This window comes from Kribbella sp. NPDC026596 (assembly GCF_040638415.1).
In the GTDB taxonomy this organism is placed as follows: domain Bacteria; phylum Actinomycetota; class Actinomycetes; order Propionibacteriales; family Kribbellaceae; genus Kribbella.
Genome location: NZ_JBEZYF010000022.1, coordinates 1 through 113450, shown reverse-complemented (window position 1 = coordinate 113450; position 113450 = coordinate 1). Strand labels below are relative to the sequence as shown.

Below are 113450 nucleotides of genomic sequence, written 5' to 3'. Positions count from 1 at the left end.
CGTTGCGGTTCTACGAGGACCAAGGTCTGATCGACTCGCGACGGACGGCCGGCAACCAGCGGCAGTACCAGCGCAGCACGTTGCGGCGGATCGCGTTCGTCCAGGCGGCCCAGCGGGTCGGCCTCGCGCTCGCCGAGATCAAGAACGCCCTGGACTCGCTGCCCGACGACCGGACGCCGACCCGCGCGGACTGGAGCCGGTTGTCGAAGTCGTGGCGAAGCCGGCTCGACGAGCGGATCTCCGAGCTCGAGCGCCTCCGCGACGACCTCGACAGCTGCATCGGCTGCGGCTGCCTGAGCCTGCAGCGCTGCAACCTCTACAACAAGGCCGACCGCCTCGCCGAACGCGGCGCCGGCGCCCGCCTCCTCAACGTCGGCATCCCCGGCGAGTAGCCGGGGCTGGTCATATCCGGGTTGTTATGAGGGGCATAGAACGGCAGCCGTGATTCGCGGGTTATCCCCAGGGTTTTGTGGGATCTGGTGCGGAATTCGTGGAGTCTTGGCAGCATCCGGAGGTAGCGAACGGTAATCCGCCCGTCGCTATCCGCCACTGATCCGGAGTGAGGCCCTCCATGTCGCATCGCCGTATCCTGAGTTCGCTCGCGGGGCTCGCCGCCGCCGCGCTCGCCGTTCCCGCCTTCGCCGCCGCGTCCCCCACCGCCTCGGCACCGGCCACCGACTCGTCCGTCTCGACCGCCGCGACGCGTGCGGCGTACGTCGGTTCGCCGCAGGACGAAGCCGCCACCAAGGCGTTCTACGACGCCGTGATGAAGTCGGCCCGGGCCAAAATGGCCAAGCAGGCCAAGTCCGGCCAGAAGGTCGCCGCCGTCACCGTGACGTACGCCGTCGACGCGCCGAGCTTCGCGTCCCAGATCAGCTCGAGTACGCAGATCTGGAACTCCTCGGTCAGCAACGTCCGTCTCGTCGAGGGCAGCAACTACGACTTCTACTACACCGAGGGCAACGACCCGCGCGGTTCGTACGCGTCCACCGACGGCCACGGCAGCGGGTACGTGTTCCTCGACTACGCCCAGGCGCAGCAGTACGACCCGACCCGGATCACCGCCCACGAGACCGGCCACGTGCTCGGCCTGCCGGACCACTACTCAGGCCCCTGCTCCGAGCTGATGTCCGGCGGCGGCCCCGGCCCGTCCTGCACCAATCCGTACCCGGACTCCACCGAGCGCGCCAAGGTCAACGCTCTCTGGGCCAACGGCAAGACCAGCGTGCCGTCCGCGGCGTTCCACCTCTCCAAGTAACCAACCACCCAGGCCCTCCGGCCCGGAACCCGCCCGGCAGGGGACGGGTTTCCGGGCCGGAGCTCGTACTCTGACCGCATGCGGAGACGGCTGGGGATCTGCGCCGCCATGGCAACCTGCCTGGCCGGCCTGGCGGGATGCGGCGTTCCGGCCGGTGGTGCGCTCGGCGTCACCGTCGATGCCGCCGGCAACCCGGCGATCGTCGTCCAGATGTGTGAGGGGCATATCGACGGCGCGACGCTGTACCTGCCCGACCCCGATCCGGATCGGGAGCCGCCGCGGGACGAGGACGTCGGTCAGTGGGAGGTCAGTCCGGCGGTCGACGGATTCTCGCAGTTCAGCTTCGCCGAGGGCGGGAACGGCTGGCGCCTGGTCGGCACGCTGAAACCGCGCGATCTGGCGACTCGCTACACGATCTACGGCTGGACGAAGGACAACAGCTGGTCCGCCGCGCACCTCGACTTCAGCCAGCAGGACCTGAAGACCCTGAAACCCGGCACCGTGCTCGTGCCGGAGCGCGAGCAGGAAGGAAACAGGTCCGAATCCCTCGAGGATTTCAAGACGAAGACCTGTGAGGAGTGGTCCTAGCGCACCGGCCCGGTTGAGCCTCGGACGACGAGTTCGGGGCGGAAGAGGAATTCGGTGTGGGGGGTGGCGTGGCCGCGGACTTCTTCCAGTAGGGACTGGACTGCGGCGAGGGCCATGGATTGGACCGGCTGGCGGATCGTGGTCATGGGCGGGTCGGTGAACTCCATCATCGGGGCGTCGTCGTAGCCGACGACGGAGATGTCGGCGGGGACGGCGAAGCCGCGCTGGCGAGCGGCCCGGATGACGCCGAGCGCCATCATGTCGGAGCCGCAGATGACCGCGCTGACCTGCGCGTCGAGCAACTGTTGCGCCGCCGCGGCACCACCCTCGACGCCGAACATGCTCAGCGCGACCAGCGGGTTCAGATCCTCGTCGGACACCCCGAGCTGGGCCTTCATCGAGGTGCGGTAGCCGGCCAGCTTGCGCTGCACCACGATGAACCGCTCCGGCCCGGACGCGAACCCGATCCGGCGGTGGCCGAGGGCAACCAAGTGTGAGACGGCCAGCTCCATCGCGGCGTACTCGTCGGACGAGACGAACGGCGCCTCCACCGCGGGCAGCCAGCCGTTCACGAACACCACCGGCAACCGGCGCTCCACGAGCGCCTGGTACCGGGCGTGGTCGGCTCCGGTGTCCGCGTGCAGACCGGAGACGAAGATGATCCCGGAGACGCCGCGCTCCAGCAGCATCTCGACGTACTCCTCCTCGGTCGCACCGGACGGGGACTGGGTGCACAGCACCGGCGTGAAGCCGCGCTGCGACAGTGCCGACTCGATCACCTGGGCGAACGCCGGGAAGATCGGGTTGATCAACTCCGGCATCACTAGCCCGATCAGCCCCGCGGACCGCCGCCGCAACCGCGTCGGCCGCTCGAACCCGAGTACGTCGAGCGCCGTCAGGACGGACTGTTTGGTGTCCTCCGCCACCCCCGGTTTGCCGTTCAGCACCCGCGAGACCGTGGCCTCACTGACCCCCGCCTTGGCCGCGATGTCCGCCAGCCGTGCTCTGTTACTCACGCCGGGCACTGTACCCAGCCGGCCGTTGACTTTGCAGCAAGATCCTGCAAGAACTTGCAGACTGCGTGGATCTGTCCACAACGTGAACAGTACGGACACATCACACGCCGTACACCTTGTCAGGACCAGCGGGCCGGGTGAGGATAGGCGCACCCCCGCCCGGGGGCCTTTACTCGGATCGTCCGGCACGTTCCTGCCGGTGAAGGGAAGTACATCGTCATGGCCACTGTGTCTTTCAAGGCGGCAACCCGGATCTACCCCGGTGGTGACACCCCCGCCGTCGACAAGCTCAACCTCGAGATCGAGGACGGCGAGTTCATGGTGCTCGTCGGCCCGTCGGGTTGTGGAAAGTCGACCTCCCTCCGGATGCTCGCCGGCCTCGAAGAGGTCAACGAGGGTTCCATCTACATCGGCGACCGCGACGTCACGCACCGTCCGCCGAAGGAGCGGGACATCGCGATGGTGTTCCAGAACTACGCTCTCTACCCGCACATGTCCGTCGCGGACAACATGGGCTTCGCCCTGAAGATGCAGGGTGTCTCCAAGGAGGACCGCGCCAAGCGCGTGATGGAGGCGGCCAAGCTGCTGGGCCTCGAGGAGTACCTCGAGCGCAAGCCGAAGGCGCTGTCCGGTGGTCAGCGTCAGCGTGTCGCCATGGGCCGCGCGATCGTGCGTAACCCGCAGGTCTTCCTGATGGACGAGCCGCTGTCGAACCTCGACGCCAAGCTGCGTGTCCAGACCCGTACCCAGATCGCCGAGCTGCAGCAGCGTCTCGGTGTCACCACGGTGTACGTCACGCACGACCAGGTCGAGGCCATGACGATGGGCGACCGGGTAGCCGTCCTCAAGGACGGTCTGCTCCAGCAGGTCGACACCCCGCTGAACCTGTACGACCACCCGAAGAACAAGTTCGTCGCGGGCTTCATCGGTTCGCCGGCGATGAACCTGCTGACCGCGGACATCACCGAGGGCGGCGCGAAGCTGGGCGACTACGTGATCCCGCTCGAGCGCAGCCTGCTGGCCAAGGCCGGCAGCGACAAGACGCTGACCCTGGGCGTCCGGCCGGAGGCCTTCAAGGTCGCCGACCAAGGCCTGCCGGTGCACGTCGCCGTGGTCGAGGAGCTCGGCGCCGACGCGTACCTGTACGGCACCGCCGAGCACAACAACGAGCACCAGCAGATCGTCGCCCGGATCGACGCCCGGATGCCGGTCGAGAAGGGTTCGACCATCCACCTGGCGGCGCTGCCGGACAAGCTGCACCTGTTCTCCACCTCCACCGACGAGCGGCTGACCGCCTGATTCGGCAGTAGCAGTCCTACCGGCCCTGGGTGGTTCGTCCGCCCGGGGCCGGTCTGTCGTTCAGCCGGTCCGCGGGATCCATGTTGCTCTGCTTGAGCAGGTAGTGCGGACGTTTCTTCGTCTCGTAGTAGATCCGGCCGATGTACTCGCCGATCACCCCGAGCATGACCATCTGCAGGCCGCCGAGGCCGGTGATCGCCGCGATCAGCGTGACGTAGCCCGGCATCTCCACGCCGTGCAGGACCGCGACCGCGATCACCCAGACGGCGTACCCGGCGGCGACCCCGGTGAGCAGCAGCCCGACGTAGATCGCCAGTCGCAGCGGCCGGTTGTTGAACGACAGCAGCCCGTCCAGGCCGTACTCGAACAGGCGCCGGAACGTCCATCGGCTCTTGCGGTCCGACTGCTTCACGTTCTCGTACTCGAACAGGATCGACTCGAACCCGATCCAGGCGAACAGCCCCTTGGAGAACCGGTTGTACTCACCCAGCTCCAGCAACCCGTCCACGGCCCGCCGCGACAGCAGCCGGAAGTCGCCGACCCCGTCGACCAGCTCGACGTCGGCCCAGCGGTTGATCAGCCAGTAGTACGCCCGCGCGAACAGCGTCCGGGTAGCAGGGTCACCAGTTCGGGTGCGGCGGGCGATCACCTGGTCGAAGCCGCGCTCGTACTGCTCGAGCATCCGGCCGATCAGCTCCGGCGGGTGCTGCAGGTCGGCGTCCATGATCACCACCGCGTCGCCTTCGGCGTATCGCAGGCCGGCCAGCATCGCGGCCTCCTTGCCGAAGTTCCGGCTGAAGGACAGGTAGCGCACCGTTTCGTCAGTGGCTGCCAACCCGACGAGCGCGTCGAGCGTCCCATCAGTACTACCGTCGTCGACGTACACGATCTCGTACGGCCGCCCGGTGGCGACGAGTTCACGGCTGAGCGCCTCGTGGAATCGCGTGACCACCTCGACCTCGTTGTAGCAAGGCACCACTAGGCTCAGGCGCATCGTTGTGCTCATGCGCACCATCCAAGGCGAGCAGAGAGGCGGCCAGTGGGTTCGGACAACGAGGCGCAACCGCGCGCGGCAGGACCGTTACGACCGGCAGTGGTCGCCGGCGTGCTGGTGGCGGCGGTGTTCACCGCCTCCGGAATCATCCGCGGCACCTATCCCTTCGGCTCACTGTCTCGCAGTACCAACGATCTTGGCACGCAGTACATCCCTTTCTTCGCCCATCTGTGGGACATCCTGCACGGCCGCGCCCAGGGCGACCTGCTGTTCAACTGGCAGAGCGCGTTCGGCGTCGGCTTCCTGGGCGACTTCGGGGTCGTCCTCGGCAGCCCATTGTCCCTGCTGGTGGGTCTCTTCCCGCGCGACCAGATCGATCTGGCCGTCTACGTCATCACCGTCCTCAAACTGAGCCTCGCCGCCGCCGCGATGGCGGTCCTACTGATCAAGATGCATCCAGGCCCCCGCTGGGTTGCAGCGATGCTCGGTGCGTCGTACGGCGTCTGCGGCTGGGCGATCGACGACGCCGGGTACGTGCCGATGTGGCTGGACGGCCTGATCGCGCTGCCGATGTTCTTCCTGGTGGCCGAGTGGTCACTACGCCGGACCAACAGGCTGCTCAGTGTGCTGGTGGTCGCGGTCTTCTGGCTGTCCAACTTCTACACCGCCTACATGGCAACGATCGCGGCTGGACTGTATCTGCTCGCTCGACTGCTGACCAGCGACCTCGGCTGGATGCTGGGACTGCGGGCGGTGCTGCGTCACGGTATCTCGTTCGTGCTCGGCATGGCGTTGGCCGCGCCCGTCCTGCTACCGGTCCTCACCGCCAACGACGCCGCGACGCCGTCGCCGGCAGGTGTCTTCCAGCCGTCGCCGCTCGACCTGTTCCTGTCCCGCCTGCTCCCGCTGTCCGAGGGCGTCGGCCGGACCGCGAGCCTGTACGTCGGAACCGTCGCGCTCCTGCTCGCCCTGACGATGCCCTTCAACCGCTTCGTCCCCTGGCGGACCAAGGCTGTCTGGGTGGTGACGACCGTCCTGCTGACGCTGTCGTTCCGCTGGCCGCCGACGCAGGAGTTGTGGCACGGCTTCGACACCCCGAACGGCAGTCAGTACCGCGAGGCCTTCCTGCTGTGTGGCGTCATCATTGTGCTCGCCTGGCTGGCGGTCGCCTATCGCCTGCCGGGGCCGATCGAGTTGTTGGGCGGCGGCGTGCTGCTGGCCGTGATCGCCTGGCTGTCCGACGGCAGTCCGCTGCTGACCCAGCACGCGTTGACCGTGCTGATCGCCTCCGGCGCCGTGACGGTGGTTGTGTTCGGCGCCATTTGGGTGATCCGCCGAGCTCCCGCGGTGCGACGTACGAAGTGGCCGGTGGCAGCCGCGTTCGCGATCCTGATGGTCGTCGTCGCGGTGGAGACCACGTGGACCGCGGTGATCACCGACGAGCAGCGGTCGAAGGTGCTCGGCGCGTCGGCGACGGCGTGGGACGACGCGCAGGCCCAGCGACGCGCCACGATCCTGGATGCCAGCAACTGGCCGAACTACCGGGCCGACCCGGGAACGTCGGGGACGCCGAACGATCCGCTGCTTCTCGGCGGGCAGGGCGCCGGCCTCTACAGCAGCCTGCTGCCGTACTCGCTCAACCAGACGCTGACCGGTCTCGGCTTCGGCTGGTCCGGCTACGGCCGCGCGTCGCACGACCTCGACAACCCGGTGACCGACGCGATCTTCTCGATCGGGGCCAAGCTGCAGCTCGGGAAGGACGGCCCGCACATCACCCGGTCCGAGGTCCCGCAGCTGGTCACGGTCCGCCGGCGACTCGGCGCGACGGCCTCCTCGAACGCGTACGTCGCGCAGGAGCGGCTGCTCGGCTCAACGGTGTACGAGGTCCCGGAGTACAAGGGCAAGAGGCTCACCAACGGTGACGTGAAGCTGGTCGCACAGTGCACAACGGGTACGACGGCCGTCCTCTACACGCCCCGCGTGGGCGGCCGGGCGCGGTTGGCCGATGGCCAGTGGCACGAGCTGTCCGCGACCCGCCGGCCAGGGATCAACACGAGCAGCGCGATGATCCAGCTGGGCACCGTGCCGAAGTCCGGGTTCGTGCAGATCGAGATCGCGTTCAACGAGGAGCCGCAGCGCATCGAGCCGACCGGCGCGATCGGTTGCCTTGATCAACAAGCGCTCGCGAGGGCCGTGCGGCGACTGCGGGCGAGCGGGGCGACAGACGTGAAGGCCGGCGGTCACTCGATCAGCGCGACGCTACCGCCCGGCAGCAGGGGGGTCGCCGTGGTCGCCGTACCGAAGGTTGCAGGTTGGAAATGCTCGGCCGGGGACGGGAAGGCCCAGACTCCGCGGAACTACGGAGGCCTGGTCGCGGTACCGCTGACCGGTAACGAGGACCGGATCAACTGCACCTACATGCCGCCCGGCCTGCGCCGCGGCCTGGCGATCGGCGCGGCCGCCGCCGCGATCACGCTCGGGCTCGTGCTGCTCGGATGGCGGCGGCGACGCGTCAGGAGTTGATGTCCCGGCGCTGGAACACCCCAGCGCCGAGTAGGACCAGGGCGACCGTCAGCGCACTCAGGTACCAAGCGCCGTGCTCGAACGACAGCGTCTTCTCGATGCTCTCGCACACGTAGCTGCCGTCGCTGCCGGTCTTGCACTGATTCAGGTAGTACGTCGCGTCGTGCCGGACGAACGCGTCGAAGTTCAGCTTGATCAGCCACGGCTGCGCCTGGTTGAGGAAACTGCCGAAGACCCCTTCGATCAGGACCAGGTACCCCATCACCACCCCGATCGCGGCCGCTGTGTGCCGCAGCAGTAGCCCGGTGATGCCACCGATCGCGGCGCCCAGGGCCGTCACGACCACGGCCCGGCCACCCGTCGCGACGAGATCACCCCAGACCTTGCTGGTGGTGGTGGAGGTGTCACCGAGCTGAGCGACGATCAGATACGTGCCGAGCATCAGGATCGCGAGGACACCTGCCCCGACCGGCACGAACCCGATGGCGGCGGCGAGCAGCTTGCTGCCGTAGACCCGGAGCCGACGCGGTTCGAACGTCAGCCAGTTGCCGATCGCGCCGGTACTGAACTCGGCCCCGACGAAACTCGCCCCGATCAGGAACGCCGCGAAGACGAGCAGGTACGACGACCCGAGCAGCAGCTCCGGCATCAGCTGGGCGAATACCGTCGGCGGTTTGCCGTAGTCCTCGAGCTTCGGCTCCGGATAGGCGCACATGTCCTCGATCTTCGGCTTCGGATCGGGCTGGTTCTGGTAGTCCGCCTCGCACATCTTCTTGCTCTCGGCGGCGTGCTCGACCCAGTCCTTGTGCGCGAACTCGTACTGCCGCTGCGCCCCCGCCTGGTCGAGCGCGGACTGCGGCCGCGCGTCGAGCCAGGTGGCGAACAGCAGGAACGCGATGATCAGCAGCACCCCGACGACGCCGATCACGGTCAGCCGGCGGGAGGTCAGCCGCCGCAGCTCGACGCCGGTCAGGCGGAGCATCACAATCCCTCGCCTTCGGTCAGCTCGAGGAACACCGACTCGAGGTCGGCCCGGACCGGGACCAGCTCGGACACGTACAGCTCCTGGTGGGCGAGGCGGCGAGTGACGTCGGCGGGGTGCGCCGCGCCGTCGACGAGCAGGTAGTTGCCGTCGGCGCGCACCGTCATCCCGGCCGCGGCCAGGATCCGGGTCGCGGCCTCGTGGTTGTCCACGGCAACCTTGACGGTGGTCGCCGTACCGCCGCCGATCACCTCGGCGACGGTGCCGGACGCGAGCAGCCGGCCGTGGCCGATGATCGAGACGGTGTCGGCGACCTGCTCGACCTCGGCCAGGATGTGGCTGCTGACCAGCACGGTCTTGCCCTGGTCGCCGAGCGCCCGCATGGTCTCGCGGATCTCCCGGATACCGGCCGGGTCGAGGCCGTTCGTCGGCTCGTCGAAGATCAGCAGGTCCGGCTCCTTCAGCAGCGTGGCCGCGATCGCCAGCCGCTGCTTCATCCCGAGCGAGTACCCGCGGTACCGGTCCTTGCCGCGGTCACCGAGCGACGTCTGCTCGAGCACCTCACCGACCCGCGTGCGCGGCGTGCCGATCGCCGCGGCCAGCAGCTCCAGGTTCTTCCGGCCGGTGAAGGCCGGGAAGAACTTCGGTGACTCGACGATCGCACCGACCCGGCCGACGACCTCCGGCAACTGGGCCGGCACCGGCTTCCCGAACACCGTCATCGTCCCGGCGTCGGCGCGGATCAGCCCGAGCAGCATCCGGATCGAGGTGGTCTTGCCGGACCCGTTCGGCCCGAGGAAGCCGTGCACTCCCCCGGCCGGCACCTCCAGGTCGAGCCCTTGGACCGCCACCACCTTCCGGCCCCGGCGGGTCCGGTACGTCTTGCGCAGTCCGCGCGTACTGATCGCCGCTTCCGGCATCCCGCACCCCCTCTCGTCAGTGAGCAGACGCACAGAGTGACAGGTTTGTTGGGCGAGTGCATGTCTCCCCAGTCTGGTCCAATATTGAATGGATACTGTCAACCGAAGGAGCTGGTCGTGAACGCTCGCCCCCCGCTGCCCCCGTTCACCGAGGAGACGGCGATCCAGAAGGTCCGCGCCGCGGAGAACGCGTGGAACAAGCAGGACCCGGAGGCCGTCTCGCTCGCCTACACGCCGGACACCGCCTGGCGGAACCGGGACGTCTTCGTCAACGGCCGGGCCGAGGTCGTCGCGTTCCTGACCCAGAAATGGCGCCGCGAGCTGGACTACCGGTTGATCAAGGAGCTGTGGGCGTTCACCGGCAACCGGATCGCGGTGCGGTTCGTCTACGAGTGCCACGACGCGGCCGGCCAGTGGTACCGCTCACACGGTAACGAGAACTGGGAGTTCGACGAGAACGGGCTGATGCGGATCCGGCGGGCCAGCATCAACGACCAGGCAATCGCCGAGTCCGAGCGGCTGTTCCACTGGGCGTCAGGCCCACGTCCCGACGACCACCCGGGGCTCACCGACCTCGGGCTCTGACCCCACTGAACCAAGTACCCCCTATGGGTATCCGCGCAGGACTTGCGCTGGATACCCATAGGGGGTACTTTCGTGCTGTCGACATACCCCCGAGGGGTAGCCAGAGGAGCGAGAGATGACCGACGCCGACGCCCATGTGCACGGGTACACCGCCGAGAAGACCAGCCACCTGAAGCGGCTGCGGCGGATCGAGGGCCAGATCCGCGGCCTGCAGCGGATGGTCGAGGAGGACAAGTACTGCATCGACATCCTGACCCAGGTGTCGGCCGCCACCAAGGCACTGCAGTCGTTCTCGCTGGAGCTGCTCGACGAGCACCTCTCGCACTGCGTGGTCGAGGCCGCGCAGAAGGGTGGCGCCGAGGCCGAGGAGAAGGTTCGCGAGGCCTCCGACGCGATCGCCCGCCTGGTTCGCAGCTGAAAACATCCATCCCCCACCGCCGCCGAGGGCGGCGTGTTCTTCAGGAGCTGATATGACCACCACGACCTACTCCGTCACCGGGATGACCTGCGGGCACTGCGCCGCGGCCGTGACCGAGGAGATCGGCAAGCTGACCGGTGTCCAGCAGGTCAGCATCGACCTGAACGCCGGCGGCACCTCCGCCGTCCACGTGACCAGTGAGTCCGCTCTCGACGAGGCCGCCGTTCGCGAAGCCGTCGACGAGGCGGGCTACGAACTGGCCGCGTCGTGAACCGGGCCGCCGCGCTCCGGCTCGGCGCGTTCGCCGGTGCGCTCGTGCTCGCCTTCGGGGCGGCGTTCGCGATCGGCTCCGCGGTCGACCCGATCGCGGCGGCCGACACCGCGTCCAGCACCCCTGCTGCCCACGGAGAAGAGATGGGCGGCATGGAGCAAGCCGAGCATGACGAGGGCGGGCAACTGCCCGGGCTCGCGGTCTCCGACGCCGAGTACACGTTCACCCCGGCGACCACATCCTTCCAGTCCGGCGCGAAGACCCAACTGCGCTTCACGATCCAAGGACCCGACGGCAAGCCGGTCACGCAGTACACCAAGACCCACGAGAAGGACCTGCACCTGATCGTGGTCCGGCGTGACCTGTCCGGCTTCCACCACGTGCATCCGAGGATGGACGCGACCGGGGCCTGGAGCATCCCGCTCACCTTCACCTCCGGCGGGACCTGGCGCCTGTACGCCGACTTCCAGGCGGCCGGCCAGGACCGGAAACTCACGCTCGGCACCGACGTGAACGTCTCCGGCTCCTACACCCCGGTCCCGCTGGCCAAGCCGGCGAGCACCTACAGCGTCCACGGGTACGACGTGACGCTCCAAGGCAGTCCGGTGGCGGGGAGGGAATCCGAGCTGACGTTCCAGATCAGCCGCGGCGGCACACCAGTCACCGACCTACAGCCCTACCTCGGCGCCTTCGGCCACTTGGTCTCGCTCCGTGGCGGGGACCTCGCCTACCTGCACAATCACCCCGCCCAGCACGCGGACCCAGGCATGAACGGCGGCCCGGCGATCACCTTCGGGACCACCTTCCCCACCGCCGGGACGTACCGGCTGTACCTGGACTTCCAGCACGCAGGTGCGGTCCACACCGCCGAGTTCACCGTAGAGGTTCCGTCATGACTGTGCTTTTGGCCGGGCCTTCGGCACCGGCAGGGTCATGGGGCTTTGACTCCCGGCCTTCCCTCGTCGCTCCAGTCGCTTCGCTCCCTGCACTCCTCAGTCCAGGCCGGGAGGTCCCATGACCAACACACAGACCGGGCAGTCCGTTGAGCTCATCATCGGGGGTATGACGTGCGCCTCGTGCGCGGCTCGGGTGGAGAAGAAGCTGAACCGGATGGACGGCGTCACGGCGACCGTCAACTACGCCACCGAGAAGGCGAAGGTGACGTACGCGGACGGGATCAGCACCGACGACCTGGTCGCCACCGTCGAGAAGACCGGCTACACCGCGAGCCTGCCGGCACCGGCCGTCGAGCGTTCGGATGACGAGCCTGACGAGCTGAAGCCGCTGCGGGACCGCCTCATCGCGAGCATCGTGCTGACCGTGCCGGTGGTCGCGTTCGGGATGATCCCGGCACTGCAGTTCGACTTCTGGCAGTGGGCGTCGCTGACGCTCGCCTTCCCGGTGGTGACGTGGGCGGCCTGGCCGTTCCACAAGGCCGCCTGGACGAACCTGCGGCACGCCGCCACGACGATGGACACCCTGATCTCGCTGGGCGTGGTGAGCTCGTTCCTCTGGTCGCTGTACGCGTTGTTCCTCGGCGGCGCGGGTGAGCCCGGCATGAAGATGCCGTTCACCCTCATTCCGTCCCGCGGCACCGGCGCGGAGGAGATCTACCTCGAGGTCGCGACCGCCGTGACCACGTTCATCCTGGCCGGGCGCTACTTCGAAGCCCGCGCCAAGCGCCGGTCAGGGGCCGCGTTGCGCGCCCTGCTGGAGCTGGGCGCGAAGGATGTCGCCGTACTCCGCAATGCGTCGGAGACTCGGATCCCGGCGGACCAACTGGTCGTGGGTGACGAGTTCGTGGTCCGCCCGGGCGAGAAGATCGCGACCGACGGGGTGATCGTGACGGGCAGCAGCGCGGTCGACGCCTCGATGCTGACCGGCGAGTCCGTGCCGGTCGAGGTCGGACCAGGCGACGCGGTCGTCGGCGCGACCGTCAACGCCGGCGGGCGCCTCGTCGTCCGGGCCACTCGGATCGGCGCGGACACGCAGCTGGCGCAGATGGCCCGGCTGGTCGAGGACGCGCAGAACGGCAAGGCCGAGGTGCAGCGGCTGGCGGACAAGGTGTCCGGGTTCTTCGTGCCGATCGTGATCGGCCTCGGGCTGGCCACGCTGGGCTTCTGGCTCGGCAACGGTTCACCGGTCGAGGTCGCATTCACCGCGGCGGTCGCCGTACTGATCATCGCCTGCCCGTGTGCGCTCGGGCTGGCCACGCCGACCGCGTTGATGGTCGGCACCGGCCGGGGTGCGCAGCTGGGCATCCTGATCAAGGGGCCGGAGGTGCTCGAGTCCACGCGCCGGGTCGACACCGTCGTACTGGACAAGACGGGCACCGTGACCACGGGCCGGATGGAGCTGGTCGACGTACTGCTGGCTCCCGGGCAGCAGCGGGCCGACGTACTGCGGTTGGCCGGGGCGCTGGAGCACTCTAGTGAGCACCCGATCGCGCAGGCGATCGCTCGCGGCGCCACGGCCGAGGTCGGCAAACTGCCCGAGGTCGAGGACTTCGGGAACGTCGAAGGCCTTGGTGTGCAGGGCATCGTCGACGGGCACGCCGTACTGGTCGGCCGCACGCGGCTGCTGGAGGAGTGGAGCCAGTACCTGCCGGAGGACCTCGCGCACGCCAAGGAGCACGCGGAGGCCGAGGGCAGTACGGCGGTCGCCGTCGGCTGGGACGGGATGGCGCGGGCCGTGCTGGTCGTCGCGGACACCGTCAAGCCGACGTCGTCGCAGGCGATCGCTCAGTTGAAGTCGCTGGGTCTGCGACCGGTCCTGCTGACGGGTGACAACGAGGCGGTGGCGTTGAAGGTGGCCGGCGAGGTGGGCATCGACGAGGTGATCGCCGAGGTCCTGCCGGCCGGCAAGGTCGACGCGGTGAAGAAGCTGCAGGACGAGGGTCGCGTGGTCGCCATGGTCGGCGACGGCGTCAACGACGCGGCTGCGCTGGCCCAGGCCGACCTCGGCCTGAGCATGGGCACCGGCACCGACGTGGCGATCGAGGCCAGCGACCTCACCCTGGTCCGCGGCGACCTCCGGGCCACGGCCGACGCCATTCGCCTGTCCCGCCGGACACTGCGGACCATCAAGGGCAACCTGTTCTGGGCCTTCGCCTACAACGTGGCCGCCCTACCGCTGGCCGCGGCCGGGCTCCTCAACCCGATGCTCGCCGGGGCCGCGATGGCCTTCAGTTCGGTCTTCGTAGTCTCGAACAGCCTCCGCCTACGCCGCTTCCGGCCACTTACCTGATCCACGCCGTACTGTCGCCGGCCAGCCTCCCGTCCTCCAACGGGACGCTGGCCAGCAGCAGTTCCTGGTGCGGTGGGAGATCGATCGGCTCGGAGGTCAGGTTCGTCACCGAGATCAGGCTCTCGCGGCTGAACGCGAGTACTCCGGGCTGTGTGTCGAGCCAGGTGAGCGTTCCGTCACCAAGGTAGCTGCGGCGCAGGTGGAGTCCGGTGCGGTAGAGCGTGAGCATCGAGTTCTGGTCGTGCTGCTGGGACTCGACGGTCAGGTTCTTCCAGTCGGCGGGTTGCGGGAGCCACGGCGTACCGGTGCCTGTGTTGAAGCCGAAAGGTGGCTCCTTGCCGGACCACGGTAGGGGGACTCGGCAACCATCACGTCCGCGATCGGTTCCGCCGGACCGCGTGAAGATCGGGTCCTGCAGCAGCTCGTCGGGAAGGTCTTCGACTTCCGGCAGCCCGAGCTCCTCGCCCTGGTACACGTACAGGCCGCCAGGCAGCGCCATGGCGAGCAGGGCAGCCGCGCGCGCACGCCGTTCGCCGAGGACCAGGTCGGTACGCATCCCGTGCTTGCGGTCCTGATGCGAGAACGACGTGTCCGCCCGGCCGTACTTCGTCACCGGGCGGGTGACGTCGTGGTTCGACAGCACCCAGGTCGCCGGTGCACCGATCGGGACGTGGGTCGACAGCGTCAGGTCGATGGAGGCCTTCAGCTCGTCGGCGTCCCACGGGCGGGACAGGAAGTCGAAGTTGAACGCGGTCTGCATCTCGTCCGGCCGCAAGTACAGGGCGAACCGTTCCTGGTCCGGCATCCACATCTCGCCGACCAGGAACCGGTCGGCGTACTCGCCGGTGATCCGCCGCCAGCCGCGGTACACCTCGTGCACCTCGTCGTGGTCGGTGTACGACTCCTCGACGCTGTCCAGGTCCTTGAACAGTACGGCGGCACTGTCGATCCGGATCCCGTCGACGCCACGGTCCAGCCAGAACCGCAGGATCGCGTGGAACTCCTCGACCACCTCGGGGTTGCGCCAGTTGAAGTCCGGCTGCTCGGGTGCGAACAGGTGCAGGTACCACTCACCGTCCTCGACCTGCGTCCAGGCGGGACCGTTGAAGATCGACTGCCAGTCGTTCGGCGCCCGGTCATCACGGCCTGGCCGGAACAGGAACCGCTCGCGTTCGGGTGAGCCCGGGCCGGCCCGCAACGCCTGGACGAACCAGTCCTGCTGGTCGGACCCGTGGTTCGGGACGATGTCGATGATCGTGCGGATGTTCAGCGCGTGCGCCTCCGCGATGTACGCCTCGGCCTCGGCCAGGGTGCCGAACGCCGGGTCGATCGCGCGGTAGTCGGCGACGTCGTACCCGCCGTCGGCCATCGGGGACGGGTACCACGGGTTCAGCCAGATCGCGTCCACGCCGAGCTCGGCCAGGTACGGCAGCTTCTGGCAGAGCCCGGCCAGGTCGCCGATCCCGTCACCGTCGCCGTCGGCGAAGCTCCGCAGGTACACCTGGTAGATCGCGGCTCCACGCCACCATTCGTCGGCCATCAAATCTCCTTAACCTTTCAGGCTTCCAGCGGTGAGACCCGCCTCTCCTTCCCGCCCCGAGCGGAGCGAGGGGCGGTTGTTTCGTCTTTATCCTTTGAGGCTTCCAGCGGTGAGCCCGGCCATGATGCTCCGCTGGAACACGAAGAACACGAGGATTGTGGGGAGGCTGGCGATGACGAGTGATGCGATCAGCACGTTCTGCGGCATCTGCGCGGACAGCGACGCGATGCCGACACTGATCGACATCTTGTCCGTCTCCGGCAGCACCAGCAGCGGCCAGACGAAGTCCTTCCACACCGTCACCACGGACAGGATCGACACCACACCGAGGATCGGCCGCGACACCGGCAGCACGATCGACCAGAGGATCCTGCCGGGCGAGGCACCGTCGATCTCCGCGGCCTCCAGCAGTTCCCGCGGGATCGAGTCGAAGAACCGCTTGAGCAGGAAGACGAAGAACCCGTTCGCTGCCGCCGGTAACCAGATCGCCCACGGGGTGTTCAGCAGGTCGAGATGAAAGATCGGCAGATCCTTCGCGACCAGGTACGTCGGCAGCAGCAGAACCATCGGCGGAATCATCAGCGTCGCCAGCATCGCGCCGAGGATCAGCTTGCCGAAGAACGGCCGGAGTTTGGACAACGCGTACGCCGCGGTCACGTCGACGGCGAGGGTGAACAGCCACGCGCCACCGGCGTACAGGGCCGTGTTCTTCAGGAAGATACCCAGTTGTAATTGGTCCCAGGCTTCCTTGTAGACACCGAAGTCGTAGTCCTTCGGGAAGAAGCTGGGCGGGATCTGCGCCAGCTCGTCGGGTGACTTCAGCGCGCCGGTCACCATCCAGTACAGCGGGAACACGAAGGCTCCGGTGAACCCGATGACCACGACGGCCAGGACCGCCCAATAGATGACCCGGCCGTGCGGTGTCCGGAGCGCGAGGGGTGAGACCAGGGTCCTCATCGGGCGTCCTCCTCACGCGACACGCGCAGGTAGATCGTGGAGAACACCAGCAGCACGATCATCAGCATCAGGCCGAGCGCGCTGCCGCCGCCGAAGTCGCCGAAGTTGAAGGCGTACTGGTACATCAGGTAGGCGACCGTGACCGTCGCGTTCTCCGGGCCGCCGCCGGTCAGCAGGTACGGCTCGATGAACACCTGCATGGTCGCGACGACCTGCAGGAGCAGCATCACCAGCAGGATCAGCTTGGTCTGTGGGACCGTCACGTGCCAGACCCTTTTCAGCAGACCCGCTCCGTCCAGCTCGGCGGACTCGTACAGATCACCGGGGATGCTCTGCAGCGCGGCCAGGTAGATCAGCGTGCCGGTGCCGAGGTTCATCCAGGTGGACACGAGTACGAGGCTGACGAGCGCCGTACTCGTGGAGTCCAGCCAGCTCAGCGGCGCAAGGTGGAAGACGTCGAGCACCTGGTTGAACAGGCCCGCGCCGGGGTCGTAGAACCACTTGAACAGCAGCACGGCGACCGCGGGCGGCAGCATCACCGGCAGATAGACGACGAACCGCAGGTACGCCTTCGCGTGTCTGAGCTCGTTGAGTACGACGGCCAGCACGAACGGGACCGCATACCCGATCACCAGCGCGAGCCCACTGAACACCGCGGTGTTCAACCACGCCGACCGGAACGCCGGATCCTCGATCACCGTCCGGAAGTTGTCGAACCCGACCCACTTCCCCGGATCCACGAAGTTGTTCTGCTGAAAACTCAGCACCACCTCACGAACCATCGGATACCAGGAAAACAACGCAAAACAGATCAAAGCCCCGCACAAGAATCCGTAGGCGGTGAGGTTGCGCCCCAGCGCCCGTCGTAGTGCGCCATGGTCGTCTGGTGATTGCCGATCCGTCGTCCCCAACGCGCGGGGACGACGGACCTGCTCCTCGGTAACAGTCATTTAGGTGTTCTTTGCCAGGATCTTGTTGGCCTTGCTCTCGGCGTCGGATAGCAGTTTGTTGATGTCGGCGTCCTTGCGGGTGAGGACTGCGGACATCGCCACGTCGAGGACGGCGTACAGTTCCTGCGCCTTCGGTGGTTCGAGCTTGTTGGTGATGCTCGACTGCGCCTCGACGTACGGCGTGAAGTGGTCGACCGGGACCGTCGCGTACTGCTTGCGCAGGGCAACGATCTCCTTGCCCGGCGCGGAGTCGCCGTACAGGTCCGGGATCGGCAGCCCGACCGGCCGGCCCTGCTCCTTGGACCGTTCGTAGTTGAACTGCCCCTGGCCCGGCGTCAGCTCATGGAACTCCAGCCACAGCAGACCGGCCTTGATCTTCTCCGGCGTCGCCTTCGGGTTGAACATGTAGCCGTCGCCACCACTCAGCGACGCCTTCCCGTCGGACTCCGGTACGGCGGTGACGCCGTAGTCCTCGAACTTGCCCTGGAAGTCGTTGTTCACCGACTGCACGACATCCGGCGCACCGATCATCATGCCGAGCTTGCCGGAACCCATCATCCGCATCAGGTCCTCCCACTGGAGGAGCTGCTTGCTGCCCATCGAGTTGTCGTCCCAGCGCATCTTCTTCAGGTTCTCCAGGACCGCCTTGCCCTCGTCGCTGTTGAACGCGGCGGTCTTGCCGTCATCGCTGACCATCGAGCCGCCACGGGCATACAGCGACGCGGCGAAGTGCCAGCCGCCGGTGTTCCCGGCCGAGTACTCGCCATAGCCGACGTACCCCGCACCGAGCCCGGCGATCTTCTTCGCAGCTTCCTGCACTTCGGACCAGGTCTTCGGCGGGCTGTCCGGGTTCAGGCCGGCCTGCGTGAACAGCTTGCGGTTGTAGACCAGGCCCATGTTGTAGTTGTTCCGCGGCAGGCCGTAGCTCTTGTCGCCGTCCTTGAACACGCCCATCACGTCGGGCCGCAGATCCTTGACCGCCTTCACACTGCCGACGTACTGGCTGATGTCCGCGGCCTGCTTGGCCTTGATGATCTTCTGGACGTCGGTGTAGTAGACGTAGAAGACGTCCTCCTGAGTCCCGCCGGCCAGCTTCGCCTGGAAGGTGTCCGGGTTGATGCAGGGGAACGCGTCCTTGCTCTGGATGGTGATGTTCGGGTGCAGCTTCTCGAAAGCCGCCACATCCGCGTCCCAGGCCGTGCGTTCCTTCGGGTTGCTCTTCGGCGGCTGGCAGCCGACCGTGATCGTCACCGGCCCGTCCGCTGAGCCCTCGGCGGCCGGTTTCTTCTCCTCCCCCGATCCGCAGGACGCGGCCACCAGCCCGAGTCCTACCGCCAACACCAGGCTGAGCCCGCGGCGCGTTGTCCTCATCGATCCACCCTCTCCCTCGATCTTGCGCACACCGTAGGCAACTCGACAGTCTGGCGCAATAGTGGGATTAAATATTGCAAAATCGTGACTTCACCTGGGAAGGTTGCCCGTACGTACGCAGACGACAGCAGCCGCCGACCGACGAGCGGTCAGCGGCTGCGGGTGGAGTGGGTCAGATGCGGGCGCGCGCGGTGGACGCCCGGACCACCAGTTCGGGTTCGAAGAGGAGTTCGTCGGCGGGGACGGCGGCTCGCTCGATCAGGGCGACCAGCATTTCCACGGCAGCTCGGCCCATGGCGTCGATGGGCTGGCGGACGGTGGTGAGGGGCGGGTCGGTGCAGTTCATCATCGCGGAGTCGTCGTACCCGATCACCGAGACCTCGTCGGGGACGGTCAGGCCGGCCCGGCGGACCGCGCGGATGGCGCCGAGGGCGAGGATGTCGCTGGCGCAGACGATGCCGGTGACGCCGTTGTTCACCAACCGGGTCGCGGCCGCGTGCCCGCCCTCGAGCGAGAACATCGTGTGCTCGACCAGCTCCGGATCCGCCTCCTCCGCGGCGAGGAACGCGTCCAGCTTCCGCCGCGACGGGATGTGGTCACGCGGGCCGAGCACCATCCCGATCCGGCGGTGCCCGAGCGCGCGCAGGTGCCCGATCGCCATCTCCGCGGCGACGACGTCGTCCGACGAGACCTGTGGGAAGCCGAGGTGGTCGACGGCCGCGTTGACCAGCACGGTCGGCAGCTTGCGCTCCTTGATCAGCTCGTAGTGCGCGTGCGGCGCGTCCGCCTGGGCGTAGAACCCGCCGGCAAACACCACCCCGGACACCTGCTGCTGCAGGAGCAGATCCACATAGTCAGCCTCGGACACCCCACCGACCGTCCGGGTGCAGAGCAAGGACGTGAAACCTTGCTGCGCCAGCGCGCCGCCGACGACCTCGGCGAACGCGGGGAAGATCGGGTTCTGCAACTCCGGCAGCACCAGCCCGACGAGCCTGGCCCGATCACCGCGCAGCTGCGTGGGACGCTCGTACCCGAGCACGTCGAGCGCGGTGAGCACCGCCTCGCGGGTCGCCTCGGACACCCCGGGCTTGCCGTTCAGCACCCGGCTGACCGTGGCCTCACTGACCCCGACCTTCTTGGCCACCTCAGCAAGTCGTCGCGTCATGACGCAAACTCTACGCCTGTTCACGCAAGAATTTGCAAGCATTTGCGTCCGACGTTTCGCGGACCGGATCCACTGCCTGCGAGGTCAGCTTGCTGACAGACTGGGACCCGTGCCCCGATTCGTCGCCACCCGCCCGGACACCGGTCTGCTGTCGCTTCCGTGGGATGTGCCGCTGGAGGACTGGCCCGAGGACCAGCTGGTCGCCCTGCCGCGCGGTATCTCGCGGCACGTGGTCCGGTTCGTCCGGGTCAACGGCACTGTTTATGCGATCAAGGAGGTGCTCGAGCACCTCGCCATGCACGAGTACCGGCTGCTGCGCGACCTGGAACGGCTGGAGTCGCCCTCGGTCGAGCCGGTCGGCGTGATCACCGACCGGGTGGATCGCAACGGCGAGCCGATCGACTCGATCCTGATCACCCGGCACCTGCAGTTCTCGCTGCCCTACCGCGCGCTGTTCTCCAGCACGCTGCGACCCGACACGGTCAACCGGCTGATCGACGCCCTGGTCGCGCTGATCGTGCGGCTGCATCTGCTCGGGTTCTTCTGGGGCGACTGCTCGCTGTCCAACACCCTGTTCCGCCGGGACGCCGGCGCGTTCGCGGCGTACCTGGTGGATGCCGAGACCGGCGAGCTACACCAGGACATCTCCGACGGGCAGCGCGCGCACGACCTCTACACCGCGGAGATCAACCTGTTCGGCGAGCTGCTCGACCTGCAGGAGGGCGGACTGCTCGACCCGGACATCGACCCGCAGGAGACCGTCCAGTCGATCAACGACCGGTACGACGCTCTGTGGGCCGAGCTGACCGCCCCCGAGGAGTTCGCCACCGACGAGATGCACCGGCTGGATTCGCGGATCCGGCGGCTGAACGAGCTCGGCTTCGACGTCGCCGAGATCGACATCATCACCGACTGGGACGGCAGCCAGGTCCGGATCCAGCCGAAGGTCGTGGACGCCGGCCACCACTCCCGCCGGCTGCTCCGACTCACCGGTCTCGACGTCGAGGAGAACCAGGCCCGCCGGCTGCTGAACGACCTGGACTCGTTCGCCGCCGCCACCGACCAGCAGAACGAGGACGAGGAGATCGTCGCCCACCAGTGGCTGACCGAGGTCTTCGAAGCCGTCGTCCGCACGGTCCCGCGCGACCTGAAGCGCAAGCTCGAGCCCGCCGAGGTGTTCCACGAGGTGCTGGAGCACCGCTGGTTCCTCTCCGAACAAGCCGGCCACGAGATCGACACCATGGAGGCCGCGCGCTCCTATGTCGAGGACGTCCTGAGAGCCAAGCCCGACGAGAAGCTCGCCCTCCCGACCCCCGCGATCCCCGAGACCGACTGACGTCTGCAACGTCCGGCGCTCCACCAGCGTGAATAGGGTGGGAGGTGCCGGATGGAAGCAACCGAGGAACTGATTGCGGCGAGCCTGGCGATGCATGCGGCAGAGGCGCCGTCGGACGAACACCTGCTGTCCGGCGTCCACCGTCGCCTGCGCCGCCGCCGTACCGGCCGCGCCATCGTGGCCGTCGTTCTGGCCTGCGCCGCGGTCGCGACCGCAATCACCGCAACCCACTCACTCACCACCAAGCTCCGGAGCGACCCACAGGTCGCGCCTGGCTGGCGCTGGGAGTCGGACAAGGCCGCACAAGTCCAGGTCCCCGCGTCCTGGACGCAGTACATCTCCGGTCCCGCGCCCTGTACGACGTTCGCCAGCTACGACGGGGCCTGGACCGAGGAGACCCGCCTCGTCGCCGGCACGAAGATCAGCGTGCTGACCAACGACGACGCACTCCGCGGCCGCATCCTCGACTCGGCCGGCCCGCTCACCGGCACCGACTACTACCCGGTTGAGCCCAGCTCGCCGCCAAGCCCGCCGCCGCGTTCGCGCAGCGAGTCAACAGCTCACCGGAAGGTCCACCACCCGCCCGCGCCGAGGGCTGCGGCAACACCGACCGGCGCACCTTCGTCGTCACCCTGCACGGCCGCGCCAATTCCTACCCGGTCTGGATCACCGCCGACCCCTCAAGCCATCCCAGGACTCGCAACAGGCAAGGCGGTCAGGTCGTCGCCCAGTACGGCGTCCGCGGTCGCAAGGTACATCGCATCGAGCGACCGGATCCACAGGCCCTGATAGGCAGCCGCGGTGGTACGCGCCGCCTCGTCGACGTCGTAGACGGCGTAACTCCCATACGACGTGTTGTGGCAATGCCCGCCGGCCCGCCCCGGAAAGTCCATCACCGTGCTCCACGGACGCCGGTTGCATTACTTGATTCCGGAGGTGGAGAAGCCGCTGACGAAGCGGCGTTGCATGAACATGAAGAGGACCAGGACCGGGAGGACGTACATGACGGCTCCGGCGGCGACCAGGTTGTTCATCGGGAGGCCCTTGTCGTTGACGTAGCCGGTGGCCATCGCGACGGCCAGGGTGGTGCTGTCCTGGCTGAGGAACATGGCGGGGCCGACGAAATCGCCCCAGGCGCTGGTGAAGGACAGGATCACGCTGGCCGCGATCACCGGCCAGGACTGGGGCAGGAAGATCCGCCAGAAGATCCCGACGTACCCGCACCCGTCGATGATCGCCGCCTCCTCCATCTCCCGCGGGATGCCGGCGAAGAACTGCCGGAACAGGAAGATCAGGAACGCACTGCCGCCGAGCCCCCAAGCCACCCAGGGCCAGTACGTGTTGACCATGTGCAGCTTCGCGAAGATCAGGTACGTCGGAACGAGCGTGACGATCCCCGGCAGCATCATCGTGGCCAGCAGGACGACGAACAACTGCTTCTTCCCGGGCGCCGTCAGCCGGGCGAACCCGAACCCGACCCAGGCCGAGCTCAGCGTGGTCAGCGTCGTGGTGATGAACGCGATGGTGAGCGAGTTCTGCGTCGCACCGAGGAAGTTCACCTGACTGATCGCGTCGGTGAAGTTCGCGAACCGCGGCGCGGACGGCCACCAGGTCGGCGGGAACGACGCCATCTCGGCCGGCGACTTCAGCGAGGTCGACACGAGCCACAGGATCGGGCTGAGCATCACCAGGACGACGGCGAGCAGCACGATGTAGAGCGCCCAGCGGTTGGTCCTGGTCATCGCTTGCCCTCCGGCTCGACGGTGTAGAAGACGGTCCGGGCGCTGACCTTGATGATCACCAGCGTGACGAGCAGGATCACGGCGAACAGCAGCCACAACATCGCCGAGGCGTACCCGAAGCGAGAGGCGCTGAAGTACTGCGCGAAGACGTGGATCATGTAGAGGTAGTTGCCCTGTGGAACCGTGCCGGCCCCGCTCAGCGACCCCGACGACAGCAGCAACGGCGCGAACGACTGCAGCGATCCGATCACCCCGGTGATCACCTGGAACAGGATCACGGGCGACAACAACGGCACGGTGATCCTGCTGAAGGACTGCCAGTACGACGCTCCGTCCACCTGAGCCGCCTCGAGCAGCTCACGCGGAATGTCCTGCAACCCGGCCAGCGAAATGATCATCGACCCGCCACAACCCCACAGCACCAGCGCGTACAGCACGTAGCGCACATTCGGATCCACCAGCCAGGTGATCGGATTCGCCCCGAGCCCACTCAGTACGCCGTTCGCCGCGCCGGCGTCCCGGTCGAAGATCAGCCGGAAGGTCAACGCCGCCCCGACCGGCGGGACCACTGCCGGCAGGTAGATCAGCGCCCGGAACAACCCGCGACCCTTGAGTGGCTGGTTCAGAATCACCGCGAGCAGGAGCCCGGCGAAGATCGAGAGCGGCACCGTCACCAGCGCGAACAGTCCGGTCTTTCCGAGTGAGCTCAGGGTCAGCGGGTCGTGGAAGATGTCCACGTAGTTCTGGAAACCGACGAAGTGCGTCCTCGGCGACAGCCCGTCGGAGTCGGTCAGACTGAGCCAGAAGGCATAGCCCAGCGGGAACACGGTCAGCGCGACGAACCCGATGATCCAGGGCGCGACGAACAGGTAGAACGTCCGGGCCTTCCGCAGACTCGGCGGCTTCTTCCGGCGGTCCGCGCCGCGTTCAACCGCGGGCTCCAGGACGGGACGTCGTACCTCGGTCAGTGCCGAGCTCACCGCAACCGCTTCTTTCCATCGGCGAGCTGCGCGTTGATCTGGGTGTTCAGGCTGTCGGCGAACTGGGCCGGCGACAGGGTTCCCTTGATTGCCTTGGGCAACTCCCGGCCGATCACGCCGTCGATCGCGTCCAATCGCACGTACGGTGTGAAGGTCATGACCGAGAAGTACTTCTGCTCGGCCATCTGGACCTGGTACGCCTCCTTCTGGAAGGGCTGGGTCTGCGGCATCAGCTTCTGCAGCGACTTCAACGGCGGGATGCCCCAGCCGCCCGTCGCCCGCGCCTTGGCGGGGTCGCCGGCCAGGAACCACTCCATCACCGCCCAGGCGGCGTCCTTGTTCTTGCCGGCCTTCGGCATCCACAGGCCGGTCGCGCCGTAACAGGGGCTGATCCGAGCCCCGGTGCCGAACTGCGGCGCCGGCAGCAGGTGGGCGAGTTTCGCGTTCTTCGCATCGGTGCCGAACAGGCCGCCGAACCAGTAGCCGTCGGTCGCGACCGCCATCCGCCCGGCCTGGAATGTCGGGCCATCCCAGCCGTTCGGGTCGGGATTGAGCACGGTCGGGCCGATGCCGGCCTTGGCGTAGTCGAGGTACCAGGTGATCGCGCGCAGCGCTTCCGGACTGGTCAGGTCGACCGAGGCGAGGTCGTCGGCGAGCACCTTCCCACCGGCCGAAGCAGTCATCCCGCAGAGCGTGATGAACACGCTCAAGCCGTTCGCGTTCAGGCCGTACGCACTGACCTTCGCTCCTTGCCGCTTCGTCAGCCGCTTGCCGAGGTCGAGCAGTTCGTCGAACGACAACGGCTCGGCCGAGGTCGGATGCGGCACCTTCGCGGCGTCGAACAGCGCCGAGTTGTACCAGAGCATGGCGTCCTGCGAGTAGTCCTTCGCGAACCCGTACCGCGGGCCCGATCCCTGTTTCTGGCCGTCGAACCGCCACAGGTCGTTCACCGCGTCGATGTCGTCGGCCTTGATCAGCGTGCTCTTCGCGAAGTACGGATCGAGGTCCTCGGCCACCTGCCGGGCCGCGAGGTACGCCGTGTCCGTTGCACCCATGCCGCGGACGACGTCCGGCGGGTTGCCGCTGGCCAGCATCGCGGTCAGCTTGGTCAGGTCGTACTCGACCGTCTTCACGGTGATGCCGAGCGCCTGCCCGGCCGCCTTGGCCTCCTTCGGGCCGAACTCACCCGACTGGGACATGACGGTCACCGTCCCCTTGGCGGCCGAGCCCGAGGCGACGGCGGCTGGAGTGTTGGTGGAGGACGCGGGCGAGCAGCCGACCGCGAGCGCGCCGCCGGCGGCCGCGCCGCTCAGCGCCAGGAACCGGCGGCGGGAGAGCCCTGCGTTCATAGTGGTCATGGCCAACCTCTCAATCTGAAGTTTCCGGATCGAAGAGCCGGCAGACCGGGCCGGAGGAGGGCCCGGCCCGGTCTGCCAGCGCTTCGCTGTCGTCCTCGGGGCGATAGCCGAGCTCGTGCCGCGCCGAGGTGATGTCCCAGTGGTTTCGGGTATTCGCGGAGACGCCGAAGTGCACGCCGTACCGCTCGCCGGTCTGCAAGGCCGCGAGCACCAAGCGGCCGGCGTCGTCGTCGGACAGCCACTGCCCGAGGTAGCGCCGTTCGGTCGGCGCCCAGCCGGTCAGGCCGAGCCGCAGACAGGTGACGGATGCGCCGGTGCGTTCCGCATGCGTCCGGCCCAGCACCTCCAGCACGACCTTGCCGAGCCCGTACGGACAGCACGGGCGCGGGTCAAGCCGTGGATCGACCGGCCAGTGCGCCGGGCGGTTGTACTCCCCCAATGCGTGCAGTGAGCTGGCCAGCACCAGCTTCGGTACGCCGTGGGCCGCGGCGGATTCGAGCACAACCTGGGTCGTCCGCACGTTGGCGGCGTACACGCTGTCCCAGGTCTGCCAAGGGCTGCTGTTCGCCGCCAGGTGCAGGACCGCGTCCGCCCCCGCGAACACCCGGTACGCCGCCTCGGGATCACCGATATCGGCTTGGACCACCTCGTCGGTCGGCGCGGTCGGCGTCGCCCGATCGACCAGCCGGAGCCGGTAGTGCTTGCGTAGCCACGGCAGCAGCACCGTGGCGACGCGCCCCAGCCCGCCGGTGACCACCACCAGCGGCGCACGGTCGTTCCGCACAGCGTCCATGTCGTCATCCAGGTCGCCGGGCCCGGGGCCGATGCCCGAACTGTGGGCGAAATTGTTCGAGCACTTCGCGGTCTGTGTCAAGAGTGTGAACACACAATGTCAGTTTTGTTGACGACAGCACGGCGATTCGCCGATACTCGTCCACGTGGCTGCGAAGGAGACCGGATCACTGCGGGCGCTGCGGCGTACCAACTCCGAACGGATGCTGTCCGCGCTGATGGAGCACGGGGCGTTGCACCGGGCCGAGCTGGCGCGGATCTGCGGCGTCTCCCGGACGACCGTGTCCACGATCGTGGCCGACCTGATCACCGGTGGCGTGGTGATCGAGGTGGTCGGCGACCAGGTGGCGCAGGCCGGCATCGACGCATCCGAGGTCGATGGCCGGGCCCGCGGTTTCCTGCAGGCCAACCCGGCCTCCGGAACAGCGGCCGGTCTGGACTTCACCCTCGAACGGGTGTGGTGCCATCTCACCGACCTGTCCGGCCGGACGCTCGCGAGTGAAGGCGCGACCGCCGCTCGCGATACCCCGTGGCAGGAGCGGCTCACCGCCGGACTCGCGCTGCTCGACGACTTGCTTGGCCGGGCGGGACTCGATCGGGACAGCCTGGTCGGTGTCGCGATCGGCGTCCCCGGGCCGCTTGATCTGCAGACCGGCGTGATCGGTCCGTCACTACCGGGCCAGGCGTGGGCCGGGGTGAACGTCGCGGCCGAGTTCCGCCGGCATCTCGCCGTACCGCTGCTGGTGGACAACAACACCCGCCTGGAGGCGGTCGCCGAGTTCACCTGGGGCGCGGGCCGAGGCGCGCGCGACGTGTTGTACCTCGGGCTGTCCACCGGTATCGGCTCCGGATTACTTGTCGACGGCAACCTTCATCACGGCGGCGCGCGTGGTGGCGGCGGCGAGATCGGCCACCTGTCGGCGGACTCGACCGGCGCGGTCTGCCCCTGTGGGAACCGTGGCTGCCTGGTGCAGTATGCGTCGCTGCCCGCCGTTCTCGCGGCTCTTGCGCCAGTGCTCGGCGCGGATGCCGGTCTCGATGACCTGCTCGCGGCCGCCGCGGACGGTCAGCCGGACACCGTGCGGGTGTTGCGCGAGGCCGGGGAGCTCACCGGGCGGGTGCTGGCGAACATCTGCAACCTGCTCAACCCGGAGCGGATCATCGTCGGCGGTGAGCTCGCCCGAGCCGGCGAGCTGGTGCTGGAGCCAATCCGCGCCACCCTGCGCCGGACCGCGATGGCCCTCACCCGTGACGTCGAGGTGGTCGCCGCGGAGCTCGATCTCGGCGCCCGCGCGGGTGCGTCCGGCGCCGCCGCCCTGGTGCTCCGCCAAACCGACCAGCTGGTCGCCTCCCTGTTGACCAGCACGGACCTTCGAGCAAACGAGGCAATGTGAAGATCGTCGGATACGAGACGTTCCTGGTGGCGCCGCGGTGGCAGTTCCTGCGGATCGATACCGACGAAGGGATCAGCGGCTGGGGTGAGCCGATCGTCGAGGGGCGGGCGGAGGCGGTCCAGGGCGCGGTCGCGGCGTTGATGGAGTACCTCGTCGGTTCTGATCCGCTCCGGATCGAGGATCACTGGCAGACCATGGCCAAGGGCGGTTTCTACCGTGGCGGTCCGGTGCTGTCGAGCGCGTTGGCCGGCATCGACCAAGCCCTGTGGGACATCAAGGGCCGCTACCACGAGACTCCGGTGCACGAGTTGCTCGGCGGTCCGGTCCGTGAGCGGGTGCGCATCTACACCTGGGTCCACGGCCGCGACAACGCCCAACTCGTCGACGAGGCGCAAGCCAAGGTGGCCAAGGGATTCACGGCCCTCAAGCTCAACCTCTCCGAGGCGCTGCCGCCGATCCCGTCACCCGCGCAGCTCCGCGCCGCGGTGAGCCGGGTCGAGGCGTTACGCGCCGCACTCGGCGACGGGGTCGACATCGCCCTCGATTTCCACGGCCGCTTCAGTACGGCGGCCACCCGCCAGATCCTGCCCTTGCTCGAGCCGCTGCTGCCGATGTTCATCGAGGAGCCGGTGCTGCCCGAGTTCGCCCGGGACCTGCGCCGGATCACCGAGTCGACCAGCATCCCGATCGCCACCGGCGAGCGGCTCTTCTCCCGCTGGGACTTCCGGGACGTGCTCACCACCGGCATCGCGGTCGCCCAACCGGACATCTCGCACGCGGGCGGCATCTCCGAGGTCCGGCGGATCGCCGCCATGGCCGAGGCGTACGACGTGTCCGTCGCGCCGCATTGCCCGTTGGGCCCGATCACGCTGGCGGCCAGCCTGCAGATCGACCTGGCCATCCCGAACTTCCTCATCCAGGAGCAGAGCCTCGGTATCGAGTACGGCGGCGGCAACGCGCTGCTCGACTACCTGGTCGACCCGCAGGTCTTCTCGTTCGTCGACGGCCACATCGAGCGACCCACCGGTCCCGGGCTGGGCATCGAGGTCAACGAGGACGTCGTACGCGCCGCTGCCGCCGAAGGCCACACCTGGCGATCACCGGTACTGCGGCACGACGACGGCTCCTTCGCCGAATGGTGACCGCGCAGACCCCGCCGATGGGCTGGAACAGCTGGGACTGCTTCGGTACGACGGTCACCGAGGCGGAAGTGCTCGCGAACGCACAGGTGATGCACGACCGGCTGCTCTTCGCCGGTTGGGACACGGTGGCACCTCGAGTCCGAGATCCCGCCGCATGGTGTGCGGTGGTTGCGGCTTACCTAGGTGGCATGCGGAGGGCGCCGTCCAACCGGATGACCTCGCCGTTGAGGAGTTGGTTGTCGAGGATGTGGCGGACCAAGGCGGCGTACTCAGAGGGGCGACCCAGGCGCGAGGGATGCGGGACCTGCTGCTCCAGCACGGCGCGGGTCTCCTCGGGAAGGCCGGCCAGCATCGGGGTCTCCATCGTGCCCGGAGCGATGGTGACCACGCGGATGCCCTTGTCCGCAAGGTCTCGGGCCGCGGTCAGGGTGAGGCCGACGATGCCGCCCTTGCTGGCCGCGTACGCCGCCTGCCCGACCTGACCGTCGTACGCCGCGATCGACGCTGTCATCACCACGGCACCGCGATCCCCGTCCTCGCCGGGCTCGGACGCGATCATCCGCTCGGCGGCCAGCCGGAGCACGTTGAAGGTGCCGATCAGGTTGACCTCGACCACCTGCCGAAACGTTGCCAGCGGCAACGGACCCTTGCGGCCGACGACCCGGCCGGGGGTCGCGATGCCGGCGCACGTGACCACCACCCGCAGCGTCCCGAGGCCGGCGGCCGCATCCAGCGCGGCCGCGACCGCGGTCTCGTCGGTGACGTCGGCCGGGGCGAACACGACCCGGTCACCCAGCTCGTCCGCGACCGCCTTGCCCGCCGAGGACGGCAGGTCGACGATCACGACCCCGAGTCCGTCGGCGGCGAGCCGGCGTACCGTCGCCTCTCCGAGCCCCGATCCACCACCGGTGACCAGAGCGACGTCGGACGGGCCAAACTTCATGAAACGCTCCTGAGTAGGTCGCGGCTGATGACGAGCCGCTGGATCTGGTTGGTTCCTTCGAAGATCTGGGTCACCTTGGCCTCGCGCATGTACCGCTCGGCCGGGAACTCGCGGGTGTAACCGTACCCACCGAGCACCTGGACCGCGTCCGTGGTGACCCTCATCGCGGCGTCGGTACAGATCAGCTTGGCGATCGCCGCCTGCTGGGTGAACGGCCGGCCGAGGTCGCGCCGGCGCGCGGCCTGCAGGTACGTCGACCGGGCCGACTCGACCGCGGCGGCCATGTCGGCAAGCAGGAACTGCACCCCCTGGAAGTCCGCGATCGGCTGCCCGAACTGCTGCCGCCCCTTCGCGTACGACGCGGCGACCTCGAGCGCGGCCTGGGCCAGTCCGGTCGCGCACGCGGCGATCCCGAGCCGGCCGGAATCCAGCGCGGACAGGGCGATCCGCATGCCCTGACCCTCCGCACCGATCAGGTTCGCGGCCGGGATCCGGACGTCGTCGTAGTTGACCAGCGTGGTGGTCGATCCGGTCAGGCCCATCTTCCGCTCGGGCGCGCCGAAGCTGAGCCCCTCGGCCGACGCGGGGACGTGGAAGGCGGAGATGCCGTGCTTCGGGTCGTCCGAGGTACGCGCGAAGGTCGTGTAGAAGTCGGCGTGTGAGCCGTGGCTGATCCACGCCTTGGTCCCGCGCAGGACGTACTCGTCGCCGTCGCGGACCGCTCGCGTGGTCATCCCGCTGATGTCGGAACCGGCTTGCGGCTCGGACAGCGCGTACGCACCGAGCAGCTCGCCGCCGATCATGTCGGGCAGCAACCGGGCACGCTGCTCCTCGGCGCCGAAGGTGGCTAGTCCGTAGCTGGTCATCGTGTGCACCGAGACCCCGACGCCCACCGACATCCAGGCTGCGGCGATCTCCTCGAGCATCTGCAGGTACACCTCGTACGGCTGCTCGGCGCCGCCGTACTGCTCGGGGTAAGGCAGGCCGAGCAGGCCGGCCTTGCCCAGCGTGCGGAACGCGTCCCGCGGGAACGTCTCGCTCTCCTCAGCCCGGGCGGCGTGCGGCGCGAGCTCGTGGTCGCACAGGTCACGCACCAGGGCGAGCAGCTCAGTGGATTCTTCGGTCGGCAGGAGACGATCGACAGCCATCAGGCACCCCTCTCAACGGCTGACGAAATGATACTACGGATGATACTGAGGACCATACGTCAGTATCGTTCTATGCTGTCTCGATATGACAACAGTCGTGCCGGGGCGCCGTACCCGCAGGCAGTCCGAGCTGCTCGACCGGCTCTTGGTCCTGTTCCTCGAACAAGGCTTCAGCCGGTTCACCCTGGACGACCTGGCCGCCGAGCTGCGCTGCAGCAAGACGACCCTGTACGCACTCGCGCCGAGCAAGGAACAGCTCGCCGTCGAGGTGGTGAAGCACTACTTCAAGAATGCCACCGCCCAGGTCGAGTCGGCCGTCGCCCGGCAGACCCGGCACGACCGGCGGATCGCGGCGTACCTGAACGCGGTCGCGGACGCGCTCCGGCCGGCCAGCCGGACCTTCCTCGACGACGTGGCCACGTTCGCGCCGGCCCGGTCGGTGTACGAGCGGAACACCCGGATCGCGGCCGACCGGGTCCGGACGCTGATCGAGGACGGCATCAACAACAAGATGTTCCGGCAGGTCGACATCGCGTTCGCGGCCGAGATGATCGCGCACACCATGCAGGCGATCCAGCGCGGTGACATCGCCCGCCGGACCGGCCTGAACGACGCCGAGGCCTACCGCGAACTCGCGTCCTTCGTCCTGCATTCACTCCGCCTGGACTGACCTCGGCGGACACTTAGACTTCTTCAACTAAACATTCAAGTCCCGAAGCTCATCAGAACCGCACGCCCCGGAAGGCTGATGGCCATGAAATCTTCCATACTCCGACGCTCCGCGGCCATCTTCGCCGCCGCGGCGCTGACGCTGGCCGCCGCCGTACCGGCCAAGGCCGATCCGGTGAAGCCACCGCGGCTGTCCGCGAAGGCGATCACCTCTGCCCTGAACGAGCAGGTGAACACCCCAGGTACCGCCTGGATGACCAAGCCGGACGGCACGGTCCTGGTGTCCTACGACTCCACCGTCACCGGCAGCAAGCTGACCGCGCTGACCAACGTGACCAAGCGGCTCGGCGAGGGCATCGCCGTCGAGAAGCTGCCCGGCAAGCTGACCAAGTACATCAGCGGCGGCATGGCGACGTACGGCGGTGACATCAGGTGCACGGTGGGCTTCAACGTCCAGCGGCGCGGGAAGTACTACTTCCTCACCGCCGGACACTGTGGCGTCGAGGCCACCCAGTGGTACCAGGACGCCCAGCACGCCGTCTTCACCGGCACGGTGCATCAACCCAGCTACCCCTGGAACGACTACTCGCTGGTCGTCTACCGCACCGGCATCAAGCCGCCGGGCGGCAGCGTGTACCTCTACAACGGGCACTCGCAGGACATCACCACGGCGATGAACCCGGGCGTCGGGCAGTACGTGTACCGCAGCGGCTCCACCAGCGGCCTGCACAGCGGCCGGGTCACCGGGCTGAACGCGACGGTGAACTACGGCGACGGCCGGGTGGCCGGCCTGATCCGTACCAGCGTGTGCGCGGAGCCGGGCGACTCGGGCGGGCCGCTGTTCTACCGGCAGTGGGCCTTCGGACTGACCTCGGGCGGCTCCGGCGACTGCAAATCGGGCGGCGTCACCTACTTCCAGCCGGTCGTCGAGGCCCTCAAGGCGTACGGGGTCTCCGTCTACTGAGCGCAGGTTTTCCCCTACTCTCCGAGTTTGCCTGAATACTCAGGGAGAGAGTGGGTAAGGGTGGTCACGGTTGAAGTCAAGGACGCACCCGCCCCGAGCGCGTCCTCATCGTGAGGAGGCTGAAACCATGACATTTTCGCCTATTCGCCGTACCGCTGCGATCCTGGCCGCCGCCGGGCTCGCTGCCGCCGGACTGCTGGCCACCCAGGCCTCGGCCGCGCCGATCACCCCGTCGACGCTGTCGGCATCCGCCATCACCGCGACCTTGAACAAGGACGCGGCCATCCCTGGCACCGCCTGGCAGACGAACCCGGACGGCCGGATCATCGTGTCGTACGACGACACGGTCACCGGCTCGAAGTTGTCGGCGCTGTCCGGAGTGACCAAGCAGTTCGGTAGCCGGGTCACGCTGGAGAAGATCTCCGGCAAGCTGACCAAGTACATCGCCGGCGGAGACGCCATCTACGGCGGGCAGTACCGCTGCTCGCTCGGCTTCAACGTCCGCAGTGGCAGCACGTACTACTTCCTGACCGCGGGTCACTGCGGCAACATCGCGTCCAGCTGGTACTCGAATTCGAGCAAGACCACGCTGCTCGGGACGACCTACGGGTCGAGCTTCCCGGGGAACGACTACGCGATCGTGAAGTACAGCACGTCGTACACGAACCACCCCGGCACAGTGGATCTGTACAACGGTTCCTCGCAGGACATCACGTCCGCCGGCAACGCCAGCGTCGGCCAGGCGGTCAAGCGCAGCGGTAGCACCACCGGTGTGCACAGCGGCAGCGTCACCGGCGTCAACGCGACGGTGAACTACGCCGAGGGCCAGGTCTCCGGCCTGATCCGCACCAACGTCTGCGCCGAGGGTGGCGACTCCGGCGGTGCCCTGTTCGCAGGCAGTGTGGCCCTCGGCCTCACCTCCGGCGGCTCCGGCAACTGCTCCTCCGGTGGCACCACCTACTTCCAGCCCGTCACCGAGGCCCTCTCCCGCTACGGCGTCAGCGTCTACTGACACCCAACACACAACGGCGCCCCGGACCACCTGGTCCGGGGCGCCGTCCTCGTTGTGCTCAGCCCGCGCGGCGGCGGGAGATTTCGTACAGAGCTACGCCGGTGGCGATGCCCGCGTTGAGGGACTCGGTGGCGCTGGTCATCGGGATCGAGACGATCAGGTCGCAGTTCTCGCGGACCAAGCGGGCCAGACCCTTACCTTCCGAGCCGACGACGAGGACGACCGGCTCGGTGGCGGCTTCCAGGTCGGGGAGGTCCACCTCGCCGTCCATGTCCAGACCGATGACGAGCAGGCCGGCGTCCTTGTATGACTTGAGCGCGCGGTTGAGGTTGGTCGCCCGCGCGACCGGAATCCGGGCCGCCGCACCGGCCGACGTCTTCCACGCCGAGGCCGACATGGACGCCGCACGACGCTCCGGCACGAGTACGCCGTGCGCACCGAACGCCGCCGCGGACCGCGTGATCGCTCCCAGGTTGCGGGGATCGGTCACGCCGTCGAGCGCCACGACGAGCGGCACCTGGCCCGCGTCGTACGCCCGGGACAGCAGGTCGTCGGGATGCGCGTACTCGTACGGCGGGATCTGGATCGCGACACCCTGGTGGGCACCGCCCGCGGTGACCCGGTCGAGCTCGGTCCGCGGCACCTCGAGCACCGCGATACCGTGTTCGACCGCGAGCAGCGTGGCCTCCCGCAGCCGGGCGTCCCGTTCGGTGCCTTCGGCAACATGCAGCGCCGCGGCCGGAACGCCCGCACGCAACGCCTCGACCACCGGGTTGCGCCCGTACACCCATTCGACCGTGGAATCGGTGTCCTTGCGGACCGGGCGGCGGGAGCGCTCGCGCTCCTGCGCGCGCTCCTTCGCCTTGGCCCGCTTGTGCGCTGGGTGCTTGGTCCGGTCCACCGCCTTCGGCGTCGGGCCCTTGCCTTCCAGACCGCGGCGGATCCGTCCACCGGACCCGGCCGTCGGATTGCCCTGCTTCTTCCGGATGGCGCCCTTGCGCTGGCTACTGCCTGGCACGTCAGTTTCCTTCGATCGTGTTCGGCGCCGCGATCGACCAGCGCGGCCCCTGGGGTGTGTCCTCGACGACGACGCCGAGCGCCTTCAGCCGGTCGCGGATCGCGTCCGACGCGGCGTAGTCCTTGCGCTCCCGGGCGGCCTGCCGCTGCTCGAGCAGCGCCTTCACCAGCCCGTCGACGACATCGGTGAGCTCGTCACCGGCCGCGGAGCGCGACGCCCACGGCTCGGCCAGCGGGTCCAGCCCGAGCACGCCGAGCATCCCGCGCACGGAGGCCAGTGCCTCCCGCAGCGCGGCGGAATCGCCGTCGGCGACCAGCTTGTTCCCGTCCCGCACGGTGTTGTGCAGTACGGCGACCGCCGCCGGCGTCCCGAGGTCGTCGTCCATCGCGGTGACGAAGTCCGCCGGCAACTCCACCGACGGCTCGACTCCGCCCGTCACCTCGTGGGCCCGGGTCACGAAGCCCTCGATCCGCTGGAAGCTCGTGGAGGCCTCATCCAGCGCACCGAACGAGAACTCCACCACCGACCGGTAGTGCGACTGGACCAGGTAATACCGCAGCTCGATCGGCCGCACCCGCTGGACCACGTTGCGCACGATCGCGCCGTTGCCCATGGACTTGGACATCTTCTCGCCGGCCGCGGTGACCAGCGCGCTGTGCATCCAGAACCGGGCGAACTTCTGCCCGACCGCGGTCGACTGGGCCAACTCGTTCTCGTGGTGCGGGAAGCGCAGGTCCAGCCCGCCGCCGTGGATGTCGAACTCGTCACCCAGGTACTTGCCCGCCATCGCGGAGCACTCCAGGTGCCAGCCCGGGCGGCCGCGGCCCCACGGCGTCGGCCAGGAGGCCGTCCGCGGCGTGTCCTCGGTGTAGCCCTTCCACAGCGCGAAGTCGCGCGGGTCCCGCTTGCCGCGCGGGTCCGCGTCCTCGGCGGCCTCCATGTCCTCGATCTTCTGGTGCGACAGAGCGCCGTACGCCGGCCAGGACTTGACGTCGAAGTAGACGTCGCCGGAGCCGTCCGGAGCGACGTACGCGTGCCCGCGCTCGATCAGCTCGCCGATCATCTCCAGCATCTCGGGGATGTGGCCGGTGGCGCGCGGCTCGTACGTCGGCGGGCGGCAGCCGAGCACGTCGTACGCCCAGTGGAGCTCACGCTCGAACTCGTAGGCGTGCGCCCACCACGGGACGTCCCGTTCGGCCGACTTGGCCAGGATCTTGTCGTCGATGTCGGTCACGTTCGCGATCACGGTGACCCGGTAGCCCGAGCGCTCGAACCAGCGCCGCAGGACGTCGAAGACGACCTCCTTGTAGATGTGCCCGACATGCGGGGCACCCTGCACCGTCAGCCCACAGTGGTAGATCCCGACCTGGCCCGGGTGGACCGGCACGAAATCCCTCACTGCTGCTGTCGCGGTGTCGTACAAGCGAAGTGTCACCGGTCAAGGGTAACGGGAACTGACACCCCCTCTTGACAAAATATCCGCAGCGACGCTCACCAGGAGGACTTCCTTGTCGAACCAAGGGCCGTACGGACCGCCACCAGGGCAGTACCAGGGGCCGCCACCCCCGCAGTACAGGCCCCCGCAGTACGGTCCCCCACCGGGCGGTCCGCAGTACTGGGCCCCGCCGCAAGGTCCACCTCAAGGCCCGGGTTTCGGCTGGGGATCGAACGGGTTCCCGCCGCCGCCCAAGAAGAGGGGCAAGGCCGCCTGGGTGATCGTGCCGATCGTGGTGATCGGCCTGGCCGTCGTCGGGTTCGGGGTGCTCAGCTCGATCCTGAAGCACAACGGCGACGACGACTACACGCAGCCGGAGCCGACGTACTCCGCGACCGAGGGACCGACCGAGGAGCCGACATCCAGCTCCACCACCGAGGAACCGACCGCGCCCGCCACCACCCGGACGACCCAGCCGCAGCCGACGAAGACCACGCCGCCGCCTCCGTCGGACACCGTCATCGTGGCGAAGAACCGGTTCTACAAGACCGGCGTACAGAAGACGGTGAACTGCCGGGAGTCAGGCGCCCGTGCCAACAGCGCCACGAACGCGCGCAAGTACTACAACTCGGTCCTGGCCTGTCTCGTCCGCGCCTGGCCGAAGCAGGTCACGCTGGCCGGTGCGCGGTTCGTGCCACCGCACCTGGTCGCCTTCTCCGGGACGGCCACGTCCCCGTGCGGCGGCAACTCGCCGAGCTCCTTCTACTGCTCGACGAACCGGACCATCTATATGGACACGAACAGTGACCTGCGCTGGTACCAGATGTACCTGAGCTACAGCAACCGGACGCAGGCGATGGTCTGGTTGCGGGCCGAGATGACGGACACGGTCGCCCACGAGTTCGGGCACCACATCCAGAACATGACCGGCATCCTCGAGGCGACGTACAACCTGCGGTACGAGTTCAGCGGTGACAAGTCGCTGGAGATGAGCCGCCGGCTGGAGATCCAGGCGACCTGTTTCGGCAACGTGTTCATGGGTGCGAACAAGAGCAGCTACGGGATGACCGGGTTGCTGAAGTCGCAGCTGGACTACCTGCACTCCCACCAGGGCGACGAGTACATGACGCAGCGGGACCACGGCAGCCGGGCGATCATCCCGCGGTGGGCGAACGCCGGTTTCGTCACCCGGAACCCGGGCTCCTGCAACACCTACACGGCGTCCCCGAAAGTCGTACGGTAAATACTCACCATTCGACTCAGATCGAATGGTTGATTCTTACCAAAGCCGGGTAAAACCTCCGCCGAGCGCTCTGTCCGCCCCTCATCGCTCTGTGGAGGTCCACCGTGAAGTCCGCCCTTTTCACGGGTGCCGCCGTCACTCTTGGCCTGCTTCTGGCCTCGATCGGCTCCGCCCAAGCCAGTTCCGTCGATTCACCCGCATCACACCAGCCCACACCCCAGGCCCGTCAGCACGGCATCGACAAGGCCGGCGACGCCTACATGGGGTGGCTGGCGAACACCACGACGGCAGCCGGCGCGCCGGCCGTCATGGCACCCGCCGCGTCCGTCGAAGGCATCGACGTCTCCAGCCACCAAGGCAACGTCAACTGGGCCGCGCAGTGGAGTGCCGGCAAGCGGTTCGCCTACACGAAGGCGAGCGAAGGCAACTACTACACGAACCCGTACTTCGCCCAGCAGTACAACGGTTCGTACAACGTAGGGATGATCCGCGGCGCGTACCACTTCGCCACGCCGAACGACTCCAGCGGCGCCAACCAGGCGAACTACTTCGTCGACCACGGCGGAGGCTGGTCCCGCGACGGCAAGACCCTGCCGGGTTCGCTCGACATCGAGTACAACCCGTACGGCGCGACCTGCTACGGACTCAGCCAGGCCGCGATGGTCAACTGGATCCACGACTTCCTCAACACCTACAAGGCCCGCACCACCAGGGACGCGGTGATCTACACCAACCTCGACTGGTGGAGCCAGTGCACCGGTAACAGCACCGCGTTCAACGCCACCAACCCGCTCTGGGTGGCCCGCTACGCCTCGGCGCCGGGAACCCTACCGGGCGGCTGGCCCTTCTACACGATCTGGCAGTACAGCTCGACTCCGATCGACCAGGACCGGTTCAACGGCGACCAGTCCCGATTGGTTGCCCTCGCCAACGGCTGAGGCAGCGGTTATTGGGTTGCGGCGGTCTCGTAGTCTCGATCGGTGAGCTTTTCGCTGCCGATCGAGACCGACCGCCTGACCCTTCGCCGCTACCTCGACTCCGACTACGACGACCTGCTCGAGCTGCAATCCAGCGTGGATGTCACCAGGTTCTTGCTGTACGACCCGAAGACGCCCGAGCAGGTGCGGGAATCCCTCGCCGGCCGGCTGGCCGACGTACCGATGGACACCGACGGTCAAGCGCTCACCGTCGCCGCGATCCAGCGGGAGACCGGCCGGCACGTCGGCGAGGTCACCCTGTTCATGAGAAGTGTCGAGCACCGGACCGGGGAGATCGGGTTCGTGTTCCACCCGGAGTTCCACGGCCGCGGGTTCGCCGCGGAGGCCTCGGTCGAGCTGCTCCGGCTCGGATTCGAACAGCTCGGCATGCACCGGATCATCGGCCGGCTGGACGGCCGCAACACCGGCTCGGCGAACCTGCTGAAGCGCCTCGGCCTGCGCCAGGAGGCACACTTCGTGAAGAACGAGTTCCTCAAGGGCGAGTGGACCGACGAGTTGGTCTTCGCCATGCTCGCCGACGAGTGGAAGCTGCGTCAGTCGTAGATGGGCTCGTAACTATTTGACGTGCTTAGCAACAGGCGCGGCACGCGTTCACCGCGACAGCCGCGGTCGGCGGGTCTACCGTCGATTTCATGACCACCGCCCGTTCCGTCACCGCCCTGATTCTCGGTGTGGTCGTGCTGAGCGCCGGCTCCCTGCCGACCGAGGCCGTCAAAGCAGCCCCACCGCGTCAGATCGCCTACCGCACGTGGACGTCGACCAGCGACTTCCTCACCGGTGCCCTGTCCGGCACCACCGTCACCGACGGCGCCCTCAGGTTCGGTACGTCGGCCGGCACCACGTTGTACGTCGATCCGTTCGGGGACGGCACCGCCAAGAGCTACGAGCAGACCAGCTGGGTCTCGCCGCAGGTCAGCACCGGCTTCGGGCTGACCGAACTCGTCGCCTCCTGGAACGCGACCACGCCGCCCGGCACCTGGGTCGAGGTCTCCATGGCCGGTACGACGAATGCCGGCGCCGCCACCAAGTGGTACGTGCTCGGCCGCTGGTCCGGTGGTGACGACACCGCTGCCGGCGACATCCACCGCACCTCGGTACCGAGCCAGGGCGACGCGAACGGATCCGTTGCCGTCGACACCTTCGTGGCCAGCGGAGCCTGGCTGGATCGCTGGCAGCTCAAGGTCACCCTGTACCGGTTGAGCGGTACGACGCAGTCGCCGGCGGTCCGGTCCGTCGGTGCGATGGCGTCCCGGCTGCCCGATGACAAGAAAGTTGCCGCAAGCCCCCTTGGCGGTGCGGAGGGTGTCGCCCTGGACGTACCGACGTACTCGCAGGAGACGCATCTCGGCCACTATCCACAGTGGGACGGCGGTGGCGAGGCGTGGTGCTCGGCGGCCTCGACCGCGATGGTGCTCGACTACTACGGCGCCGGCCCGACCCCGGCCGAGACCGCGTGGGTCGATCCGTCCGACGCCGATCCGCAGGTCGACCACTCGGCCCGATCGGTCTTCGACTACTCCTACGACGGCGCCGGGAACTGGCCGTTCAACACGGCGTACGCCGGCTCCCGCGGAGTGGACGGGTTCATCACCCGGCTGCGATCACTGACCGAGGCGGAGCAGTTCATCAAGGCGGGGATCCCGCTCGTGGCGTCGCTGTCGTTCAAGAAGGGCGACCTGCCCGGCGCCGGCTACGGGACCAACGGGCACCTGATGGTGATCGTCGGCTTCGACCAGGCCGGGAACGTCGTCGTGAACGATCCGGCGTCACACCTGATCCCGAGCAACGGCCAGGTGCGGACGACGTACGACCGGACCGCCTTCGAGAACGCCTGGGTGCCGCATTCCGGTGGACTCGTGTACGTCATCCACCCGGAAGGTATGCCGTTGCCTGCACCGTCGGATCCGCAGCACAACTGGTAAGCCTCAGCGGGCGAAGAGTGCGCCCGTGAGGTTGGTGGTGAGGTTGCGGAGCGAGTCCGGCAGGTACTGCAGGTGCCAGCCACGCGGTCCGCGGTACCACGTGAAGCCCTCGTCCTCCTGGTCCGGCGTGGAGTCGGTCGCGACCAGTGCGTCGATCCAGCGCTCCGATCCGCCCAGCACAACGGCGTACGGGAGAGCGCGTGAGCAGAGCTCGGCGTGCTGGTCGATCGGCAGCTCGCTGACGTCCATCTCGAGCAGCTCACCGCGGATCGCGGCGACCTGACCGAGCACGCGGCCGGCGGCCGGAGCCTTGGCCGGCATGTAGCGGCCGACCACGATCAGGCCGACGCCGACCAGGGTGACCGCGATGCCGACCAGACCCCAGGTCGAGAGCAGCGCGAGGACAACGGTGAGGACAACGCCCAGCACGGTGGTGCCGATGCCGATCGTCGCCCACAGCGAGCGGGCGCGGTCCGGGCGCTCGTTGAACCAGCCGCGCTTGACCACTCCGTCGTACAGGGCGTCCTGCACCTGGGCGAGGTTCGCCCGCACCTGGCGGCCGAGCTCGGAGACCAGCACCGAGTCCGAGTCACCGAAGATCGCGCGGATCAGGACGTTCTCGTACCGGTGCAGCTCCTCCGAGGGCGCGTTCGCGACCCGGCGCAGCTCCCAGTCCGGTCGCGCGTACTCGGTCTGGTGCTCCAGTTCGATGATCGTGAGGTGCCCGCGGACGGCCAGGTCGATGATCGTCGCGGTGACATCGACGGGGTCGATCCGCTCGTCGATCAGCGTGCCGACCTCGCCGGGCCGCAGGTCCGACGGCGGCGTGAAGTCGATCCGGGAGTCGGTGCCGAGACTGAACAGCGACGCCGGTACGACGCGCCGCGGGTCGACCCGGTCCCGGCCGCGGACCCGGTAGAGCACGAGCAGCGCGATCACACCGAGCAGCAGGATCGCCAATGCGGTGAGCAGCTGGGCGGTGTCGGCGGAGAACGCGCGCTTGAACGTCTTGCGGTACTCGACGATCGAGTTCGCGGCGATCTCGCCCTCGGGGAAACCGATCGTCATCCGGACCGTGTTGCCCGGCGGCAGCCCCTGCTGCTGGAACGTCGGACCGGACGTCTCACCGATCTGCGCCAGCGTGCACGGGGTGTTGCTGTCGATCGCACCGGCAAAGCAGGAGACGTGCGAGACCTCAGGGGTGCTGAAGATGATGTTCGCCTGCTGGACGGTCAGGTTGATGCCGGTCAGCGGGGCGAACCGGACCTCGGTGCCGTTCAGCGTCTTCGCGACCGCGCCCTTCACCGTGTAGGTGAAGTTCAGTTCAGTGTCGCCGCTGACGTCCGCGACCGCCACCGAGGTGACGTCGCCGTCGGTCTTCACCTCGGACTGCTTGTCCTGGCCGCCGGACTTGACCTGCAGGTCCGAGATCTCCTGCACGTGGTCCACGTCGTCGGGCTGGTGGTCGCGGGTGACGATGAACCTGGTGAAGGTTCCGGTCACGTTGCTCAGCTTCCAGGTCTCGGAGACCTTGAGCAGGCCGTCGCGCTCGACTCGGATCTGGCTGTCGAAGTTGGTGACCACGGGGTCGGCAGCAGCACCTGCGCCGGCCGCGGCGGCCGGGACAGCAGTCAGGCCGAGCAGGCCGAGGGCACACAGGGACAGCCCGAGGAGTCGTGAACGCATTGCCCAATCACACCGTAAAGAGAGGGTCAGGTTGACACGGGCACGATAGCTCCTGGCGAGTGTCAGGTAACCAGTGGGATCGGCGTCTTCGGTGTGTCAGGCAACCAATGGGGTCCGTCCAGGCCCGGATACTGGTCTACTGCGAACCGACTGGCCGGGGTGGCTAGCCTGGTGGGTCCCTGATCGCGCAGAGTATGTCCGGGGACTGCGCAGTTGTCCGGGGGGAAGAATCGACCTGGCGCGGCTTCGGCACCCCGAACAGCGCCGGATGCACCACGTTGACGGCTACACCCAGCAAGGTCGTGAGGAGTATCGATGTCGGACAGGAACCCACCGCCCCCGGGGAGCGAACCGGCTGACGGGGAGCAGCCGGCCGGCCCGCCGCAACATGGTCCTGGCGAGAGCCGACAGGGCCAGCCGGCCCAATGGTGGGTCGGGGAGGCCGAGGCCAAGCGCGAGTTCCAGGACCCGGCCACAGGCGAGCGCCCGCCGAACAACTGGTTCGGTGAAGGCTGGGCCAACCGCCGGCCGGAGAACCCCGACCAGCCGTCCACGTGGCAGACCAACCCGGAACAGTCCCGCCCGACTCCACCGCCGCACGCCCGTCCGCCGTACCAACAGTCCGGCCCTCAGCAGCAGTCCGGCGCGCACCAGCCGAGGTCACCGCAGACAGGCCCAGCACAGCGCGGTCCGGTGCAGCCCGGTCCAGGGCAGCCTGGTCCAGCCCAGCCGCGTCCGGAGCAGCACGGTCCGTCACAGCAGGGTCCGTCACAGCAGGGTCGGCCGCCGCACTCCGGTGCCTGGCAGTCGCAGTCCAGTGCTTGGCAGTCGGACCCGTCGCAATCCGGTCCGCCGCCTCAGCAGGGCGGGCCGCGCTCCGAGGACTCGTACCTGTGGGGCTCTCCGAACCAGCCCGGCCCCCAGCAGCCGGCCTCGCCGTGGAGCAACGCCCTTCCGCCACAGCAGCAGCGCGGACCCCGGCATGCGTCGGGCGGCGGTCAGCTCGGTCCGATGGGTCAGCGGGTGCAGCAGGCACCGAACTGGCAGTACCCACCGATCCCGATCCCGCAGCCACCCGGCGGGGGCGGACGGCGCCGGAAGCCGAAGAAGACCTCCCGCGGTCTCCTGATCGGTCTGGTCGTGCTCGCCGTACTAGTCGTCGGCTCCGGCATCACGCTGCTCGTCCGGACCACTGGCAACGACGACCCGCAGGCGAAGGACACCCCATCGGCGCCGGCGTCGGAGACCACCTCCGCCACGCCGTCGGAGTCACCGTCGCCGACTGCGACCAAGCCGCCCGCCCCGACAGCCGACGACGTCGTCAAGGCCAACAAGCTCTACACCGTCGGCCCGGTCTCGGCCTCGAAGTGTGCGGAGCCGGCGTTCGCGCCGGTCACCGTCACCGCCGCCAGGGCCTACTACGCCCGCCTGCTGCCGTGCCTCAACCGCACCTGGTTGCTGGCGATGCAGAAGGCCGGTCTGCCGTTCCGCGCGCCGAAGGCGGTCGTGTACAGCGGCAAGCTGGCCTCCCCGTGCGGCATCCAGCGCAGCGCACGAGCGGCGTACTGCGCTGCGAACGAGACCATCTACCTGCCGTACGCGGTGGACAACGCGTACTACAAGTCCAACCCGATGTACACCCGCGCGATCATGCTCAACACGTTCGCCCATGAGTACGGCCACCACGTGCAGTACCTGAGCGGCATCCTCGTCTCCTCTGTGACCCGGGCGAAGTCGATGACGCCGAACCAGAAGCTGCAGGAGAGCCGTCGCCGGGAACTGCAGGCGACCTGCCTGGGCGCCGTGTACCTGGGCGCGAACGCGGTGTTCACGCCGATGCGTGACCCGCTGCTGGCCAACTGGAAGTTCCTGATCAGCCATACCGGCGACGACTACGCCCGGCCGCGCGTCCACGACCACGGCAACCGGGTGAGCAACTACCAGTGGTCGATCGCCGGGTTCAACAGCAAGCAGCCCAATTCCTGCAACACCTTCACTGCCACGGACATCCGCGTGTCCTGACGCTCGTCAGAAGAGGCGGCGCGCTGTTGTCAGCGTGCCGCCGAACGCGGTGACGAAGTTGCTGAGCGACTCGCCGATGTCGGACAGGTGCCAGTTCTCCGGACCGGAGTACCAGCCGATGCCGGCGTCGGGGTCGTCGTCGTCATCGGTCGCGGCGATCTCCAGCGCCCACTTCTCGGTCAGCCCGAGGACAGCGGCGTACGGAAGGCAGCGGGACGCGAACTCGAGGCGGTGGCTCTGCGGCAGGTTCGCCGACGTCTCGTCGACCAGGTACCGCTGTAGGCCGGCCACTCGGCCCAGTACGGCGGCTCCGCGCGCAGTGCGTGCCGGTGCGACCTGTCCGACGAGTGCCAGCACCAGACCGGCCGCCATCACCGCGAAACCGACCAGGCCATACTTGCTGACGATCGCGAGCACGATGGTCAGTACGACGCCCGCCCCGAGCAGCACCACGCCCGCAGTGGTCCAGCGGTTCCGGACAGCGTCCGGACGGGTCGCAAACCAGCCTTGCGTGACCACATCGGCGTACAGCTGCTCGCGGACCAGGTTGAGCCGCGGCCGCAGCGACGGGCCGAGGTTGGACACGACCACCGCGTCGCCGTTGGCAAAGACCGCGTCCAGCAGAGCCTTCTCGTACGGCAGCAGCTCGGGGCCACCCTGGTGAAGCCGGCGCAGCTCCCAATCCAACCTGCCGAAGTGCGACTCCCGCGGCAGCTCGACGATGGTCAGGTAGTTGCGCACGGCAAGGTCCAGCAGCGTGGCGGTGATGTCGACGACGTCGGCCGTCTCGTCCACCACCGTGCCGACCTGGCCGGGCCGGATCCCATCCGGTGCGGCGAACTGCGGTCCGTCGGCACCGTCGAGCACCGGACGCTCCGGCGCACCGTCGCCCACCTTGGCGGCGTCACGGCCGCGGAAGAACCACAGCGCTACCGCACCGAGCAGTCCGATGCCGAACACGATCACTGCCAGGCCGATCGTGCTGGAGTCCGCTGTGAACGCACGGCCAAGCGTCCAGCGGGTCTGGAACTGCGCATTCGGCTGAACAGTCGCTTGGTCACTCAGTCCGGTCAGGAAGGTCACCCGACCACCAGCCGGTACGCCGTTCTGCTCGATCTGCAACGCGGCTGACTCAGCCAGCTGCGACGACGTACACGGCATGCTCGAGCCGATCCGGCCGGCGAAACACGTGACCCAGGTGGCGAACGGGACGTTGACAGTCAGTTCGGCCTTCGGGATCGACGTACCGAAGCCCTGCACGACCGGCCAGCTCACCTCGAGACCCTCGGTGGAGTCGGCCACCACGTTGTCGACGGTGTAGCTGTAGACGATCTTCGACTGGCCCGACACATTCACAGTGAGCTTGCGGCCGTCGTCGGTGCTCTCGTTCTTCAATCCCTGTGCGGGTTGGCCGTTCACCGTGGCCGACACGTCGCTCAGTCCGTACGTGCGATCCCGCTCGGCGTCGGCGCTGACCCGGGTGACCAGCGTCCGGCTGAACGTCGTACCGCCGGCGGTCAGGTCGACCGTCTCCTTGACCTGCAGCTGGCCGTCCTTGGTGAGGGTCGCCTGGGCGGAGTACGCCGTGACCTGGTCGTCGGCGGCCTGGGCCGGCAACGTGCTGAAGGCAACAATCGGGGCGGACAAGGACATCAGCAGGGCGGCCGGCAGGAGGCGGCGCTTCAGTGACATGGGTCGAGAGTAGTCTCGTGCCGGTTCGTGCAGCGAACCCATGGAACCCAGCGGCAGGAGGCCGTATCTGTGAGCAGCCCGTACGGCTACGGCGGTCATCCGCCCGGCCCGCCTCCGGGTGTACTGCCACCGCCGCAGTCCGCGCCATGGCCACCTTCTGGGCGGTATGGTCCGCCACCGCAAGCGCCGTACCCGGGCCAGCAGTACCCGCAGCAGCAGTACCCAGGCCAGTGGGGCCAGCAGCCGTACTACGGCGGTCCGGGCCAGTTCAACGGGTTCCAGCCACCGAAGCGCCGAGGCGGTGCGGTCCGGGTCATCGTGTTGGCGTTCGTACTACTGATCTTCCTCGCAGTGTCCGTGGCCGTGCTCGGCTCACTGCTGGGCACGAGCGACGACAACACCGCCCAGCCCGGGGTCACCGGTCCGTCAATCGTGCCGACGCCCACCAGCAACCCGCAAAAGGGTACGGCGGAGGACTATCTGCTCAACGCCGACATCTACCGCACCGGTCCGCTGCCGGAGCAGAACTGCACGGCCGCGAACCTGGGCACCGGCACCCTGGCGGCGCAAAAGGTCTATTACCAGAAGCTTTTCACCTGCCTGAACGACGCATGGCGACCGATCTTCAAAGAACTCGGCCAGGACAAGCCGGACCCGGGTCTGATCGTCTTCGACAAGCCGGTGACAACGCCGTGCGGCAGATTCGAGCCGTTGTCCGGCCGGGTACTTGCGTTCTACTGCTATGGCAACCAGGTGATGTACACCGACGTCAAGCAGATGAACCGCGCCTTCGGACCGCAGCATGACCTGGCGTACCTGATGACGATCGCGCACGAGTACGGTCACCACGTCCAAGGCGTCACTGGCCTCTTCTACGCCCGTGCGGTCTATCTACAGGATCATCCGGATCAGCAGCTGGAGAGCTCGCGGCGCAACGAGCTGCAGGCCTCATGCTTCGGCGGCGTGTTCAGCAAGGCAGTCGAGAAGTCCTATCCGCTGACGAACCGGCTGGACGAGTTCAAAGAGCAGTCCAGCAACAGCTTCGGCGAATCGGCGGACACCCCGGAAGACGAGCGTACGCACGGCCTGGCAACCAGCCAGGGCTTCTGGATCCAGAACGGCTTCAACATCGGCGCCAACAAGGCCTGCAACACCTTCGCGGTATCAGCAGACCTAGTGAAGTGACGGCTGACCGAACCAGGTAGTCAGAGCTTCTTGAAGCGTGGGCCCGTCGGTGCTTGCAGTCCAGACGATGCAAGCATCCGGACGGATCAGGAGCGCGTCGGCCGGCCGGTCTTCGGTCTTGGCAGTGTGGATGTCGACGCGGCCCTCCCACGGTTGAGCGATCTCCCGAAGATCCGCGCGATCTGCGAGGTCAAGGAAGACGGGCCGTGCGGTGCGCATGAGCTCCGCGACACTGATGGTCCCCTGCTCGGTCAGCAACGTGAGATCGGGTACGAACGTGCCGAGCAAAGGATCCGCGCCCGCCACCGGGTACCTGATGTCGGTGCCCGCGATCATGGCTCCGATCCGACGCGCGGGCTGCTCGTCCGTGAGCAGCTCCTCGAAGACCTCCCGCAGCGCATCGGCGGCCGGGTCGAGCCCGCGCCTCAGCGCCACCTGCGCCTGGGTATGCCGGAGTGTGCGTGCGCCGGCCAGATGGCGCTCGGCGTGATAGGTGTCCAGCAGATCGGCCGGCGCCCAGCCGTTGACCGCCGCTGCCAGTTTCCACGCCAGGTTGACGGCGTCGAGCGTACCGGCGTTGATCGCAACGCCCGTGGCGGGGAACAGATGGGCCGCATCGCCGGCCAGGAAGATCCGGCCCTTGCCGTACTGCTCAGCCTGCCGGGCGTGAAAGGTGAAGCGCGACAGCCGGCGCGGCTCTCCCAACGGCAGATCCACCCCGAGCACTCGACGGATGCTGCCCTGGAACTCCTCCAGAGTCATCGGTACGTCGTCGTCGTAGTCGGTCAGATCGTCCTCGGTGGTGAAGACCGACAACTCCCCCTTGGCCATCGCCCCGAACGCGAACACACCTCGCTCCGTCCGTGTGAACCCCGCCGGAATCCGGCCCAGCCCAGCAACCTCCAGGTCCCCGCTGTCGAGCACAGTCACCTCATCCGGCAAGGTCACCATCCCAAGCCGGTTGACCTCCGGATAGGACGTACCGGGAAACGCGATGCCGGCCAGGTCACGGATCCGGCTGCGCGGACCGTCGCAACCCACGACGTAGTGGGCGGTCACCTGGTACGGCCCGTCCGGACCGCGCACATCCGCGGTCACCGTGGCGTCGTCCTGCACCACCGCGATCACTTCGTGACCCCGTCGTACGTCGGCCCCGAGCTCGCGGGCACGCTCGTCGAGCAACCGCTCGAGCTGCGCTTGTGCGAGCGGCAGCGCGTGCAGCGGCGGATCCGGCAGGCGGCTGAGGTCCACATGCACACCGCCGAACGGGAAGCGGGGAGCCGGGATCGGGCCGCTGCATGCCGCGGTGACCTTCTCCAGCTGGCCCCGATAGTGCAGCAGGTCCAGGATCTGCCCACCGAGACCACTGGCCTTCGGAGTCTCCCGGAACTCCGGCCGGCGCTCCAGGACCACCGCTCGTACGCCGCCCAGCCGCAGCTCACCGGCGAGCATCAGTCCGGTCGGCCCAGCGCCGACGATGATCACGTCGGCATCCATCACTCGCACGTTACAAACCCCCAAGTCGTCGTGTTTCCAGCCACGGCGAGTGATTCTCCGGCATCCCCCGGGCCTTGCGGCAAGTCCCCCAGTACGCTATAAATTAAGCACGGCAGGGAGTTCTACTCCTCGCCGTTTTTGTTGCCTATCGCAAACGTCAGATAACCGATGGCTCGTCGGCATACGCGGTGAAACGCTGGACCATGCACTACTGTCAGCTCTGCGACCCGCCGGTGACGCTGCTACCCGACGGTGACCGCGCTCTCTGCCCAGCCGGCCACTACAGCGAGTCGGCCAGACGACAACCGCTGTACGTCGTGACCGGCGCATCGGGCGCCGGCAAGACGACGATCTTCCCGTTCCTGGCTGCGGAACTGCCGGAGTGCGCCGTCTTCGACGTCGACTGGCTCATCGACCCCATCGGCGTAGTCTGCGCCCCCGAACCGATCAACTGGGTCGCCTTCCGCGACGCCTGGCTGAGCGTCGCCCACGGAGTCGCGCAGGGCGGACGCGCGACGGTACTCCTGTCCACGTTCATGCCTGAGCAACTTGAAGACCTCCCCGCTCGGCGCTGGATCACTGACGTCCACTTCGCCCTCCTGGACTGCACCGATGCCGCCCGCGTGAGGCGTCTCAAGAGCAGACCTTCCTGGCGAGACCAGAACACCGACCGGCAGCTCTCCTTCGCCGCCTATCTCCGGACGCAGATCTCCACGGTCCTACAAACCGACGACGCCAGCCCTGCGACCACCGCGTCAGCCATCGCCGAGTGGGTTCGACGCTGATGCCTATCAGGTTTGAGGCGCCGCAGAGATGTGACGTTTCCCCTTGTGGATAAGGGATTTCTGGCCTGCGCGCATTTGCACCCCACGGATCAGATGCATAAACTAGAATGCATGTTCGACGAAGATCTCACCGCGCTGTCGACGGCCGCCCTGCTGGAGTCGGCCGCCGGGCACCGCGCCGAGGTCAATCGCGTCGAGGCCCGATTGCTCATACACGCCCAGATCTTCGCCGACCGGCATCACCCCGACACCTGCCCATCCCGACCCGGCCGGCGATCCTGCGACGGCCGCGAACGAACCCTGGTCCTGGGCGGTGAGGGCTGCCCCGAGATCGTGGAGTTCGCCCCAGTCGAGTTCGGGGTCATGCTCGGCATCTCGGCCCGCGTGGCCGCCGATTACATCGGACAGGCGCTTGCGCTGCGACACCGCTTCCCGTTCACCTGGGCCTGCGTACTGAACGGCGAGGCGACGCCCTGGAAGGCCCGGCAGATCGCCGCAACCTGCGTGAAACTCTCTGAGGAAGCTGCACAGTACGTCGATCAACGCGTCGCCAGAATCGTCGACTCGATCACGCCCTACCGCCTGGACAAGATCGTCAAGGCCGCCAAGATGTACGCCGACGCTGCCTTGGCCCGCGCCGAAGCCGAGGAGAAGGCGAACGAACGCGGCGTCTTCGTCGGGAACTCCGACGAGCACGGCACCAAAGCCATCTACATCCGCGCCGCCAGCGGCTCGGTGATCCGATTCGACGCCACCGTCGCCAGCATCGCCGAGGCCCTCAGACTCCTCGGCCACCCCGGCACCCTCGACACTCGCCGCGCCGAAGCCATCGGCATCATCGCCGACCCCACCTACACCGAAGAACTCCTCCACCAGGCCCGCACCCACCACCTCCAGCCACCCCCGGCACCCACAACCGACACCGACGCCGCACCCTCGGACGAACGCGACAAGCCGAACACGCGCGACGCGGTCGACCTCGCGGATGGGCACAACGGGCTGAACCCGCACGACGAAGCCGACCTCACGGCTGAGTATGTGGAGCCCGAACCGTATGACGAGGCCGACCGAGATGCGCCCCATCCCAGCCACAGCGATCTACCCGATCCACTCGACACCCCACCGAGTGGGCAGGTCGACCCAGACTGGCCAAGGCACCACCGCGTACCCGAGCCCGTCGAGCCCGTCGATGCAGCCGCCCTGCGCGCTCTCGACGTACGCCTCGCACAGATCAAGCTCGCCGCCCACCGCAGCCCGTCGGGTGGACGTACGCTGCCCGGCAAGACCGAGATCTACGTGCACCTGACCGAACAGATGCTCGCCACCGGGACGGGTGTGCTCCGTGTCGAGGGCCTCGGTCCGCTGCTCGCGTCGCAGCTGACCGAACTGGTCGGCCACGCTCCATACATCGTGAAACCGGTCATCGACCTCAACGACGCCGTGAGCGTCAACGCGTACGAGATCCCCGACCGCATCCGCGAACGCGTGAAGCTGACGCATCCGGTGGAGGTCTTTCCATTCGGCACCCGCGAAACCAGCGGGACCACCGACCTGGACCACCTCCAGCCCTACGACCCCCTCGGCCCACCAGGCGAAACCAACACCCAGAACCTCGCACCCTTAGGCCGCTTCAGCCACAGGGTCAAAACCCACGGCCGCGGCTGGTCGGTCCAGCGCCTCGACCCCAGAACCCTGGAATGGACCACGCCCCACGGATTCACCTTCCACGTCGACCCCAACGGCACCCGGAGAGCACCGAAGTCCGGCACCGACGATTAGACCGCGACGATTCGGTGGCGAGCCGGTAGAACGGCAACGCGACCCAACCTTCAGACCTACAGCAATCGGTTGATTACCGGACTCCGCTGCGGGCACGAGCAGACATGCCGCGGGGTGGGAGCGTCGCGAGTGAGCCACGCAGAAGTGAACGACCCGCCGCGTGGAATGAACTCTGCAGGTGAATTGGTCGCCGGGTGGGTGTGCGCGCTTTGGCTTGGGTTCACTCCGGCGGCGTATTATCCGGCCGTGACGTTGCGACGCGGGGAGATGGCGCCACCCGCGCGGACGCTGGTGGACGTGTTGCAGGAAACGGCTGCGCAGTACGCCGACGAGCCGGCGCTCGACGACGGCAGTGTCAGCCTGAGTTATCGCGAACTGCTGATCCAGACCACCAAGTTCGCCACCCGCCTCACCGCCGCGGGCATCGGACCCGGCGACCGCGTCGGCGTCCGGATCTCGTCCGGCCACAACGATCTGTATGTCGCCATCCTCGGCACACTGCAGGCCGGAGCGGCGTACGTACCGGTGGACGCGGATGACCCCGATGAGCGCGCCGAGCTCGTGTTCGGTGAAGCCGATGTCGCGGCTACGGTCGGCGATGACCTCAAGCTCACCGTCACCCGCCCGCAGCCCGCGCCGGTCCTCGCCAACGACAACGCCGACGGCTACTACGACTACCCCTACAGCGCCCGGATGGACGCCTCCGGTACGACGGACGCACGAAGAGACCAGGCCGGCCCCGAGCCCACCGACGACGCCTGGATCATCTTCACCTCGGGCTCAACCGGCGTGCCGAAGGGCGTCGCGGTCACCCACCGATCGGCGGCGGCGTTCGTTGATGCCGAGGCGCGGCTGTTCCTCCAGAAGGAGCCGATCGGACCGGACGACCGGGTGCTCGCCGGCCTGTCGGTCGCGTTCGATGCGTCGTGTGAGGAGATGTGGCTCGCCTGGCGGCATGGCGCGTGTCTGGTGCCGGCGCCGCGGTCGCTGGTGCGGACGGGGATGGACCTCGGACCATGGTTGGTTGCCCAAGGCATCACTATCGTCTCGACCGTGCCGACCCTGGCGGCGCTCTGGCCGGCCGACGCGCTCGACCAGGTCCGGCTGCTGATCTTCGGCGGTGAAGCCTGTCCGCCAGAGCTGGCCGAACGGCTCGCGGTCGACGGCCGCGAGGTGTGGAACACCTATGGCCCGACCGAGGCCACGGTCGTCGCCTGCGGCGCCGAACTGACGGGCGAAGGTCCGGTACGGATCGGATTGCCCTTGGATGGCTGGGATCTCGCCGTTGTAGATGCTGGGGGCAACGAAGTCGAGCCGGGCGAGATCGGCGAGCTGATTATTGGCGGTGTCGGCTTGGCGCGATACCTCGACCCGGTCAAGGACGCGGAGAAGTTCGCGCCGATGCCGAGCTTGGGTTGGGAGCGCGCGTACCGCAGCGGCGACCTGGTCCGGAGCGACCCTCTTGGCCTGCTCTTCCAGGGCCGCGCCGACGAACAGGTCAAGCTCGGCGGCCGACGGATCGAGCTGGGCGAGGTCGACGCGGCGCTCCAGGCGCTGCCGCAGATCTCCGGCGCGGCGGCCGCGGTCCGGACCAGTGGGGCCGGTAACCAGTTGCTGGTCGGGTACGTCGTACCCGAGGACCCGGCGGCGTTCGATCAGGCCAAGGCGACCCAACGACTACGAGAAGAACTCCCGGCGGCGCTCGTACCGCTGCTGGCCGTCGTGGACACGCTGCCGACCAGGACGTCCGGCAAGGTCGACCGCAACGCACTGCCCTGGCCGCTGCCCGGGATGGATACCGACGGCCCGGCGGCCGAGCTCAGCGGGACCGCCGGCTGGTTGTCCGAGCGGTGGACGAAGGTGCTCGGCGCGAAGGTCACCGGGCCGGACAACGACTTCTTCCTGCATGGCGGTGGCAGTCTGGCCGCTGCGCAGCTGGTGTCGGCGCTGCGCGAGCGCTATCCGGACGTGACTGTCGGCGACATCTACGAGTACCCGCGGCTCGGTGCGCTGGCGGATCGGCTCGATGAATCACAGCCGGTCACCGCCGAGCCGATCGAGATCCGCGAGATCAGGCCGACGCCGAAGAGCACGCAGCTACTACAAACGGCGCTCACCCTGATCCTGCAGACGGTCGTCGGCGTTCGCTGGCTGGTCTACCTGTTCACGCTGAACAACCTGCTCGCCGAGCTCGCCGGCCCGCTGCCCTGGGCCCGGACGGTCTCGTGGTGGTGGATCCTGGCCGGCTGGCTGCTCCTCATCACCCCGGCCGGCCGGATGGGAATCGCCGTCGTCGGCGCGCGCATCCTCCTCCGCGGCCTCAAACCCGGCGTCTACCCGCGCGGCGGCAACGTGCACGTCCGGCTGTGGGCCGCCGAGAACCTGTCGGACGCCGCCGGCGCGGCCAACCTGGCCGGCGCTCCCTGGATCGCCTACTACGCCCGCGCGCTCGGCGCGAAGGTCGGCCGCGGCGTCGACCTGCACACGCTGCCGCCAGTCACCGGCATGCTCACGATGGGCCGTGGCGCGTCAATCGAGCCCGAGGTCGACCTGGCCGGCTACTGGATCGACGGCGACGAACTGCACGTAGGTCCGGTGACGGTCCACGCCGAGGCCGTGATCGGTTCCCGGAGCACACTGCTCCCCGGCACCGAGATCGGCCGGAACGCCGAGATCGTGGCGGGCTCGGCCGTCTCCGGCAAGGTCCCCGCGAACGAACGCTGGTCCGGCTCCCCTGCCAGCCGGATTGGACGGGCAAGGCACCCGTGGCCCGACCACCGGCCGGCTCGCGCTCCCTGGTGGGTCCTTGCGTACGGCGTTCAGTCCGCAGTGATGTCGTTGATCCCGGTGGCAGCGGCCGCCGCGGCACTCGTCGTACTCGGCTACGCGATCAAGGGCACCGAGACCCTCCAAGCGGCCGCACTCCAAGCGCTGGCGGCGATTCCGCTGATGACGCTCGTAGGTTTCGTGGCGCTCGCTGCGCTGACGCTGGTGGGTGTCCGGCTGCTGGGCCTCGGGATCAAGCCGGGCCATTACCCGGTCCGCAGCCGGATCGGGTGGCAGGTGTGGGCGACCGAGCGGCTGCTCGACTCGGCGCGGACCCTGCTGTTCCCGCTGTACGCGAGCCTGCTCACGCCCTGGTGGCTGCGGGCACTCGGCGCGAAGATCGGCCGCGACGTCGAGGCGTCGACGGTCCTGCTGCTGCCGAAGATGACCACGGTCGGTGAGGGCGCGTTCCTGGCCGACGACACGATGATCGCGTCGTACGAACTGGGTGGCGGCTGGCTGCACGTGGCCGGCGCGAAGGTCGGCAAGCGCGCCTTCCTCGGCAACTCGGGGATGACGGCTCCCGGCCGGTCCGTCCCGAAGAACGGCCTGGTCGCGGTGCTGAGCGCCGCGCCGAAGAAGTCCAAGGCGGGTACGTCGTGGCTCGGTTCCCCACCGGTGAAGCTCCGGCGGCAGGCGATCGAGGGTGACCAGAGCCGGACCTTCAACCCGCCGTTCAAGCTCAAGGTCGCTCGGGCACTGGTCGAGCTGTGCCGCTTCGTCCCGATGATGTGCACGGTCCTGATCGCGCTGGGCGTGCTGTTCGCGCTGCAAGCGCTCGACATCTGGATCGGGCCGTGGTGGACGTTGCTGCTGTCCGGCGCGGTGATCCTGACCGCGGGCGCGGTCGCAGCCGGGATGGCGACGGTCGCGAAGTGGATCATCGTGGGTAGGACACGAGCGGTCGAGTACCCGCTGTGGAGCTCGTTCGTCTGGCGCAACGAGGTCGTCGACAGCTTCGTCGAGCTGGTCTCGGCTCCGTGGTTCGCGAACGCCGCCGCCGGTACGCCGGTACTCAACCTGTGGCTGCGGTCCCTCGGGGCCAAGATCGGCAAGGGCGTCTGGTGCGAGACGTACTGGTTGCCGGAGGCCGATCTGATCACCTTGGGCGACGGCGCCACGGTGAATCGCGGTTGCGTGCTGCAGACGCACCTTTTTCATGATCGAGTTCTCTCCATGAGCACAGTCACCTTCGGATCCGGAGCAACCCTCGGGCCGCACGGCATCGTCCTGCCCGCCGCGAGTGTCGGGGCAGGGGCTACCATCGGCCCGGTGTCTCTCGTGATGCGTGGTGAAGGTGTGCCTGCCGGGACGCGCTGGGCCGGGAACCCGATCGCTCCCTGGCAGGGCTGATGGTTGCCCCCTTCAGAGGACGACAGAGCGACGGGGAGCCGGGTACGACGAGCGCCGACGACCGGTACGTGCCCACGCACGGCAACGGCGGCTACCAGGTGGAGTCGTACGAGCTGGACCTGGACTACCGGGTCAACAGCAACCGCCTGAGCGGCAAGGCGACGATCACCGCGTTCGCCACCCAGGCGCTGTCCCGGCTGAGCTTCGACCTGGCCGGACTCCGGGTGTCGAAGGTGTCCGTGAACGGCCGACGGCCGCAGCGCTACGTTCACCGCTCCGGCAAGCTCCACGTGACGCCCGCCGCGCCGATCATGGACGGCGCCGAGTTCACCGTCGAGGTCCAGTACGGCGGCAACCCGAAGCCCGAGGACAGTCCGTGGGGCGAGCTCGGCTGGGAGGAACTCACCGAGGGCGTGATCGTCGCGAGCCAGCCGAGTGGCGCGGCGACCTGGTTCCCGTGCAACGACCACCCCGGTGACAAGGCGCACTACCGGATCACGATCACCACCGACTCGCCGTACCAGGTGGTCGCGAACGGGCGGCTGGTGTCGCGCCGGGTGAAGGCGAGCCGGACCACGTGGGTCTTCGATCAGGCCGCGCCGATGGCGACGTACCTGGCGACCGTGCAGATCGGCCGGTACGACGCGGTCGACCTGGCCACGTCACCGGTGACGACCCGGGGGGTGCTGCCGGCCGCGCAGATCCGCGATTTCAAGGTGGACTTCGGGCGGCAGCAGGACATGATGAAGCTGTTCTGCCGGCAGTTCGGGCCGTATCCGTTCGGCAGCTACACGGTCGTGGTGACCGACGACGACCTGGAGATTCCGCTCGAGGCGCAGGCCATCTCGGTGTTCGGCAGCAACCATGTGGACGGCCGTCGTACGTCCGAGCGGTTGGTCGCGCACGAGTTGGCGCACCAGTGGTTCGGCAACAGCCTGACGCCGGCGAGCTGGCAACACATCTGGCTGAACGAAGGATTCGCCTGCTACGCCGAGTGGTTGTGGTCGGAGGAATCCCGGGGCCTCACCGCCGACCAGCAGGTGTCCAAGGCGCACACCCGGTTGAAGAACCTCCCGCAGGACCTGATGCTGTCGGACCCCGGTCCGGAGCTGATGTTCGACGACCGCCTGTACAAGCGCGGTGCGATCACCTTGCATGCCCTGCGCAAGCACCTGGGCGACGAGGCCTTCTTCAACCTGCTCCGTGCGTGGACAAGGAACTACCGCCACGGCTCGGTCACCACGGCCGACTTCATCGCACTGGCCACCAATTTCAGCCCCGACGAGGAAGCCCTCCGGCACCTGTTCGCCGCCTGGCTCGACTCCTACCAACTGCCGCCCCTCCCCCGAAAGCGGTCTTAGGTCGCGCGGGCTACCTCGGCCGCGGCTTTGACGAAGCGTTCGGTGAGGGGGGTTCTGGTTGACCAGGCGGCGCCGGTCCACCAGGAGGCGGCTCGGCCGGGGAGGGGGATCAGACGGAGTTCCGCTGGCGCGATGCGTTCGGCGGATTCGGGTACTACGGATGGGCCGGCGCCGGCCGCGGTGAGGGCCAGGACGGTCTGCAGGTCACCGGCTTCCTGAAGTACTTGCGGATGGCAACCAAGCTCGGCGTACAGGGTGTTGATCTGGGCATTCAGGCCGGGTCCACGGGCGGGCGTGAGGCGGACGAGCGGGCGGGCGTCGAGCCAGCTGACGAGGTCGCGCGGGACGTCCGCGGTGGCCGGTACGGCGAGGGTGAGGCGATCTCGTCGTAACCGAAGGTGTTCGAGACCGGCCGGGACCGGAAGTCGGACGAACCCGATCTGGAGGCTGCCGGCCAGCAGCCGCTCAGACTGGACCACCGACGGCAGGTCCTCGAGCGAAATCGTGACGCCGGGCCAGCGGCTGCGGAACAGTGCCACCGCCCGAGGCGCGAGCTCGATCCCGGACAACCCGAACCCGATCGCCAGCGAGCCCTCGGCCCCCGACGCGACCTGGGCCGCGCGCCGATCGAAAGCCTCGGAACGGTCCAGCAACTCCAGAGCGTCAGGAAGCAGAAGCGCACCGGCCGGGGTCAGTCGGGCGCCATGACGGCCCCGGCTGAACAGCACCGAACCGACCCGACGCTCCAGCACCTGGATCTGCTTGGTCAACGCCGGCTGACTGGTCGACAGCTCCTCGGCCGCGGCCCCGAAGTTCCGCAGTCTGGCGACCGTGACGAACGCTCGGAGCAAACGGAGATCCATAACCCCAGGATATGGAATCGGACCGAACAGCTATTGGACGTCATACGTCGACTGGCGTTTCGATGGTGCCATGACAGCCTTCCGCGCCGCCGTGGTCCAGTTCGAGCCGACTCCCGACCAACCCGCGACCAATCTCGCCACCGTCGAACGGCTGGCCCGGCAGGCGGTCGCGGACGGCGCCCGCCTGGTCGTGTTCCCGGAACTGTGTCTGCTCGGCTATTGGCATCTGCGCCGCCACCCCGCCGAGCGACTGCGGGAACTGGCCGAGCCGGCCGACGGACCGCTGGTCCGCCGGGTCCTCGCTCTGGCCGAGGAGCTCGGCGCCGGGCTCGGGGTCGGCTTCCTGGAAGATGCTGATGGCAAACTCTTCAACTCGTACGCCGTCTGCCTGCCGACCGGCGTGGTCCACGTCCACCGGAAACTCCATGCCTTCGAACACGAGGCGATCGCCAGCGGGTCGTCGTACACGGTGTTCGACACACCCTGGGGATTCCGGGCCGGGGTGCTGATCTGCTGGGACAACAACCTGGTCGAGAACGTCCGGATCACGGCGTTGCTGGGAGCAACCGTCCTGATCGCGCCGCACCAGACCGGCGGGACGAGCTCGCGCAGCCCGCACGGGATGAGGCCGATCCCGCAGGAGATCTGGGATCGGCGCCGGCAGGATCCAGAGGCTGTCCGGGCCGCCTTCGACGGGCCGAACGGGCGGGGCTGGCTGATGCGCTGGCTGCCGGCCCGGGCGCACGACAACGGGCTGTTCTTGCTGTTCAGCAACGGGGTCGGCCAGGACGACGACGAGATCCGGACCGGGAATGCGATGATTCTGGATCCGTACGGCCGGATCGTCGCCGAGACTCCGGTCCCCGACGAGGCTGTCGTAGTCGCTGATCTGGATCTCGATCTGGTGCCACTGGCAACTGGGCGACGGTGGATGCGTGGGCGGCGGCCCGAGCTCTACGGCCTACTGACCCAGGTCAGGGGTGACGAACTGGATCCGAGAGCAGCGCGCTTCTCGACGGATCCGGTCAATAGATGAGCGCGGTGGCGATCGCCGCGATGCCCTCGCCGCGGCCAGTGAAGCCCAGGCCGTCGGTGGTCGCCGCGCTGACCGACACCTCGGCGTCGCAGGCCGCGCTGAGCACCTTCTCCGCCTCCTCGCGGCGGGCGCCGATTCTCGGCCGGTTGCAGATGATCTGAACCGAGACGTTCCCGATCTCGAATCCCGCGGCCCGCACCCGCCGGGCCGCCTCCGCCAGCAGTACTACGCCGGCGGCGCCGGCCCACTCGGGCTCAGCAGTGCCGAAGTTCGAACCCAGGTCACCCAGTCGAGCCGCGGTCAGCAACGCGGTGCAGATCGCGTGCGCGGCCGCGTCGCCGTCGGAGTGACCCGAAAGCCCGGAGGTCTCGTCCGGCCAGTGCAGGCCGGCCAGCCACATCGGGCGGCCTTCCTCCAGCGGGTGGACGTCGACGCCGTTCCCGACCCGGGGGATCTTCACCTCAGCCGCCTCTCCGCGAGCAGGGCCTCCGCCAGCAGCAGGTCCTGCGGCCGCGTCACCTTGAACGCGTCCGGCGACCCCTCGACCGTCATCACGGTGATCCCGAGCCGCTCACACAGCATCGCATCGTCGGTCGCGCCTACTACGTCGACGGCATGTGCCCGACGCAGTACGCCAGGCTCGAAGCCTTGCGGAGTCTGTACGGCGACCAACGTCGAGCGGTCCGGCGTGTCGAGGACCTCTCCCGTCGGCGCGACCCGCTTGATCGTGTCCGTCACCGGCACCACCGGTACGACGGCCTGGGCGCCGCCGCGCACCGCCGCGACGACCCGCTCGATCACGTCGGCCGGGACGAAGGCCCGTGCCGCGTCGTGCACGAGGATGCAGTCGATCCCGTCGACCGGGACCACCTCCAGCGCCGCGCGCACCGAATCGGGCCGCTCAGCGCCGCCAGGGACCACGTGCAACTGGGCGTCACCGACGTACGGCTCGAGCTCCTTGGTGACTGCTTCCTCGGTGCCCGGGGGGACGGCGATGACAAAACAGACGAGGTCGGCAGCGGTCGCTGCCTTCAGCCCACGCACCGCGTGGACCAGCAGCGAGTCGCCACCGACCTCTCGAAATGCTTTTGGTGTCTCACCACCCAGACGCAAGCCCAGCCCGGCCGCGGGGATCACGACCGCGCTACTCATGCAGGCGCTCGGCTAAGAAGCGAGAACCTCGTCGAGGATGGCTTCCGCCTTGTCCTCGTTGGTGTGTTCAGCCAGGGCCAGCTCGGAGACCAGGATCTGGCGAGCCTTCGCCAGCATCCGCTTCTCACCGGCGGACAGACCACGGTCACGCTCTCGGCGCCACAGGTCGCGAACGACCTCCGCCACCTTCATCACGTCACCGGAGTGCAGCTTCTCCAGGTTCGCCTTGTAACGTCGCGACCAGTTGGTCGGCTCCTCCGTGTGCGGAGCTCGCAGCACGTCGAAGACGCGCTCCAGGCCAGCCTGATCCACGACGTCACGCACGCCGACTAGATCGAGGTTGCACGCGGGGACCCGGACGACCAGGTCGTTCTGAGCGACGATCCTCAAGACCAGATAGGTCTTGTCCTCACCTTTGATCTGACGGGTCTCGATGTCCTCGATGACGGCCGCACCATGGTTGGGGTAAACAACCGTCTCGCCGACTGTGAAAGTCATATGTCACGTGCCCCTTTCCGAGTCCTATCCTACCACGCGGTCGGTGGTCCGGTCGGGGCGTTTGCGCTGGTCAGAGGCCACTTCTCGCCTTGACAAACGCTCTCAGCCGTGCCTCGCGCGGGCGCGAACCGTTGCCTACGACATCACCGCGGCGGCACTTCCGGTCCCCGGCACAGGCATCCCGCCGTCGGTTCCCTGACCCGCGAACGCTACGCTTTGGTGCGCCGGAGGCTGCTGCCTGACGGCCTTGGAGAGCTTGTAGGAGAGGGATTCCAGTGCCGATCATGTTGTCCTCGCGGTTCGCCCGGCGTTCCGCGCTGGCGGGAGCTGCCGCCACTCTCAGTATCGCGCTGTCGGCGTGCTCCGCGAGCTTCGACGCCCCCACGCTGCAGCCGTACCAGGCCGCAGAGGGCACGAACGCGGACTCCGGCTCGGTCAAGGTCCGGAACATGCTGGTGCTGGCCGACGCGGACGGCAAGGGCGAGCTGCACACCGTCATCGTCAACGACGGGGTCGAGGACGACACCTTGGTCAAGATCAGCCAGGCCCCGGCCGGGACGCAGGACGGCCAGGCCGGCAGCGACCAGCCGGGCGTGGTCACGTTCAGCGAGCTCAAGGCGCCCCTGGACCTGAAGGCCGGTACGGCGACCCTGCTGCCGCCGGACGCCAGCGCGCAGACTGAGACGGAGACCGGCGAGCAGCCCGGCGACCCGATCACCGTCACCGGCGGCAAGCCGGGCCAGGTGGTCAACGTGACCATCACCTTCGGCAAGGCCGCGCCGATCACCACCTACATCCCGGTGCTGCCCGACGACCACTACTCCCCGGCGCCGGCCGCGGAGTAGTCCCCAGGCTCAGCCCTTGGCCTGAGCCGCCTTGGACAGACCCGGGAGGATCTTGTCCAGGACCCACGGGACGCTGAGCACGCTGACGGCGCTCATCCCGGAGATCACCTGCGGGTCCTGCATCGCGTACGCGCCGCCGCGCTTGACCGCGCCGAGCGACGAGTAGACCGGGTCGGCCAGGAACTTCTGCGTCCCGATGCCGTCGACGTACGCGACCAGCACGTCGGCGTCGACGTCGGCGATCTTCTCCTTGCTGATGGTGAGCGCGAACTCCTTCTTGGTGTTCGTCTTCTCCAGCGCCTCGACACCCGGCGCGTTCTTGAAGCCCATCTCGTTCAGGATCTGCACCCGCGGGTCGCCGGGCATGTAGACGTAGTTGTCCTGGCCGAACGAGCCGACGGTGATCGTCTTGTCCTTGAACTCGGGGTGGTCGGCCGCGACCTGCTTGATCTTGTCCCCGATCCCGGTGATCAGCTTCTCGGCGTCGGCCTTCTTGCCGAGCGCCTCCCCAACCAGCAGGGTCTGGTCCTGCCAGGTGGTCTGCCACGGCGCACCCGGGTACGCGACCGTCGGCGCGATCCCACTCAGGGTCTTGTACGTCGCCTCGTCGAACCCCTCGTACGGAGCCAGGATGACGTCCGGCTTGAGCGCCGCGATCTTCTCGAACGGGTACTTGTCACCGGTGTCCAGCAACGTCGTCTTCGCCGGGTCGAACTTGTCCGTGTCCCACGCGGTGACGCCGGCGGCGGTCGGGCCGTAGGTGACCTTCGGCATCCCGACCGGCGTCTCACCGAGGGCGTAGACCACGTCCTGGGCGTTCCAGCCGAGCGTGACGATCCGCTCCGGCTTCTTGGTGATGGTGGTCTCACCGAAGGTGTTCTTCAACGTGACCGGGAACCCGGCGGACGCCGTACCGCCCGATGCGGCGGCCTTGTCGTCGCCGTCGCTGCCGCACGCGGCCAGCGTGGTCGCGACCAGTACGGCGGTGGCCGCCGCGCTGATCACGCGGGTACGGGACCAGGACATGCTGACTCTCCTTAGACAGATTGCCTCAACTAAGGAGAGCCTAAGCTAACCCCACAGGCCCTGGCGACCTGCGGGGATGTGAGTCAGGACTCGAACTTGTACCCGAGTCCCCGCACCGTGACCAGGTGCGCCGGGTTCGACGGGTCCTTCTCCAGCTTGGAGCGCAACCGCTTGACGTGCACGTCGAGGGTCTTGGTGTCGCCCACGTAGTCGGCGCCCCAGATCCGGTCGATCAGCTGCCCCCGGGTGAGCACCCGGCCGGTGTTGCGCAGCAGCATCTCGAGCAGCTCGAACTCCTTCAGCGGGAGCCGGATCTCGGTCCCGGACACGGTCACCACGTGCCGCTCCACGTCCATCCGGACCGGCCCGGCCTCGAGGGTGTCGGGCAGCAGCTCGACATCCTGGCCGCGGCGCAGCACGGCGCGGACCCGGGCCAGCAGCTCGCGCGGGCTGTACGGCTTGGTGACGTAGTCGTCCGCGCCGAGCTCGAGACCGACAACCTTGTCGACCTCGGTGTCCTTGGCACTGACGATGATCACCGGGACATTGCCCCGGCTCCGCAGTGCCCGGCAGACCTCAGTGCCGGACAGACCCGGCAGCATCAGGTCGAGCAGGACGATGTCCGCACCGGCCCGGTCGTACTCGTCCAGCGCGTCCGGTCCGGTCTCCGCGACGGCGACCTCGAACCCTTCCTTGCGCAGCACGTACGACAACGCGTCGCTGTAGCTCTCTTCGTCTTCGACGACCAGCACTCGGGTCACGAAGCTGTCTCCTTTGCGATCTGACCTGACGGGGTAGGCGTCAGGGGAACGGCCGGCTCCTCCTGGCTGGGGGAGTCGGTCTGACCCGGAGCGGGTTCGAGCCGCAGCGGGAGTCTCACGGTGAAGGTGGAACCCTGGCCCTCGACACTCCAGACCCGTACGTCGCCGCCGTGGATGGAGGCGATGTGCTTGACGATCGAGAGGCCGAGGCCGGTGCCACCGGTTTCGCGGCTGCGGGCCCGGTCGACCCGGTAGAAGCGCTCGAAGATGCGCTCCAGGTCGCTGCTCGGGATCCCCACACCCTGGTCGCTGACGGTGACCTCGACCAGGTCCCCGATCGGGTGCGCGGCGACCGCGACCCGCGTGCCGTCGGGGCTGTAGTTGACCGCGTTCTCGACCAGGTTGCCGATCGCGATGGACAGCTGGTCGACGCTGCCCATCACCTCCAGCGCCGGCTCGGTCTTGACCACGATCTTGATGTCGCGATCCTCGGCGTCCACCCGGCAGCGGTCCACCGCGGACTCGATGACCGCGTTGATGTCGACCGGGCCGGGATTCTCCAGCGGGTCGTCACCCTGCAGCCGGGACAGCTCGATGATCTCCTTGACCAGGCGGCTCAGCCGGGACGCCTCGACCCGCATCCGGTCCGAGAACCGCTGCACCGCCTCGGGATCGTCGGCGGCCTCCGAGACCGCGTCGGCGAGCAGGATCAGCGCGCCGACCGGGGTCTTCAGCTCGTGGCTGACGTTGACGGTGAAGTCCCGCCGGATCGCGTCCAGCCGGCGCTCGCGGGTCCGGTCCTCGACCAGGACCAGCACGAGCTGGCTGCCCAGCGGCGCCACCCGGGCGCTCACGTACTGCGTCGCTCCGAGCCGGCCGCGGACGATCTCGAGCTCCTGCTGGCGGATCTCACCGTCGCGCCGGACCGCGCGGACCATGGTCAGGATGTCGTCGACCACCAGCCGCTCGCCCCGGACGATGCCGAGCACGTGCGCCGGCGCGCTAGCCTGGAGCACCTGGTCCTCCGGCCCCATCACCACCGCGGACGACCGCAGTACCGACAGGACGGTGGCGACGCCGCCAGGGACGATCGGTTCCGGGGACTCCGGGATCTTGCGCTGGGCCCGCTCGGAAAGCATCATCGCGCCGAGTGAAAGCAGTGCCAGGGCCGCGCCGATGACGCCGCCCAGCACCGCAGCCAGCGTGGGGTCCACGGCAACGATGCTACGCGGGCAACCAGCAGGGAAAGACCGAATGATCACCGGATGACCGGGACACGACACAACTGTTCATCAGGCGTTCACCACTCGTCGCCGTCCGGCAACCTCGACGGCATACGGTCACCGGTGGGCGGGTACCAAGCAGGTGCTTGCCGCTCCGCCCACCGTGGCACCGGACACGAAAGATCGGAAACGAACACGATGCGTGACACTTACCACGAGCAGCTCGACGACATCCTCGCCGAGCTGGAACGCATGACGCGGACGGTGTCCACCGCCGTACGCCGCTCGACCGCCGCCTTGCTGGAAGCCGACATCCGCAAGGCCGAGGACGTCATCGCGGCCGACATCCAGCTGGACGCCGCCGGTGAAGGCGTCGAGGAGAAGGTCTTCGAGTTGATGGCGCGGCAGTCGCCGGTCGCCAACGAGTTGCGGATGCTGGTCGCGGCGCTGCGGATGGTCGCCGACCTGGAGCGGATGGGCGACCTGGCCGCGCACGTCTCGAAGATCGCCCGGATGCGCTACCCGGCCCCGGCGATCCCGGCCGAGCTGCACGACGTGATCCAGGAGATGGGTACGGTCGCCGGCAAGATGGTCGACTCCGCCGGTGACGTGATCAAGACCCGCGACGTCGAGGCGGCCGGCAAGCTCGAGGCCACCGACGACCAGATGGACAAGCTGCGCACCAACCAGTTCCGGCTGATGATGGACGACGACTGGCCGCACGGCGTCGAGGTCGCGGTCGACATCGCCCTGCTCGGGCGGTACTACGAGCGCATCTCCGACCACGCGGTCTCGATGGCCCGCCGGGTCGTCTACCTGGTGACCGGTGAGCTCCCGGTCGCCGTCGGCGGCACCGCTGCCGGCTCCGGCGCCGGCGCCTCCACCCCGAACCCCAACGGCAACAGCTGACCCGGAAACGTCAGGCGCCCCCGGCAGATACTTGCCGGGGGCGCCTTTTCGTGTGTACCCACTACCCACGAGGCGATATCCCCGTGGGTAGTGGGTTCTCCGTTGGTGTGCGAGGGGCGAAGCCACACCTCACGGGGTTGTCCCCTCGTGTTGCGGATGGCGACATGCTCGTCCGCCGGGTGCATCGGCTCGTGACCACGGACCGCGCCCCGGCGAAGCCGGCAAGTGGCGGCCGCGCCGAAGGTGTGTCGTTTTACCGCGGGGTCAGCGGCCCTGGTTCTTGACGGCCTCGATGGCTTCCTTGGCGGCGGCCGGGTCGAGGTACTCGCCACCAGGGGTGACCGGGTGGAAGTCCTCGTCGAGCTCGTAGTACAGCGGGATGCCGGTGGGGATGTTGAGGCCCACGATCGTCGCCTCGTCCAGGTTGTCGAGGTGCTTGACCAGGGCGCGGAGCGAGTTGCCGTGGGCGGTGACCAGGACGGTCTTCCGGGCCCGCAGGTCCGGCACGATCGCGTCGTACCAGTAGGGCAGCATCCGCTCGACGACGTCCTTGAGGCACTCGGTCGCGGGCAGCAGCTCCGACGGGAGCCCGGCGTACCGCGGGTCGCCGAACTGGTCGTACTCCGAGCCGCGCTCGATCGCCGGCGGCGGGGTGTCGTACGAACGGCGGAACAGCATGAACTGCTCCTCGCCGAGCTCCTCCAGGGTCTGCTTCTTGTCCTTGCCCTGCAGGCCGCCGTAGTGCCGCTCGTTCAACCGCCAGGAGCGGCGTACGTCGATCCACTGGCGGTCGGCCACCTCGAGCGCGATGTTCGCGGTGCGGATCGCCCGGCGCAGCACCGAGGTGTGCAGCACGTCGGGCAGCAGGTCGCGGTCGCGGAGCAGCTCACCACCGCGGTGCGCCTCCTCGACACCCTGCGCGTTCAGGTCGACGTCGACCCAGCCGGTGAACAGGTTCTTGGCGTTCCAGTCGCTGTGGCCGTGGCGGAGCAGGATCAGGCGATAGGTCATGGCTGCAAGCCTACTTGGGCTCCAGCCAGCCCTTGAAAGCGTCCAGGTTTCGGGTGGATTCGCCCCGGGAGACGCGCCAGTCGTACTCCTTGCGGATCGACGACGCGAACCCGAGCTCGAGGATCGTGTTGAACGACGAGTCGGCGTACTCCAGGACCGCGCCGAGCAGCCGGTCCACCTCGGTCGGCGTGATCGCGTGCAGCGGGACCCGCCCGTCCAGGTGGATGTCGCCCAGGTGGTCGACCGCGAACGCGACGCCGTACATCTTCAGGTTCCGCTCCAGCAGCCAGCGATAGACCGCCTCGTGGTTCTCGTCCGGGTGCCGGGCCACGAACGCGTGCACCTGGACCGCCTGCGCCCCGACCGTCAGCGACACCGTCGTCTTCAGCTTCCGCTCCCCCGGCAGATCCGCGCTGAAGACGCCCGGCTCGGCCTCGGTGAAGTCGAGCTCGTTCTCGGTCAGGACCTGTCGGATCACGTCCGCCGCGGAAACTCTCACAGCACTCTCACCCAGCCACCTCCGCGGCGATCTCCGCCGCCATCGTTTCCGCGGCGGTCCGGTACGCCGCCAGGGTCCTGCGGGCGGTCAGCTCCCAGCCGAACCCGAGCGCGTGCTTGACCGCCGCCCGGCTCATGCTCTCGCGAGTGTGCGGATCCGTCGCGATCCGGCCCAGCGCGTCGGCGAAGTCGTCCACCCGGTGCCCGCGCACCAGCAACCCGGTCTGCCCGTCGACGACCGCCGTACTCAGGCCGCCGACAGCAGCTGCGACCACCGGCGTACCGCAGGCCTGCGCCTCCAGGGCGACCAGGCCGAAGGATTCCGAGTACGACGGGACGCACACAACGGAAGCGGACCGGTACCACCGCGCCAGCCCCGCGCGTTCCATCGGCTTCACGAACCGGGTCACGTCGTCGACCCCGAGCGTCCGGGCCAGCTCCGCATGCGATTCCGGATGCTCCATCCCGTTGCCCGACGGACCCCCGATGATCGCGACGACCATCCGCTCCCGCAGCGACGGGTCCCGCTCGAGCATCCGCGCGGCCGCCCGGATCAGCAGATCGGGCGCCTTCAACGGCTGGATCCGCCCGACGAACGCGAGTACGACGGCATCCACGGGCAACCCGAGTTCGCGTCGGGTCGCAACCTGGTCACCGGGGCTGAACACGTCCAGATCCACGCCGGGGTTGACCACGCCGACCTTTGCGGGCTGAGCGCCGTACAGGTTGATGAGCTCCTGCGCTTCGTCCTCGGTGTTGGCCAGCAGACGATCCGCGGCCTCGACCACCTGCTCCTCGCCGATGAGGCGGGCGGGCGGCTCGGGTACGTCGTCCTCGGCCAGGCTGGCGTTCTTCACCTTGGCCATCGTGTGCATGGTGTGGACCAGCGGGACCGCCCACCGGTCACGGGCGAGCAGTCCGACCTGCCCGGACAACCAGTAGTGCGAGTGGATCACGTCGTACCAGCCGGGCTCGTGGATCGCCTCGGCCCGCAGGACCGCTCGGGCGAACGTGCACAGCTGGGCGGGCAACTCGTTCTTGGTCAGCCCTTCGTACGGCCCGGCCGCGACGTTGCGGACCATCACCCCGGGCATCAGCTCGACCCTCGCGGGGAGCGCCGACGCGGTCGCGCGGGTGAACACGTCGACCTCGATCCCCAGGTCGGCGAGGCGCTTGGACAGCTCCACCACATAGACGTTCATGCCGCCGGCGTCCCCGGTGCCCGGCTGGTCCAGCGGCGAGGTGTGCAGGCTGATCATCGCGACCCGCCGCAGCGGACGGTCAGCGGACGGTTCGGTCACCTGGTCAGCGTAACTCCGGCGATCGGACCGGGAATCGGGACTTCTCCCTATCCGAGTCAGGCCTGATAGACCGCGACCGGATGGGCGAGGGTGGTGATGTCGTCTGCCGGGTCGCCGTTGACCAGCAGGAGGTCCGCGTCGGCGCCGGGACGGATGCGGCCTTTGCGGTCGCCGAGGCCGAGTACGTCGGCTGCCGTGGACGTGGCGGAGGTGAGGGCCGCGATCGGCGGGATGCCTGACTGCACGTACTCGGCCAGCGTGGCCGGCAGGAGTCCGTGCGGTTTCGCCGGTCCGATCCCACCGTCGGACCCGGCCACCAGTCGGGCTCCCCCGTCGTACACGCGGCGTACTGCCTGCTGCAGCGCCGTCTCGGTGATGCCGGCTCGGGCGACCGCCTCGAGGATCTCCGGTGGTACGACGACCGACGCGTCGGATCCGAGTGTTCCGCAGACGGCGATCTCGGCGGCGGCGAGTCGGGCGAGGAGTTCGTCGTCGATGGCCACCCCGTCGGGCGTCAGGCAGGTGCAGTGTTCGATTCCGTCGACACCGGCGTCCAAGGCCTGGCGTACTGCGGCGAGCGCATGGGCGTGGGCGGTGATCGGGAGGCCGAGGGCGTGCGCTTCTTCCACGGCAGCTGCCAACTCCGGGGCGGTGAACTGGGGGTTCATCGTGTCGGAGCCAGGTGTCATGGGTCCGCCGCTGGCCATGATCTTGATGACGTCGGCGCCTTTCTCGGCCCGTCGCCGTACGGCAGCGCGGAGCTGCTCCGGGCCTTCGGCCTCACCGCCCAGCCACCAGCAGTGCCCGCCCACGCTGGTGAGTGGTGCGCCGGCTGCGACGACGGTTGGTAAGCCGGGGACTTCGCGGTGGCGCCAGTTCAGGACAGCGTCGTTCATGTCGCCGAGGTCGCGAACCGTGGTCACACCGGCGGCCAGGTGGAGCCGCAACGACTGCTCGATCGTGCCGAACACGACGTCTTCGGTGGCTTCACGCAGCCGGTCGAGGGCACCCGGGCCGGCGTCGGCGGTGAGGTGCACGTGGGCATCGATCAGGCCCGGTAGGACGGTGCCGCCCGGTACGTCGCTCACCGGCCAGTCGGCGGGCACCTCCCGCGCTGTCCCGGTGATCAGACCGCCCTCGACGAGCACGACGCCGTGATCGAGAAGCCGTTCGCCGTCGAAGATCCGACCTGCCCGCAGCGCGACCCTGACCATGATCGGCAGTCTCTCTCAGGGTGGGTCTACCACCACCCCGGTTGGCGGACTCGGCCCACTGCGGTACGGCGCGCGCCGAAACGATGATTGACATGCGTACCGTCTTCGAAGAAGTGAAGTCCTGGCACCGTCCGCTGATGCTGATGGTGCTCGCGATGGCCGGTCTCACCGTGACGGCCGCGGTCGGCGGCGATCAGCTGTGTCGCGCTGGGCGTCGTGGTCGCCGCGGCCCGGCGTCGGCCGGGTGTGAGACGCACGACCGTCGACGCGAAGCAGTTTGAGAGACTTGGTCTATGACTTCCGACCGTCCTCTTGCCGTCGTGACCGGAGCGAGTAGTGGGATCGGTGCCGCGTCGGCGCGGTATCTGGCCCGGGAGGGTTTCGAGGTGATCTGCGCCGCGCGGCGGCTGGATCGGATCGAGGCGCTGGCCAAGGAGATCGACGGCCGGGCGGTGCAGTGCGACGTGACGTCGGCCGACGATGTCGCGGCGCTGACCGCGGCGGTCGGTGACGAGCTGGCGGTGCTGGTGAACAACGCCGGCGGCGCGTTCGGGTTCGAGCCGGTGGCCGAGGCGGACCTGGATGCCTGGCGGCGGATGTACGAGGTCAACGTGATCGGCGTCGCGGCCGTCACCAAGTCGTTGCTCCCGGCCCTCATCGCCGGCCGCGGCACGATCATCGTGATGGGCTCGACCGCCGGTCAGGTCGCGTACGAGGGCGGCGGCGGGTACGTCGCCGCGAAGCACGCAGCCAAGGCGATCGTCGACACCCTGCGGCTCGAACTCTTCGACCAACCGGTCCGGGTCTGCGAGATCGCACCCGGCATGGTCCGCAGCGAAGGTTTCGCGCTGACCCGCTTCGACGGCGACCAGGCCAAGGCCGAAGCCGTGTACGCCGGCGTCGCCGAACCCCTCACCGCCGACGACATCGCCGACATCGTCGCCTGGATCGCCACCCGCCCGTCCCACGTCAACATCGACCGCCTAACCGTCCGCCCCCGAGCCCAAGCCGCCCAACACAAAGTCCACCGCATCCAGTAACTACTTGGCGCGGAGGCGGTCTACTGGTGGGGAGGGGACGGGGAGGGGGATCGTCGGGGTGGGCAAGTTGTAGGTGGTGTAGAGGCGGTGGCGGATGGCTTCCAGGGGGAAGGTTTCTTGGTAGATCGCCAGTTTGACTGTCACGCCCTCTAAGGTTGCTCTTAGCAACATTTCTTCGACGGCGGGGTCGGGGGCGCCGCGGGCGGTGAAGACGGCGCGGATGGCGTCTTCGACCTGGGCCAGGCGGGCGGACTTCGCGGACTCGACGCGGGCGAAGACGTCGTGGGTGGACGGTTGCATCATCAGGCTGATGGCCAGCCGCTGGATCGGGAGCGTGGTGGCGGCCGCCATCAGGGCGCCGTCGATGATGCCGGCCAGGCGTTCGTCCGGAGTGCCTTGGATGGTGAGGATCGCGGCGATGCCGTCCAGCCAGCGGTCCAGCAGCTCGGCCGCCAACTGTTCCTTGGTGGCGAAGTAGTACGAGACCAAGCCGCGGGATACGCCCGCGGACTCAGTGATCTCGGAGATGGACGCGGCCTCGAAACCCTTGGCGGCGAAGACTTCCAGCGCGGCGGCCAGGATGCGTTCCCTGGAGCGCTCTCGCATCTCCTGGTTGACGGTGGCCGAGCGCGGCACGGATCCCTTCCCTGGCTCCCTGGTCATGGCCCCGAAGCGCCGGACAACCCCCCATTCTCGTGCCCGGCGCTTCCGGGCTGACCCCCCGTGTTTCAGGCCCCTCCCCAGGCGCCGTCTATAGACTGGACGTCCAGTCAACAAATGTCAAAGGCTTCGCCGGTTTCGTGGACACGAGCCGTCACCGGTAGGATGAAGGGGCTGCGCCCTGCGTCGAGTGGCCTTCTCGAGCGACACAACACGCCGTAGCCACCGCCTGACACCCAGTCCCAATCGCTTGGAGCGCTTCCCCATGCCTGTCCGTAACGACCTGCGCAATGTCGCGATCGTGGCCCACGTCGACCACGGGAAGACCACTCTGGTCGACGCGATGCTGTGGCAGTCCGGCGCGTTCGGCGCGCATCAGCACGTGGACGAGCGGGCGATGGACTCCGGCGACCTGGAACGTGAGAAGGGCATCACGATCCTGGCCAAGAACACCGCCGTCCGGCACAAGATGGCCAACGGCGAGCAGATGACGATCAACATCATCGACACTCCCGGCCACGCCGACTTCGGCGGTGAGGTCGAGCGCGGCCTGTCGATGGTGGACGCGATCGTGCTGCTGGTGGACGCCTCCGAGGGCCCGCTGCCGCAGACCCGGTTCGTGCTGCGCAAGGCGCTGGCGCGGCAGATGCCCGTCATCCTGGTGGTCAACAAGGTGGACCGTCCGGACGCGCGGATCGCCGAGGTCGTCGACGAGACCTACGAGCTGTTCCTCGACCTGCTGGACCACGACGCCGACCAGTCCGCCCTGGACTTCCCGGTCGTGTACGCCTCGGCCCGGGCCGGCCGCGCCTCGCTGAACCAGCCCGAGGACGGCGGGATGCCGGACTCCGACGACCTCGAGCCGCTGTTCGAGACGATCCTGAACAACGTGCCCGCCCCGGAGTACACCGAGGGCGCGCCGCTGCAGGCGCACGTCACCAACCTGGACGCCTCGCCGTTCCTCGGCCGGCTCGCGCTGGTCCGGGTGCACGAAGGCACGCTGAAGAAGGGCGCCCAGGTCGCCTGGTGCCGCCACGACGGCACGATCCAGAAGGTCAAGATCACCGAACTGCTGGTCACCGAGGCGCTCGAGCGCGTCCCCGGCGACTCGGCCGGACCGGGCGACATCGTCGCGATCGCGGGCATCCCCGAGATCATGATCGGCGACACCCTGACCGACCCGGACAACCCCAAGCCGCTGCCGCTGATCACCGTGGACGAGCCGGCCATCTCGATGACGATCGGTACCAACACCTCGCCGCTGGCCGGCCGGACCAAGGGCACCAAGGTCACCGCCCGCCTGGTCAAGGACCGCCTCGACCGCGAACTGGTCGGCAACGTGTCCCTGAAGGTCCTGCCGACCGAGCGTCCGGACACCTGGGAGGTGCAGGGCCGTGGTGAGCTGGCGCTGGCCATCCTGGTCGAGCAGATGCGCCGCGAGGGCTACGAGCTGACCGTCGGCAAGCCGCAGGTGGTCACCCGCGAGATCGACGGCAAGCGGCACGAGCCGGTCGAGCGCCTGACGATCGACTGCCCCGAGGAATACCTCGGCACCGTTACCCAACTGCTCGCGGTCCGCAAGGGCCGGATGGAGCAGATGACGAACCACGGCACCGGCTGGGTCCGGATGGAGTTCCTGGTGCCGGCCCGCGGCCTGATCGGCTTCCGGACCGAGTTCCTCACCGACACCCGCGGTACGGGGATCGCCCACCACGTCTTCGAGGGTTACGAGCCGTGGTTCGGCGAGCTCCGCACGCGCCCGTCCGGCTCGCTGGTCTCGGACCGCACCGGCGCGGCGACGTCGTACGCGATGATCAACCTGCAGGAGCGCGGCACCATGTTCGTGGAGCCGGCCACCGAGGTGTACGAGGGCATGATCGTCGGCGAGAACTCGCGCGCCGACGACATGGACGTCAACATCACCAAGGAAAAGAAGATGACCAACGTCCGCTCGAACGCGGACGAGTTCGAGAAGCTGGTGCCGGCCCGCAAGCTGTCGCTCGAGCAGTCGCTGGAGTTCTGCCGCGAGGACGAGTGCGTCGAGGTCACCCCGGACGCGATCCGGATGCGCAAGGTCGCCCTCACCCAGGTCGAGCGTTCGAAGCTGGGTCGCAAGAGCAAGAGCTGAACGCAGCCTGGGTGTTTGGGCACGAACTGGACACGGTCGGCGGAACGACGCGAGCCGAATCACAGCGGTGTGATACACCATTGCTCGGCCGGTCGCGGGGGAAGAAAATTCCGGATCGTTACCAACCAGACGCCAGCTGCTGACGTCTGTCTTGTGCAAGCAACTCTGCTGGGGGAAGGACAAGGAAACATGGGCATTCTGCGTAAGCTCGGCGCTACTCTGACGGCCGCCGCGTTCGTGGGCGTCGGCGCACTTTCCGCCACCACGACGGCCGATGCCGTCACGGTGGCACCGAAGGTTGCGCCCCTGGTCGTGGTCGCGCCGCAGAAGGCGGCCACGGCGGCGAAGTCCAGTGCGGTGGTGGGCAAGTACCGGCTGGACAAGCGTTGCCTGACGAAGGGCCGGGTGCTCTGCATCAACAAGAAGACCCGCAAGCTGGTGTACGTCGTGAACGGCAAGGCGATCCAGGTCGCCGACGCCCGCTTCGGTGCCAGCAAGACACCGACGCGCAACGGCACGTTCAAGGTCTACCGCAAGTCGAAGAACCACGTGTCGTCGCTGTACAAGTCCGCGATGCCGTACGCGATGTTCTTCAGCGGCGGCCAGGCGGTGCACTACTCCTCGGACTTCAAGGCCCGTGGCTACAACGGCGCCTCGCACGGCTGCGTGAACATCCGGGACAAGAAGAAGATCGCCTGGATCTTCGCCCGCATCAAGGTCGGCGACAAGGTCGTCGTCTACAGCGGCTGATCCAGCACCTGACTGAAAGCCCGATAGAGCCTGGGGTCCACCAGGCAGAAGATCGAGCGCTCGACGGAGGTCGTCGTACGGAGAACTGTCCGTACGGCGACCTCCGCTGCTGATCGGGCCGGCCAGCCGTAGATGCCGGCCGAGACCGCAGGGAGGGTAAGGGTTTTGACGCCGAGCTCGTCCGCGATCCGCAGAGCATTGCGGTAACACGACTCGAGCAGGGCTGGATCCCGTTGGCCGGCGTTGTAGTTGGGCCCGACCACGTGGATCACGTACGACGCGGGAAGCGCGCCCGCTGTGGTCCAGACCGCCGTACCGGTCGGGGTGCCGTTCGGATAGCGATCGATCAGCTCCGCGAGGATCTCCGGACCGCCGGCGCGATGGATCGCACCGTCCACGCCACCACCGCCGCGAAGCGCGTGATGCGCTGCGTTGACGATCGCATCGGCCGGGACCGTGGTGATGTCCGCGGTGCTGAGAACGATCTCCATGCGAAGTTCCTCGGGTACGCTGAGCCAACCAAAAGACCGGTGAGGACGTCCCACAAGTGTAGGGACGGGTCGATCAGAGGGGTGTCCGATGCGCGGGCTGATCATTCGCAAGATGCTGACCGGACTGGTCGCAGGCGCCGGAATTGCTGCACTCCTCAGTTCCGGAACGAGCGCGACGGCGGCGCCGACGGACTCCTCGGACCTGAAGACCGTGCCGTTCGAGGTCACCGGTGAGCTGCCGATCTACCCGAAGGCGCTGTGGAAGAACGGCTCCAGCGGTACGAACGTACGCAAGGTCGAGGCTCGCCTGGTTCAGCTGAAGCTGCTGGAGAAGCGCTACCTGGACAACGACTACGGGACGATGACGCGGTCTGCGGTGAAGAAGTTCCAGCAGTCCAAGGGGATTCCGCAGCTCGGGTACGTCGACCAGAACACCTTGGACAAGCTTGCCGCGGTCACCCATGTGCCGACCCAGACCGAGCTGTACCCGCCGGCGCCGGTGGTGAACGGTAAGCAGCTCGACGCGCGCTGCGCAACGGGTGTGGTGCTGTGCATCGACAAGAGCACTCGCAAGCTGCGGTACGTCGTCGACGGCGTGGTGAAGATGCAGCTGGACGTGCGGTTCGGCGCGGTGAAGACTGCGACCCGCGAGGGCAGCTTCACGGTCGGCTGGAAGAGCCGGAACCACGTCTCCAAGCTGTACGACTCGGCGATGCCGTTCGCGATGTTCTTCAGCGGCGGCCAGGCGGTGCACTACTCGTCCGACTTCGCGGCCCGCGGTTACAACGGCGCCTCGCACGGCTGCGTGAACGTGCGGGACCTGGGCAAGATCAAGATCCTGTTCGGCCAGGTCAAGGTCGGCGACAAGGTGATCGTCTACCGCTCCTAGTTTCAGAGCGGACGCGGACCCCGGCGGCGGCGGATGCCCCAGCCGCCTCGGCCGCGGCCGGCGGCGGCGCGGAGCGCCGGGCGGGCGTCGACCAGGTAGACGGCGGCCGCGACGATGCCGATCAGACCGAAGAAGCTCAGCCAGCCCTGGAAAAGCTGACTCAGCGTGAACACGACGAGGATCAGCACCCAGCCGGGCTTGGTCAGCTTGTCCGCGGCGACGAACACCGCCCGGGGCCGGAAGGCCGCGTCGACCAGCGCCACCAGCTTGAGTCCGAGCAGCACCCACCAGATGATCTCGAGCGGACCTGCGAACCCGGGAAAGAGGTTCGGGAACGTGGCGAGTGGGAGCATGCCTACGAGCCTAACCGACAGACCGGGCGGCCTCATCTGCTGAGAGCCGCCCGGCCATCGGATTCACCCAGAACTGGGCTGTTCGTTACCGTCAGTCGCCGACCTTGTCGGCGGCGGCGGTCGCGGCCTTGGCGGCCGTCTTCGCGGTCTTGCGAGCGCTGGTCGTGGTCGCCTTGACGTTGCGGGTCGCGGTGTCGGCGGTCTTCTTGGCGGTGGTGCGGGTCGCCTTGGCCTTGCTCACCGTGGTCTTCGCGCTGGCGACCAGGTCCTCGGTGGCCTTCTGGTGGCGGATCCGCTCGACCAGGTCCTTGCCGCGGCCGGCCAGGTCCTCGTAGGTCTCCTCGGCCTGGCCGAGGACGGTGGTGAAGCCGGCCTGCGCGGTCTTCGGCAGCTCGCGCAGCTTGGCCGGGGTGGTCTTCGCGTCGGCGACGATCGCCTCGAAACGCTTGGCGAACTCGGTCTGGGCCTTGGTCAGCTCGGCCTGCAGGGTCTGCTGGTCCAGCTTGGCGAACCGGGCGGTGACGTCCTCGCTGACCGCGCGGAACTTCTCGACCGCGAGGTCGCCGGCGCCGGCGATCGCGTAGAACGGGGTAACAGGCGTACGGGTAGCCATCAGGCTTCTCCTCGGATTTTCAGCAGGAAGTGATTACTTGGTGGTGTGCTCGTCAGGGGTTGTGTTCTCACGGACGAACGACGCGTAGACGTCCAGCAGGACGCGCTTCTGCCGCTCGTTCAGTGCGGGGTCGAGCAGGACGGCGTCGACCACGCCCGTGGGCCGCGAGCCCTCCGAGCTGTCGTCCGGATCGAGGATGCCGGCCCGTACGTACAGGGTCTCCGCGGAGATCCGCAACGCCTTCGCGAGCTGCTGCAGCACCTCGGCCGACGGTTTCCGCAGGCCACGCTCGATCTGGCTCAGATACGGGTTCGACACCCCGGCCAGGTCCGACAGCTGCCGCAACGACAACTGCGCATGCCGCCGCTGTTCGGCGAGGTACTCCCCGAGGGAGCCCACCGCCCCAGCTGCACGATCACTCAACCTGGCCATGCATCCAGTGTGCTAGCAAGGTGCTTGCAATTGCAAGCACGACCACCGTGAGCCCGCTCACGCGGGCTGGAAACTAGCTGAACGTCGCAGGATGCGGTTGTACGGCGCCGACCTCGACGCCGCCGCCGAGGAGGGGGAAGCGGAGGTGCCGCTCGATGGTGTCGTTGGTGATGCCGAGGCGCTGCAGGACAGCGGCCATCACAACCTTGCGGCCGCGCGGCTGCCCGTCCTCGAGCTTCACCGCGATCCCCCGGCCGTCGGCCAGGCCGACGGCGTACACACCTTCGGCGCCGGCCTTGCAGAACAGGCCGTCGACCGCGCGCATCAGCTCGGCCTCGTCGCGCGTACTCCCGCTGGCGTACTCGGGGTACGCGCGGAACGCATCCTTCACGCGCGCCTCGAGGGTCCCCGGGGCCGCGGCGGCGAACAGGCCGAACGAGCGAGCGAGGCCGGCCAGGGTGAGCGCGAAGATCGGGGCGCCGCAGCCGTCGACGGCGATGTAGGAGGCCTTCTCCCCGGCCGAGTCCTCGATCGCGGTCCGGATCTCCTTCTGCAGTGGGTGATCCGGAAACCGGTAGTCGTCGATCGGCCAGCCGTTGAGGTGGCAGGTGAGGATCATCGCGGCGTGCTTGCCGGAGCAGTTCATCGTGATCGATTCCGGACCGTGCCCCGCGCGTACCCAGGCATCCCGGGCCGCGTCGTCCAGCGGGTACTGCGCCGGCGTCCGCAGAACCGACTCGTCCTTGCCCGCGAGTGCGAGGATCTCGCGGACACCGTCGAGATGGATCTGCTCACCCGAGTGCGATGCACCCGCGAGCGCGAGCAGGTTGCCGTCCAGGGGCAGGCCGTTGCGGAGCATGCCGAGGGCCTGCATGGGCTTGTTCGACGAGCGCGGGAACATCGGCTGGTCGACGACGCCGGCCGCCCAGGCGACAGTGCCGTCGGGGTTGGTCACCACGACGGAGCCGCGGTGATGGCCCTCCACGAAGTCGCTGCGGACGACGTCGGCCAGGATCACAGGTTCGGTCACGGCTGAACTGTACAGGTGCAAAATGCGGTATTGCGAATGAATCGGTTCAGAGTCGGGAGCGGACGTGCAGGCCTGCCTCGGGGTCGACCAGGATCTCCTGCGTCGCCGTCACCGTGGGCTGATCCTCGGCCACGATCTCGAGTACGGCGTCCGCGTCGACGTTCCGCTTGACCAGCGCGAGCGCGATCGGTCCGAGCTCGTGATGCCGCGCCGCCGACCCGACGAACCCGACCTGCTTCTCCCCCGCGCGCACGGCGTACCCATGCGCCGGCAGGTGGTCGACCGAACCGTCCAGGTGCAGCCGCACCAGCCGCCGCGGCGGACGGCCGAGGTTGTGCACCCGGGCGACCGTCTCCTGGCCGCGGTAGCAGCCCTTGTTCAGGTGTACGCCGACGCCGAGCCAGCCCACCTCGTTCGGGATCGCGCGCTCGTCGGTGTCCAGACCGAACCGCGGCGCACCCGCCTCGATCCGGAGCGCCTCGTACGCCCAGATCCCGGCCGCCGGACCCTCCAGCCCGGCCAGCTCGCCGCGCGGCAGGAACACCTCGTGACCGCCCAGCGAGTCCTCGCCGCTGCGGGTCAGGTGCTCGCCCTCAGGAGCTCCGGGCTTCCAAATCATGGCGTAGTCGTCAGTCACGTCCGCGATCTCGACGCGGGACATGAAGACCATCTTCTGCAACCACTCGATCAGCGCCGCGGCCGCACCCGGCTCGGTGTGCAGCCAGAACGTCTCGCCGTCGTCTACGCCGTACATCACGTGCTCGATGTGGCCGGTCGGCGACAGCAGTAGCGCCGTGGTCGACGTACCGGGCTTGAGGCCTTCGAAGTACTGCGTGGTGATCGCGTGCAGCCAGGTCAGGCGGTCCGGACCGGTGATCGTGACGACATCGCGGTGCGAGAGGTCGACAAACGCCTGGCCGGCGACGAGGGCCCGCTGCTCGCGCAGATCCGAGCCGTAGTGGGCCGCGACGCCGGCGTCGAGTCCGTCGGCCTCGACCGCCCCGGGCAGGTCCAGCAGTGGGCTGCGGTTTCGTGACATGTCACCAGAGTACGTCGAGTGGCGTACGGCGAACGCCTCCCGGGGTGGGATGTGGACAGACCTCTTGTCCGGGGAGCCTGGCATGGACGACGCGATGAAGGGAGCAGGCGATGAGCGACAAGCGATTCCGGTTCGGCGTGGTGGGTAGCCCGGCGAGCGGCACCGACTGGATCAAGACCGTCCGCCAGGCTGCGGACCTCGGATACTCCACCGTACTGATGCCCGACGGGCTGCAGTTGCCGTCGCCGTTCCCCTCGCTGGCGATGGCCGCCGCGGTCGCGGACATCCGGGTCGGCACGTTCGTAGCGGCGGCTCCGCTCCGCACTCCGCGGGCGACCGCCTGGGAGGCGCACACGCTCACCTTGCTGACCGACGGGCGGTTCGAGTTCGGTCTCGGGACCGGGCGGCCGGCGGTCGAGCAGCAGGTGGCCGAGATCGGGTTGCGGTTCGGCACGGCCAAGGAGCGGCGTGACCAGGTTCGCGAGACCCTGGACCACCTCGAGAAGCTCGACGGCGACCGCCGTACGCCGATCATGCTGGCGGCCGGTGGACCGCGGGCGCTCGCACTGGCGGCGGCCCGGGCCGACATCGTCTCGCTGGCCAAGGACGCGATGACGCCGCGCGCCGAGGTCGCTCAGCTGGTCCAGGACCTGCGTGAGCTGGCCGGACCGCGGGCGGACGAGATCGAGCTCGCGATGAACCTGTTCGCGGCCGGGACCCGGGAGCTGCCGCCGTGGACCAAGCGGGCCGCCGGTGTCGAGCCCGCCGAGCTGGAGGCGAGCGACTCGCTGATGATGCTGCGCGGTACGCCGCAACAGATGGCGGATGAGCTCCAGCGGCGGCGGGACGAGTTCGGTACGTCGTACATCAGCGTCAACTCGACGTACCTCGAGGATCTGGCACCCGTCGTCGCGCTGCTGGCCGGGAAGTAGACGTGACACTGCCCGCCGGTCTGTGGCCCGGCGGGCAGTGCTGGGAGGGGTGGGGATGGCTAGCGGTTGACAGGTGCTTCCTCGGCTGTGGCGGTGAGGGGTACGTCGCCGGCGTGGGTGTCGCCCGCGGCGAAGGCGGCCTCGTCGAACGGATCCTCACCGGCGAACACCTGTTGTGCCTGCGACTTGTCGAACTCACCGACCCAGTGGCCCACCAGGACGGTGGCGACCGCGTTGCCGGCGAAGTTCGTCAGCGCCCGGGCCTCGGACATGAACCGGTCGATGCCGACGATCAGGCCGACGCCGTCGACCAGGTCCGGGCGGTGCGACTGAAGGCCGCCGGCCAGCGTGGCCAGACCGGCGCCGGTGACTCCGGCAGCGCCCTTCGAGGCGACGATCATGAACAGCAGCAGGGAGATCTGCTGACCGATCGAGAACGGCTGGTCCATCGCCTCGGCGATGAACAGCGACGCCATGGTCAGGTAGATCGCCGTGCCGTCCAGGTTGAACGAGTAGCCGGTGGGGACGGTGATGCCGACCACGGACTTGTCGACGCCGAGATGCTCCATCTTTCCGATCAGTCGGGGCAGGGCGGTCTCCGACGACGAGGTGGACACGATCAGCAGGAACTCGCGGCCGAGATAGCGCAGCAACTGGAAGATCGAGATCCCGGTGACCACCCGGAGCAGCGTGCCGAGCACGAGGATCACGAACAGCAGGCAGGTGGCGTAGAAGGCGAGCATGATCTTGCCGAGGCTGACCAGCGCGTCCGCGCCGGTGGCGCCGACGACGGCAGCGATCGCGCCGAACGCGCCGATCGGGGCGGCCCACATGATCATCGACAGCACCTTGAACACCAGCCGCTGGATGTGCCCGATGGCGCCGAGGATCGGCTGGCCCTTCGTGCCCATCGCCTGCAGCGCGAAGCCGATCAGCAGCGCGACGAACACGGTCTGCAGTACTTCGCCCTCGGTCAGCGCGGACAGCATTGACTTCGGGATGATGCCGAGGAGGAAGTCCGTCGTACCCTCATGCGCCCCGGCGGCCTGCTTCTGGCCGGTCTCGCGGAGCTTGTCGGTCAGGTTCAGACCGGAACCGGGCTGGACCAGGTTGCCGACCACCAGGCCGATGCCGAGCGCGACCGTCGACATCACCAGGAAGTAGACGAGCGCGAGACCGCCGACCTTGCCGACGCTGGCGGCTTGGCGGACCGAGCCGATGCCGAGCACCAGCGTGCAGAAGATGATCGGGCTGATCAGCATCTTGATCAGGTTGACGAACGCGGTGCCGAGCGGTTTCAGCTCGACGGCGAAGTCGGGGAACAGGAACCCGACACCGATGCCGAGCAGGACGGCGACGATGACGGCGATGTAGAGGAAATGGGTCCGGTCGTTGCGCACCGGAGTGGGTCGGGGTTCGGTCGGGCTCGACATTGGTGGGACTCCCTGTATCGGCCGGCGGGGTGTTTGAGTAACTGTGACGTGACGCACAGGGAAAGCGCGCATTTCGTTCATATCGTTCTCAGTGCAGACTGTCCGGCATGAGGGACCGACCGTGGGAACTGCGTCGCCAGGTGCTCTGGCTGCAGTCGATCACGGTCTCGGTGCTGATCCTGATGGTCTGCATCACCCTGGTCAGCCGATCGCGCGCTCAGGCCGAACGTGACGCCGCGGCTGCCGGGGTCGCCCCGCCCGGCTGGTGGGAGCTGATCCGCCTCGACACGCGCTCGATGCTGGGCATCGCCAGCCTGATGCTCGGCGTGGCGATCGCGGGCAACGCGCTCGTCAGCTGGCGGGTACGACGCGCCACCCGAGGCATGGGTACTCAGTCGCTGGCCCGGATGCTCGACTTCTACGAAGGCGTGCTGCACGCGGCCCGCGAAGGCCTGATCCTGCTGGACGCCTACGGTCGCGTCCAGCTTGCGAACGACGAGGCCCTGCAGTTGCTCGGCATCCGTGCGGTGGAACCCGGGACCCCGATCGACGAGCTCCACCTCGGGCCGACTCTGGCGGAGTTGCTGCGCGCCGGGCGTACGGCGTACGACGAGCTGCACCTCGGAGCGCAGGGTGTGCTGGTCGTCAACCAGCAGCCGGCCCGGTCGGGGCGGATCGTGACGCTGCGGGACCACACCCAACTGCAGCGGCTGCTCGGCGAACTGGACGCCGTACGGAGTTTGGCCGAATCCCTGCAAGCACAGAACCACGAGGCGTCCAACCGCTTGCACACCGTCGTCAGCCTGATCGAGATCGGCAAGCCGGAACGCGCCCGCGAGTTCGCGGTGTCCGAGCTGCAGTTCGCGCAGGCGATGACGGATCGGGTGGTCGGCACGGTAGGCGATCCGGTGCTGGCGTCGCTGCTGCTCGCGAAGCTGTCGCAGGCTCAGGAGCGTGGCGTCGTACTGACGTTGGAGCTCGGTCAGGAGGAGTTGAACACGCGACTTCCCGCGCAGGACGTCGTCACGGTGGTGGGGAACCTGCTGGACAACGCGATCGAGGCTGCGCGTGGCGGTCCGGCACCACGCCGGGTCGAGCTGCGCGCGAGTACTACGCCGGACGCGATCGACCTGATCGTGACGAACACCGGCGCCGAGCTGGGTGCGGTCGAGCTGGCGCACATGTTCGAGCGAGGCTGGACGACGAAGGCCGAGCCGGGGCATGGTCTGGGGCTCGTGCTGGTGCGGAGCACGGTTGAGAGGTGGCAGGGCACGTTGATGGTCGACCCGGATTCCGAGCTGGACGACGTACCGGCGTTGAGCGTTCGGGTTCGGCTGCCGCGGGCGGTGGGTGCCAGTGCCTGACCTGCGCGTGCTCGTCGTCGAGGACGATCCGGTGGCGGCCGAGGCGCATCGTACGTACGTCGAACGGCTGCCGGGGTTCACGTGTCACGGTGTCGCGGGTACGGCGGCTCGTGCGTTGCAGGTGCTTGCTCGGGGCGATGTCGACCTGGTGCTGCTGGACATGCATCTGCCGGACGGGCACGGGCTCGACGTGGTCCGGCGGATGCGGGCCTTGGGCAACCAAACTGACGTGGTCGCGGTGACGTCGGCGCGGGAGGTCGCGGCGGTGCAGGCGGCCGCGCGGATCGGCGTGGTGCAGTACGTCTTGAAACCGTTCGCCTTCGAGACATTGCGCGACCGGTTGACGGCGTACGCACGGCAACGCCGGGCGGCCTCACTGGGTGACATGGTCGCGGACCAGGACGAGGTCGACAGGTTGTTGCATCCAGCAACCGTCTCGTCGGTGCCGAAAGGCCTCACCGGATCCGTCCTGGACCGCGTCGTCCAACTGCTCGGCAACCGCGAGGGCTGGACCGCCGAGGAGGTCGCGACGTCTTTGGGCACCTCGCGAATCACGGCTCGGAGGTATCTGGAGCACCTGGCCGATCAGGGGCAGGCACTACGGACCCAGCGGTACGACGGGCGGAGTGGGCGGCCGAAGGTCGAGTACTCCTGGGTCGCGGAGAGTTAGGAACGGATGAGGGTTGCCCAGAGGTGGGGCTGGAGGGGCTGGCCCTCGGCGGCCATGTCGTAGGCCCAGAGGAGCTCGCCCTTGACCAGGCCGTAGAGGCGGTGGCCGGCGGTGACTTCCTTCGCTGACACGGTGCGGGCTACGACGTCCGTTTGCAGCTCGATCTTCGCGCCGTCGATGTCGCCGTACCAGATCTCCGCGAAGCCGGTCGGGTGCGCCAGGATGACCTCGACCTTGTTGTCCGGCCGCGGGCGCCAGAAGCCGGTCTCGACGGCCAGCGGGCGCTCCTTCGTGCCGTCCTCGCCGACCACGTAGGTCTGGCTGACGTAGTGCAGGTAGGGCTTGCCGTTGTGGCTGAAGTCGATCTGCTGCCCGAACTCGAACTTCTCGATCGTCGGGTAGTCGCCGTGCCCGCGGCCCTCCCAGCGACCGAGCAGCCAGGCCAGCGGCATCAGGTCGGGGTGCAGGTCCTGCGGGATCTCGAACGCCATCGGATCACTCAGCTCGCGTTGCGGCCGCGGTACAGCCGGTAGACGACGAACGCCGAGAACCAGCCCATGAACACACAGACCAGAATCAGCAGGGAGGTGAAGACGACGTGCAGCACGGTGGTCAGTCTAGAGGATGGCGGTGTGGACCTTCGGCTACCGTGGCGTGATGTCCCGCACGCTGGTGATCAAACTGACCGCAGGCGCCGAAGAACCCGAGCGCGCCAACCAGGCCTTCACCGTCGCCGCCACCGCAGTCGCGGCCGGCGCGACGGTCTCGTTGTGGCTGACGGGCGAGGCCGTCTGGTTCGCCGTACCGGGCCGGGCGGAGGCCTTCGAACTCCCCCACGCGGCGCCACTCGCGGATCTGCTCACGTCGGTCCTCGAAGGCGGTCAACTCACCGTCTGCACCCAATGCGCCAAACGCCGCGACCTCACCGAAGCCGACCTCCGCCCCGGCACCCGCATAGCCGGCGCCCCCGCCTTCACCGAAGAAATCCTCACCGACAACACCCAAGCAATCGTCTACTAGCCGCTCAGGCACCAGAAGCAAGCACCGCTGGGGCAGCCCAGCGGACGCCAGCTGAAGCAGCGCCGAGGTGGGGCGGATGCCAGCTGACCGGCAGTGGTGGATGCCAGGTGAGCTGGTTCCCGTGCGCGCAGGCCAGGCAGCAGCGGTGAGTTCCGAGCGGGGCGGCGCCATGCGGCGCCGCCTAACTTTCCGTTCGGCGTCAGCGCTCGTAGCCGGGGCCGTCTGTGCGGTTGCTGCCGCCGCCGCGGTTCATGTCTTGGCTGTGCTGACGGCCTGCGGTCTGGCCGCCGCGGCCGCCGGCGAGGGCTGCTTCGCCTGGCGGCCTGGTTGCGCCTGAGGCCGCCGCGTGACCGGCACTGACGCGTTCGTGCTGGGCCTTCAGGTCCTCCACGGACGCCGGATCGGACGTGTCGGCCGTCTGCTCCTGGCCGTTCGAGTGCTGCTGCTGCCGGGCTTGCCGTTGCTCGTCGAGTAGCGGCTCCTCCACCGGCGGCGGTGCGCTCTGCCCGGGCTGCGCACTCTCGTCAACACCCTGCTGTGCGGCAGGGCCGACCTGCTCGCCGTTTTGGCCGTTCTGCAGAGCGACCTGGTTGGCATCTCGGCGATCCCCAGCCGTCTGCAAGCCCGGCTGCGGCCCAGCATCCGCCTGCTCGTGCCCAACCTGCTGCCTCTGCTCAGCCTCTTGCCCCTGCCCCAGCTGCTGATCCAGCCCCGTCTGCTGATCGTGCCCCGGCTGCTGATCCAGCCCTGGCTGTTCATCGAGCCCTGGCTGCTGATCCTGCTGCGCCAGCTCAGGCTCCTGCCCGGCTGCCTGAATCACACCGCCTTCACCGATCTCGTACTCCTGATCGACCTCCGGCGACCCCTGGCCCTGCTCAGCCTCGGCCGACCCCTGCTCCTGCCCCTGCCCCGGCTCCTCACCAGCGGCACGAATCACACCGTCGTCACCACGCTCGTAACCCTGCTCAGCTTCCGGCGAACCCTGCTCTTGGCCTTGCTCGCCTTCCATGCCGGCCGGTCTGATCACACCGTCATTACCGAGCTCGACATCCTGCTCAGCGCGATCCCGCCCGACCTCGTCCCCGGCCTCCTGCCCAGACACGCCCTGCTCGACCTGGTCTCCGGCTTCCCGCTCAGCGTCGCCCCGCTCGACCTGATCGTCGGCTTCCTGCTCAGCGTCGCCCCGCTCGACCCGGTCTCCGGCTTCCTGCACAGCGTCGCCCCGCTCGACCTGATCTCCAGCCTCCTGCTCAGCGTCGCCCCGCTCGACCTGGTCTCCGGCTTCCTGCTCGGCGGCCTCCTGCTGCTCGGCCTCGTCGGCTGCTACGCCGGCCGCGCCGACTGCGGCTGCCGCTGCGCCGACCTCGCCGGGGGCGGGTGCGTCGCGCCCGTCTCGCTCGCGGCGGTCGCGCTCGTTGCGCTCCGCGGTCTCACGGTCCTCGCGCTGCTCGTCCGCCACCTCGGCCGCGCGATCGTCGTCCTCGACCTCTTGGACCTGCTGGTCCTCCTGGACCTGCTGGTCCTCCTGGACCTGCTGGTCCTCCTGGACCTGCTGGTCGTCCTGGACCTGCTGGTCCTGCTGGTTCCGGTCGAGCCGGCCGTCGCCGTCGACGTCGTCTTGCACCGGGATCCCGTCGCCGTCGGGATCCCGCGCGATGTCATCGCGTTCCCGTTGGGCTTGCAGGTCCTGCACACGCTGCTGCTCAGCGTTCACTTCGGCCTGCAGTCGCTCGTTGTCCTGCCGCAACTGCGCGTTCTGTGCGATCTGCCGGTCGACTTCACCGAACCGATCGGCGGGATCCGGATACGTGTCCCGCATGCGACGGTCGTAGTTCGGGTCGAAGCGCCCCTGGTCACGGATTCGCTCGACGCCCGCACGCTGCTGTTGCCAACGGCGCGCCAGGTTGCTCACCCCACGCATCAGCCGTTGCATCCGCCGCCACGTCTTGCGGAGCTCATCGACCATGTCCCGCATCAGGTCTTCGGCTTCTGCCATCACGCCACCTCGCTCGCATAGACGGAGTACCCGAAGCCGGCCGCGTTGTCCTCTGGCCCGGGCTGGGTCGCGTACAGGTGAAGCTCGGCGCCCGGCCGCAGCCAGACCGCCAGGTGACGACGACGGCCTCGCCACTCCGGCGGAATCCGCAGATCCGACCCAGGCCCGACGAAGACCGGAGCACCCCAGTGCTCACGGGCCAACTCGAGCTGCCCGGGCCAGTGGTCGTCCAGCCCTTCCTCGGCGTCAGCAATCTCCGCCGATCCGATCTCGTACGCCGACCACCCACTGCGCGGGCTCTCCGGCAGCACGGCGTCCGGCAGCACGAGCATCACGGTCTCGCGCGGGGTGACGAGACCCCAGGTATAGCGGTCGGGGTCGATGTTGCCGGGGGCCCATGGTCGCCAGCCGGTGGCGGCAGTGACGCGGGAGACCAGCGCGCGGATCGCGTCCACACCGGTGCCCGGCGGTCCCCAGACCGATCTCCAGTCGGAGACCTCGGCCAGATCCGCCATGGCACGCTGGTCGTCGCTCGACGACCGCTGCTGCGTCTTCACCCGCGCGCTCCTCTCCTCAGGTCCGCCCAGCCTAATCCTCAGCCGGTGCCACCACCGCCCGAATGACGCACGCCTGTGGACAACGGATCCCTCGCGTACCTGAGAACAGGAGGTGGTCGACCTCCGCCGGGCTCCCCCCGCCTGATCTCACCGCCAACCGGCCCGTTCTGGGCCACCACCTCCCGTTCTTACGTACGTCGTTCGCGAGCAGTAACCGATGGACGCCGTACGCACGGACCGAAGTGGGTTGTAGTGGAAACATGAAGCTCCCGGCCCCACCGACCGAGAAGTCCTTCCCGTCCCCGCTGCACCATCCGCGCGTGGCGACGGTGATCGGCCGGTGGCTCGGGCTCGCGGTGGCGATTTGCTTCCTGACCGGCCTGTTCAGCCATCTCCAGCAGGACACACCCGGCTGGCTGACCATCCCCAGCCGGCCGGCCTCGCTCTACCGCGTCACCCAAGGCCTGCACATCCTCAGCGGTTCCGTCGCCGTTCCGTTGCTGCTGGCAAAGTTGTGGACCGTCTACCCCAAGCTGTTCGCCAAGCTTCCCTGGCCGCCGAGCCGCAAGGCCCTCACCACCATCCTGGAACGCGGTTCGATCCTGGTCCTCGTCTCAGCCCTGGCGCTCGAGCTGTTCACCGGTTTCCTGAACACCCTGCAGTGGTATCCGTGGCCGTTCCCGTTCAAGCAAACCCACTACGCGCTCGCTTGGATCATCGTCGGCGCGCTGCTCGTCCACCTTGCCGTCAAGCTCCCGCTGATCCTCGCGCACTGGCGCCGTACGCCGGCCGACAGCACGCCGGTCGCAGATTCGTTGCCTCCCGCAATCACTGGCTTGACCCGGCGCGGCTTGCTTCGCACGGTCGCCGGCGGCGGCGCTCTCGTCGGGATCACCTCGGTCGGCCAGTCGGTGCCCGCCTTCGGCCCGGTCGCCGTACTCGCGCCGCGGAAGCCGAACGTCGGTCCGCAAGGCCTGCCGGTCAACCGTACGGCGAAGGACGCGGGTGTCACCGGGATCGGTGCCAACTGGCGCTTCACGATCACGGGCCCACGGAAACTGTCGTACACCCTCGACGAACTCCGGAACCTCGAGCAGAACCGCTCCGACCTCCCGATCGCCTGCGTCGAGGGCTGGAGTCAGGGTGCTCACTGGGAGGGCATCCGGATCCGCGACCTGCTGAGCCTGTGTGGGGCTCCGCCCGGCTCCCGGGTCCGCGTCGTGTCGATGGAGAAGGGCGGCTTCTACGCGACCAGCGAGCTGCCACCGGAGTTCGCCGACGATCCTCTGACGCTTCTTGCCCTCCGCCTCAACGGTGCCGAGCTCGCCCTCGACCACGGCTTCCCGGCCCGCATCATCGCCCCGAACCGGCCCGGCGTCCTCCAGACCAAATGGGTCCACCGCCTGGAGGTCATCGCATGAAGGCTGCCAGGGCCGCGCTCGGTGCGGCGGGGGTGGGCTTCGGGCTGTGGGGGCTTTGGCTGCTGGTCGGCGCTGTCGAGCCGCCGGCGCTGATTCGGCTGCCGATCTGGCTCGGAGGTGCGGTCTTCGTCGACGACTTCTTCCTGGTCCCAACGACGGTCGCCATCGGTTGGCTGGTGACCCGGTGGTCGATCGGCCCCGACAGGCACCGCACCGTCGGTGCCTTGCGAACCACCTTGCTGTACGTCGGTCTCACCACGCTGATCGCGATCCCGCTGCTCCTGCGCCAGGGCAAAGGCGCCAACCCGACCGTGCTCCCGCGGGACTACCTCCGCGACTGGTTATTGCTGGAGGCAACGATCGTTGTGGCCGGCGCGGTGGTGTTCCTGGTTCAGCGGTCCCGTTTGACGTGCAACAGGTCGCGGGCCTCGTCCGGCGACATCGGCGGGCGCTGAGCCAGCGTCGCGAGCGTGGCGGCTCGCTCGACCAGTTCGGCGTTGTGGGTGACCGGCTGTCCCTTCGCGAGGGTCAGCGTGTCCTCCATCCCGACCCGGAGATTTCCGCCCTTCGACAACGCGGCCAGCGCGACGGTGAGCGACGTACGCCCGATCCCGGTCGCGGACCACGAGGTCACCGCAGCGGGGAGCGCGTTGACCGCGGCCACCAGTGCGTCCGTCGTACCGGGCATGCCGCCGGGGACGCCCATGACCAGGTCGCAGTGCACGCGTCCGCCGTACGGGAGGCCGAACTTGTCCAGCAACCGGTGCAACGCCGCCACCTGGCCGAGGTCGAACAGCTCGAACTCCGGCACCACCTCACGCTCCTGCGTCAGCTGGTAGAGCTCGGTCACGAACGGCCACGGGTTCATGAACACGTCGTCGCCGAAGTTGACCGTGCCCAGGGTGAGCGAGCATGAGTCGGGTACGGCGTCGAGGACGCGGAGGCGGTGGTCGTACGGATCGGTGACGGCGCCGCCGGTGGACAGCTGGACGATCAGCGCCGTGTTCGCCCGGATCGCGGCGACCGTGTCGGTCAGGCGGCCGAGGTCCAGCGTCGGCTTGTGCTCGCCGTCGCGGATGTGGATGTGGATCATCGCGGCCCCGGCGGCCTCGCACCGCTTCGCGGTCTCGACCAGCTCGTCGAGCGTGGTCGGCAGCGCCGGGCAGTCCGCCTTCGCGGTCTCGGCACCGGTGGGAGCAACTGTGATCAGAGTCGACGCCATGGACGAATCCTGCCAGATCCGGGTCGGCAACGAGATATTTGCCTGCTCAGGGGTCCGATCACCGGACGATCTCCGGCCAGGCAGGATGTGACTATGAGAGCCGTCGTACAGCGAGTCAGTCAGGCATCGGTCACCGTCGAGGGCGAGGTGGTCGGCGCGATCGACGGGCCCGGACTGGTGGTCCTCCTCGGCGTCACCCACGACGACACCCCGGAGAAGGCCGCCGCGCTGGCCGCGAAGATCTGGACCCTCCGCATCCTGCACGACGAACGCTCGGCCGCCGACGAGCAGGCCCCGATCCTCGCGATCAGCCAGTTCACCTTGTACGCCGACACCCGCAAAGGCCGCCGCCCCTCCTGGAACGCCGCCGCCCCCGCCCCTCTCTCCGAGCCCCTCTACAACTCCTTCTGCACCACCCTCGAATCCCTGGGCGCCAAAGTAGAAAGAGGCCGCTTCGGAGCCCACATGGACGTAGCCCTCATCAACGACGGCCCAGTAACTCTGATCCTGGACGCGTAGAACACGAGCCGGCCCCCGGATCCGAAGGGATCCGGGGGCCGGGTGTTTCTGTTCTGGGTCGGTGAGGTTCGACTCAGAGGGGCGTTGTCAGCTGACGACGCCGGCGCCCGAGTGGCCGACGATGACCTTGGTGTTCAGGCTGTAGACGTCGATCACCAGCGCGTTCACCGAGATGTAGCGCTTCTGCCGGATGACCTGGTTGAAGGTCAGACGGGCGACGCCCGGGATGTCCAGGGTCTGGTTCTCACCGGTCTTGACCGGGTAGACCTTGTTGCCGACGCGGATCGACGCGATGCTCGAGGACGAGCTCACGCCGGCCTTGTTGTCCTTGGTCTTCCACGCCGACGCCGAGGACTCGATGGCGCCGATGGACAGGTTGGCCACCTTCACGCCCGCGACGTGCGAGGTGAAGTTGATGTAGGACTTGTCCGACCCGATGGCGCCGTTCTTGGTGGTGTAGACACCACCGACGTAGGCGACCTTCGGGATGTTCAGCTCGCCGACGGCGACCTTGACCGTCTTGCCCTCAGTCCCCTGGCAGGTGGTCTGAAGCGACGTCGGGCTGGAGACGACCAGCTTGTCGGCGTTGGCCTTGGTGCCGTACGCGTCACCGATCACCAGCGCGGTGGCCGGCTTGGAGATCTCCGCGCGGGTCTTCAGCACCGCGACGTCGACGCCCTCGGGGACGTACTGGTTCTTCACGTTCGCGTGGATCACGACGGCCTGCGCGTACGAGTAGATGCCGGAGCTGGTCTTCACGCCGCCGACACGGTTCAGCACGATGTAGCCGAGGCCCGGAACGGCGACCTTGGTGTTCGGCTTCGGGTTCAGCAGCGACGGCACCGCGATGGCGCCGATCTTCACGCCGGCGAAGGTGGTGCTACCGGTGTAGGACAGCTGGCCCTTGGAGTACTTCGCCGTGGTGGTGGTCTTCACACCGGTCAGCGTGAGCAGGCTGCCGACCTTGATGTCGACGGCGGTCGCGTTGCTGGTGACGCCCGTACCGCTCTTGTCGTCGAACGCGTGGGTGTCGGTCCGCACGCTGCGGGCGATCGCCTGGTTGTTCACGTTGGCCGTGGCGATGTCGTTCTTGTCGGCCTTGTTCGGGTCGGTGGTGCAACCGAACTTGCTGATCACCTGCGGGCCGCTGTTCGCCAGCCCGGATTCAACGTCGGTCCCGTACGAGTAGCCGCTGTATCCGAAAACCGGCGAGGCGGACGCAGAACCCGACGTCAGCGCGATCGTAGAAGCCACGCCGACAACCGCCGCAACTCCGACGGCCGCGAGCTTCTTGTATCCGATGCGGGGTCGCATTGACCCCTCCTCCCTGAGTGATGACGTGACCCGAGTCGCGGGTCAGGACACAGACACAACTCAGGCGGTTGCGGTAGGTAACGAGCAGAACGCGCTCCGAGACCAAACCGTTACACAGCCGCTCGTCCCGCGAGATTTCGGCGCCGACCCGTAACTCGGGAGCGATGCCCGGAATCCCTTCCGGTGCAAGCGATCCAGCACATGCCGAAGGGCCCGGACGCGCAAGGTCCGGGCCCTTCGGCGCTCACTTCAGGGTGGGCCACCTGCAGGTGGAGGTGGCACCATCAGTAACGATCGACAGCTCAGACGGTGACGGCCACTTCCGCGACTTCGCCGTACTGCGCGACGACCTGACGGTCGACCGGGTCGGCCTTCGGCGCCAGCGTGCGCAGCGTCCAGCTGCCCGGCGCCGCGAAGAACCGGAAGTGCCCGGTCGCCGACGTCGGCACCTCGGCGGTGAACTCACCGGTGGAGTCGAGCAGCCGTACGTACGCGCCGCCGACCGGCTCCTCGCCGCGCAGCACCTGGCCCTGGATCACGGCTTCCTTGTCGACGTCGACACCCTTGAGGTCGAGGCCGCCCTTCTTGGCTCCGCACATGGTCAGGCCTCCCCGGGCTCGTCGCCGAGGGCAACGGGTACGCCGACCAGCGAACCCCACTCGGTCCAGGAACCGTCGTAGTTCTTCACGTTCGGCTGGCCGAGGATCTCGTGCAGCACGAACCAGGTGTGCGCCGAGCGCTCACCGATCCGGCAGTACGCGATGGTGTCCTTGCCGAAGTCCACGCCGGCGTCGGCGTACAGCGTCTTCAGCTCGTCGTCGGCGCGGAACGTACCGTCGTCGTTGGCTGCCTTGCTCCACGGGATGCTGGCCGCGGTCGGGATGTGACCCGCGCGCTGCGCCTGCTCCTGCGGGAGGTGGGCCGGGGCGAGCAGCCGGCCGGCGTACTCGTCGGGGCTGCGCACGTCGACCAGGTTCTTCACGCCGATGGCTTCGCCGACCTCGTCGCGGAAGGCGCGGATCTCCAGGTTCTGCGGCTGCGCGGAGTACTCGGTGGCTTCGCGCTTGACCACCTCGTCGGTCAGCTCACGACTGTCCAGCTCCCAGCGCTTGCGGCCGCCGTCGAGCAGGCGGACGTCACCGTGGCCGTAGAGCTTGAAGTACCAGTACGCGTACGCCGCGAACCAGTTGTTGTTGCCGCCGTACAGCACGACCGTGTCGTCGTTCTTCACACCGCGGTCGGACAGCAGCGCCTCGAATTGCTCCTGGCTGACGAAGTCGCGACGAACCGGGTCCTGCAGGTCGTCCTTCCAGTCCAGCTTGATCGCGCCGGCGATGTGGCCGCCGTCGTACGCCGAGACGTCCTCGTCGACCTCGATCAGAACGACACCGGCGTCGTTCTTGTGCTCCTCGACCCAGTCGGCCGAGACGAGCGCGGATTCCCTGCTCATGTGTGCTGCCTCTCAGTTGGTAGCGGTGGATGGCGTACGAATGCGGTGAATCAGCAGATAGGCCTCGCAACCGAGGCAGAGCCCGACGGCCGCGTTCACGAAGGCGGCGACCAGGGCGAATCCGGTGGCGACGACGCCCAGTACGGTCGCACCGGTCAGGTAACCGATCAGACCGAGGACCGCGAAGGCGAGGCCGACCAGCTGGGCGAACCGCGGCGGCGCCGCGTCCTCCAGCTCCTTGGGCGGACCGAGCCGGGGGCGGATCAGCCGCTTGAACAGCTGCCCGTACGGCGACGCCTGGACCCCGAACGCGACCGAGATCGCGAACACCACGGCTTGCACCGCGAGTGGCCAGGGGTTGTTCAGTACGAGCGTCAACGCCAGGACGACCGTGGTCACACCGGCCGCGAACCGGAGTCCCCGCGGATCAACCTGGATGCTTGTCTTGGCCGTCTGTTCGGACATGCCGACTCCCGGAGGAGGAGGAGTTCGAGCCGGACCCGCCCGGGAATGCGGGAGGCGACGTACGCGAAACCGTGCTCAGCGACCGGTTTCGCAGCGCTCGGGACGCCGCCTGGTCAGCGGCGACGACACAGCGACGAGCGCATCCGGCAGTTGTCCACTGCCCTGCGCTTGGTCAGCCATGTCGTGTAAGCCACGCATCGAGAGTACGGAAACCGGGCCGGACTACCAGCTGTGGTCCCAATTACTGAGACAACTGTTCAGACTGCGGACGGATCAGGTGCGGACCACATTCGTCCCGGCGACCTTGTCGTGCAGCGCCTGCTTCTTGTCGTCCCAGAGCGGCCAGAGGTAGTTGATCAGAGCAAGAAAGCTGAACAGGGTGCCGACCAGCGGGATGCCCGCCAGCAGGCTGAGTCCGATGATGAAGCCGTACCGCTTGGCCACCGCGGACCCTGGCGGGTTGCCCGGTACGTCCCGCAGCCGGACCGCGATGCCGAGCGCCATCTTGCCGGGCGTGGCGCCCTTGCGGGTCAGGAAGAAGTACTCGTAGGCGAACGCCACCACCAGCCCGAGCAGGACCGCCGGGATCATCCATTTGTACGCCTCGGGCGGCAGCGCGGTGCTGGTCGTCGGGGTGCCGGCCTCCGCCGCCTCCACGGTGTCTCGGAGGTACTCCCAGATCACCTGGAAGTACTGGTAGTAGAAGTAGCCGGTCAGCGGCAGACCGATGATGCCGACGATGATCGAGTCGATGATGCGGGCGAACACCCGGCGCCACCAGCCCGACAGCGGCTGCCCGTCCGGCGTCGTAGCGACCCGCTTCCCTGGGTAGCCATAGCCCTGCTGCTGCGGGTAGCCCTGGCCTTGCTGCGGGTAGCCCTGGCCTTGCTGCTGGTAGGGCGCCTGCTGCTGTCCGTACTGCGCCGGCGCCGGCTGACCGTACTGCGCGGGTCCTGGCTGGGCGCCGCCGTACACCTGACCGTGCTGGACAGGCTGGCCGTACTGCGGCTGGCCCGTCTGTCCGAACTGGCCCTGGTACGGCGGAGGGCCTTGCTGGGTACGGCGCTGATCCGTCCAGACCTCGCCGTCCCAGTAGCGCTGCTGGGTCGGGTCCTGGGGGTCGTCGTACCAACCGGCTGGGTAGCTCACCGCCACAGCATTCCCTACACCGGAGGACATTCGCCATCCGGTATGGGGTTAGTTGGGCTGCCGGTCGATCGCAGTGGCGAGCGCGGCGATCACATCTGGCTTGCGCGGCGCACCACTGGCGCGCTTCACGACCGCACCGGTGCTGTCGAGCACCAGCGTCGTCGGAGTCCGCAGGATGTCGAGTCGCCGGACCAGCTCCAGATGCGACTCCGCGTCGAGCTCGACGTGCCGCACTCCGTCGACCATGCCCTCGACCTCGGCCAGCGTCCGCCGAGTGACCCGGCATGGCGCACAGAACGCCGACGAGAACTGCAGCAAGGTGGCCCGCTCCCCGAGCTCTCCCCCGACCTCGTCCGCCGACACCCGCTCCACGTCTTCGACCTTCCCCCGGAACCGCCCGTCGGCCCACGTCTTGAGCGCACTGAGCACCACTCCAGCGACCACAGCGCCGGCCAGGACCCAGATACCCAAGCTCACAACAATCCACAGTACGGCGGTGTGTTTACATTTCAACCGTGCGTTTCACTCCTCGGACTGGACAATGGGGTCCGTGGAGAGCGGAGTGATGGTCCGGGCGGGGGTGGTGATCCCCGAAGCCGAGCTGGCGTGGCGATTCTCGCGGTCCAGCGGACCCGGCGGGCAGTCCGTCAACACCACGGACAGCCGGGTGGAGCTGAGCTTCGACGTGGCGGGTACGACGGCGCTGAGCGACGTACTGAAGTCCCGGGCACTCGAGCGGCTGCAGTCCCGGCTGATCGACGGCGTGGTGACCATCGCGGCGTCGGAGTACAAGTCGCAGTGGCGCAACCGGGAGGCCGCCCGGGGTCGGCTGGCCGCGCTGATGCGGGAGGCGATCGCGGCACCGCCCCGGCCACGGCGGCCGACCAAGCCGAGCAAAGGCTCGGTCCGGCGGCGGCTCGACAGCAAGAAACGCCGGGGCGAGACCAAGCGCCTACGTGGCCGTCCAAGCGACTGAGACGGCCCCGCCGATCGTTATCTTGGCCGCTTGCAGGCTGGCTCTCGGCGTACGTCTGGAAGTTGCCGAAGGCCACCGAACTGCCGACGCCGATCTGTGGTCAGGCCTTGGCGTCCGCGGTCTCGCGGGTGGTGGTCGGCGGGATGACGAAGCGGTAGCCGACGTTCCGCACGGTTCCGATCAGGGACTCGTGCTCCGGGCCGAGCTTCGCGCGCAACCGCCGTACGTGCACGTCCACCGTCCGCGTGCCGCCGAAGTAGTCGTACCCCCACACTTCCTGTAGCAACTGCTCCCGGGTGAACACGCGCCCCGGATGCTGTGCGAGGAACTTGAAGAGCTCGAACTCCTTGTAGGTCAGGTCGAGCGCCCGCCCATTCAGCTTCGCCGTGTACGACGCCTCGTCGATCACCACGTCGCCGCTGCGGATCAGCGAGGAGTCAGGCTCCTCGTTCCGCACCGCGGCGAGCCGGCCGATGACAAGTCTCAGACGTGCCTCGATCTCCGCCGGACCGGCTGTGTCGAGCAGTACGTCGTCCGCACCCCAGTCGGCGTTCACCGCGGTCAGACCGCCCTCGGTGACGACCAGGATGAGCGGTACGTCGATCCCCGTCGTACGGATCAGCCGGGAGACCCCGCGCACGGCGACCAGGTCGCGGCGAGCGTCGAGCAGGACCGCGTCCGCATCCGGAGCGTCCACCAGCGCGGCGACCTCGGAGGGCAGGATCCGGATCTGGTGCGGCAGCAGGGCGAGCGAGGGCAGGACCTCTGTGGAGGCCTGCAGCGCGTTCGTCAGCAGAAGCAACGTGCTCACGCTGTCTCCTCGTGCTGATCATCGGATCCCTTGTCAGCGATCCTGTCCTTGTGCACGTCAGGCCCCGACGGCGTCATTGCCGGGGGCCCGAGACACACTGGATAGCAACAGCAAGCTGACATAATAGCGGAAGACTTAACCGATAAGTGAGGCGTCCGACCACATGCCGGAAGTCACCATCAGGTACTTTGCCGCCGCGCGGTCCGCCGCCGGCGAGTCCGCCGCGACCGCCGAGGCCGCGTCGATCCGCGATCTCGTCAGCACCGTGTCGGCCGGCCGGCCCGAGCTGGCCCGGGTCCTGTCGATCTGCACGTTCCTGCTCGACGGCGAACGCGCGGACCCCGCCACGCCGCTGAAGTCCGGAGCCCAGGTCGACGCCCTCCCGCCCTTCGCCGGCGGCTAGAGCCAGGGTCAGAGGAAGAACTTCAGCAAGACCAGGGCGAGCGCCACGGCGGTCGTCAGCGCTGCCTTCCCCGAGCCGAGCCCGCGCCGGAACGCGGTCCCGAACACGGCCACCGTGAGCGGCACCAGCATCACCAGGAGCGTGACCCCGGCCGCGTGAACGCCGACGTGCGCACGGCTGGTCAGCACCAGGCCGACCACGAACGCGAACGTCAACCCGAGCCAGGTGGTCACCTGGATCGGCCCATCCTCACTGCGATGCCCGCGATGCGACGCCCGGGACGCACGGCGATGCGAAGTCGGAGCAACGTGCGACATCGGTCACCTTCCGTCAAACGACCGAATACGCAAGGTAGCACTAGCATCGCTCCTGGTAAAACCGCCAGGATCAAGGGCACGTCCGCTCGTACGGCCGGGCGCCGAACGCTTCGGACCATTCGGCCTGGCTCAGGTTGCGGCCCGCCATCGCACACGCGAACGAGACCGTCTGGTCGAAGCGGGTGTCCCAGCGGTACGCCGTACCGTCGTACGCCGCAATGCTGATGATGTCGTGCCCGCCCGAGAACACTGGCGACACAGAGATCGGCTTGCCATCGGTTGTTGGCACCGTGACCGTGCCCAACAGGTCGAGTTTCTTGGCATCCCAGACGCTGACAGTTCCGTCTGCTGCCGCGGAAACGATGCGTTGGCTGTCCGGCGAGAAGCGAACGAACAGGCCGTGGTCGGAATGTCCCGATATGGGGGCGCGTCTCACCTGACGTGACCGCAGGTCGACGGTGAGCACCTCGCCGGACTCGCTGATGCCCGCGATCAGTTGTCCGTCCGGGGAATAGCTCGCTTCGTTGAGGCTCAGCGGCAGGTCACCCTCGGCGAGAACCGTCTCGCTCGCCGTGCTGATGCCACGCCAGTGATGCCGCGAGTTGTCCCAGGTGTGCGTGAAGATCACCGCACGCTGCCCGTCAGGAGCCCCGATGGGACAACAATCCGCCGTCCAGGCGGCGGCGCCGTCGGCTCCGGGCCGCAGGCGGCCCGAGTCGAAGTACGTGACGCCCGAGGAACCACCGACCAGGATCCGCCTGCCCTGATCGACGTACCCCGTGGACGTGACGTGGTCGAACGACCGCCGCGCGACGATCTTGCCGGTTCCGGCGTCGATGATCGCGATCGTGGTCTGATCGTGGATGGCCAACTGTCGTCCGTCGGGGTGCCAGGCTACCGGTCTCGCCGGGTTGCCGAAGAGAGCGAGGCCGAGTCGCGTGGGCGGGGTCATCGCGCCGGTCGCGGAATCGGCGATGCTGACCCACGAGTCCCGGCTCGTCCGCCACACATAGGCGGTCTTCATGCCGTCGGCCGAGGCCAGAACACTGAAATAGCGCTGCCGCGGAGCGACGCTGGTGTGCTGGAGGTACTGATGTTGCCCGGCCAGATCGTAGACGCGGAGGATGCCGGCGGCACTGGCCGTGTACAACGTGCCGTCGTCGCGGCTGAACCAAACTCCCCACGACACCTCCGCGGTCTTGAGTCGTCGACGCAGGGCTCCCGTTGCGACGTCCCAGAGGTCGATCTCACCGCCCTGCTCGGCCGTTGCCAGTTGGCTGTTCCCATGGGAGAAGGCGAATGCGCGCGGCGGTTCGCCAGGACTGAGGAAGTTCTTCAGGACCTTGCCGGTACGAGCGTCCACCACAACCGTGCCCGGGATGTCCTGCACCACGCCGGCGAGCCTCTCGCCGTCGGTCGTGATTGCCATGTCGGGGAAACCATTGGCATCTGTGCGTTGCCACTGCATTTTTCCGGTGACGACGTCGAAGGCGGTGAGCGGGAATCCGCAGTAGATGGTGCGACCATCGGGACTGAGAGCAGGCCCCTGAGAGCCGTCGGGGAAGTTGATTCTGTACGGCGGCCGCTCGGGCGCATTGACGTCCCAGACGAGTCCGAATCCGGCGCTGATGAACGGGTCATCCTTGTCAGGCACGTCCACCTGTACAGCGGCGGCGAGATAACGGCTGTTCCCACTGAAGGCGAGATGGGTGAATCGCAAGGTGCCGGGCGGGATCCAGAGCTGATGCTCAACCGGGCGAAGCGTATCCGGTGAGAGCAGTGTGACGGGCCGGCTGGGATCGACCGGACGCATGAAGTCGTCACCCGCGACCGCCGCGATCAGCCGGCCGTCCGGGCTGAATCTCGGGATGGTGTAGGTCTGCTTGTTCTTCGGTGCGGTTCCCAGCGGGAACGAACGCAGTGCCGCTCCCGAAGACGCGTCGTACATTCGGACAGTGGCGTCGTTGTCGCCGGAGATGATCCTGCGGCCGTCGGGTGAGACCTCGACGTTTTCCGTCCGCCCGGACGGCGCGGGAATCGATCGGATGAGCAGTGGTTGCCGGTTGATCGCCGCGACGAGATTCGCTCGTGAGTCCGCGTTGTCGTCGAACCGGACGCCTTGCGCCGCCAGCAGGACCGACCGGCTGATGTCCTTGGTAAGGGGCGAGCGAGCACCGACCCGGCGAGCCAGTTCGCTCGTCGCGGCCTGGCTGGCTCGGTCTGCTTGGCGCACCGCGACCACGCCGGCGATCAGTGCCCCGACCAGGAGCAAGGCGCCGGCGCCGAGGGCGGCGCGGAGTCTGCGGTTGATTCGCACCTGCTGGCGGGTGCGATGCTCGGCGGCGCGTAGCTCGGCTTCTGACAGTCGTTTGCTCGCCGCGAGGAAGTCCTGCTCCACCTCGGTCAACGTGGGCGTCGCCCGGGTTCGCCAGTCGAGAGCTTGGGCGAGGCGGACGCCGCGATAGAGCTCGCTGTCCGGCCGGCCGAGGCTGTTCCAGGAGTCGGCCGCGGCGACGAGGTGGTGAAGGACACGCTGGCCGTCGCGATCGTCGTCCAGCCATTCCTGGAGTCGCGGCCAGGCCCGTGCGAGCGACTCATGGGCGAGCTCGACCATGTCTGCGTCGCTGGTGACCAGTCGCGACTCGACGAGGAGGTTGATCATCGTGTCGTCCGCCGCGCTGGTCACGACTTGCCTGCGCGGCAGCCGGCTGCAGACGGGATCGTCGCCTTCCGGTCCCGGAATCACCAGGCGGAGGAAGAGATCGCGCAGGACCGCCCGTCGCTCGGCGGGAACTTGTTCGTACGCGTGCTCGGCCGACTGGGCCACCGCACCGCGAATCCCGCCGGTGGCGTTGTAACCGGCAACCGTGAGTACACGGCCCTCGCGGCGTTTCCAGGTCTCGGCAAGCGTGTGCGACATCAACGGAAGCGCCCCTGGCTGGTCCGTGACCTCGGTGACCAGGAGGTCGACCAGTCCGGGCTCGACGTGCAACGAGGCCAGGCGGGCCGGTTGCTCGATCGCGGTTCGCAGATTGGCATTGGTCATACCCGAGAGAAGATAAAGACCGCGTTCCACGGTCCTCGCGAACTCGGGGTCCGCAGTGACATCAGCGAGGCGGTCCGCGCGCAGCGAAAGGATCAGCGGCGTGCTGGTGGCGAGGGTCGTGAGTGCCCTCAGGAATCTGCTGCGCTCTGTCGGGTCCTGGCACAGCGAGAAGACTTCCTCGCACTGGTCGACTACTAATGCGGGCGCCGGTACGCCGGCTGGCATCGCGGTCGCCAGCGCTGCGAGCGGATGCGGGCCTGGGGTCATCACCACGACTCGCCGGCCGTCGCGGCCTAGCGATGCTGCGACGCCGGCCCGCACAAGTGAGGACTTGCCACACCCGGACGGCCCAATCACGGCCAGGACCGATTGGTCGGCCAGCTTGCGCAGGCAGGCAGCCACCTCGGCGTCGCGACCGTAGAAGCAGTCGGCGTCGTCGACGTCGTACGGCATGAGGCCTCTGTACGGGCACTCGGGGCTCGGCTCCGGCAGCGCGCTCTCGACCACCAAGGACGGGTCCTGGCGGAGGATCGCCTCTTCCAGCGCCGCCACGTCGCGGCTCGGTTCCAGGCCGAGATCTCGATCGAGCACCGTCCGCAGGCGGCGGATCGTCCGCAGCGCCTCACCTTGCCGTCCGGCCTGGTACTGCGCAGTGGCCAGCAGCACCCAGCGGCGCTCCCGCAGCGGGGCGTCGAGCACCAGGGCTTCGGCCTTGGCCAGGACCTCGTCGTGCAGACCCGCTCGCAGCGCAGACTCGACGTGCAACTCGTCGGCGGCGTACCGCAGTTCGGTCAGCCGGGTCGCCTCGATCCTCGCCGGCTCCCAGCTGTCCAACTCGACCCACGGTCGACCTCTCCACAGCGACAGCGCGTCGGCGAGGACGACGCCGGAGCGTTCGGGATCATCGGCCGCGAGTAGTTCGCGGGCACGACTCACCGCACGCTCGAACCGTTGCGCGTCGATCTCGTCCATCGGAACGGCCAGCCGATAACCGCGTGGCACCGTGACGATCGCATGGGCCCCGAGAACCTTCCGGAGCCGGGCGACGCATCCTTGGACCACCTTCGGCCACGACGCGGGCGGGGTGTCCGGCCAGATCGCGTCGGCCAGCTCCTCGGCACTGACGACCCCTCCAGGCCGAACGGCGAGAGCTGCGAGAACAACCCGATCGCGTCGCGCGAGAACCCTGTGATCCCCCTCGATCGTGAGCGGGCCGAGAACGGCGATACCCACAATCCGACTGTCGTCCCCGGGTCCCCGATCGTCAACGGCCGCGATACCGCGCTGATACCTGGCCTGGGCTCTTCGATACCTCCTCGTGCAACAACGAGATCAGTCGCCCGGCGTACCCGGACCACCAGCAGCGGCGGTCTCCGCCGGACAGGCCCACAAGGAGGTTTCCATCATGGCCGCGCGAAAGCTCAGCAGTACACGTCGGATCTCGGGAAGGCGACTGGCCGCGCTCTCGGCCGCCGGTGCGGGTGCGTGCCTGGCAATGCTGGTCGCGACCGGACCCGCCGACGCCAAGGTCGACCCGCCGGCACCCGCCGACGTCGTCACGTCACCGGTGCCGACTGGGCCGCCCAACTACACGAACTACAGAGCAGCGAGCGAGTCCACGACAGGGCAGGAGACCGGACTCGACGCCACCTCGATCGGGCTCGGAGTACTCGGTGGTCTCGCTCTGGGCGCGACCGGCCTCGGCGTCGCTCGTACCACGCATCGCCGTCGCGACCACGATGCGGCATCTCCGGCCTGATTCGGCTGTTCGGGGAGCCGGTACGCCGCCGAGGTGGCGGCGTACCGGCACTTGGTCAGGAGCCGATGGAGATGCGGTCCGTGGCGACTGGGGTGTAGGGGTCGTGGGCGGTCAGGTAGTTGGCGAAGGCGTCGATGTCGAGGCCGCCGAAGAACTTGTCCGTCCCCGTGGTGAAGGCGGGGAAGCCGTCGCCACCGTCGGAGAGGAAGTTGTTCGTGACGATGCGGTACGACGTGGCGTCCACCAGCGGCTGTCCGGCGATCCTGATCGACCCCGCGACAACCTTCGAGCCCGCCGCCGCGGCCGGGTTCCAGGTGTAGGTGATGCCCGCGACCTGGAGCACCTTGAACTTCGCGGCCTCCGGCCCGTTCACCCCGGAGAACTGCTGCTCCAGCAACGCCTTGATCTGCGTTCCGGTCATGTCCATCGACACCAGGAAGTTGTTGAACGGCTGCACGGTGAACGCCTGCCCGAACGTGACCTCACCGGCGTTCGACGCCAGGTCGGCACGGATACCGCCCGGGTTCATGAACGCCACCACCGGCGTCTTCCCGCCCGTGACGACCGAAGCATCGGCGAGCTGGGCGTCCGCGATCAGGTTGCCCAACGGCGATTCGAGCGAGTCGTCCGGCGTACGCACGACCGACGGTGTGGTCAGGTGGCCGATCACCTTGTTCGCGATCGGGTCGACGAGCGTCTTGTACTTGGCGATCAGCTCGGCGGTCTTGCGGTCCTGCGGCACGTCCCGGGTGACGATCTGGTTGTTGGCCAGTGTGTTCACCCGGTCGACGTCACCGGTCGCGTTGTCGATGCTCAGCCGGACCTCGGTCACCAGCCGGCCGAACGACGACGCGCTGGTGACGAGCCGCGGCTTGCCGGCCTTGTCGGGCAGCGAGCAGTTGTACGCCTGGTGGGTGTGGCCGGAGATGATCGCGTCGATCTCCGGGTCCAGCCCGGCGTTGATGTCGACGATCGGGCCGGAGATCCCCGGGCAGCTGTTGTAGGCCCTCGGGTCGGCCGGGAAGCCACCCTCGTGCAGCAGCACGACGATCGACTTCACGCCCTTGCTCTTCAGCACCGGAACCAGCGCGTTCGCCGTCTCGATCTCGTCCTTGAACGTCAGGCCCGCGACGCCGGACTTGGTGACGATGTTCGGCGTGTTCTCCAGCGTCATGCCGATGAACGCGACCTTGCGGCCGTCGTCGAAGGACTTGATCGTGTACGGCGCGAACAGCGTCTTCTGCGTGTTCTCGAAGAACACGTTCGCGGACAGGTACTTGAACTTCGCGCCCTTGAACGGGTGTTTCGGGTCGGGGCAGGAGTTCTGGTTGTTCTGCCCGTCGCCGTCGGGCAGACAGCCACCGGTCTGCATCCGGAGCAGCTCGTGCCAGCCCTCGTCGAACTCGTGGTTGCCGACCGACGCGGCCTCCAGGCCCATCCCGCTCAGCGCCTCGATCGTCGGCTCGTCGTGGAACGCGGCCGACAGCAGCGGCGAGGCGCCGATCAGGTCACCCGCGGCGACCGTGACGGAGTCCTGCCCCTTCGCCGCCGCGGCGGCGCGCAAGTCCTTCAGGTGGGTCGCGAGGTAGGCCGCGCCACCGGCCGGAATGCCGTTGATGTTGCCGCCCGATCCCGTCGCCGGCTCCAGGTTGCCGTGGAAGTCGTTGAGGGCGAGCAGCTGGATCTGGGTGTGCGTCGGCTTGGGCTTCGCCGGCGCCGCCTGGGTCACGGTTCCCCCCGTGGCCATGGCGAGTACCGCGGCCGTGCCGGCGGCGATCAGGCCGAGGGCCCGCCGTCCCCCCAACCGCTTCTTGTCTCGTCCTGTCAGGGCCATGTCTACTCCGTTGTAGTGGCGATCACCGCGGTGCGGTCCCCGCGAAAAGGTCCGCGGTGCCGCGAAAATTACCCGACGTGACGCGACCCATCCAAGGACTTGAGCATGAACTGAGCCAGACCTTTTACGGTATTCAGGTGACTCTCGAAGCCGTACCCTCACCGTTGCCCTCGGCCACCGCCGCCGCCGTCACGGAACTCGCCCGCTCAGCTGCACACAGCGACGGCGTCCACCCGCTCACAGAGCGCACCCTGCTCCACCTCGACGGCGAGCACCCCGGCGACCTGCACGTACTCGCGTACGAAGGCGACCCGGGCACGATCGAGGTCACCGGCCTGCAAAGCGCCCGAAACCTCATCGGGTACGGCGCCCTCGCGCCAGACGGCTCGGCCGAGCTGGTCGTCGCCCCCACAGCAAGACGCCAAGGCACCGGTACGGCGCTACTCCGCATGCTGCTCGATCACGGTGGTAAGCGAACCCAGGTGTGGGCGCACGGACGACTACCTGGCTCCGACGAGTTGGCGAGCCGACTCGGTCTGGAGGTCACACGGGAGCTCTACTTCCTCCGGCGTACCAGGGCTTCTCTTCCTGACGCGGTGTGGCCGGAGGGCATCGCCGTACGGACATTTGTGCCCGGACAGGACGATGCGGCTTGGCTGAAGGTGAACAGCGAGGCTTTCGCGGATCACCCCGAGCAGGGTAGTTGGACGGCGGCCGATCTGGCCGAGCGCCTGCAGCAGCCGTGGTTCGACGCGAACGGTTTCTTCCTGGCGGTGGACTCGAGCACTGACGCAGTGGCCGGCTTCCACTGGACGAAGGTCGAGGACGGTATCGGCGAGGTTTACGTGGTCGGCGTATCCCCGACCTATCAGGGCAGCGGCCTGGGCAAGGCGCTCACCCTTCAGGGCCTCCACCACCTCCAGGAAGACCGCGGCCTGGACACCGTCGTCCTCTACGTAGACGGCACCAACACAGCAGCCCGCCGCCTCTACAACTCCCTCGGCTTCACGACGGCCGCCCTGGACGTCCAGTACGCCCCCAAGTCCCTGTGAACGACGTCACAGCGAAGTCATCCCCTCACTTCCCGTCATAAACCCCACCCCTCGCCCGTCCCACCATCAACCAGGAGCCGTCCGCGCCTCTAACCCCCCAGCCGGACGGCTCCTGGCCGTGATCCACAACTGCACCTAATAGAGCACTGACTTCAGGTGGGTGGTTAGGTGGGTTTGGGCTTCTCGGGTGGTGCCGGGGATGTTCAGGAGGTTGGCGTAGCCGTGGGTGAGGGACGGGTGGGGGACGTAGGTGAGGTCGTTGCCGGCTGCGCGGAGGGCGGTGGCGTACTCGGCGCCTTCGTCTCGGAGGGGGTCGAAGCCGCCGGTGGTGAGGTAGGTAGGGGCGAGACCGGTGAGGTCTTCGGCCAGGAGGGGCGACACCACGGGGTCGGTGCGGACCTTGGGGTCGGGGGTGTAGTGGTCGCGGTACCAGATGATGTCGTCTTCGGTGAGGATCATGCCCTCGGAGAAGAGGTCTCGGCTGGGGCGGCGGTTGACCAGGTCCAGGGCCGGATAGAGGAGGACCTGGAGGGCGGGCTGCGGCAGGTTGCGGCGTACGCATTGCTGGGCGACGACGGCGGCCAGGTTGCCGCCGGCACTGTCGCCACCGACGGCCACCAATGACGGGTCGGCGCCGAGGTCTTCGGCGTGGTCGACGGCCCAGGTGAAGGCGGCGATAGCGTCCTCGGCCGCGGTCGGCGCCGGCGCCTCGGGGGCCAGGCGGTAGTCGACCGCCAGGACCCGGATGCCGGCATCGCGGGACAGCGATCGGCAGAGCGCGTCGTGGGTGTCGAGGTCGCCTACCACCCAGCCGCCGCCGTGGAGGAACACCAGCAGGCCGCGGCCGGCGTCGCGCGGGACGTACAGCCGCGCCCCCAACTGGCCGTCGGCACCACGGACGGTCAGCTCGGTCACGCGCTGTAGTTCGACCGGCGGGCCGGCGACGAGCGCGCACAGGGTCTTCAGGTGCGCGCGCGCCGTGGCCGCGTCGGACTTGGTTGTTCTCGGCAACAACTTCTCGACGCGCACGAGCAGCTGCAGCTCGGGGTCGAGCGTGTTGCCGTCGATCTGGATCGGCGGCCCGGCCAACCGGCGCCGGACGGCGGTGGGCAGGGCGTACAGCGGGGTCAGGGCGTTCGCCTGTACGGCGGCCACCGCGCCCCGGAGCACCGAGTCCAGTCGTGGGTTCACAAGGAGTGACGCTAGCAACTGCAAGCGTCGGCCCTCGTGCCGAGGCGACCGAGTACATCACATTCAGCACCCGCGGACGGCTACCTCTTGTTCACCAAAGGATGGGATGCTGGTCAACGTGGCTGGAGACCTGCTGGCATCCCACAACCGCGAGTACGACGTCGAGCCGCCGTACGACATCGCGGCGGCCGGCGACCTTCCGGGCGACCGTTTCTCCGATCGCGAGCTGAGCTGGCTCGCGTTCAACCAGCGCGTCCTCGAACTGGCCGAGAACGACCGGATCCCGCTGCTCGAGCGGGCCAAGTTCCTGGCCATCTTCGCCAGCAACCTGGACGAGTTCTACATGGTCCGGATCGCCGGTCTGAAGCGCCGGATCGCGGCCGGGGTCGCGGTGCGGGCGGCCAGCGGCCTGCTCCCGCGCGAGGTTCTGGACCGCAGCCTGGCCCGCAGCCGTGAGCTGATGGACCGGCAGGCGGAGACCTGGCGGAAGGCGGTCCAGCCGGCGCTGACCGAGCAGGGCATCGACATCCTGCGCTGGGACGAGCTCGAGCACTCCGAGCGCGAGGACATGACGCGGTTCTTCCGGGACCGCGTGTTTCCGGTGCTGACCCCGCTGGCGGTCGACCCGTCGCACCCGTTCCCGTACATCTCCGGCCTCTCGCTGAACCTGGCCGTCGTGGTCCGCAACCCCGACACCGGCGGCGAGCACTTCGCCCGGGTGAAGGTGCCGCCGCTGCTGCCGCGGTTCGTCCGCGTCGCCGACGGCCGGTTCGTCCCGCTCGAGGACGTCATCGCGACCCACCTGAGCCAGTTGTTCCCGGGGATGGAGGTCACCCAGCACCACACCTTCCGGGTCACCCGGAACGAGGACCTCGAGGTCGAGGAGGACGACGCCGAGAACCTGCTGGCCGCGCTCGAGAAGGAGCTGCTGCGCCGCCGGTTCGGCCCGCCGGTCCGGCTCGAGGTCGAGGAGTCGATCGACCCGCAGGTGAAGGCACTGCTGCTGTCGGAGCTGGGCGTCACCGAGGCCGAGGTGTTCGAGCTGCCCGGCCCGCTGGACCTGCGTGGCCTGTTCACGATCGCGAGCCTGGACCGCGCCGAGCTGAAGTACCCGGGGTTCGTGCCCTCGACCCACCCGCACCTGGCGGAGGTCGAGACGGCCAACCCGGCGGACATGTTCTACGCGCTGAAGCAGCGCGACGTCCTGGTTCACCACCCGTACGACTCGTTCTCGACCAGTGTGCAGCGATTCATCGAGCAGGCAGCCGCGGATCCGCATGTGCTGGCGATCAAGCAGACGCTGTACCGCACCTCCGGTGACTCACCGATCGTGGACGCGCTGATCGACGCCGCCGAGGCCGGCAAGCAGGTACTGGTGCTGGTCGAGATCCAGGCTCGCTTCGACGAGACGGCGAACATCAAATGGGCCCGCCAGCTGGAGCACGCGGGCTGTCATGTCGTGTACGGCGTGATCGGCCTCAAGACGCACTGCAAGCTGTCGATGGTCGTCCGTGAGGAGCCGGACGGCCTGCGCCGTTACGCGCACATCGGCACGGGCAACTACCACCCCAAGACCGCCCGGCTGTACGAGGACCTCGGACTGCTGACCAGCGACCGGGTGGTCACCGAGGACATCGCGCATCTGTTCAACCACCTGTCCGGGTTCGGACGCAGCGCCGGTTACCGGCGGATCCTGGTCGCACCCCAGTCGGTACGGCGAGGGCTCGTGGAGCGGATCGATCGAGAGGTCCAGCACCACCAGGCCGGTCGTCCGGCCCGGGTCCGGATCAAGGTGAACAGCCTGGTGGACGAGGCGCTGTGTGACGCGCTCTACCGGGCGTCACAGGCCGGCGTACCCGTGGAGTTGTGGATCCGCGGCATCTGCACGCTCCGGCCCGGCATCCCGGGCTTGTCCGACAACATCCAGGTCCGCAGCATCCTCGGCCGGTTCCTCGAGCACAGCCGGGTGTTCTGGTTCGAGAACGGCGCCGAGCCGGAGGTGTGGATCGGATCGGCCGACCTGATGCACCGCAACCTGGACCGCCGGGTCGAGGTGCTGGTGCAGCTGAAGGAACCCGACCACGTCACCGAGCTCGGGGAGATGTTCGACCTGGCCATGGACGAGGGCACCGGCTCGTGGTGGCTGCAGGCCGACGACACCTGGCGGCCCCGGCTCATCCGGTCGGATGGCGAACCGCTGCGCGATCTGCAAGAAAGACTCATCGCCACGCGTGGGCGCCGCAGGACAGCCGATCCCATTACCTAGGCTGAATTCATGAGCAACCCGGCGACCGTCATCGCCGCGGGCGCTGTCGTCTGGCGTGAGAGCCGCGGTACCAGGCAGGTGCTGCTCGTGCACCGGCCGCGGTACGACGACTGGTCCCTGCCGAAGGGCAAGCTGATGGCGCAAGAGCACGTACTGCTCGCCGCACGGCGTGAGATCGAGGAAGAGACCGGACAGCAGGTCGTCCTCGGCCCACCCCTCGGTGCGCAGCGCTATCCGGTCCGCAAGAACGGCGGGACCGTGCAGAAGCTCGTGCACTACTGGTCTGCCACTCCGATCGACGACAGCGACTTCCAGCCGAACGACGAGGTGGACGAGATCACCTGGTTGCCGGTGGACAAGGCCCGCAGCAAGCTCAGTTACCCGCGCGACGTGGACATCCTGGACGCCCTGGAGCCGGCGGTCCCGGTCACCGCCACGCTGGTGCTGGTGCGGCACGCGGAGGCGGTGAAGCGGAAGGAGTGGGACGGCAAGGACACAGTCCGCCCCCTCAGCAGCACCGGTACGGCGGTGGCCGAGCAACTGTCCGGCGTACTCGCGGCTCTCGGTGCCAACCGGTTGATCAGCAGTGATGCGGAGCGGTGTGTGGCGACGATCACGCCGTACGCGGCCTTGCTCGATCGGCACATCCACCTGTGGCCGGAGATCTCCGAGCGTGGGTACGACGCGGATCCGGACGGCCTGCGTGGTTTGGGCGAACGGGCCTGGAAGACGGGCAAGGTGACCGTGGTGTGCTCGCACCGGCCGGTGCTGCCCGCACTGTCCCGGGAGCTCGGCCTGAAGGTCGGCAAGTTCTCCACCGGAGCCTTCCTGGTGGCACACCGACTGGCCGACGGCCGACTGGTCCACGAGCGTTTCAGGGCCCCGTGACACGGGTCGGTGACGATCCAGGCACAGCTGTGGGTGCGTCGGGGTGACACTAGGTGTGACGGGTATCTTCCTACCGAGGAACCCGGCGTCCCACCGGGCGCGGGTCTGAGGAGAGGTTCGGGGCGCACCATGACGATGATGCGAGAACTGACACTGATCGGGATCCGGATGGAATCGCCCAACCGGGCTCCGGTGATGATGCTGCGCGAGACCGAGGGCTACCGCTACTTGCCGATCTCGATCGGCTCGGTCGAGGCGACGGCGATCGCGTACGAAGAGCAGGGGCTGCGTCCTTCGCGCCCGCTCACGCACGATCTGATGCGCGATCTGATCGAGGCGTTCGGGGTCCACATCGAGGCCGTCGAGATCGTCGAACTGCGGGACGCCGTCTTCTACGCCGAGCTCGTGCTCGCCAACGGCGCCCGCGTCTCGGCCCGGCCGAGCGATTCGGTCGCCCTGGCGGTCCGCCTCGGTACGCCGATCCGCTGCACCGAACAGGTTCTCCGCGAAGCCGGTGTCGCCACCCCCGAGGAAGAACAGGCCGAGCTGGAACGCTTTCGCCAGTTCCTCGACGGCGTCGCCCCGGAGGACTTCTCCAGCTGAACCAGGACACAGCTCCGGGCGACCGAAGCCGGTCGTTCACGTTGAGAGTGCGCTGAGCGTTACCGAAACGTGAGCCAACAGGCGTTCGCGTCGACGCAGAGTCACGCCTCCTAACTCAGTTCACCTGTTAGCCGCCTATCGGCACGCCAGACGTCGCACACGCTACTAGAACCGTTCACCGCTCGTTCACCAGTGACGGACCGGTCGGTCACCTGGTCTCCCTACCGTCTGTGGAAGTTCAGAAGTCTGATTCCCGCAGAAGGGCAACACTCTCGTGTCCGTCAATCGCCTGCTCCGCGTCGGCTCCGTCGCCGTGGCATCCCTCGGCGTGCTCGCTCTGAGCGCCTGTGGCAGTGACCCGGAGCCGTCGGGCTCCTCGAGCCCCGGCGGGTCGTCGTCGTCCGCGGCTGCCGACTGCCCGCAGGGCACCCTGAACGCCGAGGGCTCCTCGGCGCAGAAGAATGCCATCGACGAAATCATCAGCAAGTACAACGAGAAGTGCGCCGACGTCACGGTGAACTACAACCCGACCGGCTCCGGTGCGGGCATCAAGCAGTTCAACGCGGCCCAGGTCGACTTCGCCGGTTCCGACTCGGCCCTCAAGACCGAGGCCACCGACGGCGGCGAGACCGAGATGGCCCAGGCCACCAAGCGCTGCCAGAACAACGCCGCCCTCGACCTGCCGATGGTGATCGGCCCGGTCGCGATCGCCTACAACGTCGACGGCCTGGACAAGCTGGTCCTGGACGGCCCGACCGCCGCCAAGATCTTCCAGGGCAGCATCAAGACCTGGAACGATCCGGCGATCGCCAAGCTGAACGCGGGCGTCACGCTGCCGTCGGCCCCGATCTCGGTGTTCTTCCGCTCCGACGAGTCCGGCACCACCGAGAACTTCGCCAAGTACCTGGCCGCCTCCGGCGGTGGCGCCTGGACCGGTAAGCCGGCCAAGAAGTGGACCGGCACCGGCGCCGGCAAGGAGAAGTCCGCGGGTGTCGCCGAGGGCGTCAAGAGCACCAAGAACTCGATCACCTACGTCGAGTGGTCGTACGCCGTCGACAACAAGCTCGGCATCGCGCAGATCGACAACGGCTCGGGCACCCCGGTCGAGCTGACCGCCGAGTCCGCCGGCAAGGCGCTCGCCGCGGCGAAGCCGGCCAGCGCGGGCGGCAACGACCTGTCGCTGAAGCTGGACTACGCGACCAAGGAGGCGGGCGCCTACCCGATCATCCTGGTCACCTACGAGGTCGCCTGCAGCAAGGGTCTGCCGGCCGAGAAGACCGCGCTGGTGAAGAGCTTCCTGAGCTACTTCGTCAGCAAGGACGGCCAGGCCTCGCTGACCGACCTGAACTACGCGCCGCTGCCGGAGGAGATCCGGACCAAGGTCGACGCGGCCATCCAGTCGATCAGCTGACGACGAAACAGCGGTGAATGCGAGCCCCGGCCGGTCCCCGAGTCATCGGAGGGCGGCCGGGGCTTCGCCTCGTCGGACCTGGCACACCTTGACCCCACGACCCAGGCGCTTGGAGCACCATCGATGAGTAGTCCAGACGGCACGGCACCGCCCGACCGGCCGAACGGCGCGGCCGCCGACCCGGCGACGGACGAGACCCCGGCGGCGGCCGAGACCCCGGCCGGTACGGAAGAACCGCGGATCGAGGATCTCGTCCACGAGACCTCCGACCCGGCCCCGAGGTTCGAGGGCCTGGCCGAGGAACATGCCGAGCACGAGGCCGCCGAGCACCGAGCGGCCGAGACCATGACCGAGGCCGGGGTCGAGTCGACGACCGGCACCGCGGCGCGGCCGGCCGACACCGACAAGAAGGTCGAACTCGGCCCGGTCGGTCACCTCGGCGACCGGCTGTTCGCCGGCCTGGCCCGCGGCTCCGGCGGTCTGGTGGTCGCGATCGTCGCGTTCGTCGGCATCTTCCTGCTGGCGCTGGCGATTCCCTCGCTGGCCGACAACAACAGCAGCTTCCTGTTCTCCCGGATCTGGGAGCCCGGCGGTGACGACCCCCGGTTCGGTATCGCCGCGATGTTCTACACCACCGTGATCAGCTCGATCATCGCGATGCTGATCGCGGTCCCGATCGCGATCGGGGTCGCGCTGTTCGTCACCTACTACTCGCCGAAGCGACTGGCCCAGCCGGTCGCGTACGCGGTCGACTTGCTCGCCGCGGTGCCGTCGATCATCTACGGCCTGTGGGGCATCCTGTTCTTCGCGCCGATCCTGCGCCCGGTGATCGACGGCCTGGCCTCGGCGCTCGGCTGGCTCCCGCTGTTCGAGAAGCCGCCGGGCGACAACGTCGGTGTGGTGTTCACCGCGTCCGTCGTGCTGGCGGTCATGATCCTGCCGGTGGTGACCGCGATCAGCCGGGAGATCTTCCAGCAGACGCCGATCGAGCACCGCGAGGGCGCCCTCGCGCTCGGCGCGACCAAGTGGGAGATGATCCGGATGGCCGTGCTGCCGTACGGCCGGTCCGGTGTGGTCAGCGCCTCGATGCTCGGCCTGGGCCGGGCGCTCGGTGAGACGGTCGCCGTCCTGATCATCCTGTCGGTGCCGAACGGCAACGACCCGTGGAACTCGTCGATCTTCGCCGGTGGCGAGACGTTCGCGTCGAAGATCGCGAACAACGCCGCCGAGTTCGACTCGCCGGAGAAGACCGGCGCCTACATCGCGGCCGGCCTGGTGTTGTTCGTGGTGACGTTCCTGGTCAACTCCGCTGCCCGGATCATCGTCGCCCGCAGCGGCCCCGGTGGTAAGCGGCCGCGCCGCAACCGCCGCGCCGGTTCGTCCACCGCGACCGAAGGAGCGACCTCATGACGACCATGGCCGCCAACGAACCGGCGTACGACGGTCAGGCGCTGGACCTGACCGGGAAGTCGGGGGCCCGGGCCTTCAAGAACACGCTGGCCACCGTGCTGATCGTGCTGGCCTTCGTGGTCGCGCTCATCCCGCTGGTGTGGATCCTCTTCACCGTGATCAGCAAGGGCTACCACCTCCTGCTGAGCGCGGACTGGTGGAGCCAGTCGCAGCGCGGTATCACCGTCCGCCGTGAGGGCGGGGGCGCGTACCACGCGATCATGGGCACGCTGATCATGTCGCTGATCACCGCGGTCATCGCGGTGCCGATCGCCGTCTTCGGCGCGATCTACCTGGTCGAGTACGGCAAGGGCACCAAGGCCGCCCGCGCGGTCAGCTTCATGATCGACATCCTCACCGGTGTCCCGTCGATCGTCGCCGCGCTGTTCATCTACGCGGTCTGGATCACGGTCTTCGGTTTCAACCGGGTCGGGTTCGCGGTGTCGCTGTCGCTGGTGCTGCTGATGCTGCCCGTCGTACTGCGCTCGACCGAGGAGATGCTCAAGCTCGTCCCGGACGAGTTGCGGGAGGCGTCGTACGCACTCGGCGTGCCGAAGTGGAAGACAATCCTGAAGGTGGTCGTGCCGACCGCGTTCGGTGGCATCGTCACCGGCGTGATGCTCGGTCTGGCCCGCGTGATGGGTGAGACCGCGCCGCTGCTGATCCTGGTCGGCTACTCCAAGAACATCAACCTGAACCCGTTCAACGGGTTCATGGGCGCGCTGCCGACGATGATCAACCAGGACCGGACCGAGCTGGCGCTGCAGCCGGCCGCGGACCGGGTCTGGGCGGCCGCGCTGACGCTGATCCTGCTTGTCCTTGTCCTCAACGTGCTGGCCCGGCTGATCGCCCGGTTCAGCGCGATCAAGTCGAAATAGTCACGAGAGGTACTGAGTCGATATGGCGAAGCGCATCGAGGTCAGCGGCCTCAACGTCTACTACGGCGACTTCAAGGCGGTGGAGGACGTGTCGATGACGATCGAGCCCCGCTCGGTCACGGCGTTCATCGGCCCGTCCGGCTGCGGCAAGTCCACCTTCCTGCGCACCCTGAATCGGATGCACGAGGTGATCCCCGGCGCCCGGGTCGAGGGCAAGGTGATGCTGGACCAGCAGGACCTGTACGCGACCGGCATCGACCCGGTGGCGGTCCGCCGCGTGGTCGGCATGGTGTTCCAGCGGCCGAACCCGTTCCCGACCATGTCCATCTTCGACAACGTCGCGTCCGGCCTGAAGCTCAACGGGGTCAAGGACCGTAAGAAGCTCACCGAGGTGGTCGAGCAGTCCCTGCACGGCGCCAACCTCTGGAACGAGGTCAAGGACCGGCTGGACAAGCCCGGCGCCGGACTGTCCGGTGGTCAGCAGCAGCGGCTGTGCATCGCCCGGGCGATCGCGGTCGAGCCCGAGGTGATCCTGATGGACGAGCCGTGCTCGGCCCTGGACCCGATCTCGACGCTCGCGATCGAGGACCTGATCGAGAAGCTGAAGGACAAGTTCACCGTCGTCATCGTCACCCACAACATGCAGCAGGCGGCCCGGGTGTCGGACCAAACCGGATTCTTCAACCTGGCCGCGACCGGTAAGCCGGGCCGGCTGATCGAGATGGGTTCGACCAAGATGATCTTCTCCAACCCGACCGAGAAGGCGACCGAGGACTACATCACCGGCCGCTTCGGCTGATCCGCCGTACGACGAACCGCGCCGGCCGGCGGGGGCCCGGGTTGGCGCCGCGGCCGGGAGTTTTAGGGGGGTAAAAAAAAAAACAAAAACGTTATTGAGGGAAAGAGAGAACGACGGTGAGTTAAGAT

Annotated in this window: 108 protein-coding genes (1 of these 108 running past the window's edge); 54 read left to right on the top strand and 54 right to left on the bottom strand. The window is 68.1% G+C overall.

Going from position 1 to position 113450, the window contains the following annotated elements; translation table 11 throughout:
* From soxR to AB0E63_RS20310, 3 genes are all read left to right on the top strand, one after another.
* On the top strand, positions 1-392 hold the 3' portion of the coding sequence (soxR, locus tag AB0E63_RS20320) for a redox-sensitive transcriptional activator SoxR (RefSeq protein WP_360368108.1). 82 nt of this gene lie to the left of the window's left edge; 392 of the gene's 474 nt are visible here — the last part of the coding sequence; its start codon lies off the left edge, out of view; it ends in the stop codon at positions 390-392.
* Positions 393-571: 179 nt separating this feature from the next.
* Positions 572-1258: a snapalysin gene (gene snpA / locus AB0E63_RS20315; RefSeq protein ID WP_360368106.1), complete on the top strand. Its 687-nt coding sequence runs from the start codon at positions 572-574 to the stop codon at positions 1256-1258.
* 78 nt (positions 1259-1336) lie between these two features.
* Positions 1337-1846 (top strand): hypothetical protein, encoded by a 510-nt coding sequence (locus AB0E63_RS20310; RefSeq protein WP_360368103.1) that lies wholly within the window; start codon positions 1337-1339, stop codon positions 1844-1846.
* On the opposite strand, the gene AB0E63_RS20305 is transcribed toward AB0E63_RS20310, so the two are convergent.
* Positions 1843-2862: a LacI family DNA-binding transcriptional regulator gene (locus tag AB0E63_RS20305; protein ID WP_360368100.1), complete on the bottom strand. Its 1020-nt coding sequence runs from the start codon at positions 2860-2862 to the stop codon at positions 1843-1845. The two genes, AB0E63_RS20310 and AB0E63_RS20305, sit on opposite strands and share 4 nt — an antisense overlap.
* A 219-nt stretch (positions 2863-3081) precedes the next feature.
* On the opposite strand from AB0E63_RS20305, the gene ugpC reads away from it, so the two are divergent.
* The gene (ugpC, locus tag AB0E63_RS20300; protein ID WP_360368097.1) at positions 3082-4161 is read left to right on the top strand and encodes a sn-glycerol-3-phosphate ABC transporter ATP-binding protein UgpC; all 1080 of its coding nucleotides are present in this window, start codon (positions 3082-3084) and stop codon (positions 4159-4161) included.
* A 16-nt stretch (positions 4162-4177) separates the two neighbouring features.
* Here ugpC and AB0E63_RS20295 read toward each other — a convergent pair whose 3' ends face one another.
* On the bottom strand, positions 4178-5167 hold the full coding sequence (locus AB0E63_RS20295) for a glycosyltransferase family 2 protein (protein ID WP_360368094.1): 990 nt from the start codon (positions 5165-5167) through the stop codon (positions 4178-4180).
* A gap of 33 nt (positions 5168-5200) precedes the next feature.
* On the opposite strand from AB0E63_RS20295, the gene AB0E63_RS20290 reads away from it, so the two are divergent.
* A complete protein-coding gene (locus AB0E63_RS20290; protein ID WP_360368091.1) occupies positions 5201-7678 on the top strand; it encodes a YfhO family protein in 2478 nt (825 codons plus the stop codon).
* Here AB0E63_RS20290 and AB0E63_RS20285 read toward each other — a convergent pair.
* Both AB0E63_RS20285 and AB0E63_RS20280 read right to left on the bottom strand, forming a co-directional pair.
* The gene (locus AB0E63_RS20285; RefSeq protein WP_360368088.1) at positions 7668-8660 is read right to left on the bottom strand and encodes an ABC transporter permease; all 993 of its coding nucleotides are present in this window, start codon (positions 8658-8660) and stop codon (positions 7668-7670) included. The two genes, AB0E63_RS20290 and AB0E63_RS20285, sit on opposite strands and share 11 nt — an antisense overlap.
* Positions 8660-9580 (bottom strand): ATP-binding cassette domain-containing protein, encoded by a 921-nt coding sequence (locus AB0E63_RS20280; protein WP_360368085.1) that lies wholly within the window; start codon positions 9578-9580, stop codon positions 8660-8662. Before AB0E63_RS20280 ends, AB0E63_RS20285 begins: the two co-directional genes overlap by 1 nt.
* Positions 9581-9697: 117 nt before the next feature.
* Between AB0E63_RS20280 and AB0E63_RS20275 the strand changes: the two genes are divergently transcribed.
* The 5 genes from AB0E63_RS20275 to AB0E63_RS20255 all read left to right on the top strand — a co-directional run bounded on the left by AB0E63_RS20275 (position 9698) and on the right by AB0E63_RS20255 (position 14100).
* The gene (locus tag AB0E63_RS20275; protein WP_360368082.1) at positions 9698-10165 is read left to right on the top strand and encodes a nuclear transport factor 2 family protein; all 468 of its coding nucleotides are present in this window, start codon (positions 9698-9700) and stop codon (positions 10163-10165) included.
* Positions 10166-10301: 136 nt separating this feature from the next.
* Positions 10302-10583: a metal-sensitive transcriptional regulator gene (locus AB0E63_RS20270; RefSeq protein WP_329006139.1), complete on the top strand. Its 282-nt coding sequence runs from the start codon at positions 10302-10304 to the stop codon at positions 10581-10583.
* Between the two features lie 52 nt (positions 10584-10635).
* Complete coding sequence (locus tag AB0E63_RS20265; protein WP_360368079.1) at positions 10636-10854, top strand: heavy-metal-associated domain-containing protein; 219 nt, start codon at positions 10636-10638, stop codon at positions 10852-10854.
* Positions 10851-11750 (top strand): hypothetical protein, encoded by a 900-nt coding sequence (locus tag AB0E63_RS20260; RefSeq protein ID WP_360368076.1) that lies wholly within the window; start codon positions 10851-10853, stop codon positions 11748-11750. The genes AB0E63_RS20265 and AB0E63_RS20260 overlap by 4 nt, the downstream gene beginning before the upstream one ends.
* A gap of 118 nt (positions 11751-11868) precedes the next feature.
* Positions 11869-14100 (top strand): heavy metal translocating P-type ATPase, encoded by a 2232-nt coding sequence (locus tag AB0E63_RS20255; protein WP_360368073.1) that lies wholly within the window; start codon positions 11869-11871, stop codon positions 14098-14100.
* On the opposite strand, the gene AB0E63_RS20250 is transcribed toward AB0E63_RS20255, so the two are convergent.
* The 5 genes from AB0E63_RS20250 to AB0E63_RS20230 all read right to left on the bottom strand — a co-directional run bounded on the left by AB0E63_RS20250 (position 14093) and on the right by AB0E63_RS20230 (position 20083).
* Positions 14093-15640 carry a glycoside hydrolase family 13 protein gene (locus tag AB0E63_RS20250; RefSeq protein ID WP_360368070.1) on the bottom strand — a complete coding sequence of 516 codons (1548 nt, stop codon included), beginning with the start codon at positions 15638-15640 and terminating at the stop codon, positions 14093-14095. The two genes, AB0E63_RS20255 and AB0E63_RS20250, sit on opposite strands and share 8 nt — an antisense overlap.
* An 87-nt stretch (positions 15641-15727) precedes the next feature.
* Positions 15728-16597, bottom strand: coding sequence for a carbohydrate ABC transporter permease (locus AB0E63_RS20245; protein ID WP_360368067.1), 870 nt, complete (start codon positions 16595-16597; stop codon positions 15728-15730).
* Positions 16594-17379: a sugar ABC transporter permease gene (locus AB0E63_RS20240; protein ID WP_360368064.1), complete on the bottom strand. Its 786-nt coding sequence runs from the start codon at positions 17377-17379 to the stop codon at positions 16594-16596. Before AB0E63_RS20240 ends, AB0E63_RS20245 begins: the two co-directional genes overlap by 4 nt.
* A 168-nt stretch (positions 17380-17547) precedes the next feature.
* Positions 17548-18918 (bottom strand): extracellular solute-binding protein, encoded by a 1371-nt coding sequence (locus tag AB0E63_RS20235; RefSeq protein ID WP_360368061.1) that lies wholly within the window; start codon positions 18916-18918, stop codon positions 17548-17550.
* A 172-nt stretch (positions 18919-19090) separates the two neighbouring features.
* Positions 19091-20083 carry a LacI family DNA-binding transcriptional regulator gene (locus AB0E63_RS20230; RefSeq protein ID WP_360368058.1) on the bottom strand — a complete coding sequence of 331 codons (993 nt, stop codon included), beginning with the start codon at positions 20081-20083 and terminating at the stop codon, positions 19091-19093.
* A gap of 109 nt (positions 20084-20192) precedes the next feature.
* Here AB0E63_RS20230 and AB0E63_RS20225 point away from each other — a divergent pair, with 109 nt between their 5' ends.
* Both AB0E63_RS20225 and AB0E63_RS20220 read left to right on the top strand, forming a co-directional pair.
* Positions 20193-21419 carry a DUF4032 domain-containing protein gene (locus AB0E63_RS20225; protein WP_360368055.1) on the top strand — a complete coding sequence of 409 codons (1227 nt, stop codon included), beginning with the start codon at positions 20193-20195 and terminating at the stop codon, positions 21417-21419.
* Between the two features lie 51 nt (positions 21420-21470).
* Entirely contained in the window at positions 21471-22208 is a 738-nt protein-coding gene (locus AB0E63_RS20220) for a hypothetical protein (RefSeq protein ID WP_360368052.1), read from the top strand.
* Between the two features lie 131 nt (positions 22209-22339).
* Here AB0E63_RS20220 and AB0E63_RS20215 read toward each other — a convergent pair whose 3' ends face one another.
* The 4 genes from AB0E63_RS20215 to AB0E63_RS20200 are packed head-to-tail and all read right to left on the bottom strand — an operon-like array spanning position 22340 to position 26292.
* On the bottom strand, positions 22340-23161 hold the full coding sequence (locus AB0E63_RS20215; protein WP_360368050.1) for a carbohydrate ABC transporter permease: 822 nt from the start codon (positions 23159-23161) through the stop codon (positions 22340-22342).
* Positions 23158-24141: a sugar ABC transporter permease gene (locus AB0E63_RS20210; RefSeq protein WP_360368047.1), complete on the bottom strand. Its 984-nt coding sequence runs from the start codon at positions 24139-24141 to the stop codon at positions 23158-23160. Before AB0E63_RS20210 ends, AB0E63_RS20215 begins: the two co-directional genes overlap by 4 nt.
* Positions 24138-25499: an extracellular solute-binding protein gene (locus tag AB0E63_RS20205; protein WP_360368044.1), complete on the bottom strand. Its 1362-nt coding sequence runs from the start codon at positions 25497-25499 to the stop codon at positions 24138-24140. Before AB0E63_RS20205 ends, AB0E63_RS20210 begins: the two co-directional genes overlap by 4 nt.
* Positions 25500-25509: 10 nt before the next feature.
* Entirely contained in the window at positions 25510-26292 is a 783-nt protein-coding gene (locus AB0E63_RS20200; protein ID WP_360368041.1) for an NAD(P)-dependent oxidoreductase, read from the bottom strand.
* Between the two features lie 145 nt (positions 26293-26437).
* Between AB0E63_RS20200 and AB0E63_RS20195 the strand changes: the two genes are divergently transcribed.
* Together AB0E63_RS20195 and dgoD are read left to right on the top strand one after the other, a co-directional pair.
* Complete coding sequence (locus tag AB0E63_RS20195) at positions 26438-27685, top strand: ROK family transcriptional regulator (protein WP_360368038.1); 1248 nt, start codon at positions 26438-26440, stop codon at positions 27683-27685.
* A complete protein-coding gene (dgoD, locus tag AB0E63_RS20190; protein WP_360368035.1) occupies positions 27682-28827 on the top strand; it encodes a galactonate dehydratase in 1146 nt (381 codons plus the stop codon). Before AB0E63_RS20195 ends, dgoD begins: the two co-directional genes overlap by 4 nt.
* 175 nt (positions 28828-29002) lie before the next feature.
* Here dgoD and AB0E63_RS20185 read toward each other — a convergent pair whose 3' ends face one another.
* Positions 29003-29770 carry an SDR family NAD(P)-dependent oxidoreductase gene (locus AB0E63_RS20185; RefSeq protein ID WP_360368033.1) on the bottom strand — a complete coding sequence of 256 codons (768 nt, stop codon included), beginning with the start codon at positions 29768-29770 and terminating at the stop codon, positions 29003-29005.
* Positions 29767-30918, bottom strand: coding sequence for an acyl-CoA dehydrogenase family protein (locus AB0E63_RS20180; RefSeq protein WP_360368030.1), 1152 nt, complete (start codon positions 30916-30918; stop codon positions 29767-29769). The genes AB0E63_RS20185 and AB0E63_RS20180 overlap by 4 nt, the downstream gene beginning before the upstream one ends.
* A gap of 85 nt (positions 30919-31003) precedes the next feature.
* Between AB0E63_RS20180 and AB0E63_RS20175 the strand changes: the two genes are divergently transcribed.
* From AB0E63_RS20175 to AB0E63_RS20165, 3 genes are all read left to right on the top strand, one after another.
* Entirely contained in the window at positions 31004-31588 is a 585-nt protein-coding gene (locus AB0E63_RS20175) for a TetR/AcrR family transcriptional regulator (protein WP_360368027.1), read from the top strand.
* Positions 31589-31672: 84 nt separating this feature from the next.
* Complete coding sequence (locus AB0E63_RS20170) at positions 31673-32551, top strand: S1 family peptidase (protein ID WP_360368024.1); 879 nt, start codon at positions 31673-31675, stop codon at positions 32549-32551.
* A gap of 127 nt (positions 32552-32678) precedes the next feature.
* A complete protein-coding gene (locus tag AB0E63_RS20165) occupies positions 32679-33563 on the top strand; it encodes a S1 family peptidase (RefSeq protein ID WP_360368021.1) in 885 nt (294 codons plus the stop codon).
* Between the two features lie 58 nt (positions 33564-33621).
* On the opposite strand, the gene rlmB is transcribed toward AB0E63_RS20165, so the two are convergent.
* Both rlmB and cysS read right to left on the bottom strand, forming a co-directional pair.
* The gene (gene rlmB / locus AB0E63_RS20160) at positions 33622-34581 is read right to left on the bottom strand and encodes a 23S rRNA (guanosine(2251)-2'-O)-methyltransferase RlmB (protein ID WP_360368018.1); all 960 of its coding nucleotides are present in this window, start codon (positions 34579-34581) and stop codon (positions 33622-33624) included.
* A gap of 1 nt (position 34582) precedes the next feature.
* Entirely contained in the window at positions 34583-36016 is a 1434-nt protein-coding gene (gene cysS, locus AB0E63_RS20155; protein WP_360368015.1) for a cysteine--tRNA ligase, read from the bottom strand.
* Between the two features lie 73 nt (positions 36017-36089).
* On the opposite strand from cysS, the gene AB0E63_RS20150 reads away from it, so the two are divergent.
* From AB0E63_RS20150 to AB0E63_RS20135, 4 genes are all read left to right on the top strand, one after another.
* Complete coding sequence (locus AB0E63_RS20150; RefSeq protein ID WP_360368013.1) at positions 36090-37259, top strand: neutral zinc metallopeptidase; 1170 nt, start codon at positions 36090-36092, stop codon at positions 37257-37259.
* Between the two features lie 104 nt (positions 37260-37363).
* Positions 37364-38197: a lysozyme gene (locus AB0E63_RS20145; RefSeq protein ID WP_360368011.1), complete on the top strand. Its 834-nt coding sequence runs from the start codon at positions 37364-37366 to the stop codon at positions 38195-38197.
* A gap of 42 nt (positions 38198-38239) precedes the next feature.
* Positions 38240-38800: a GNAT family protein gene (locus AB0E63_RS20140; protein WP_360368008.1), complete on the top strand. Its 561-nt coding sequence runs from the start codon at positions 38240-38242 to the stop codon at positions 38798-38800.
* An 89-nt stretch (positions 38801-38889) separates the two neighbouring features.
* Positions 38890-40179 carry a peptidase C39 family protein gene (locus tag AB0E63_RS20135; protein ID WP_360368006.1) on the top strand — a complete coding sequence of 430 codons (1290 nt, stop codon included), beginning with the start codon at positions 38890-38892 and terminating at the stop codon, positions 40177-40179.
* Between the two features lie 3 nt (positions 40180-40182).
* Here the strand turns inward: AB0E63_RS20135 and AB0E63_RS20130 are convergent, their stop codons facing one another.
* The gene (locus AB0E63_RS20130; protein WP_360368003.1) at positions 40183-41865 is read right to left on the bottom strand and encodes a DUF2207 domain-containing protein; all 1683 of its coding nucleotides are present in this window, start codon (positions 41863-41865) and stop codon (positions 40183-40185) included.
* Positions 41866-42180: 315 nt separating this feature from the next.
* Here AB0E63_RS20130 and AB0E63_RS20125 point away from each other — a divergent pair, with 315 nt between their 5' ends.
* Positions 42181-43887, top strand: coding sequence for a neutral zinc metallopeptidase (locus AB0E63_RS20125; protein WP_360368000.1), 1707 nt, complete (start codon positions 42181-42183; stop codon positions 43885-43887).
* 6 nt (positions 43888-43893) lie between these two features.
* On the opposite strand, the gene AB0E63_RS20120 is transcribed toward AB0E63_RS20125, so the two are convergent.
* Entirely contained in the window at positions 43894-45579 is a 1686-nt protein-coding gene (locus tag AB0E63_RS20120) for a DUF2207 domain-containing protein (protein WP_360367997.1), read from the bottom strand.
* Between the two features lie 69 nt (positions 45580-45648).
* On the opposite strand from AB0E63_RS20120, the gene AB0E63_RS20115 reads away from it, so the two are divergent.
* Positions 45649-46764, top strand: coding sequence for a neutral zinc metallopeptidase (locus tag AB0E63_RS20115; RefSeq protein ID WP_360367995.1), 1116 nt, complete (start codon positions 45649-45651; stop codon positions 46762-46764).
* Here AB0E63_RS20115 and AB0E63_RS20110 read toward each other — a convergent pair.
* Complete coding sequence (locus AB0E63_RS20110; RefSeq protein WP_360367992.1) at positions 46753-48261, bottom strand: FAD-dependent monooxygenase; 1509 nt, start codon at positions 48259-48261, stop codon at positions 46753-46755. The two genes, AB0E63_RS20115 and AB0E63_RS20110, sit on opposite strands and share 12 nt — an antisense overlap.
* A gap of 188 nt (positions 48262-48449) precedes the next feature.
* Between AB0E63_RS20110 and AB0E63_RS20105 the strand changes: the two genes are divergently transcribed.
* From AB0E63_RS20105 to AB0E63_RS20090, 4 genes are all read left to right on the top strand, one after another.
* Positions 48450-49046, top strand: coding sequence for a hypothetical protein (locus AB0E63_RS20105; protein WP_360367989.1), 597 nt, complete (start codon positions 48450-48452; stop codon positions 49044-49046).
* 45 nt (positions 49047-49091) lie between these two features.
* Positions 49092-50825, top strand: a complete 1734-nt coding sequence (locus AB0E63_RS20100; protein ID WP_360367986.1) for a DUF222 domain-containing protein — start codon at positions 49092-49094, stop codon at positions 50823-50825.
* A gap of 246 nt (positions 50826-51071) precedes the next feature.
* Complete coding sequence (locus AB0E63_RS20095) at positions 51072-55004, top strand: Pls/PosA family non-ribosomal peptide synthetase (RefSeq protein WP_360367983.1); 3933 nt, start codon at positions 51072-51074, stop codon at positions 55002-55004.
* The gene (locus AB0E63_RS20090) at positions 55004-56365 is read left to right on the top strand and encodes a M1 family metallopeptidase (RefSeq protein ID WP_360367980.1); all 1362 of its coding nucleotides are present in this window, start codon (positions 55004-55006) and stop codon (positions 56363-56365) included. Before AB0E63_RS20095 ends, AB0E63_RS20090 begins: the two co-directional genes overlap by 1 nt.
* Here the strand turns inward: AB0E63_RS20090 and AB0E63_RS20085 are convergent.
* Entirely contained in the window at positions 56362-57228 is an 867-nt protein-coding gene (locus AB0E63_RS20085) for a LysR family transcriptional regulator (RefSeq protein WP_360367978.1), read from the bottom strand. The genes AB0E63_RS20090 and AB0E63_RS20085 overlap by 4 nt on opposite strands.
* A 70-nt stretch (positions 57229-57298) precedes the next feature.
* Between AB0E63_RS20085 and AB0E63_RS20080 the strand changes: the two genes are divergently transcribed.
* A complete protein-coding gene (locus tag AB0E63_RS20080) occupies positions 57299-58264 on the top strand; it encodes a nitrilase family protein (protein ID WP_360367975.1) in 966 nt (321 codons plus the stop codon).
* On the opposite strand, the gene ispF is transcribed toward AB0E63_RS20080, so the two are convergent.
* Genes ispF through AB0E63_RS20065 form a run of 3 tightly spaced genes read right to left on the bottom strand, consistent with a single transcriptional unit; the run spans position 58254 to position 59914 of the window.
* On the bottom strand, positions 58254-58664 hold the full coding sequence (gene ispF / locus AB0E63_RS20075; RefSeq protein WP_360368120.1) for a 2-C-methyl-D-erythritol 2,4-cyclodiphosphate synthase: 411 nt from the start codon (positions 58662-58664) through the stop codon (positions 58254-58256). The genes AB0E63_RS20080 and ispF overlap by 11 nt on opposite strands.
* A 56-nt stretch (positions 58665-58720) precedes the next feature.
* Positions 58721-59416 carry a 2-C-methyl-D-erythritol 4-phosphate cytidylyltransferase gene (gene ispD, locus AB0E63_RS20070; protein ID WP_360367972.1) on the bottom strand — a complete coding sequence of 232 codons (696 nt, stop codon included), beginning with the start codon at positions 59414-59416 and terminating at the stop codon, positions 58721-58723.
* Between the two features lie 12 nt (positions 59417-59428).
* Complete coding sequence (locus tag AB0E63_RS20065) at positions 59429-59914, bottom strand: CarD family transcriptional regulator (protein ID WP_012918679.1); 486 nt, start codon at positions 59912-59914, stop codon at positions 59429-59431.
* 284 nt (positions 59915-60198) lie between these two features.
* On the opposite strand from AB0E63_RS20065, the gene AB0E63_RS20060 reads away from it, so the two are divergent.
* A complete protein-coding gene (locus AB0E63_RS20060; protein ID WP_360367969.1) occupies positions 60199-60759 on the top strand; it encodes a hypothetical protein in 561 nt (186 codons plus the stop codon).
* Positions 60760-60768: 9 nt separating this feature from the next.
* Here AB0E63_RS20060 and AB0E63_RS20055 read toward each other — a convergent pair whose 3' ends face one another.
* The 3 genes from AB0E63_RS20055 to AB0E63_RS20045 all read right to left on the bottom strand — a co-directional run bounded on the left by AB0E63_RS20055 (position 60769) and on the right by AB0E63_RS20045 (position 63760).
* Complete coding sequence (locus AB0E63_RS20055; protein WP_360367966.1) at positions 60769-61785, bottom strand: iron-siderophore ABC transporter substrate-binding protein; 1017 nt, start codon at positions 61783-61785, stop codon at positions 60769-60771.
* A gap of 83 nt (positions 61786-61868) precedes the next feature.
* A complete protein-coding gene (locus tag AB0E63_RS20050) occupies positions 61869-62546 on the bottom strand; it encodes a response regulator transcription factor (protein WP_130383318.1) in 678 nt (225 codons plus the stop codon).
* Positions 62543-63760 carry an ATP-binding protein gene (locus AB0E63_RS20045; protein WP_360367963.1) on the bottom strand — a complete coding sequence of 406 codons (1218 nt, stop codon included), beginning with the start codon at positions 63758-63760 and terminating at the stop codon, positions 62543-62545. Before AB0E63_RS20045 ends, AB0E63_RS20050 begins: the two co-directional genes overlap by 4 nt.
* Before the next feature lie 207 nt (positions 63761-63967).
* On the opposite strand from AB0E63_RS20045, the gene phoU reads away from it, so the two are divergent.
* Positions 63968-64678, top strand: coding sequence for a phosphate signaling complex protein PhoU (phoU, locus tag AB0E63_RS20040; protein WP_360367960.1), 711 nt, complete (start codon positions 63968-63970; stop codon positions 64676-64678).
* Between the two features lie 264 nt (positions 64679-64942).
* Here phoU and AB0E63_RS20035 read toward each other — a convergent pair whose 3' ends face one another.
* From AB0E63_RS20035 to AB0E63_RS20020, 4 genes are read right to left on the bottom strand one after another with little or no spacing between them, the layout of a single operon-like run.
* Positions 64943-65689, bottom strand: coding sequence for a phosphoglyceromutase (locus AB0E63_RS20035; protein WP_360367958.1), 747 nt, complete (start codon positions 65687-65689; stop codon positions 64943-64945).
* Positions 65690-65699: 10 nt separating this feature from the next.
* The gene (locus AB0E63_RS20030; RefSeq protein ID WP_360367955.1) at positions 65700-66188 is read right to left on the bottom strand and encodes a YbjN domain-containing protein; all 489 of its coding nucleotides are present in this window, start codon (positions 66186-66188) and stop codon (positions 65700-65702) included.
* 7 nt (positions 66189-66195) lie between these two features.
* Positions 66196-67488: a D-inositol-3-phosphate glycosyltransferase gene (mshA, locus tag AB0E63_RS20025; protein ID WP_360367952.1), complete on the bottom strand. Its 1293-nt coding sequence runs from the start codon at positions 67486-67488 to the stop codon at positions 66196-66198.
* Positions 67489-67544: 56 nt separating this feature from the next.
* Positions 67545-68702 (bottom strand): amidohydrolase family protein, encoded by a 1158-nt coding sequence (locus AB0E63_RS20020; protein WP_360367949.1) that lies wholly within the window; start codon positions 68700-68702, stop codon positions 67545-67547.
* Between the two features lie 92 nt (positions 68703-68794).
* Here AB0E63_RS20020 and AB0E63_RS20015 point away from each other — a divergent pair, with 92 nt between their 5' ends.
* Entirely contained in the window at positions 68795-68983 is a 189-nt protein-coding gene (locus AB0E63_RS20015) for a hypothetical protein (RefSeq protein WP_360367947.1), read from the top strand.
* A 12-nt stretch (positions 68984-68995) separates the two neighbouring features.
* Positions 68996-69742, top strand: a complete 747-nt coding sequence (locus tag AB0E63_RS20010) for an SDR family NAD(P)-dependent oxidoreductase (protein ID WP_360367944.1) — start codon at positions 68996-68998, stop codon at positions 69740-69742.
* Here AB0E63_RS20010 and AB0E63_RS20005 read toward each other — a convergent pair whose 3' ends face one another.
* Entirely contained in the window at positions 69743-70405 is a 663-nt protein-coding gene (locus AB0E63_RS20005) for a TetR/AcrR family transcriptional regulator (RefSeq protein WP_360367941.1), read from the bottom strand.
* Positions 70406-70667: 262 nt separating this feature from the next.
* Between AB0E63_RS20005 and typA the strand changes: the two genes are divergently transcribed.
* Entirely contained in the window at positions 70668-72530 is a 1863-nt protein-coding gene (gene typA, locus AB0E63_RS20000) for a translational GTPase TypA (protein ID WP_360367938.1), read from the top strand.
* Between the two features lie 189 nt (positions 72531-72719).
* Positions 72720-73280: a L,D-transpeptidase gene (locus AB0E63_RS19995; RefSeq protein ID WP_360367935.1), complete on the top strand. Its 561-nt coding sequence runs from the start codon at positions 72720-72722 to the stop codon at positions 73278-73280.
* On the opposite strand, the gene AB0E63_RS19990 is transcribed toward AB0E63_RS19995, so the two are convergent.
* Entirely contained in the window at positions 73268-73771 is a 504-nt protein-coding gene (locus tag AB0E63_RS19990; RefSeq protein ID WP_360367932.1) for an O-acetyl-ADP-ribose deacetylase, read from the bottom strand. The two genes, AB0E63_RS19995 and AB0E63_RS19990, sit on opposite strands and share 13 nt — an antisense overlap.
* A gap of 88 nt (positions 73772-73859) precedes the next feature.
* Here AB0E63_RS19990 and AB0E63_RS19985 point away from each other — a divergent pair, with 88 nt between their 5' ends.
* The gene (locus AB0E63_RS19985) at positions 73860-74660 is read left to right on the top strand and encodes a L,D-transpeptidase family protein (protein ID WP_360367930.1); all 801 of its coding nucleotides are present in this window, start codon (positions 73860-73862) and stop codon (positions 74658-74660) included.
* A 2-nt stretch (positions 74661-74662) separates the two neighbouring features.
* Here the strand turns inward: AB0E63_RS19985 and AB0E63_RS19980 are convergent, their stop codons facing one another.
* The 5 genes from AB0E63_RS19980 to AB0E63_RS19960 form a co-directional block, all read right to left on the bottom strand.
* On the bottom strand, positions 74663-75013 hold the full coding sequence (locus tag AB0E63_RS19980; RefSeq protein ID WP_360367927.1) for a DUF2516 family protein: 351 nt from the start codon (positions 75011-75013) through the stop codon (positions 74663-74665).
* A 91-nt stretch (positions 75014-75104) separates the two neighbouring features.
* A complete protein-coding gene (locus AB0E63_RS19975) occupies positions 75105-75626 on the bottom strand; it encodes a hypothetical protein (protein ID WP_360367924.1) in 522 nt (173 codons plus the stop codon).
* Between the two features lie 33 nt (positions 75627-75659).
* Entirely contained in the window at positions 75660-76058 is a 399-nt protein-coding gene (locus tag AB0E63_RS19970; RefSeq protein WP_360367921.1) for a helix-turn-helix transcriptional regulator, read from the bottom strand.
* A gap of 73 nt (positions 76059-76131) precedes the next feature.
* On the bottom strand, positions 76132-77088 hold the full coding sequence (locus AB0E63_RS19965; RefSeq protein ID WP_360367919.1) for an asparaginase: 957 nt from the start codon (positions 77086-77088) through the stop codon (positions 76132-76134).
* A gap of 46 nt (positions 77089-77134) precedes the next feature.
* Positions 77135-78127 (bottom strand): glycine cleavage T C-terminal barrel domain-containing protein, encoded by a 993-nt coding sequence (locus AB0E63_RS19960; protein WP_360367916.1) that lies wholly within the window; start codon positions 78125-78127, stop codon positions 77135-77137.
* 110 nt (positions 78128-78237) lie between these two features.
* Between AB0E63_RS19960 and AB0E63_RS19955 the strand changes: the two genes are divergently transcribed.
* Entirely contained in the window at positions 78238-79059 is an 822-nt protein-coding gene (locus tag AB0E63_RS19955; RefSeq protein ID WP_360367913.1) for an LLM class flavin-dependent oxidoreductase, read from the top strand.
* 59 nt (positions 79060-79118) lie between these two features.
* On the opposite strand, the gene AB0E63_RS19950 is transcribed toward AB0E63_RS19955, so the two are convergent.
* Positions 79119-80492 (bottom strand): cation:dicarboxylase symporter family transporter, encoded by a 1374-nt coding sequence (locus tag AB0E63_RS19950; RefSeq protein ID WP_360367910.1) that lies wholly within the window; start codon positions 80490-80492, stop codon positions 79119-79121.
* A gap of 107 nt (positions 80493-80599) precedes the next feature.
* On the opposite strand from AB0E63_RS19950, the gene AB0E63_RS19945 reads away from it, so the two are divergent.
* A complete protein-coding gene (locus AB0E63_RS19945; RefSeq protein ID WP_360367907.1) occupies positions 80600-81856 on the top strand; it encodes an ATP-binding protein in 1257 nt (418 codons plus the stop codon).
* Positions 81849-82526 (top strand): response regulator, encoded by a 678-nt coding sequence (locus AB0E63_RS19940; protein ID WP_360367904.1) that lies wholly within the window; start codon positions 81849-81851, stop codon positions 82524-82526. Before AB0E63_RS19945 ends, AB0E63_RS19940 begins: the two co-directional genes overlap by 8 nt.
* Here AB0E63_RS19940 and AB0E63_RS19935 read toward each other — a convergent pair.
* Positions 82523-83017: an FABP family protein gene (locus tag AB0E63_RS19935; protein ID WP_360367901.1), complete on the bottom strand. Its 495-nt coding sequence runs from the start codon at positions 83015-83017 to the stop codon at positions 82523-82525. The genes AB0E63_RS19940 and AB0E63_RS19935 overlap by 4 nt on opposite strands.
* A 166-nt stretch (positions 83018-83183) precedes the next feature.
* Here AB0E63_RS19935 and AB0E63_RS19930 point away from each other — a divergent pair, with 166 nt between their 5' ends.
* The gene (locus AB0E63_RS19930; protein ID WP_360367898.1) at positions 83184-83546 is read left to right on the top strand and encodes a DsrE family protein; all 363 of its coding nucleotides are present in this window, start codon (positions 83184-83186) and stop codon (positions 83544-83546) included.
* 199 nt (positions 83547-83745) lie between these two features.
* Here AB0E63_RS19930 and AB0E63_RS19925 read toward each other — a convergent pair whose 3' ends face one another.
* Positions 83746-84033 carry a hypothetical protein gene (locus AB0E63_RS19925; RefSeq protein WP_360367895.1) on the bottom strand — a complete coding sequence of 96 codons (288 nt, stop codon included), beginning with the start codon at positions 84031-84033 and terminating at the stop codon, positions 83746-83748.
* Positions 84034-84111: 78 nt separating this feature from the next.
* On the opposite strand from AB0E63_RS19925, the gene AB0E63_RS19920 reads away from it, so the two are divergent.
* Positions 84112-85563, top strand: coding sequence for a hypothetical protein (locus tag AB0E63_RS19920; protein WP_360367892.1), 1452 nt, complete (start codon positions 84112-84114; stop codon positions 85561-85563).
* Here the strand turns inward: AB0E63_RS19920 and AB0E63_RS19915 are convergent.
* On the bottom strand, positions 85542-86099 hold the full coding sequence (locus tag AB0E63_RS19915) for a hypothetical protein (RefSeq protein WP_360367889.1): 558 nt from the start codon (positions 86097-86099) through the stop codon (positions 85542-85544). The two genes, AB0E63_RS19920 and AB0E63_RS19915, sit on opposite strands and share 22 nt — an antisense overlap.
* A gap of 260 nt (positions 86100-86359) precedes the next feature.
* Between AB0E63_RS19915 and AB0E63_RS19910 the strand changes: the two genes are divergently transcribed.
* Positions 86360-87520, top strand: coding sequence for a molybdopterin-dependent oxidoreductase (locus tag AB0E63_RS19910; protein ID WP_360367886.1), 1161 nt, complete (start codon positions 86360-86362; stop codon positions 87518-87520).
* Entirely contained in the window at positions 87517-87975 is a 459-nt protein-coding gene (locus AB0E63_RS19905; protein WP_360367883.1) for a hypothetical protein, read from the top strand. The genes AB0E63_RS19910 and AB0E63_RS19905 overlap by 4 nt, the downstream gene beginning before the upstream one ends.
* On the opposite strand, the gene AB0E63_RS19900 is transcribed toward AB0E63_RS19905, so the two are convergent.
* On the bottom strand, positions 87912-88742 hold the full coding sequence (locus AB0E63_RS19900; protein ID WP_360367881.1) for a 3-keto-5-aminohexanoate cleavage protein: 831 nt from the start codon (positions 88740-88742) through the stop codon (positions 87912-87914). The two genes, AB0E63_RS19905 and AB0E63_RS19900, sit on opposite strands and share 64 nt — an antisense overlap.
* 93 nt (positions 88743-88835) lie before the next feature.
* On the opposite strand from AB0E63_RS19900, the gene dtd reads away from it, so the two are divergent.
* Positions 88836-89261 (top strand): D-aminoacyl-tRNA deacylase, encoded by a 426-nt coding sequence (dtd, locus tag AB0E63_RS19895; RefSeq protein WP_360367878.1) that lies wholly within the window; start codon positions 88836-88838, stop codon positions 89259-89261.
* An 87-nt stretch (positions 89262-89348) separates the two neighbouring features.
* Here dtd and AB0E63_RS19890 read toward each other — a convergent pair whose 3' ends face one another.
* The 6 genes from AB0E63_RS19890 to AB0E63_RS19865 form a co-directional block, all read right to left on the bottom strand.
* Positions 89349-90575 (bottom strand): choice-of-anchor P family protein, encoded by a 1227-nt coding sequence (locus tag AB0E63_RS19890; RefSeq protein WP_360367875.1) that lies wholly within the window; start codon positions 90573-90575, stop codon positions 89349-89351.
* Between the two features lie 302 nt (positions 90576-90877).
* Complete coding sequence (locus tag AB0E63_RS19885) at positions 90878-91174, bottom strand: DUF1416 domain-containing protein (protein ID WP_130383357.1); 297 nt, start codon at positions 91172-91174, stop codon at positions 90878-90880.
* A gap of 2 nt (positions 91175-91176) precedes the next feature.
* On the bottom strand, positions 91177-92025 hold the full coding sequence (locus tag AB0E63_RS19880) for a sulfurtransferase (protein ID WP_360367872.1): 849 nt from the start codon (positions 92023-92025) through the stop codon (positions 91177-91179).
* A 12-nt stretch (positions 92026-92037) separates the two neighbouring features.
* Entirely contained in the window at positions 92038-92490 is a 453-nt protein-coding gene (locus tag AB0E63_RS19875) for a DUF4395 domain-containing protein (protein WP_360367869.1), read from the bottom strand.
* Positions 92491-92763: 273 nt separating this feature from the next.
* Positions 92764-93639, bottom strand: coding sequence for an RDD family protein (locus AB0E63_RS19870; RefSeq protein ID WP_360367866.1), 876 nt, complete (start codon positions 93637-93639; stop codon positions 92764-92766).
* A gap of 48 nt (positions 93640-93687) precedes the next feature.
* Complete coding sequence (locus tag AB0E63_RS19865) at positions 93688-94116, bottom strand: thioredoxin family protein (protein WP_360367863.1); 429 nt, start codon at positions 94114-94116, stop codon at positions 93688-93690.
* 64 nt (positions 94117-94180) lie between these two features.
* On the opposite strand from AB0E63_RS19865, the gene arfB reads away from it, so the two are divergent.
* Positions 94181-94615 (top strand): alternative ribosome rescue aminoacyl-tRNA hydrolase ArfB, encoded by a 435-nt coding sequence (gene arfB / locus AB0E63_RS19860; protein WP_360367860.1) that lies wholly within the window; start codon positions 94181-94183, stop codon positions 94613-94615.
* A 100-nt stretch (positions 94616-94715) separates the two neighbouring features.
* Here arfB and AB0E63_RS19855 read toward each other — a convergent pair whose 3' ends face one another.
* Positions 94716-95426: a response regulator transcription factor gene (locus AB0E63_RS19855; protein WP_360367858.1), complete on the bottom strand. Its 711-nt coding sequence runs from the start codon at positions 95424-95426 to the stop codon at positions 94716-94718.
* Positions 95427-95589: 163 nt separating this feature from the next.
* Here AB0E63_RS19855 and AB0E63_RS19850 point away from each other — a divergent pair, with 163 nt between their 5' ends.
* Positions 95590-95829, top strand: a complete 240-nt coding sequence (locus AB0E63_RS19850) for a MoaD/ThiS family protein (protein ID WP_360367855.1) — start codon at positions 95590-95592, stop codon at positions 95827-95829.
* A gap of 8 nt (positions 95830-95837) precedes the next feature.
* Here the strand turns inward: AB0E63_RS19850 and AB0E63_RS19845 are convergent, their stop codons facing one another.
* Both AB0E63_RS19845 and AB0E63_RS19840 read right to left on the bottom strand, forming a co-directional pair.
* A complete protein-coding gene (locus AB0E63_RS19845) occupies positions 95838-96146 on the bottom strand; it encodes a hypothetical protein (protein ID WP_360367852.1) in 309 nt (102 codons plus the stop codon).
* Positions 96147-96216: 70 nt separating this feature from the next.
* On the bottom strand, positions 96217-100425 hold the full coding sequence (locus AB0E63_RS19840; RefSeq protein ID WP_360367849.1) for a BTAD domain-containing putative transcriptional regulator: 4209 nt from the start codon (positions 100423-100425) through the stop codon (positions 96217-96219).
* Positions 100426-100597: 172 nt separating this feature from the next.
* Here AB0E63_RS19840 and AB0E63_RS19835 point away from each other — a divergent pair, with 172 nt between their 5' ends.
* Entirely contained in the window at positions 100598-100951 is a 354-nt protein-coding gene (locus AB0E63_RS19835; protein ID WP_360367846.1) for a hypothetical protein, read from the top strand.
* A gap of 55 nt (positions 100952-101006) precedes the next feature.
* Here AB0E63_RS19835 and AB0E63_RS19830 read toward each other — a convergent pair whose 3' ends face one another.
* Positions 101007-102785 (bottom strand): bifunctional metallophosphatase/5'-nucleotidase, encoded by a 1779-nt coding sequence (locus AB0E63_RS19830; RefSeq protein WP_360367843.1) that lies wholly within the window; start codon positions 102783-102785, stop codon positions 101007-101009.
* Between the two features lie 137 nt (positions 102786-102922).
* Between AB0E63_RS19830 and mshD the strand changes: the two genes are divergently transcribed.
* Positions 102923-103837, top strand: a complete 915-nt coding sequence (gene mshD / locus AB0E63_RS19825) for a mycothiol synthase (protein WP_360367840.1) — start codon at positions 102923-102925, stop codon at positions 103835-103837.
* Between the two features lie 135 nt (positions 103838-103972).
* Here mshD and AB0E63_RS19820 read toward each other — a convergent pair whose 3' ends face one another.
* Complete coding sequence (locus tag AB0E63_RS19820; RefSeq protein ID WP_360367838.1) at positions 103973-105028, bottom strand: alpha/beta hydrolase; 1056 nt, start codon at positions 105026-105028, stop codon at positions 103973-103975.
* A gap of 106 nt (positions 105029-105134) precedes the next feature.
* On the opposite strand from AB0E63_RS19820, the gene AB0E63_RS19815 reads away from it, so the two are divergent.
* The 7 genes from AB0E63_RS19815 to pstB all read left to right on the top strand — a co-directional run bounded on the left by AB0E63_RS19815 (position 105135) and on the right by pstB (position 113322).
* Entirely contained in the window at positions 105135-107294 is a 2160-nt protein-coding gene (locus AB0E63_RS19815) for an RNA degradosome polyphosphate kinase (RefSeq protein ID WP_360367835.1), read from the top strand.
* A 9-nt stretch (positions 107295-107303) separates the two neighbouring features.
* Positions 107304-108182, top strand: a complete 879-nt coding sequence (locus tag AB0E63_RS19810; RefSeq protein ID WP_360367832.1) for an NUDIX domain-containing protein — start codon at positions 107304-107306, stop codon at positions 108180-108182.
* 138 nt (positions 108183-108320) lie between these two features.
* The gene (locus tag AB0E63_RS19805) at positions 108321-108785 is read left to right on the top strand and encodes a bifunctional nuclease family protein (protein ID WP_184802629.1); all 465 of its coding nucleotides are present in this window, start codon (positions 108321-108323) and stop codon (positions 108783-108785) included.
* 274 nt (positions 108786-109059) lie between these two features.
* Positions 109060-110196 (top strand): phosphate ABC transporter substrate-binding protein PstS, encoded by a 1137-nt coding sequence (gene pstS, locus AB0E63_RS19800; RefSeq protein WP_360367829.1) that lies wholly within the window; start codon positions 109060-109062, stop codon positions 110194-110196.
* 123 nt (positions 110197-110319) lie between these two features.
* Positions 110320-111606 (top strand): phosphate ABC transporter permease subunit PstC, encoded by a 1287-nt coding sequence (gene pstC, locus AB0E63_RS19795; protein ID WP_360367827.1) that lies wholly within the window; start codon positions 110320-110322, stop codon positions 111604-111606.
* Positions 111603-112523 carry a phosphate ABC transporter permease PstA gene (gene pstA, locus AB0E63_RS19790; protein ID WP_360367825.1) on the top strand — a complete coding sequence of 307 codons (921 nt, stop codon included), beginning with the start codon at positions 111603-111605 and terminating at the stop codon, positions 112521-112523. Before pstC ends, pstA begins: the two co-directional genes overlap by 4 nt.
* A gap of 22 nt (positions 112524-112545) precedes the next feature.
* Positions 112546-113322: a phosphate ABC transporter ATP-binding protein PstB gene (gene pstB, locus AB0E63_RS19785; RefSeq protein ID WP_360367822.1), complete on the top strand. Its 777-nt coding sequence runs from the start codon at positions 112546-112548 to the stop codon at positions 113320-113322.
* The last annotated feature ends 128 nt before the right edge of the window (positions 113323-113450 follow it).

Coding starts and splice junctions, on each gene's coding strand:
- snpA (WP_360368106.1), top strand. CDS start 572: ATGTCGCATCGCCGTATCCTGAGTTCGCTCGCGGGGCTCGCCGCCGCC.
- AB0E63_RS20310 (WP_360368103.1), top strand. CDS start 1,337: ATGCGGAGACGGCTGGGGATCTGCGCCGCCATGGCAACCTGCCTGGCC.
- ugpC (WP_360368097.1), top strand. CDS start 3,082: ATGGCCACTGTGTCTTTCAAGGCGGCAACCCGGATCTACCCCGGTGGT.
- AB0E63_RS20295 (WP_360368094.1), bottom strand. CDS start 5,167: ATGAGCACAACGATGCGCCTGAGCCTAGTGGTGCCTTGCTACAACGAG.
- AB0E63_RS20285 (WP_360368088.1), bottom strand. CDS start 8,660: ATGCTCCGCCTGACCGGCGTCGAGCTGCGGCGGCTGACCTCCCGCCGG.
- AB0E63_RS20280 (WP_360368085.1), bottom strand. CDS start 9,580: ATGCCGGAAGCGGCGATCAGTACGCGCGGACTGCGCAAGACGTACCGG.
- AB0E63_RS20265 (WP_360368079.1), top strand. CDS start 10,636: ATGACCACCACGACCTACTCCGTCACCGGGATGACCTGCGGGCACTGC.
- AB0E63_RS20255 (WP_360368073.1), top strand. CDS start 11,869: ATGACCAACACACAGACCGGGCAGTCCGTTGAGCTCATCATCGGGGGT.
- AB0E63_RS20250 (WP_360368070.1), bottom strand. CDS start 15,640: ATGGCCGACGAATGGTGGCGTGGAGCCGCGATCTACCAGGTGTACCTG.
- AB0E63_RS20245 (WP_360368067.1), bottom strand. CDS start 16,597: ATGAGGACCCTGGTCTCACCCCTCGCGCTCCGGACACCGCACGGCCGG.
- AB0E63_RS20240 (WP_360368064.1), bottom strand. CDS start 17,379: ATGGTTCGTGAGGTGGTGCTGAGTTTTCAGCAGAACAACTTCGTGGAT.
- AB0E63_RS20235 (WP_360368061.1), bottom strand. CDS start 18,918: ATGAGGACAACGCGCCGCGGGCTCAGCCTGGTGTTGGCGGTAGGACTC.
- AB0E63_RS20230 (WP_360368058.1), bottom strand. CDS start 20,083: ATGACGCGACGACTTGCTGAGGTGGCCAAGAAGGTCGGGGTCAGTGAG.
- AB0E63_RS20220 (WP_360368052.1), top strand. CDS start 21,471: ATGGAAGCAACCGAGGAACTGATTGCGGCGAGCCTGGCGATGCATGCG.
- AB0E63_RS20215 (WP_360368050.1), bottom strand. CDS start 23,161: ATGACCAGGACCAACCGCTGGGCGCTCTACATCGTGCTGCTCGCCGTC.
- AB0E63_RS20205 (WP_360368044.1), bottom strand. CDS start 25,499: ATGACCACTATGAACGCAGGGCTCTCCCGCCGCCGGTTCCTGGCGCTG.
- AB0E63_RS20200 (WP_360368041.1), bottom strand. CDS start 26,292: ATGGACGCTGTGCGGAACGACCGTGCGCCGCTGGTGGTGGTCACCGGC.
- AB0E63_RS20185 (WP_360368033.1), bottom strand. CDS start 29,770: ATGAAGTTTGGCCCGTCCGACGTCGCTCTGGTCACCGGTGGTGGATCG.
- AB0E63_RS20180 (WP_360368030.1), bottom strand. CDS start 30,918: ATGGCTGTCGATCGTCTCCTGCCGACCGAAGAATCCACTGAGCTGCTC.
- AB0E63_RS20175 (WP_360368027.1), top strand. CDS start 31,004: ATGACAACAGTCGTGCCGGGGCGCCGTACCCGCAGGCAGTCCGAGCTG.
- AB0E63_RS20170 (WP_360368024.1), top strand. CDS start 31,673: ATGAAATCTTCCATACTCCGACGCTCCGCGGCCATCTTCGCCGCCGCG.
- AB0E63_RS20165 (WP_360368021.1), top strand. CDS start 32,679: ATGACATTTTCGCCTATTCGCCGTACCGCTGCGATCCTGGCCGCCGCC.
- AB0E63_RS20135 (WP_360368006.1), top strand. CDS start 38,890: ATGACCACCGCCCGTTCCGTCACCGCCCTGATTCTCGGTGTGGTCGTG.
- AB0E63_RS20130 (WP_360368003.1), bottom strand. CDS start 41,865: ATGCGTTCACGACTCCTCGGGCTGTCCCTGTGTGCCCTCGGCCTGCTC.
- AB0E63_RS20125 (WP_360368000.1), top strand. CDS start 42,181: ATGTCGGACAGGAACCCACCGCCCCCGGGGAGCGAACCGGCTGACGGG.
- AB0E63_RS20120 (WP_360367997.1), bottom strand. CDS start 45,579: ATGTCACTGAAGCGCCGCCTCCTGCCGGCCGCCCTGCTGATGTCCTTG.
- AB0E63_RS20110 (WP_360367992.1), bottom strand. CDS start 48,261: ATGGATGCCGACGTGATCATCGTCGGCGCTGGGCCGACCGGACTGATG.
- AB0E63_RS20090 (WP_360367980.1), top strand. CDS start 55,004: ATGGTTGCCCCCTTCAGAGGACGACAGAGCGACGGGGAGCCGGGTACG.
- AB0E63_RS20085 (WP_360367978.1), bottom strand. CDS start 57,228: ATGGATCTCCGTTTGCTCCGAGCGTTCGTCACGGTCGCCAGACTGCGG.
- AB0E63_RS20080 (WP_360367975.1), top strand. CDS start 57,299: ATGACAGCCTTCCGCGCCGCCGTGGTCCAGTTCGAGCCGACTCCCGAC.
- ispF (WP_360368120.1), bottom strand. CDS start 58,664: ATGTGGCTGGCCGGCCTGCACTGGCCGGACGAGACCTCCGGGCTTTCG.
- ispD (WP_360367972.1), bottom strand. CDS start 59,416: ATGAGTAGCGCGGTCGTGATCCCCGCGGCCGGGCTGGGCTTGCGTCTG.
- AB0E63_RS20065 (WP_012918679.1), bottom strand. CDS start 59,914: ATGACTTTCACAGTCGGCGAGACGGTTGTTTACCCCAACCATGGTGCG.
- AB0E63_RS20060 (WP_360367969.1), top strand. CDS start 60,199: ATGTTGTCCTCGCGGTTCGCCCGGCGTTCCGCGCTGGCGGGAGCTGCC.
- AB0E63_RS20055 (WP_360367966.1), bottom strand. CDS start 61,785: ATGTCCTGGTCCCGTACCCGCGTGATCAGCGCGGCGGCCACCGCCGTA.
- phoU (WP_360367960.1), top strand. CDS start 63,968: ATGCGTGACACTTACCACGAGCAGCTCGACGACATCCTCGCCGAGCTG.
- AB0E63_RS20035 (WP_360367958.1), bottom strand. CDS start 65,689: ATGACCTATCGCCTGATCCTGCTCCGCCACGGCCACAGCGACTGGAAC.
- AB0E63_RS20020 (WP_360367949.1), bottom strand. CDS start 68,702: ATGGTCAGGGTCGCGCTGCGGGCAGGTCGGATCTTCGACGGCGAACGG.
- AB0E63_RS20015 (WP_360367947.1), top strand. CDS start 68,795: ATGCGTACCGTCTTCGAAGAAGTGAAGTCCTGGCACCGTCCGCTGATG.
- AB0E63_RS20010 (WP_360367944.1), top strand. CDS start 68,996: ATGACTTCCGACCGTCCTCTTGCCGTCGTGACCGGAGCGAGTAGTGGG.
- AB0E63_RS20005 (WP_360367941.1), bottom strand. CDS start 70,405: ATGACCAGGGAGCCAGGGAAGGGATCCGTGCCGCGCTCGGCCACCGTC.
- typA (WP_360367938.1), top strand. CDS start 70,668: ATGCCTGTCCGTAACGACCTGCGCAATGTCGCGATCGTGGCCCACGTC.
- AB0E63_RS19995 (WP_360367935.1), top strand. CDS start 72,720: ATGGGCATTCTGCGTAAGCTCGGCGCTACTCTGACGGCCGCCGCGTTC.
- AB0E63_RS19990 (WP_360367932.1), bottom strand. CDS start 73,771: ATGGAGATCGTTCTCAGCACCGCGGACATCACCACGGTCCCGGCCGAT.
- AB0E63_RS19985 (WP_360367930.1), top strand. CDS start 73,860: ATGCGCGGGCTGATCATTCGCAAGATGCTGACCGGACTGGTCGCAGGC.
- AB0E63_RS19980 (WP_360367927.1), bottom strand. CDS start 75,013: ATGCTCCCACTCGCCACGTTCCCGAACCTCTTTCCCGGGTTCGCAGGT.
- AB0E63_RS19975 (WP_360367924.1), bottom strand. CDS start 75,626: ATGGCTACCCGTACGCCTGTTACCCCGTTCTACGCGATCGCCGGCGCC.
- AB0E63_RS19970 (WP_360367921.1), bottom strand. CDS start 76,058: ATGGCCAGGTTGAGTGATCGTGCAGCTGGGGCGGTGGGCTCCCTCGGG.
- AB0E63_RS19960 (WP_360367916.1), bottom strand. CDS start 78,127: ATGTCACGAAACCGCAGCCCACTGCTGGACCTGCCCGGGGCGGTCGAG.
- AB0E63_RS19955 (WP_360367913.1), top strand. CDS start 78,238: ATGAGCGACAAGCGATTCCGGTTCGGCGTGGTGGGTAGCCCGGCGAGC.
- AB0E63_RS19950 (WP_360367910.1), bottom strand. CDS start 80,492: ATGTCGAGCCCGACCGAACCCCGACCCACTCCGGTGCGCAACGACCGG.
- AB0E63_RS19945 (WP_360367907.1), top strand. CDS start 80,600: ATGAGGGACCGACCGTGGGAACTGCGTCGCCAGGTGCTCTGGCTGCAG.
- AB0E63_RS19935 (WP_360367901.1), bottom strand. CDS start 83,017: ATGGCGTTCGAGATCCCGCAGGACCTGCACCCCGACCTGATGCCGCTG.
- AB0E63_RS19930 (WP_360367898.1), top strand. CDS start 83,184: ATGTCCCGCACGCTGGTGATCAAACTGACCGCAGGCGCCGAAGAACCC.
- AB0E63_RS19910 (WP_360367886.1), top strand. CDS start 86,360: ATGAAGCTCCCGGCCCCACCGACCGAGAAGTCCTTCCCGTCCCCGCTG.
- AB0E63_RS19905 (WP_360367883.1), top strand. CDS start 87,517: ATGAAGGCTGCCAGGGCCGCGCTCGGTGCGGCGGGGGTGGGCTTCGGG.
- AB0E63_RS19900 (WP_360367881.1), bottom strand. CDS start 88,742: ATGGCGTCGACTCTGATCACAGTTGCTCCCACCGGTGCCGAGACCGCG.
- dtd (WP_360367878.1), top strand. CDS start 88,836: ATGAGAGCCGTCGTACAGCGAGTCAGTCAGGCATCGGTCACCGTCGAG.
- AB0E63_RS19890 (WP_360367875.1), bottom strand. CDS start 90,575: ATGCGACCCCGCATCGGATACAAGAAGCTCGCGGCCGTCGGAGTTGCG.
- AB0E63_RS19885 (WP_130383357.1), bottom strand. CDS start 91,174: ATGTGCGGAGCCAAGAAGGGCGGCCTCGACCTCAAGGGTGTCGACGTC.
- AB0E63_RS19880 (WP_360367872.1), bottom strand. CDS start 92,025: ATGAGCAGGGAATCCGCGCTCGTCTCGGCCGACTGGGTCGAGGAGCAC.
- AB0E63_RS19875 (WP_360367869.1), bottom strand. CDS start 92,490: ATGTCCGAACAGACGGCCAAGACAAGCATCCAGGTTGATCCGCGGGGA.
- arfB (WP_360367860.1), top strand. CDS start 94,181: ATGGGGTCCGTGGAGAGCGGAGTGATGGTCCGGGCGGGGGTGGTGATC.
- AB0E63_RS19850 (WP_360367855.1), top strand. CDS start 95,590: ATGCCGGAAGTCACCATCAGGTACTTTGCCGCCGCGCGGTCCGCCGCC.
- AB0E63_RS19845 (WP_360367852.1), bottom strand. CDS start 96,146: ATGTCGCACGTTGCTCCGACTTCGCATCGCCGTGCGTCCCGGGCGTCG.
- AB0E63_RS19835 (WP_360367846.1), top strand. CDS start 100,598: ATGGCCGCGCGAAAGCTCAGCAGTACACGTCGGATCTCGGGAAGGCGA.
- AB0E63_RS19830 (WP_360367843.1), bottom strand. CDS start 102,785: ATGGCCCTGACAGGACGAGACAAGAAGCGGTTGGGGGGACGGCGGGCC.
- AB0E63_RS19815 (WP_360367835.1), top strand. CDS start 105,135: ATGCTGGTCAACGTGGCTGGAGACCTGCTGGCATCCCACAACCGCGAG.
- AB0E63_RS19810 (WP_360367832.1), top strand. CDS start 107,304: ATGAGCAACCCGGCGACCGTCATCGCCGCGGGCGCTGTCGTCTGGCGT.
- AB0E63_RS19805 (WP_184802629.1), top strand. CDS start 108,321: ATGCGAGAACTGACACTGATCGGGATCCGGATGGAATCGCCCAACCGG.
- pstC (WP_360367827.1), top strand. CDS start 110,320: ATGAGTAGTCCAGACGGCACGGCACCGCCCGACCGGCCGAACGGCGCG.
- pstA (WP_360367825.1), top strand. CDS start 111,603: ATGACGACCATGGCCGCCAACGAACCGGCGTACGACGGTCAGGCGCTG.
- pstB (WP_360367822.1), top strand. CDS start 112,546: ATGGCGAAGCGCATCGAGGTCAGCGGCCTCAACGTCTACTACGGCGAC.